91 protein-coding genes (2 of these 91 cut by a window edge) are annotated in these 115343 nt (G+C 43.0%); 85 read left to right on the top strand and 6 right to left on the bottom strand.

The genetic code is table 11. The features are described 5' to 3' along the window. Together hisC and WKT00_RS04575 are read left to right on the top strand one after the other, a co-directional pair. Positions 1-755: the 3' portion of a histidinol-phosphate transaminase gene (gene hisC, locus WKT00_RS04580; RefSeq protein WP_101695533.1), read on the top strand. The gene continues 301 nt to the left of window position 1, outside the view; the window shows 755 of its 1056 coding nt (coding positions 302-1056); its start codon lies off the left edge, out of view; it ends in the stop codon at positions 753-755. An 11-nt stretch (positions 756-766) separates the two neighbouring features. Beyond that, the gene (locus WKT00_RS04575; RefSeq protein ID WP_101695532.1) at positions 767-1615 is read left to right on the top strand and encodes a DUF368 domain-containing protein; all 849 of its coding nucleotides are present in this window, start codon (positions 767-769) and stop codon (positions 1613-1615) included. 124 nt (positions 1616-1739) lie between these two features. Here the strand turns inward: WKT00_RS04575 and WKT00_RS04570 are convergent, their stop codons facing one another. Further along, positions 1740-2870: a uroporphyrinogen decarboxylase family protein gene (locus WKT00_RS04570; RefSeq protein ID WP_101695531.1), complete on the bottom strand. Its 1131-nt coding sequence runs from the start codon at positions 2868-2870 to the stop codon at positions 1740-1742. A 207-nt stretch (positions 2871-3077) separates the two neighbouring features. Between WKT00_RS04570 and WKT00_RS04565 the strand changes: the two genes are divergently transcribed. Beyond that, on the top strand, positions 3078-3461 hold the full coding sequence (locus WKT00_RS04565; RefSeq protein ID WP_101695530.1) for a hypothetical protein: 384 nt from the start codon (positions 3078-3080) through the stop codon (positions 3459-3461). Between the two features lie 79 nt (positions 3462-3540). On the opposite strand, the gene WKT00_RS04560 is transcribed toward WKT00_RS04565, so the two are convergent. Further along, on the bottom strand, positions 3541-6072 hold the full coding sequence (locus tag WKT00_RS04560) for a transglycosylase domain-containing protein (protein ID WP_101695529.1): 2532 nt from the start codon (positions 6070-6072) through the stop codon (positions 3541-3543). A gap of 150 nt (positions 6073-6222) precedes the next feature. Between WKT00_RS04560 and WKT00_RS04555 the strand changes: the two genes are divergently transcribed. The 47 genes from WKT00_RS04555 (at position 6223) to WKT00_RS04325 (ending at position 68446) form a co-directional block, all read left to right on the top strand. Then, the gene (locus tag WKT00_RS04555) at positions 6223-6873 is read left to right on the top strand and encodes a YigZ family protein (RefSeq protein ID WP_101695528.1); all 651 of its coding nucleotides are present in this window, start codon (positions 6223-6225) and stop codon (positions 6871-6873) included. 131 nt (positions 6874-7004) lie between these two features. Continuing rightward, positions 7005-7502: a DUF4230 domain-containing protein gene (locus WKT00_RS04550; protein WP_340261255.1), complete on the top strand. Its 498-nt coding sequence runs from the start codon at positions 7005-7007 to the stop codon at positions 7500-7502. A 53-nt stretch (positions 7503-7555) separates the two neighbouring features. Next, on the top strand, positions 7556-7987 hold the full coding sequence (locus tag WKT00_RS04545) for a GNAT family N-acetyltransferase (RefSeq protein ID WP_101695527.1): 432 nt from the start codon (positions 7556-7558) through the stop codon (positions 7985-7987). Positions 7988-8100: 113 nt separating this feature from the next. After that, positions 8101-10080 (top strand): excinuclease ABC subunit UvrB, encoded by a 1980-nt coding sequence (gene uvrB / locus WKT00_RS04540; protein WP_340261253.1) that lies wholly within the window; start codon positions 8101-8103, stop codon positions 10078-10080. A 45-nt stretch (positions 10081-10125) separates the two neighbouring features. Continuing rightward, entirely contained in the window at positions 10126-12969 is a 2844-nt protein-coding gene (gene uvrA / locus WKT00_RS04535; RefSeq protein WP_101695525.1) for an excinuclease ABC subunit UvrA, read from the top strand. A 113-nt stretch (positions 12970-13082) separates the two neighbouring features. Then, entirely contained in the window at positions 13083-14072 is a 990-nt protein-coding gene (locus tag WKT00_RS04530; protein WP_101695524.1) for a rod shape-determining protein, read from the top strand. A 31-nt stretch (positions 14073-14103) separates the two neighbouring features. Continuing rightward, complete coding sequence (gene recD2, locus WKT00_RS04525; protein ID WP_340261249.1) at positions 14104-16314, top strand: SF1B family DNA helicase RecD2; 2211 nt, start codon at positions 14104-14106, stop codon at positions 16312-16314. After that, positions 16311-17054 carry a double zinc ribbon domain-containing protein gene (locus WKT00_RS04520; protein ID WP_340261247.1) on the top strand — a complete coding sequence of 248 codons (744 nt, stop codon included), beginning with the start codon at positions 16311-16313 and terminating at the stop codon, positions 17052-17054. Before recD2 ends, WKT00_RS04520 begins: the two co-directional genes overlap by 4 nt. A gap of 56 nt (positions 17055-17110) precedes the next feature. Further along, on the top strand, positions 17111-17506 hold the full coding sequence (locus tag WKT00_RS04515) for a hypothetical protein (RefSeq protein ID WP_101695522.1): 396 nt from the start codon (positions 17111-17113) through the stop codon (positions 17504-17506). Beyond that, positions 17507-18610, top strand: a complete 1104-nt coding sequence (locus tag WKT00_RS04510) for a hypothetical protein (RefSeq protein WP_101695521.1) — start codon at positions 17507-17509, stop codon at positions 18608-18610. 47 nt (positions 18611-18657) lie between these two features. Continuing rightward, positions 18658-19542: a diadenylate cyclase CdaA gene (gene cdaA, locus WKT00_RS04505; protein WP_101695520.1), complete on the top strand. Its 885-nt coding sequence runs from the start codon at positions 18658-18660 to the stop codon at positions 19540-19542. Next, a complete protein-coding gene (locus tag WKT00_RS04500) occupies positions 19520-20773 on the top strand; it encodes a CdaR family protein (protein WP_173814443.1) in 1254 nt (417 codons plus the stop codon). The genes cdaA and WKT00_RS04500 overlap by 23 nt, the downstream gene beginning before the upstream one ends. Before the next feature lie 11 nt (positions 20774-20784). Further along, a complete protein-coding gene (locus WKT00_RS04495) occupies positions 20785-21048 on the top strand; it encodes an HPr family phosphocarrier protein (protein WP_173814442.1) in 264 nt (87 codons plus the stop codon). 205 nt (positions 21049-21253) lie between these two features. Further along, positions 21254-22783, top strand: coding sequence for an amino acid adenylation domain-containing protein (locus WKT00_RS04490; protein WP_340261241.1), 1530 nt, complete (start codon positions 21254-21256; stop codon positions 22781-22783). Further along, positions 22770-23969, top strand: coding sequence for an alanine racemase (locus WKT00_RS04485; RefSeq protein WP_340261239.1), 1200 nt, complete (start codon positions 22770-22772; stop codon positions 23967-23969). The genes WKT00_RS04490 and WKT00_RS04485 overlap by 14 nt, the downstream gene beginning before the upstream one ends. A 2-nt stretch (positions 23970-23971) precedes the next feature. Continuing rightward, complete coding sequence (locus WKT00_RS04480) at positions 23972-24202, top strand: acyl carrier protein (RefSeq protein ID WP_173814439.1); 231 nt, start codon at positions 23972-23974, stop codon at positions 24200-24202. 2 nt (positions 24203-24204) lie between these two features. Further along, entirely contained in the window at positions 24205-25731 is a 1527-nt protein-coding gene (locus WKT00_RS04475) for an MBOAT family O-acyltransferase (RefSeq protein WP_173814438.1), read from the top strand. After that, positions 25718-26707, top strand: a complete 990-nt coding sequence (locus WKT00_RS04470) for a hypothetical protein (protein WP_173814437.1) — start codon at positions 25718-25720, stop codon at positions 26705-26707. Before WKT00_RS04475 ends, WKT00_RS04470 begins: the two co-directional genes overlap by 14 nt. A 119-nt stretch (positions 26708-26826) precedes the next feature. Beyond that, the gene (locus WKT00_RS04465; protein WP_340261235.1) at positions 26827-27729 is read left to right on the top strand and encodes a nucleotidyltransferase family protein; all 903 of its coding nucleotides are present in this window, start codon (positions 26827-26829) and stop codon (positions 27727-27729) included. A gap of 25 nt (positions 27730-27754) precedes the next feature. Beyond that, positions 27755-29587, top strand: a complete 1833-nt coding sequence (locus tag WKT00_RS04460) for a GBS Bsp-like repeat-containing protein (protein WP_340261233.1) — start codon at positions 27755-27757, stop codon at positions 29585-29587. 74 nt (positions 29588-29661) lie between these two features. Further along, the gene (locus WKT00_RS04455) at positions 29662-31269 is read left to right on the top strand and encodes a CAP domain-containing protein (RefSeq protein ID WP_173814434.1); all 1608 of its coding nucleotides are present in this window, start codon (positions 29662-29664) and stop codon (positions 31267-31269) included. A gap of 148 nt (positions 31270-31417) precedes the next feature. After that, positions 31418-33178: a phosphotransferase gene (locus WKT00_RS04450; protein ID WP_101695509.1), complete on the top strand. Its 1761-nt coding sequence runs from the start codon at positions 31418-31420 to the stop codon at positions 33176-33178. Continuing rightward, complete coding sequence (locus WKT00_RS04445; RefSeq protein ID WP_101695508.1) at positions 33171-33908, top strand: NTP transferase domain-containing protein; 738 nt, start codon at positions 33171-33173, stop codon at positions 33906-33908. The genes WKT00_RS04450 and WKT00_RS04445 overlap by 8 nt, the downstream gene beginning before the upstream one ends. Next, a complete protein-coding gene (locus WKT00_RS04440) occupies positions 33895-35433 on the top strand; it encodes a BCCT family transporter (RefSeq protein ID WP_101695507.1) in 1539 nt (512 codons plus the stop codon). Before WKT00_RS04445 ends, WKT00_RS04440 begins: the two co-directional genes overlap by 14 nt. 17 nt (positions 35434-35450) lie before the next feature. Then, complete coding sequence (locus WKT00_RS04435) at positions 35451-36530, top strand: acyltransferase (RefSeq protein WP_101695506.1); 1080 nt, start codon at positions 35451-35453, stop codon at positions 36528-36530. A gap of 145 nt (positions 36531-36675) precedes the next feature. Beyond that, entirely contained in the window at positions 36676-38172 is a 1497-nt protein-coding gene (locus WKT00_RS04430) for an NlpC/P60 family protein (RefSeq protein WP_173814433.1), read from the top strand. 46 nt (positions 38173-38218) lie between these two features. Beyond that, a complete protein-coding gene (locus WKT00_RS04425; RefSeq protein WP_340261226.1) occupies positions 38219-40207 on the top strand; it encodes a L,D-transpeptidase family protein in 1989 nt (662 codons plus the stop codon). Positions 40208-40240: 33 nt separating this feature from the next. Beyond that, on the top strand, positions 40241-42556 hold the full coding sequence (locus WKT00_RS04420) for a L,D-transpeptidase family protein (RefSeq protein ID WP_101695503.1): 2316 nt from the start codon (positions 40241-40243) through the stop codon (positions 42554-42556). 176 nt (positions 42557-42732) lie between these two features. Further along, a complete protein-coding gene (locus WKT00_RS04415; protein WP_101695502.1) occupies positions 42733-45132 on the top strand; it encodes an MBL fold metallo-hydrolase in 2400 nt (799 codons plus the stop codon). Positions 45133-45209: 77 nt separating this feature from the next. Continuing rightward, complete coding sequence (locus WKT00_RS04410; RefSeq protein ID WP_340261223.1) at positions 45210-46517, top strand: lipopolysaccharide biosynthesis protein; 1308 nt, start codon at positions 45210-45212, stop codon at positions 46515-46517. Further along, on the top strand, positions 46501-47391 hold the full coding sequence (locus WKT00_RS04405) for a LicD family protein (protein WP_101695501.1): 891 nt from the start codon (positions 46501-46503) through the stop codon (positions 47389-47391). The genes WKT00_RS04410 and WKT00_RS04405 overlap by 17 nt, the downstream gene beginning before the upstream one ends. Then, entirely contained in the window at positions 47381-48535 is a 1155-nt protein-coding gene (locus tag WKT00_RS04400) for a glycosyltransferase family 4 protein (protein ID WP_101695500.1), read from the top strand. The genes WKT00_RS04405 and WKT00_RS04400 overlap by 11 nt, the downstream gene beginning before the upstream one ends. 2 nt (positions 48536-48537) lie before the next feature. Continuing rightward, positions 48538-49230 carry a glycosyltransferase family 2 protein gene (locus WKT00_RS04395; RefSeq protein ID WP_101695499.1) on the top strand — a complete coding sequence of 231 codons (693 nt, stop codon included), beginning with the start codon at positions 48538-48540 and terminating at the stop codon, positions 49228-49230. 12 nt (positions 49231-49242) lie between these two features. After that, positions 49243-49593 (top strand): DUF2304 domain-containing protein, encoded by a 351-nt coding sequence (locus tag WKT00_RS04390; RefSeq protein ID WP_101695498.1) that lies wholly within the window; start codon positions 49243-49245, stop codon positions 49591-49593. 126 nt (positions 49594-49719) lie between these two features. Beyond that, positions 49720-51636 carry a DUF2142 domain-containing protein gene (locus WKT00_RS04385; RefSeq protein ID WP_145995110.1) on the top strand — a complete coding sequence of 639 codons (1917 nt, stop codon included), beginning with the start codon at positions 49720-49722 and terminating at the stop codon, positions 51634-51636. 24 nt (positions 51637-51660) lie between these two features. Further along, entirely contained in the window at positions 51661-54654 is a 2994-nt protein-coding gene (locus WKT00_RS04380) for a glycosyltransferase family 2 protein (RefSeq protein ID WP_340261219.1), read from the top strand. An 11-nt stretch (positions 54655-54665) separates the two neighbouring features. Further along, a complete protein-coding gene (locus tag WKT00_RS04375) occupies positions 54666-55442 on the top strand; it encodes an ABC transporter permease (RefSeq protein ID WP_101695496.1) in 777 nt (258 codons plus the stop codon). Between the two features lie 8 nt (positions 55443-55450). Further along, complete coding sequence (locus tag WKT00_RS04370) at positions 55451-56185, top strand: ABC transporter ATP-binding protein (RefSeq protein ID WP_101695495.1); 735 nt, start codon at positions 55451-55453, stop codon at positions 56183-56185. Positions 56186-56196: 11 nt separating this feature from the next. Further along, positions 56197-56799 (top strand): hypothetical protein, encoded by a 603-nt coding sequence (locus WKT00_RS04365; protein ID WP_101695494.1) that lies wholly within the window; start codon positions 56197-56199, stop codon positions 56797-56799. A gap of 8 nt (positions 56800-56807) precedes the next feature. Continuing rightward, positions 56808-58607, top strand: a complete 1800-nt coding sequence (locus tag WKT00_RS04360) for a glycosyltransferase family 2 protein (protein WP_101695493.1) — start codon at positions 56808-56810, stop codon at positions 58605-58607. Between the two features lie 59 nt (positions 58608-58666). Beyond that, positions 58667-60172 (top strand): glycosyltransferase family 2 protein, encoded by a 1506-nt coding sequence (locus WKT00_RS04355; protein WP_101695492.1) that lies wholly within the window; start codon positions 58667-58669, stop codon positions 60170-60172. Continuing rightward, positions 60159-60608, top strand: coding sequence for a GNAT family N-acetyltransferase (locus WKT00_RS04350; RefSeq protein WP_101695491.1), 450 nt, complete (start codon positions 60159-60161; stop codon positions 60606-60608). The genes WKT00_RS04355 and WKT00_RS04350 overlap by 14 nt, the downstream gene beginning before the upstream one ends. Before the next feature lie 19 nt (positions 60609-60627). Beyond that, positions 60628-61593 carry an ATP-grasp domain-containing protein gene (locus WKT00_RS04345; RefSeq protein WP_101695490.1) on the top strand — a complete coding sequence of 322 codons (966 nt, stop codon included), beginning with the start codon at positions 60628-60630 and terminating at the stop codon, positions 61591-61593. 51 nt (positions 61594-61644) lie between these two features. Continuing rightward, on the top strand, positions 61645-62754 hold the full coding sequence (locus WKT00_RS04340; RefSeq protein ID WP_173814427.1) for a DegT/DnrJ/EryC1/StrS family aminotransferase: 1110 nt from the start codon (positions 61645-61647) through the stop codon (positions 62752-62754). 15 nt (positions 62755-62769) lie between these two features. Then, positions 62770-63915 carry a sugar-transfer associated ATP-grasp domain-containing protein gene (locus WKT00_RS04335; protein WP_173814426.1) on the top strand — a complete coding sequence of 382 codons (1146 nt, stop codon included), beginning with the start codon at positions 62770-62772 and terminating at the stop codon, positions 63913-63915. A gap of 126 nt (positions 63916-64041) precedes the next feature. Beyond that, complete coding sequence (locus WKT00_RS04330; protein WP_101695486.1) at positions 64042-67368, top strand: N-acetylmuramoyl-L-alanine amidase; 3327 nt, start codon at positions 64042-64044, stop codon at positions 67366-67368. A gap of 166 nt (positions 67369-67534) precedes the next feature. After that, positions 67535-68446 carry an Rpn family recombination-promoting nuclease/putative transposase gene (locus WKT00_RS04325; protein WP_101695484.1) on the top strand — a complete coding sequence of 304 codons (912 nt, stop codon included), beginning with the start codon at positions 67535-67537 and terminating at the stop codon, positions 68444-68446. A 242-nt stretch (positions 68447-68688) separates the two neighbouring features. Here the strand turns inward: WKT00_RS04325 and WKT00_RS04320 are convergent, their stop codons facing one another. Beyond that, positions 68689-68949 carry a helix-turn-helix domain-containing protein gene (locus WKT00_RS04320; protein ID WP_101695483.1) on the bottom strand — a complete coding sequence of 87 codons (261 nt, stop codon included), beginning with the start codon at positions 68947-68949 and terminating at the stop codon, positions 68689-68691. A 250-nt stretch (positions 68950-69199) separates the two neighbouring features. On the opposite strand from WKT00_RS04320, the gene WKT00_RS04315 reads away from it, so the two are divergent. The 6 genes from WKT00_RS04315 (at position 69200) to rfbC (ending at position 74712) form a co-directional block, all read left to right on the top strand. After that, positions 69200-69802 carry a GerMN domain-containing protein gene (locus WKT00_RS04315; RefSeq protein ID WP_340261204.1) on the top strand — a complete coding sequence of 201 codons (603 nt, stop codon included), beginning with the start codon at positions 69200-69202 and terminating at the stop codon, positions 69800-69802. 1 nt (position 69803) lies between these two features. Next, a complete protein-coding gene (locus tag WKT00_RS04310; protein ID WP_340261202.1) occupies positions 69804-70985 on the top strand; it encodes a MerR family transcriptional regulator in 1182 nt (393 codons plus the stop codon). Between the two features lie 138 nt (positions 70986-71123). After that, positions 71124-72020: a glucose-1-phosphate thymidylyltransferase RfbA gene (gene rfbA, locus WKT00_RS04305; RefSeq protein ID WP_173814423.1), complete on the top strand. Its 897-nt coding sequence runs from the start codon at positions 71124-71126 to the stop codon at positions 72018-72020. A 70-nt stretch (positions 72021-72090) separates the two neighbouring features. Continuing rightward, the gene (gene rfbB / locus WKT00_RS04300; RefSeq protein ID WP_173814508.1) at positions 72091-73110 is read left to right on the top strand and encodes a dTDP-glucose 4,6-dehydratase; all 1020 of its coding nucleotides are present in this window, start codon (positions 72091-72093) and stop codon (positions 73108-73110) included. Between the two features lie 27 nt (positions 73111-73137). Beyond that, positions 73138-74079 carry a dTDP-4-dehydrorhamnose reductase gene (gene rfbD, locus WKT00_RS04295; protein ID WP_101695479.1) on the top strand — a complete coding sequence of 314 codons (942 nt, stop codon included), beginning with the start codon at positions 73138-73140 and terminating at the stop codon, positions 74077-74079. A 24-nt stretch (positions 74080-74103) separates the two neighbouring features. Next, entirely contained in the window at positions 74104-74712 is a 609-nt protein-coding gene (gene rfbC, locus WKT00_RS04290) for a dTDP-4-dehydrorhamnose 3,5-epimerase (protein WP_101695478.1), read from the top strand. 69 nt (positions 74713-74781) lie between these two features. Here rfbC and WKT00_RS04285 read toward each other — a convergent pair whose 3' ends face one another. After that, positions 74782-75762: a glycosyltransferase family 2 protein gene (locus tag WKT00_RS04285; protein ID WP_101695477.1), complete on the bottom strand. Its 981-nt coding sequence runs from the start codon at positions 75760-75762 to the stop codon at positions 74782-74784. Positions 75763-76002: 240 nt separating this feature from the next. Here WKT00_RS04285 and WKT00_RS04280 point away from each other — a divergent pair, with 240 nt between their 5' ends. The 7 genes from WKT00_RS04280 (at position 76003) to glmS (ending at position 85898) form a co-directional block, all read left to right on the top strand. Then, positions 76003-77406 (top strand): undecaprenyl-phosphate glucose phosphotransferase, encoded by a 1404-nt coding sequence (locus WKT00_RS04280; RefSeq protein ID WP_101695676.1) that lies wholly within the window; start codon positions 76003-76005, stop codon positions 77404-77406. Between the two features lie 20 nt (positions 77407-77426). Then, positions 77427-78563 carry an LCP family protein gene (locus WKT00_RS04275; protein WP_173814422.1) on the top strand — a complete coding sequence of 379 codons (1137 nt, stop codon included), beginning with the start codon at positions 77427-77429 and terminating at the stop codon, positions 78561-78563. After that, positions 78547-79881, top strand: coding sequence for an O-antigen polymerase (locus tag WKT00_RS04270; RefSeq protein WP_340261567.1), 1335 nt, complete (start codon positions 78547-78549; stop codon positions 79879-79881). The genes WKT00_RS04275 and WKT00_RS04270 overlap by 17 nt, the downstream gene beginning before the upstream one ends. Continuing rightward, complete coding sequence (locus tag WKT00_RS04265) at positions 79871-80788, top strand: glycosyltransferase family 2 protein (protein ID WP_340261191.1); 918 nt, start codon at positions 79871-79873, stop codon at positions 80786-80788. The genes WKT00_RS04270 and WKT00_RS04265 overlap by 11 nt, the downstream gene beginning before the upstream one ends. A gap of 98 nt (positions 80789-80886) precedes the next feature. After that, a complete protein-coding gene (locus WKT00_RS04260; protein ID WP_340261189.1) occupies positions 80887-82311 on the top strand; it encodes an LCP family protein in 1425 nt (474 codons plus the stop codon). Between the two features lie 54 nt (positions 82312-82365). After that, the gene (locus WKT00_RS04255) at positions 82366-83874 is read left to right on the top strand and encodes a cohesin domain-containing protein (protein ID WP_340261187.1); all 1509 of its coding nucleotides are present in this window, start codon (positions 82366-82368) and stop codon (positions 83872-83874) included. A gap of 197 nt (positions 83875-84071) precedes the next feature. Continuing rightward, positions 84072-85898, top strand: a complete 1827-nt coding sequence (glmS, locus tag WKT00_RS04250; RefSeq protein WP_340261185.1) for a glutamine--fructose-6-phosphate transaminase (isomerizing) — start codon at positions 84072-84074, stop codon at positions 85896-85898. 8 nt (positions 85899-85906) lie between these two features. On the opposite strand, the gene WKT00_RS04245 is transcribed toward glmS, so the two are convergent. After that, positions 85907-86758, bottom strand: coding sequence for a polysaccharide deacetylase family protein (locus tag WKT00_RS04245; RefSeq protein ID WP_101695470.1), 852 nt, complete (start codon positions 86756-86758; stop codon positions 85907-85909). Positions 86759-86884: 126 nt separating this feature from the next. Between WKT00_RS04245 and WKT00_RS04240 the strand changes: the two genes are divergently transcribed. The 3 genes from WKT00_RS04240 to WKT00_RS04230 all read left to right on the top strand — a co-directional run bounded on the left by WKT00_RS04240 (position 86885) and on the right by WKT00_RS04230 (position 91074). Next, positions 86885-89146, top strand: a complete 2262-nt coding sequence (locus WKT00_RS04240; protein WP_340261182.1) for a ribonucleoside-diphosphate reductase subunit alpha — start codon at positions 86885-86887, stop codon at positions 89144-89146. 26 nt (positions 89147-89172) lie between these two features. Next, positions 89173-90216 carry a ribonucleotide-diphosphate reductase subunit beta gene (locus WKT00_RS04235; RefSeq protein ID WP_101695468.1) on the top strand — a complete coding sequence of 348 codons (1044 nt, stop codon included), beginning with the start codon at positions 89173-89175 and terminating at the stop codon, positions 90214-90216. Positions 90217-90300: 84 nt separating this feature from the next. Beyond that, positions 90301-91074, top strand: a complete 774-nt coding sequence (locus WKT00_RS04230) for an SseB family protein (protein WP_101695467.1) — start codon at positions 90301-90303, stop codon at positions 91072-91074. 183 nt (positions 91075-91257) lie between these two features. On the opposite strand, the gene WKT00_RS04225 is transcribed toward WKT00_RS04230, so the two are convergent. Further along, positions 91258-91455, bottom strand: a complete 198-nt coding sequence (locus WKT00_RS04225; RefSeq protein WP_101695466.1) for a cold shock domain-containing protein — start codon at positions 91453-91455, stop codon at positions 91258-91260. A 336-nt stretch (positions 91456-91791) separates the two neighbouring features. On the opposite strand from WKT00_RS04225, the gene cysK reads away from it, so the two are divergent. From cysK to WKT00_RS04130, 19 genes are all read left to right on the top strand, one after another. Beyond that, positions 91792-92721: a cysteine synthase A gene (gene cysK, locus WKT00_RS04220; RefSeq protein ID WP_101695465.1), complete on the top strand. Its 930-nt coding sequence runs from the start codon at positions 91792-91794 to the stop codon at positions 92719-92721. 94 nt (positions 92722-92815) lie between these two features. Continuing rightward, positions 92816-94441 carry a phosphoenolpyruvate--protein phosphotransferase gene (ptsP, locus tag WKT00_RS04215; RefSeq protein WP_101695464.1) on the top strand — a complete coding sequence of 542 codons (1626 nt, stop codon included), beginning with the start codon at positions 92816-92818 and terminating at the stop codon, positions 94439-94441. A 238-nt stretch (positions 94442-94679) separates the two neighbouring features. Beyond that, entirely contained in the window at positions 94680-95423 is a 744-nt protein-coding gene (locus tag WKT00_RS04210) for a DeoR/GlpR family DNA-binding transcription regulator (RefSeq protein ID WP_101695463.1), read from the top strand. A 3-nt stretch (positions 95424-95426) separates the two neighbouring features. Continuing rightward, the gene (gene pfkB, locus WKT00_RS04205) at positions 95427-96356 is read left to right on the top strand and encodes a 1-phosphofructokinase (protein WP_101695462.1); all 930 of its coding nucleotides are present in this window, start codon (positions 95427-95429) and stop codon (positions 96354-96356) included. After that, positions 96353-98266, top strand: a complete 1914-nt coding sequence (locus WKT00_RS04200; RefSeq protein ID WP_101695461.1) for a PTS fructose transporter subunit IIABC — start codon at positions 96353-96355, stop codon at positions 98264-98266. The genes pfkB and WKT00_RS04200 overlap by 4 nt, the downstream gene beginning before the upstream one ends. A 56-nt stretch (positions 98267-98322) precedes the next feature. Further along, positions 98323-98580, top strand: coding sequence for an HPr family phosphocarrier protein (locus WKT00_RS04195; protein WP_101695460.1), 258 nt, complete (start codon positions 98323-98325; stop codon positions 98578-98580). Positions 98581-98595: 15 nt separating this feature from the next. Further along, on the top strand, positions 98596-100218 hold the full coding sequence (gene ptsP, locus WKT00_RS04190) for a phosphoenolpyruvate--protein phosphotransferase (protein ID WP_101695459.1): 1623 nt from the start codon (positions 98596-98598) through the stop codon (positions 100216-100218). A gap of 122 nt (positions 100219-100340) precedes the next feature. Beyond that, positions 100341-101723 carry an NCS2 family permease gene (locus WKT00_RS04185; protein ID WP_101695458.1) on the top strand — a complete coding sequence of 461 codons (1383 nt, stop codon included), beginning with the start codon at positions 100341-100343 and terminating at the stop codon, positions 101721-101723. A gap of 208 nt (positions 101724-101931) precedes the next feature. Then, complete coding sequence (gene dsdA, locus WKT00_RS04180; protein WP_445292929.1) at positions 101932-103242, top strand: D-serine ammonia-lyase; 1311 nt, start codon at positions 101932-101934, stop codon at positions 103240-103242. Between the two features lie 16 nt (positions 103243-103258). Then, a complete protein-coding gene (locus tag WKT00_RS04175; RefSeq protein ID WP_101695456.1) occupies positions 103259-104749 on the top strand; it encodes an IMP dehydrogenase in 1491 nt (496 codons plus the stop codon). Between the two features lie 121 nt (positions 104750-104870). Beyond that, positions 104871-106199, top strand: a complete 1329-nt coding sequence (locus tag WKT00_RS04170) for an MATE family efflux transporter (RefSeq protein WP_101695455.1) — start codon at positions 104871-104873, stop codon at positions 106197-106199. Between the two features lie 76 nt (positions 106200-106275). Beyond that, entirely contained in the window at positions 106276-108096 is a 1821-nt protein-coding gene (locus tag WKT00_RS04165; RefSeq protein ID WP_340261169.1) for an ABC-F family ATP-binding cassette domain-containing protein, read from the top strand. Positions 108097-108115: 19 nt separating this feature from the next. Continuing rightward, entirely contained in the window at positions 108116-109030 is a 915-nt protein-coding gene (locus WKT00_RS04160) for an alpha/beta hydrolase (RefSeq protein WP_101695453.1), read from the top strand. A gap of 2 nt (positions 109031-109032) precedes the next feature. Next, positions 109033-110859, top strand: a complete 1827-nt coding sequence (locus WKT00_RS04155; protein WP_340261166.1) for a DUF6320 domain-containing protein — start codon at positions 109033-109035, stop codon at positions 110857-110859. Beyond that, positions 110852-111940 (top strand): YibE/F family protein, encoded by a 1089-nt coding sequence (locus tag WKT00_RS04150; protein ID WP_202031226.1) that lies wholly within the window; start codon positions 110852-110854, stop codon positions 111938-111940. Before WKT00_RS04155 ends, WKT00_RS04150 begins: the two co-directional genes overlap by 8 nt. Next, a complete protein-coding gene (locus WKT00_RS04145) occupies positions 111937-112704 on the top strand; it encodes a YibE/F family protein (RefSeq protein WP_101695450.1) in 768 nt (255 codons plus the stop codon). Before WKT00_RS04150 ends, WKT00_RS04145 begins: the two co-directional genes overlap by 4 nt. A gap of 409 nt (positions 112705-113113) precedes the next feature. Next, complete coding sequence (brnQ, locus tag WKT00_RS04140) at positions 113114-114427, top strand: branched-chain amino acid transport system II carrier protein (protein ID WP_101695449.1); 1314 nt, start codon at positions 113114-113116, stop codon at positions 114425-114427. Positions 114428-114702: 275 nt separating this feature from the next. Beyond that, the gene (locus tag WKT00_RS04135; protein WP_408608328.1) at positions 114703-115275 is read left to right on the top strand and encodes a PLDc N-terminal domain-containing protein; all 573 of its coding nucleotides are present in this window, start codon (positions 114703-114705) and stop codon (positions 115273-115275) included. A 9-nt stretch (positions 115276-115284) separates the two neighbouring features. Beyond that, positions 115285-115343, top strand: partial view of a phospholipase D-like domain-containing protein gene (locus tag WKT00_RS04130; RefSeq protein ID WP_306346034.1) — the 5' end (the start) only. The gene runs 709 nt beyond the window's last position; 59 of the gene's 768 nt are visible here — the first part of the coding sequence; its start codon is at positions 115285-115287; the stop codon falls past the right edge of the window.

The following is a 115343-nucleotide window of genomic DNA, read 5'->3' as shown; positions in this document are numbered from 1 at the left end:
CGATTTTGTTCCCGGACATTACCTATTCCTTTTATAAGGTGTGGGCGGATTTGTATCGGATTCCTTATAGTTGTCCTGAACTTGATGAAAATTTCCGACTGGTGAAGGAAGACTATTTTCAGGAAAATGGCGGTATTATTTTCCCGAATCCTAATGCGCCGACGGCCATTTATGAAAGCTTGGACACGGTGGAGGAGATTATCCGCCGTAATCAGGATGTCATTGTTATTGTGGATGAGGCATATGTGGATTTCGCAGGGCGTTCTGCGCTGGAATTGATTGACAGATATGATAATTTGATTGTAGTTCAGACCTTCTCCAAAGCGCGTTCTATGGCAGGAATGCGGATTGGATATGCGATTAGTAATCCTTTGTTGATCCGGTATCTGAATGATGCTAAGTATTCTTTTAATTCCTACACGATGAATCAGACGTCTTTGATCTGCGGTGTGGAGGCGTTGAAAGACCGGGCATATTTTGAGGAATGCATTCGCAAATTAATAGAAACCCGGACATGGACGGCAGGGGAATTAAGAAAGCTGGGATTTCAGATGACCGATTCTGGCGCGAATTTCCTATTTATCACCCACCAGGAATACGATGCCCAGGAGTTGTTTGAGGCGTTGAAAGCACATGACATCTATGTGCGGCATTGGAATAGTAAGAGGATTGAACAATACCTACGAGTTACGATTGGAACGAGAGAAGAGATGGAAGCGTTCGTTGCATTTTTGAAAGATTATATGAAGAAATAAAGGAGAGATTTATGTTAAAGAAGTTTTTGCAGGGAATTGTCATTGGCGTGGCAAATATTATTCCCGGAGTCAGCGGCGGCACGATGATGGTTGCCATGGGAATCTATGATAAGCTGATTCATTCCATTACCCATTTAAGGAAAGAATTTAAGGAAAGCCTTCGTTTCCTGATTCCGATTTTTGTCGGTGTTGGGGCAGCGCTGGTGATAGTGGCAAGGATTTTGGAATTCTGTTTTGAAATGTTTCCGATTCAGACCAATCTCTTGTTCTGCGGGCTGATCGTTGGAAGTCTTCCGTTCATATGCACACATGTGAAGGGAAAGAAAGTAAAGCCGGGAATGATTGTTGCGTTCCTCGTATTTTTTGCCATCGTTGTTGCAATGGCACTTATGGGAGAGACAGAAGGCGTAGCAGCGGACGTAAGTTTCAGCCTGATCAATGTCATTAAATTGTTCGGGGTTGGCGTGATTGCGGCAGCAACTATGGTGGTTCCGGGTGTCAGCGGTTCTATGATGCTGATGATTCTTGGATATTACAATACGATTTTAGAGTGTATCAATGATACGGTGGATGCTCTTACAGCGTTTGATATGGGAAGAATTATGGACAATATGCTAGTGTTGATTCCTTTTGGAATTGGCGTGGTAATTGGAATCTTCCTGATCGCCAAGATTATTGAGTTTATCTTTGAACGTGCAGAAACTCATGCATATTGGGCGATTGTCGGACTGATTGTAGCATCACCGATTGCGATCCTTTGGAAGACAGACTGGTCCGGATTTTCCATCGTGGCAATTCTGACAGGAGCGGTTACATTTGCAATTGGATGGATTGTGGCAGGAAAGCTTGGAAAAGAGTAGGTTAAAGATCTAGAAACTTAGAATAAACTGGTTTGATAGGCCATTTCCTGATGAGTGAATTTAATGCTCAGACGGAAATGGCCTTCTTTTTTTGTAAATGTTTGGAGATAGAGTACGACAATTATTAAACGAGTCCTTCCTCGTACAAACCGCGGCAGAGATGCCCTTTTTTTGCACCTCGTCCATACCGTCTAGCGGCGTAAATATATGCTTCCAGATTTTCGCGTGGAGTTCCAATAGGTACCTGACATCCAATGGCTAGGCTAAAGCCCATGGGATTATCACTGCCTTTTTTTAGACAGTCAATTACGGAGGCAATTACGTCGTCGATGGTTCCGTTTTTCAGTACAGAGACCGGAGGAACATTACCGGAAATTTTCATGTAATTTCCAACAGTTTCTTTCAGCTCAGAGAGGTCTTCGCAGTTATCTACACTGAAGGATGGAAAACCAAGGTCGATTAGATCGGGCCAAAGTCTTTTGGAACGACCGCAGATATGAATTCCTGGGATGGAACCGGTAATTTCCTTGATCCCCTGCAGTAGTTTATGGGTGGCAGGCTTAGAAAATTTCTGATAGAGTTTGGGGCTTAACAGATTCGTGCTTGTTGCAGGATCTGCGAGAGAAACCGCAATGGAATCAAATTGTTCTTTATTATAGCGAATCCATTTTAAGGTACAGTCTACAGAAAAATCTAACAGTCGCTTTGCATTTTCGGGATCTTTTACCAAGTCGCGCATAAAATCGTTAGCATCACGAATAGAGATTGCTGTTGTCATAGGACCGGCGCCTCCGGTAATGACCATGCCTTTTCCGCCTTGGCGGTTTAGTATTTCTTTGGCCGTTCTGATTTTTTTCTGCAGAAATGGATTGGTTTCTGGATCGAATACGAGCTGATCTAACTGGGAATAATCTTTTAAAATAAAGTCTGTCAGGTGATCAAAGTCGTTATCTGGATAGACAGCCTTTGATCCTAAAGCTTCGCCGACACCGCGTAAGTTTAGCGAAGTGGAAGCAAACATTCCGCTTCCGCAGAAGTCTTCTTTTGCACGGTTTGCCACATCAAATTGAAGATCCAGAGATTCTCGATATTCTTTTTGGGTATAGCCATAGACGCTGGCATAGCTGTCGTTTCCGGCGAGGGAAAAAGGAATACGGTCAACTTCCATGCCCGCAGCGTAAAGTTTCATCCGTTCCATGTTATTCATGGTGTCTGGATATTTTTCCATTTCTTTTTTCAGTTCTTCGTAAGTCATAGTTTCTCCTTATAGATCGTAGATATTAATAAAATAAGTATATAGCGGGAAAGATAGGAAAGTCTAATTGCTTTTTTGAATAATCGAAAGGATATATAGATAGAACGAATAAATGGAAACGTATTGATTTTTAGGATTTTCTATTGATTTTGTGGAGAATTAGGAATAAAATCGGTTGTAAAAGTGAGACAAAGAAAGGTGATGATTATGCATCAGCAGGAGGTGGAATATTTTGCGTTTTTGCTTTTTTGTGGAAAAAAGGACCGGGAACTTCTGATGGGGCAGCGCAGGATGACGTTTGGGGAGTTCGAGCGACTGGTTTATCTCACGGAGTTTTTGGGATTTGATGCGTATAGTTTCAAACTGTGGAACCAATATGCGCAGGAGTTTGAAAGAGAATTGCAAGAAGTTCAAAGTAGGGAGATGGATGGAGAGGAAAACGGCGTTTTGGTTTCGGAGTTTTTCAGGGAAAGGGAAGAAGATCGACAACAAAAATGGATAGAAGAGTTTTTCGGAAATGTACCAGACAAAAGAGGAAGGCAGCAGTTAGGGGAAATATTGGAAGAACTGCATCCGGGGATTGCCTTATAAAAATACACCCTTCCAGGCAGAAAATTATCTGTTTGGATAGGGTGTATTTTTATTGCTCAGTAAAAACTAATGATATTCGTCAGGCGCCTGGCTGTGGTTCCGGCTGAGGCTCCGGCTCCGGTTCTGGTTGAGGCTCTGTCGGAGGTGTTGGATTTGGATCTGTCGGTGGTGTAGTAGCATCACCGGTGTTCGGATCCGTAAGTGTTGTATCCTCATCGTCTGTATCGCTGTCGGTATCTTCATCCGTCTCTGTCGGATGGTTGTAACTGTAACCAGCGTGACCTGTGCAGGCTTTGTTTGTTGGAGAATCTGTTGCAAATAGTTCTGTTTTTGTCGGACATTTAGAGGTGGCCAGCATACCGGTAAGTGCACATACAGATTCTTGTTTGATCGTAGAAGGAATGGTGAAATCCTTCGGTTCCAGTCCGGCATGGATACGGCTCATAATACTTTGCCATAATCGGAAACGGAAGTTGGTATCGTAACCACATTCCTTGTTATCATCATATCCGCCCCAGACAGCACAGGTATAATATGGTGTGTAACCACAGAACCAGAGGTCAATATTGCTCGTTGTAGTACCTGTTTTTCCGGCAACGGGCATATTTGGAATTCTGCAGGCTGTACCGGTACCGGAGTTTACAACGTCCTCCATTGCGCTTGTCAGTAAATAAGCGGTACTTGCTTTGAGAGCCTGACGGGATTCTCCTGTGCCTTCCAAAAGAACATTTCCGTCGTGATCCAGGATCTTGGTATATAAAGTTGGTGTATTGTAGACTCCGCCGTTTGCAATTGCTGCAAAGGCTGCACACATTTCATAGTTATAGACACCATCTGTCAGACCACCAAGTGCAAGCGTCTGGGTCAGGTCGCTGAAGATCTGTCCATTGATGTTTTTCTCTTTTACCAAAGTGCTAATTCCCAGATTTTCGCAGTATTCCATTCCCACTTCCTGCGTAATCTCATCACTGAGTTTTACGGCGCAGGTGTTGATGGACCAGGTGATTGCTTCGCGGATAGTTCGGTTTCCCGTAAACCGTCCATTCGCGTTACGAAGCTGCTGGCCATTTTTCAAGGTGTAAGGCTCGTCCTTTATAATGGTTGCAAGTCCTTTTCCACAAGAATCAAGAGCAGGAGCATAGGATGCTAAAATCTTGAAACAGGATCCGGGCTGCCTTGGTGAACCTTTGTAAGCTCGGTTCAGACCAAGACTTGTAGACTTAACGCCTCGTCCGCCGACCATGGCTTTGATCTGGCCGGTAGCCTGATCAATAACAGTTACAGAGGCCTGTGGCTGCGGAGTAACGTTGATAACTTCATCGTAGGTATCTCCCTCCTGGGCGATGGTGCTTTTCCATTCTTCCACCATGGCACGCGCTTCTTCTTCGCTGGAGTAGAGAAGACCCTGTTCTTTTCCGTAAGCATTTTTTACATATTGTTTAATATGACCGGAGCTGTAGTTTTCTACTGTTCCATCAGCTCGACGAACGGTAATGGCACAGTCTAAGCCATATTCTTTTAATCCTGGGTAGTTTGCATCATTGTTCATTTCTTCGTCGCAGATCTGCTGCATGGAAAGATTCTGCGTAGAAATAATACTTAAACCGCCGCTGTAAACTGCATTGTATGCCTGGGTTTCTGTGTATCCAAGCTGTGTCTCAAGATCCGTAATTACCTGGTCGGATAATGCATCAACAAAATAACTATATGGAGAGTTATCTGTGGTTGCACTGTTGACAGTCTGAATTCTGGCATAGACATCATCGGCAATAGCCTCGTCATAGGCAGCCTGATCAATATATTTTTGATCCAGCATATTCCGCAGCACCTTTTCACGCCGTTTTTTGTTGGATTCCGGATTGGTAATCGGATTGTATTCGGTCGGATTCTGCGTAATTCCGGCAATGACTGCGCATTCTGAAAGGGTCAGCTCGCTGACATCTTTACCAAAGTAACGTTTTGCGGCAGCCTGACAGCCTAAGGAATTCTGTCCAAGGTTGATGGTATTCAGATAGCTTTCCAGGATTTCATCCTTGCTCATCTGTTTTTCGATTTCAAGTGCGATAAACTGTTCCTGAAGTTTTCGCTCCAGCCGATCGTAAAATGTCTTTTCTTTCGTAAAGTTCGGGAAGACATTATTCTTGATCAGCTGCTGGGTTAATGTACTGGCACCTTCGGAGAAATTACCGGAAGTAATGCCGACAATTGCAGCACGGGCGATACCTTGTAGATCAATACCGTTGTGTTTGTAAAAACGTTCGTCCTCAATGGCTACAAATGCGTGCTGCAGATCCTTTGGGATTTGGTCGATTGGTTTGTATACACGATTGGAACCAGAAGCAACGAAACGTTCAATTTCTGTGGCTCCGTCGTCTGCATAGACAAAGGTTGTAAATTCTTTTGGTTTTACATCTTCCGGGGAAACCTCGGGAGTGTTGTCCAGGATCTTTTTTGCAAAGACGCCGGCACCAACCATTCCAACAACACCAAGTACAAGGACGCAAAGTATCAGCGCTTTGAAGAGTCGGACACCGACACGTTTTCCCTGCATGGATTTTTTGGATGTTATTTTTTTCTGCTTCTGAGAAGCTTTTTTCTTACCATAATTCATGAGTTCTGGCCTCCTTCATACTAGGTTATTATAACAAAGAAACATTGTTTAATAAAGAAGAAAATGAAAACTTCATATTTCAGTATGAAATTCTTAAGAAATAGATTATAATGATCATAAAAAGCAGAGAAAAGGTGAAAGGACGATCGTATGTCAGAGGAATATAAGGCAGTATATGAAGGCGGAGAGGGAGAACTGATAGAAAAAAAGTCCCGTTTTATTGCAACGGTGATTCCAGCGGAGAGTGAAGAGGAAGCGTTGGCCTTTATTGAGGCGATGAAGAAGAAATATTGGAACGCAACCCATAACTGTTCCGCTTATGTGATTGGCGAGAAGGGACAATTGAAGCGCTGCAGTGATGATGGGGAACCAAGCGGAACGGCAGGCCGCCCGATGCTGGAAGTATTGGAAGGCGAAGGAATTCGTAATGTGGCAGTGGTGGTAACCCGGTATTTTGGAGGGACTCTTCTGGGCACTGGCGGATTGGTGCGTGCATATTCAGCGTCTGTTAAGGCAGGACTTGCTTCTTCTGTGATTATAACCAAAATTCCAGGGGTTAAACTGAAGATAGAAACGGATTATACCGGACTTGGAAAGATTCAATATCTGTTGGGTGAAATGGGAATCCGAACGTTGGACTCCCAATATACAGATCATGTAGAACTGGACGTATTGGTTCCGGAGACGATGCTTGAGCGTATGAAGGCAGAGCTGATCGAAGGGACAAATGGGCAGGCGAAGCTGGAAGAAGGGGCAAATTGTTGGTTTGCAGACGTAAATGGAGAGATGGTAATTTTATAGAATGGATGTGGGAAAGACAATGTCAGAAGAAAAGAAAGAAATTCAGATTTTTTAGAAAGCATTTTACATTAATTATAAAGATAGTCATCATTCTTTCCGTCCTTGGAGTGGTGGCACTCGGATTCGGAAAAGTGATTGATTCAGGAAGCAAGACGACGAAAATAGGTTTTGAAGATATCGGAGAACTGGCAACACAGTCCGCATACTGTACAGAGGTCAATGTTACAGAGGATGCAAGGACGATATTTGGAGCAAAGATTCCGTTTACCCAGAGCAAATATGTATATAGTTATGATATCGTTATCAAAGCAGGATACAATTTCAATGAGATCGAATGGGAATTAAAAGGCAAGAACATAGAAGTGAAACTTCCGGAAGCAAAGGTGCTAAGTACAGAGTTGGATTTGGATTCTTTCAAAGTATACCATGAAAAAGAGAGTATTTTTAGTCCGATTAAGCTGGATGAGAATAATGATGCTATTAAGAAAATGAAAGAGAATGCAAAAACGGATGCCGTTGCAAACGGACTATTGGAGAATGCCCGGAGCAATGCAGAAGAAATGCTGAAAGGTTTTTTTGGAAGCCAGTATGATCTGGACGAATATAAGATTGTTTTTAAAGATAAATAGCAATAAGCAGATTTTTGAATTTTTGATATTGGAACAAGGATAAAGGAGACGTTATGATTCGCAGATTAGAAAATAAAGATTTGGAACAGACGGCCAAAATCTGGTTGGATACCAACAGAGAAGCGCATGACTTCATTCCGGGAAGCTATTGGGAGAAGCATTATCTCATGGTAAAGGAAATGCTTTTGCAGGCGGAAGTCTACGTTTATGAGACGGAACAGGAGATCAGAGGATTTGTGGGATTGGATGATACCTACATTGCCGGGATTTTTGTAAGAAGCAAGGACCAGTCTTTGGGGATTGGAACACAGCTGCTTGATTTTGTCAAAAAGAGAAAAGAAGAATTAAGTCTTCGCGTGTACCAGAAAAATGAGAATGCAATCCGTTTTTATCAGAGGGAAGCGTTTCAGGCACAGGAAGAAGGCATAGACGAAGATACGAAAGAAAAAGAATATCTGATGATATGGAAAAAACAAAACGGATAGGATTCAAGAAAAAGAAGTACAGAACAAACATTCGGTTGGTTCTGTACTTTTATTTTATATTCTGATATAATAGCCAGAGAGAATGAAGACAATAGATTCATAGGAGGAATTTCATGGATCATTTTGAATTAGTATCAGAATATGCCCCAACCGGCGATCAGCCTCAAGCCATCGAACAGCTTGTAAAAGGCTTTCAGGAAGGCAATCAATGCCAGACTCTTCTTGGTGTCACCGGCTCGGGAAAGACATTTACGATGGCGAACGTCATCGCACAATTAAATAAACCAACATTGATTATAGCCCACAACAAAACTCTGGCAGCCCAGCTATATGGAGAGTTCAAAGAATTCTTCCCGAATAATGCGGTAGAATATTTCGTCTCCTATTACGACTACTACCAGCCGGAGGCTTACGTTCCATCCTCTGACACGTACATCGCGAAGGATTCGTCTATTAATGATGAGATTGACAAGCTGCGCCTATCAGCAACCGCGTCTCTTATTGAGCGGCGTGATGTTATTATCATCGCCAGTGTATCTTGCATTTATGGGTTGGGTGAGCCGGAAAACTTTGAGAAGATGATGGTTTCTCTTCGTCCGGGGATGTCAAAAGACAGAGATGAAGTTCTGCGCCAGCTCATAGATATTCAGTACGACAGGAATGAGATGGATTTCAAGCGAGGTACCTTCCGGGTGCGGGGAGATGTTGTGGAAGTTATACCGGCCAATGAGGCGGATATGGCAGTTCGGATTGAATTTTTCGGAGATGAGATCGACCGCATTACGAAGGTAGATGTGCTGACGGGGGAGATTAAAAGCGAACTAAGCCATGTGGCAATTTTTCCGGCATCACATTACGTGGTTTCAAAAGAAGATTTGGAACGCGCAGTTAAAGGGATTGAAGAGGAACTTGAAGAACAGGTGAAATACTTCAAAAGTGAAGGAAAATTACTGGAGGCGCAGCGGATTTCTGAACGAACCAACTTCGATATTGAAATGATGAGAGAGACGGGTTTCTGTTCAGGAATTGAGAACTATTCCAGACATTTGACGGGGTCAGAAGCAGGACAGCCGCCGTTGACTCTTTTGGATTATTTTCCAGATGATTTTATTATTATGATTGATGAGTCTCATAAGACGGTGCCGCAGGTGGGAGGAATGTATCATGGAGATCAGTCGCGGAAGCGGACACTGGTAGACTATGGATTCCGACTTCCGTCAGCCCTTGATAACCGTCCGCTAAGCTTTGATGAATTTGAAAGTAAGATTGATCAGGTATTATTTGTATCAGCCACACCAGGACCATACGAAGCGGATCATGAGCTTCTTCGGGCGGAGCAGGTAATCCGTCCGACAGGACTTTTGGATCCGGAAGTGGAAGTGCGTCCGGTGGAAGGCCAGATTGACGACCTGATTGGTGAAGTGAATAAAGAGATTGCGAAGAAAAACAAGATTTTGATTACCACACTGACGAAGAGGATGGCAGAAGATTTGACGGATTACATGCGCGAATTAGGAATTCGTGTTCGTTATCTTCATTCGGATATTGATACGTTGGAACGGACAGAGATTGTCCGTGATATGCGTCTGGATGTATTTGACGTATTGGTAGGAATCAATCTTCTGCGAGAGGGGCTCGATATTCCGGAAATTACTTTAGTAGCGATTCTGGATGCAGATAAGGAAGGATTCCTGCGTTCCGAGACATCTCTTATTCAGACGATCGGACGGGCTGCGCGTAATGCGGAAGGTCATGTGATCATGTATGCAGATGTAATGACGGATTCTATGAAGCAGGCCATTGAAGAGACCGAGCGAAGACGGAAGGTGCAGATGAAGTATAACGAAGAACATGGAATTACGCCGCAGACGATTAAGAAGAGCGTGAGGGATCTGATTGCAGTTTCGAAGAAGGTGGCAGCAGAAGAGCTTAGAATGGAGAAAGATCCGGAATCCATGAGTGTTCAGGAACTGGAGAAATTAATCAAAGAACTGACGAAGCAAATGAAAAAGGCGGCAGCAGAGTTAAACTTTGAGGCGGCGGCAGAGCTTCGTGATAAATTGGTAGAATTAAAGCGGATGCTGAATGAATAGCAGGCAATCCTATAAAGTAAAAGTGATAGGTACGAAAGGACAAGTATGGCAGATAAGAATAAAAGCAGACATTATATTAAGATTCGAGGGGCGAATGAGAATAATTTAAAAAATATAGATCTTGATATTCCGCGGGATGAACTGGTGGTGTTGACAGGGCTTAGCGGATCCGGAAAATCATCGCTGGCATTCGATACCATTTATGCGGAAGGACAACGCCGTTACATGGAATCTCTGTCTTCTTATGCAAGACAGTTTTTGGGGCAGATGGAAAAGCCGGATGTGGAAAGTATTGAAGGCTTATCGCCGGCAATTTCCATCGATCAGAAGTCAACGAACCGAAATCCACGTTCCACGGTGGGAACGGTGACGGAGATCTATGACTATTTTCGTCTTTTGTATGCACGAATTGGAATTCCGCATTGTCCGAAGTGTGGGAAAGAGATTAAAAAGCAGACAGTAGATCAGATGGTGGATCAGATTATGGAACTGCCGGAGAGAACGAAGATTCAGCTTTTGGCTCCGGTGGTACGGGGGAGAAAGGGAACCCATGCAAAACTTTTGGAACAGGCGAAGAAAAGCGGCTATGTCAGGGTACGTGTAGATGGCAGCCTGTATGAACTTTCGGAAGAGATCGTGTTGGATAAAAATATTAAACACAATATTGAGATTATTGTGGATCGTCTGGTTGTGAAAGAAGGAATTGAAAAGCGTCTGACAGATTCCATTGAAAATGTCCTGCATTTGGCGGAAGGTCTGATGATTGTGGATGTGATTGATGGAGAGCCGATCAATTTCAGTCAAAGTTTTTCCTGCCCGGATTGTGGAATCAGTATTGAAGAAATCGAGCCGAGAAGCTTTTCTTTTAACAATCCATTTGGTGCGTGTCCGGAATGTTTTGGACTTGGTTATAAGATGGAATTTGATGAAGACTTGATGATTCCAGATAAAAATCTAAGTATCAGCGAAGGAGCGATTGCGGTGATGGGATGGCAGTCTTGCACAGATAAGAAAAGCTTCACATATGCGATCTTAGATGCATTAAGTAAAGAATATAAATTTTCTCTGGATACTCCATTTCACAAATACCCCAAGAAAATTCATGATGTTTTGCTTCATGGAACGAATGGGAAAGAAGTGAAGGTTCATTATCAGGGTCAGAGGGGCGAAGGAATTTATGATGTGGCATTTGAGGGGTTAATTCGTAATGTGGAACGCCGATATCGGGAGACCGGATCGGAGACTATGAAGGCGGAGTATGAAGAATTTATGCGGATTACGCCGTGCCATGAATGTGGAGGCCAAAGATTGAAGTCGGCAGCCTTGGCTGTGACGGTAGGTGGAAAAAATATTGCGGAGCTAACGGCAATGTCAATTGAAAAATTACAGAAATTTTTAGATCAGCTGCAGCTGAATCAGCAACAGCAGATGATCGGAGGACAGATTTTAAAAGAGATCAATGCCAGAATTCGTTTTTTGATTGACGTGGGTTTGAACTATCTGACACTTGGACGGGCAACAGGGAGTTTGTCCGGAGGAGAGGCTCAGCGAATCCGTCTTGCGACACAGATTGGATCCGGATTGGTAGGAGTGGCCTACATTTTAGATGAGCCAAGTATTGGACTTCATCAGCGGGATAATGATAAGCTCCTTGGTACTCTGAAGCATTTAAGAGATCTTGGAAATACAGTGATTGTAGTGGAGCATGATGAAGATACCATGCGGGAAGCGGATCACATTGTAGATATTGGACCGGGGGCTGGAGAGCATGGAGGCGAAGTAGTAGCAGAAGGTACAGCAAAGGAAATTATGGCGAATAAAAATTCGGTAACCGGTGCATACCTAAGTGGAAGAATTAAGATTCCTGTGCCCGAGTACCGAGCAGAGCCTACCGGATGGCTAAAAGTTATCGGAGCCAGCGAAAATAACCTCAAAAATATCGATGTGGAATTCCCATTGGGAGTGATGACCTGTGTTACGGGAGTCTCCGGTTCAGGAAAAAGTTCTTTGGTAAATGAGATCCTTTACAAGCGTCTTGCGAAGGAATTGAATCGTGCGAGAACGATTCCGGGAAAGCATAGAGAGATTCAGGGAATCGAGATGCTGGACAAAGTAATCAATATTGACCAGTCACCGATTGGAAGGACGCCGCGGTCTAATCCGGCGACTTATACCGGAGTATTTGATTTGATCCGGGATTTGTTTGCTGCAACGCCGGATGCGAAGGCCAAAGGCTATAAGAAAGGCCGGTTCAGTTTCAATGTGAAAGGCGGACGGTGTGAGGCGTGCAGCGGAGATGGAATTTTGAAGATTGAGATGCATTTTTTGCCGGATGTCTATGTTCCGTGTGAAGTTTGTAAAGGAAAACGTTATAATCGCGAGACATTGGAAGTAAAATATAAAGGAAAGAGTATTTACGACGTACTAAACATGACGGTGGAAGAGGCACTTCATTTCTTTGAAAATGTGCCGAGTATCCGTAGGAAGATGGAAACATTGTACGATGTGGGACTTTCCTATATTCGTTTGGGACAGCCTTCTACAACCTTGTCCGGAGGAGAGGCTCAGAGAATTAAACTGGCAACAGAATTGAGTAAGCGAAGTACCGGAAGAACGATTTATATTTTGGATGAGCCTACAACGGGACTTCATTTTGCGGATGTCCATAAGTTGACAGAGATTTTAAGACGTCTGTCTTCGGATGGAAATACGGTCATTGTAATTGAACATAATCTGGATGTGATCAAGACGGCAGATTATATCATTGATATTGGTCCGGAAGGTGGAGATAAAGGCGGTACTGTAATCGCAAAGGGAACACCGGAAGAAGTGGCGGCAAGTCCGGTTTCTTATACAGGGAAATATATCAGGTCAATGCTGGAGCGATAAATAGGTCTTTCCATTTTCGGGAAATTTGATTATAATGGTACGTACACGCAAGAAGAAAACAACAAATGAACGAAGGATGATCATATAGACAGTATCATGAAAGGGGAACTAGAATGTCAGTAGATATTGGAATCGATCTGGGTACGGCAAGCGTCCTGGTGTACGTGAAAGGAAAAGGGGTTATTCTGAAAGAACCGTCGGTAGTTGCATTTGACCGGGACAGTAACACTATCAAGGCAATCGGCGAAGAAGCCAGGTTGATGCTGGGGCGCACGCCGGGAAACATTATTGCGGTTAGACCACTGCGTCAGGGTGTCATCTCAGATTATACTGTAACAGAAAAAATGATTAAATATTTTGTTCAGAAGTCTCTTGGAAAGCGGATGTTTAAAAAGCCAAGAATTAGTATTTGTGTTCCGAGTGGAGTGACCGAAGTGGAAAAGAAGGCGGTTCAGGAAGCAACTTATGCGGCAGGAGCGCGGGAGGTTCATCTGATTGAAGAGCCAGTGGCGGCTGCAATCGGAGCAGGAATTGATATTTCAAAGGCTTGTGGCAATATGATTGTTGATATCGGCGGAGGAACCGCGGATATTGCGGTGATTTCTCTTGGAGGAACGGTTGTAAATACCTCTATCAAAATAGCAGGCGACGATTTTGATGAGGCAATTGTCCGGTTTATGCGTAAAAAACATAATCTGCTGATCGGAGAGCGGACGGCAGAGGATATTAAGATTAAGATCGGGACCACTTACCCATTGATAGAGGAAGAAGTAATGGAAGTGCGCGGTCGTAATCTAGTTACAGGTCTTCCAAAGACGGTGACAGTGACTTCTTCGGAGACGGAAGAGGCCCTTCGGGAGACGACGGGACAGATTGTGGAGGCGGTGATCAGCGTATTGGAGCGTACACCGCCAGAATTATCAGCGGATATTCTGGATCGAGGAATCGTTCTGACAGGGGGCGGAGCCATGCTTCGGGGACTGGAAGAATTGATTGAGGAGCGAACCGGGATCAATACCATGACGGCGGAAGAACCGATGAAGGTCGTTGCAATTGGAACGGGACAATTCGTGGAGTTCATGGGTGGACGCAAGGAACGGTAAAACGATAAGATAAAGAGTAAATTAGAGTGGAATGGAAAGTATAAAGGGATATGTAGAACACATTGTATACCGGAATGAAGAGAATGGGTATACCGTATTTAATTTGAATAATGACGAAGGAGAAATCACCTGTGTCGGTAATTTTCATTATATTGAAGAAGGAGAACTTCTACATTTGGAAGGGAGTTACACTACACATAAACTGTATGGAACACAGTTTAAGGTGGAAGAGTCCACTGTGTGCGAGCCAGAGGATTTGGTGTCTATCGAACGGTACTTAGGATCCGGAGCGGTCAAGGGAGTAGGCGCTGCGCTGGCAGGGCGGATTGTCAAGAAGTTTCGTGAAGATACGTTTCGGATCATTGAAGAAGAGCCGGAAAGATTGGCGGAAATTAAAGGGATCAGTGAGCGGAAAGCGCGGGAAATTGCAGTACAGGTGGAAGAGAAGAAGGATATGCGTCAGGCGATGCTATACTTGCAGAAGTACGGGATTTCTACAACCTTAGCAGCCAGAATTTATCAGCATTATGGGAGAACTGTATATCGTGTGATTGAAGAAAATCCCTATCAGATTGCGGATCATGTGCCGGGAGTTGGATTTAAGACAGCAGATGAGATTGCGTCAAAAGTTGGGATTCACACAGATTCCGATTTCCGAATTCGAAGCGGAATCTTTTATACGCTGCTTCAAAGCGTAGGAGAGGGGCACGTTTATCTTAGGCAGGAAGCGCTTCTTTACCGAACCGGACAGCTGCTTCAGGTGGAGATTCAGAATATTGAAAAGTATCTGATGGATCTGGCAATGGAGAAGAAGGTTGTGCTGAAAGAAGCAGAAGATGGAATGAGAGTATATTCTGCTCATTATTATTACATGGAGATGAATACGGCGAAAATGCTTCATGATCTGAATGTAGATTGTGAAGTGGATGAGGCTTTGCTGGAACGCAGGCTTCACTCCATTGAGGACAATACGGGAATGGTGTTGGACGACATGCAGAGAACGGCGGTTCTGGAAGCTGTGCGCCGTGGACTTATGGTGCTGACTGGAGGACCGGGAACGGGAAAAACAACGACGATCAATGCTATGATTCATTTGTTTGAAAGCGAAGGGCTGAATATTGCGCTGGCGGCGCCTACAGGGCGGGCGGCTAAGCGAATGACGGAGGCTACCGGATATGAGGCTTCGACCATTCATCGGCTGTTGGAGGTAGATGGAAATCCGGAGGGAGACAGTCCTACTGGATTTCAGCGAAATGAGGAAAATCCTTTGGAAGATGATGTGATCATTATCGATGAGGTGTCTATGGTGGATCTTCCGTTAATATATGCACTTTTAAAGGCAATTGTTCCGGGAACCCGCCTGATTTTAGTGGGAGATAGGAACCAGCTTCCAAGTGTGGGACCGGGAAGTGTTCTGAAAGATATGATTGCATCTGAGTGTTTTACAGTTGTAATGCTGACTCGGATTTTTCGTCAGGCAGGGGAAAGTGATATTGTGATGAATGCACATAAGATTAACCGGGGAGAGGCGATAGAGCTTAATAATAAAAGCAGGGATTTCTTTTTCCTGAAAAGACAGGATCCCAATGTCATTATCAGTGTGCTGATCACATTGATTCAGAAAAAGCTTCCTAAGTATGTTCATGCAAAGCCATATGATATTCAGGTGCTGACACCTATGAGAAAAGGGCTTTTGGGAGTAGAACGTCTGAATAAGATTCTTCAGGAGTATTTGAATCCTCCGGAAAAGGGAAAGAAAGAGAAGGAATACGGAGATCGTCTGTTCCGGGAAGGCGATAAGGTAATGCAGATAAAAAACAACTATCAGCTGGAATGGGAAGTTTCCACCCGTTATGGGATGACGATAGACAAAGGGGTTGGAGTCTTTAACGGTGATATGGGAATTGTGAAAGAAATCAATTCCTATGAGGAGACGGTGACTGTAGAATACGACGAGCAGAGGATGGTGAAGTATCCGTATAATTTGCTGGAAGAATTGGAACTGGCTTATGCGATTACCATACATAAATCACAGGGGAGTGAATATCCTGCAGTTGTGATTCCGCTTCTGCAGGGACCGAGGCAGCTGTATCACAGAAATCTTCTGTATACAGCGGTTACCAGGGCGAAGCATTGCGTGACGCTGGTCGGAAGCGATATGGTTTTTCAGGAAATGATCCGTAATGCGAATGAGCAGGACCGCAATACCAGCCTTCATGAACGAATCCGGGAATTACAATGATAGATTGGAAGAACGTGAAGGGGGCTGTTTTAAAAATAGTGGAAGCAGTCGGGAAGTGGTTGTGGCCGGAAGTATGTCCATTTTGCGGGAAGGTAAATCGATCGGGGATTTGCACTTCTTGCCGCAAAGAAGTGGATCAATTGCGCATTGTGCATCCACGATGCATGAAGTGTGGCAAGCCGGTCAGTCAGCCAGAACAGGAATATTGCTACGATTGTATGCATGCACATCATTGGTACGACAGAGGCGTGAGCGTTTGGGTTCACAGACCTCCTGTCAGTACATCTATTTATCAGTTCAAGTATCATAATCAAAGAAGATACGGTGCTCTGCTTGCGAAAGAAATGGTGTCTGTCTATGAACAGACCATCCGAAAGTGGGCGCCGGATCTGATCATGCCAATTCCAGTACATAGAAAAAGAATGAAAAAAAGAGGTTATAATCAGGCACAGATTCTTGCGGAGGAAATAGGAAAAACCTTGGGGATTCTGGTAGACACAGAAAATCTGGCCAGATGGAAGGATACGGATCCGCAGAAGATGTTGGGGACTCAGGCGCGAAAAAGGAATCTGATGGGAGCATTTGCCGTCAGAAAAAGCTTCCTCCCGGTACCTTGTGTTTTACTGGTGGACGATATCTATACAACGGGGAATACAATAGATGCCGCAGCTCGAATTTTGAAGAAATGCGGGGTGGAAAAAGTTTACTTTTTAACTATAAGTATTGGACAAGGATACTGATCTTTGTTATACTAAAAATGATGTTTAAATCACTGTAGAACATTTTGAGGTGGATTATGTTAGATGAAAAAAAAGTAAAACTCATGACCCGTCTTGCTTTTTATGAACAGACACAGGGAAAGGAAGATTTTAAGGTCAGTGCTTATTATCGAAAGGATTATGCAAGTTTGCATACGATTTGTTCGATTATATGGGTAACCGTCGGATATATCTGTGCAGTGGGACTTATTTTTCTGGCAGGAATGGACAATTTTCTGAGCAGTATGAGTTTTGGAATGATGTTTTTGATGCTGGGAATTTTGGTGCTTGTATATCTGTTTCTATTGATTCTGTACGGAGTGATTGCAAGTCATATTTTCAATAAAAAACATCGAGAGTCCAGGCAGAGAGTGAAGAAATATAATCATGATCTGACTAGACTTTTGAAGCTATATGAAAGGGAGAAGAGATAGATGGATAATGTATATGTACTTCGGGAACGGCTGCAGGCGATTTATGGACGGCATTCCAAAATATTTGATAAAGGACTTCAGTTTTTGTTGGCGCTGGTAGCATTTCTTTTGATTAATCAGAACGTGGGATTTATGAAGGCTGCATCTTCGCCGGTGATTACGGTGGCTTTGGCAGTGATTTGTACTTTTCTGCCTCTGATGGCGACGGTTGTAATGGCAACTGCGCTGCTTCTTGCGCATATGTTTTCACTGTCGTTAGGAGTGTTTGCAGTAACAGCGGTTGTATTTTTGGTGATGTATTGCTTTTTCTTTCGATTGGCTCCAAAGATGGCGTTTTTAGTATTGCTGACGCCGATTGCCTTCGCGCTGAAGATCCCGTATCTTCTTCCGATTGTCTGCGGGCTGGCATTTGCGCCGTCAAGCCTGGTGGCAACTTCTTGCGGAACGATCGTATATTATATGATGGAATATGTAAAAAAGACGTCTACTGCATTGGAAGGCAGCGGGGCAAAAGGACTGATGACACAGATTACCAAATATGCAAAGCAGGTGTTCCAAAGTAAGGAAATGTGGATTGTAATCATTGCTTTCGCGATTTCCTGTTTTGTGGTATACAGCCTTCGCAGACAGGCGGTAGATCACGCTTGGAAGATTGCGATTATTGCAGGTGCAGTTGTAAATGTGATCGTAATTGCAGTGGGTGATATTGCACTTGGAGTACATACTTCATACGGCGCACTGATTGGTGGAAGCCTGGTGGCGATCGTTGTTGGATTGATTTTAGAATTGTTTTTCTTTACGGTGGACTATGCAAGAAGTGAAAGCCTTCAGTTTGAAGATGATGAATATTATTACTATGTAAAAGCGATACCGAAAGTGTCTGTAAGCACACCGGAAAAAACGGTAAAACGGATCAATGAACGTCAGGAGACAGAGATCATTGATACCGAAGCAGTGAGAAAGAATGCAGAAAGAAAGCGGGAAAAACCGGTGTCCAAACGTACACCGAAGAAGGGACCGGGTGTGAAGGTTCAGGATATGAGAGAAGTAGATAAGATGCTTCTGACACAGAGTCTTAGAAAAGATCTGAATCTGGACGATTAAAGTAGCACTTGGGAGATTTCCGAATTATCAAAGAAGGAGGTGACAGAATGGAGCAATGGCTGGGACGGTTTGTAGAAAAGTATGCCGGAGATCTTTATTTTCCGGATGTACAGATTACCGATATCGTAGAGGTGATGATTCTTACATTTCTGATCTATCAGGTGATGGTTTGGATTAAGAATACAAAAGCCTGGATGTTAATGAAGGGAATTATCGTGCTGGCAGTGTTCATTCTGTTAGCGGCCATCTTTAAAATGCATACGATTTTATATATTGCGAAAAATGCAGCGACAGTTATGGCGACAGCAGCTATCGTTGTGTTTCAGCCGGAACTTCGAAGAGCGTTGGAAAAATTGGGAGAGAAGAAATTTCTCACCTCGGTTGTTCCTTTTGAATCCAATCGTGAAAAGAGTCGTTTCAGTGAGGAGACGAGAGAGAGCATCATCGAAGCTGCGTATGCAATGGGAAAGGTAAAGACGGGAGCGTTGATCGTTGTAGAGCAGGCGATTCGTCTTACAGAATATGAAAGCACAGGAATTAAAATGGATTGCCTGATGTCCAGTCAGGTTCTGATCAATATTTTTGAGCATAATACGCCGCTTCATGACGGTGCAATTATCGTGCGCGGAGACCGTATTGTATCGGCAACCTGTTATCTTCCGTTGACAGATAACATGGGAATCAGCAAGGAGCTGGGAACCAGACATCGGGCAGCGGTTGGAATGAGCGAGGTCAGCGATGCGTTGATCGTTGTAGTCTCTGAAGAGACGGGAGCAGTATCTGTGGCTCAGGGAGGACAGATTTTTCGGAATATTTCTGAAGAAGAACTGCGGCAGAAGCTGATCGAGATTCAGGACAAAAAGACAGAATACAACCGAATAGCAGCATGGTGGAAAGGAAGGCGCAAAGATGAGAGAAAAACTAACGCGTAATCTGGGTCTGAAAGTGGTAGCCTTCCTGATTGCTTCTTTTACGTGGCTTTTGGTGGTTAATACAGATGATCCGGAAACGGATAAAACGTATACGAATATTCCGGTAAAAGTGGTGAATACAGAAGTTATTACGAATAATAACAGCACCTATCAGATTCTGGACGGTACGTCGGAAGTGGATGTGACGGTGACAGCAAAACGATCGGAATTGAGTAAGATTGATGCGGAAGATATTGTGGCAACTGCAGATTTTAAAGAACTGACGTTGGGAACCCAGATTCCAATTTCAGTATCTATTAAGGGGGAGAATGGAAGGGATGCAAAAGCGATAGCATCGCCGAGAAATCTCCAGGTTAAGATTGATGCTGAGACCAAGAATAATTTCCCGATTACGGCAACCAGTGTTGGAACACCGAGGGATGGATATATTATTGGTGACCTAAGTGCAAATCCGGAGAAAATTACGATTTCAGGTCCGAAGACTGTGATTGACAGTATCAACAAAGTTATGGCAGAAGTGAATGTATCCGGTCTTTCTGAGAATGCAACTTTGGAAGCAGGACTGGTATTGTATGATGTGAATAATAACGTAATTGATCAGGCACAGTTGTCCAACAATTTGGGCGAAGATGGTCTGACTGTCGATGTAGAATTATATCAGATTAAAAGCATACCAATCAATTTAGACACTTCTGGAATTACGGCTGCGGAAGGCTATAAGATTGGAGAGATTAAAGCCGAACCAAAAGAGGTTCAGGTAACGGGAGATGAGAAGAAGATCAAGGATTTGACGGCAATTGATATTCCGGCAAGCGCCCTGTCGGCCACGGATCTAACAGAGCGGACAGAAAGAGTGATTGATATTTCAGATTATCTTCCGGAGGGAGTCCAGCTTGTGGATGATACAACGGACAGTATCGTAGTCTCCATTACGATTGAGCAGCCAGGGGCAAGAACCTTTGAAGTGCCGACGAACGCCATCATGGTGAAAAACCTGGCGGATGATCTCGATATGAGTTATAAAGACGCTGTCGATGTTGTGATTCAGATCAGAGGTTCAAGTGAAGTCCTGGATGTATATTCTATTGCGAAGAAAGTCAGTATTGATTTAAAAGATTATAAAGATCCAGGAACTTATACAGTGCCTGTAGATGTCGAACTTCCAGAAGGATGCACAAGAGTGGATGAGGCAAGCATCAGCATTGTACTGGAAAGTAAGAAAAAAGAATAGGCGGAAAGATTATGATTAAAAAGAAAGTTACAATTATGAATCCGACAGGTCTTCATTTAAGACCGGCAGGAATCTTCTGCAATATGGCAAGTAGATACCAGTGTAAGGTGACATTTGAGTATGACAATATCAGTGCAAATGCGAAAAGTGTCTTGAGTGTTCTCGGAGCTTGTATCAAAAAAGGTGATGAGATCGAGCTGACTTGCGAAGGAGAAGACGAGGAAGAGGCCATGCGGGCAATGGTAGAGGCTATTGAAGGCGGACTTGGAGAGTAATAGGTACAAAAAGAAAAAAGACTAAAAGACAAAAGATAAGCAGAGGAATTGCTGGATTACATAATGATCAGCGGTTCCTCTGTAATTTTTTTAAAAAATTAAGATTTTTTAAAGATTTTTAAGATTTAATTACATGAATAGACAGATTTATGCGCATGCGATACACTAAAGTATACATGTGGGTAGAATTCATAAGGGGGGAGAAATGGTTCGAAATATTTTAGACTATTTGGAAAGTTCAGAAAAGCTTGTTCCGGATCAGATTGCTTTTGCTGATGAAAAGGTTTCCTGTACTTATCGGGAATTGAAGCAGACTGCGAAAGCGATAGGAACTTATTTGGCTGATCGGGTGTCTCCGGGAAGTCCGGTTCCTGTATTTATGGAAAAGGGGGTATCGGCAATCTGTGCATTTATGGGGGCGGTGTATGCGGGATGCTTTTATGTGATGTTAGATCCCAAGCTTCCGGCAGAACGCCTTCGGAAGATTCTTTATACATTAGATGCAGACGTTGTTATTACGGAAGAAAATTACAAGAAACAATATCAGGCGCCGGCGTTTGGAGCAAAGCAGATCGATATAGGAGAAGCGGCACAGTCGGCCGTTAATGAGGAGAAGCTTGCAGAGATCCGGCAAAGGAGTCAGGATACCGATCCTCTCTATACGATGTTTACTTCAGGTTCCACAGGGGTTCCCAAGGGAGTCGTGGTCAGTCATCGCTCAGTCATTGATTTCATAGAAGAATTTACAGAATTATTTGGAATTGAGCCTAAAGACGTAATTGGCAATCAGGCTCCGTTTGATTTTGATGTGTCGGTGAAGGATATTTATTCTACGTTGAGAACAGGAGCGACGATGCAGATTATTCCAAAGAAATTGTTTTCTTTTCCGGTGAAATTGCTGGATTATCTGGAAGAACGGCAGGTTACAACACTAATTTGGGCGGTATCAGCGTTGTGTATTATCACAACGTTGAAGGGATTTGAGTATAAAGTACCCCGTCAGATCAGGAAAGTGATTTTCAGTGGAGAAGTGATGCCGGTTCGTCATTTGAACGAATGGCGAAGCTATCTTCCGGATGCACTGTATGTCAATGTCTATGGCCCGACGGAAATCACCTGCAATTGTACGTATTATATTGTTGATCGGGAATTTGAACTGGGAGAACAGATTCCGATTGGACAGGCATTCCCGAATGAGAAGGTGTTTTTGTTAGATGAACAGGATCATCTGGTGGAAGAAACTGGGAAGAAAGGAGAACTTTGTGTGGCTGGAACAGCGCTGTCGCTAGGGTATTATCGAAATCCGGAGCAGACGAAGAAGGTTTTTGTACAGAATCCATTGAACGACAGATATATGGAAACCATTTATCGGACGGGAGATTTGGCCTATTACGGGGAAGACGGACAACTCTATTTTGCAACTAGAAAAGACTTTCAGATTAAGCATATGGGGCATCGGATTGAGTTGGGGGAAATCGAGGCTGCAATGGAGAGAGTAGAGAGTTTAAAGCGGAGTGTATGTCTCTATGAAGAAAGAAAGCAGAAGATCCTGGCTTTTTATGCTGGAGAAGCAGAGAAACGACAGCTGCATCGGATTTTGGGAGAAGTTCTTCCGAGTTTTATGATCCCGAATGTATTTGTAAAAGTTTTGGAATTCCCGGTAACAAAAAATGGAAAGATTGACCGAAAACGTTTGATGGAATTGTATGAGGAGGGACAGTATGAACGAGGGTAAGGAGGAGAGAAGCACAGACTGGCTGGAAGGCTGGAAGGATTCTATTGCTACGCCGGCATATGTGTTTGATCTGGATGAACTAAAGGATCGTCTGCAGATGATCCGGAGGTGTCTGGGAAATAGGATCCGGCTGTGTTATGCAATGAAGGCCAATCCCTTTCTTGTCGCGCCGCTCCAGAATTTCGTGGATAAATATGAGGTGTGTTCGCCGGGGGAATTTCGTATCTGTGAACGGCATCAGATTCCGATGGAACAGATTGTCCTGTCAGGAGTGTACAAAGAAGATCGGGAGATTTGCCATGCTGTGGAAACGTATGGAGGGAAAGGAACATTCACGATAGAATCGAAACAGCAGTTGGAGATTTTAGAGAGCTGTGCCGCAGATGCGGGAAAGAATATCCGGGCGCTGCTTCGGGTTTCAAGTGGAAATCAATTTGGAATGGACGAAGAATCCATTGCAAAAGTATTGGAGCATAGATGGGAGTATCCCCATGTTAACATTTCTGGTTTTCAGTATTATTCCGGAACGCAGAAAAAGAAGTTGAAAAAGATGGAGCAGGAACTGGAATATCTGGATCAAATGATGGAAGAGATGGAAACACGGTATGGATACCGGGCAGAGGAATTGGAATATGGTCCGGGATTTTATGTACCGTATTTTCAGTCGGATGAAGAAGTGGATGATGAGGCGCTTTTGGATGCGCTTAGCAGAATGTTAGATGGGCTTCGCTTTCAGGGGACTGTTACGCTGGAAGTGGGGCGGTATCTGGCAGCCTATTGTGGTTATTATCTGACTCGAATTGTAGATCAGAAAATCAATAAAGGACAGAGGTATGGAATTGTGGATGGGGGAATCCATCATTTATCGTATTTTGGGCAGATGATGGCAATGAAGATTCCGCACTTTGTGCATCTATCACAAAAAGAGAAAGAAGAAAAGGAACGGTGGAATATCTGTGGCTCTCTGTGTACAGTGAATGATGTGCTGGTAAAGAATCTTCCGCTTTCCAATGCTGCAATTGGGGATTTGTTGGTGTTTGAGCGGGTCGGAGCGTATTCCGTGACGGAAGGAATTTACTTGTTTTTAAGCAGAGATCTTCCACGAATTTTCTTTTATTCAAGAGAATGTGGGATGCAGCTTATGAGAGACCGAAAAAGAACAGATGAATGGAATCAGGAGGAATAATTATGGAACAATTATTAGAAATTTTAAGTGAGATTCAGCCGGATGTGGATTATGAAACTTGTACGACCTTGATTGACGATGAATGGCTGGATTCTTTTGCAATTTTATCAATTGTTAGTGAACTGGAAGAGGCATTTGATATTGGGATTACGCCGGCAGATATTGTGCCGGAGAATTTCAATTCTGCACAGGCACTGTACCAGATGGTGAAGCGCCTTCAGGAGGAAGGATAAGCATGTCGTTAATTTCCATGGAATTTCTGCTGTTTGTGCTAGTGGCAGCGGTGGGATATTATCTGATTCCAAAGAAATATCAGTGGCTGTGGCTGTTGGTGTTCAGTTATATTTATTATGCATCATCGGGAGTGAAGCTTCTCCTCTTTTTGGTGTATACGACAGGTACAACCTATGCGGCGGGGAGACTTCTGGAAAAAGTAGAGCAGAAGGAACTTTCGAAGAAGGAGGCTAAGGTGGCGAAGAGAAGGATTCTGACGCTTGGTCTTTTACTGAATTTTGGAATGCTGGCGGTTTTAAAGTATGCTAATTTTGCAGTGGAAAATGTAAATGCCATATTTCATACCGATTTTTCTTTTCAGAAGTGGATGCTTCCTCTTGGAATTTCATTCTATACATTTCAGTCAATGGGCTATTTATTGGATGTTTACTGGGGAAAATGTAAGGCTGAGAAAAATCTGCTTCGGTTTGCCTTGTTCGTATCCTTCTTTCCGCAGATTCTGCAAGGACCCATTGGAAGGTTTGACCGACTGGCTGTGCAGCTGTATCAGGAACATCGATTTGATCTGCAGAGAATGCAATATGCGCTGCAGCTGATCCTGTGGGGATTCTTTAAGAAATTGGTATTGGCTGATCGGGCGGCAGTTGTGGTTAATCAGGTGTTTTTGAACTATACTCAGTATTCCGGGGTTCTCAATCTTGTGGCGGTGTTGATGTATTCGGTTCAATTGTATATGGATTTTTCCGGTGGAATGGACGTGGTTATGGGCGTGGCGTCTTTGTTTGGAATAGAGCTGGATCAAAATTTCAAACGACCGTATTTTGCAGTCTCCATTACGGATTTCTGGCATCGGTGGCACATTACGCTTGGAACATGGATGAAGGATTATGTGTTCTATCCGGTGTCTCTTTCCAAGTGGATGGGGCGTATCGGAAAATGGTCTAAAAAAGTGTTTGGTAAGAAGACCGGGCGTGTGATTCCCATTTGTATTGCAAATCTGATTGTGTTTTTGCTTGTGGGAGTCTGGCATGGTGCTGCATGGAAATTTATTGCATACGGCTTGTATCACGGATTGATTATCTCTGTAAGCAGCCTTCTGGCGCCGGTTTATCGTAAGGGTTTGGAAATTTTTTCGATTAATCAGAAATCGGGAGGTTGGAAAGTGGTACAGATTCTGCGGACGTTTGTTCTGATCAATATCAGCTGGTATTTCGATATGGCAGTTAGCTTGTCAGCTGCATTTACCATGATGAAGACGACCGTTACCGGATTTTCTCTTTCTGCTTTTCAGGATGGATCACTGCTTACACTGGGATTGGATTGGCTGGATTATCTGATTTTGCTTGTGGGATGCCTGGTGGTGTTTTTCATTAGTTTCCGTCAGGAACGTGGAGTTAAGATTCGGGAAAGTCTGGCGGAAAAGCCGCTTTTGTTTCGATGGGCAGTCTACGGAATGCTGTTGTTTGGAATTCCGATGTTTGGGTATGTGATGACGACAAACGGAGGGTTTATTTATGCACAGTTTTAAATGGAAAGCAGTAAGGGCGGCAGGGTTTGTAGTCATTTGCTGTCTGCTGACAGGACTGTTGAATTTTGCGCTTCAGCAATATAACATTGCGCGGGTCAATGTTCATCGGATTGGGACGACTCAGTATGATGATATATTTATCGGAACCTCTCATGGATTGAGTGCGATTAATCCTGAGATTATTGATCAGATTACAGGAAGAAAGAGTACCAATATCTGTATGCCGGATGAACATTTGATAGATTCTTACTTTTTGGTAAAGGAAGCCTGCCGGAAGAAAAAGCCAAAGCGAATTATTTATGAGCTGGATCCGTCCTATTGGTCTACCGTGCAGAATCATGGGTCCAATTCTGTCTATATATATAAAGAGTTTCCGATGTCGCTGGTAAAGCTTGAATATTTTTGGGCTAAAGTGAAAGAGATGGACATCCGAGTGACGTTGGCGCCATGGTTCTATTATCGGAATCAGGCGGGAAATATCAAAGAGACAGTTCGGATGAAATTAAGCAGCGCTTATCAAAATTATGAAGTAGGCCCGCTGAACAATGGGCTGCAGGATTATACAGAAGAAGGATATATGTATCAGATTACGGATCCAAATGGGGACAAAGGCTCACAGAATATTGTCCTTTGGAATCAGCAGCAGATCCAGGATGTGGAAAAAGAATATTTTAGAAAACTGACAGAGCTTTGCCGGGAAGAGGAAATAGAGCTTGTGGTTATTACCACTCCGGTTCCGCAGGAAACGTTGGATCTGTACAGAGATGTGTTTGAAGAGGCACATAGGTATTACACAGAACTTATGGAGGCATATGACGTTCCTTATTATGATTTTAATTACCTGCCCCTTGATGATTTTGATAGAGGGATTCGAAACTATCTTGATTACGAGGGACATATGTATGGAGAATCCGGAAATCAGTTTAGCAGGGTACTGGGAACCTATTTGAAGGAGATGTACGAAAAGAAACGCTGATCAAGCAAATGACTGGTTATTTTATTCATAATTTGTTATAATCTAAGCAATGGAAATTCAGAAATATAAAGTAGAAAGGAACTCCATGGCTTCATACACTGTGGAATAAGGGACGAATTATGAGTAAAGCGGCATTAGTAGTTATGGCGGCAGGGATTGGCAGCAGGTTCGGCGGCGGGATTAAGCAGCTGGAGCCAGTTGGGCCAAATGGCGAGATTATTATGGACTATTCGGTGAAGGATGCATTGGCAGCAGGCTTTGATAAAGTAGTATTTGTGATCAGAAAAGATATCGAGAAGGATTTTAAGGAGATTATCGGAAGGCGGATAGAGCAGCAGGTAGAAGTGGCGTATGTATTTCAGGAACTTTCCGATATTCCACGACAGTATCAGGAGAAGTTAGAGGGAAGAACCAAGCCTTGGGGAACCGGTCAAGCAATTCTGTGCTGTAAAGAGGTAGTAAAGGAGCCGTTTCTGGTGATTAATGCAGATGATTATTATGGGAAAACGGCATACCAGACGGCTTATGATTATCTGACTAAGGAGCCTGAGAAAAAAGACAGGCTTCCACTTTGCATGGTTGGTTTTGTACTGAAGAATACACTAAGTGCCTATGGCGGGGTTACCAGAGGTGTATGTAAGGTGGATGAGAATGGGATGCTTACCGATATTGTAGAAACCCATAATATTGTACAGACGGAAGAAGGAGCACAGATTGAGGCGGAGGACGGTACAACGCCGATAGATGTAGAATCTGAAGTGTCTATGAATATGTGGGGGCTGATGCCGGAAGTATTTGACGATTTGGAGAAGGGTTTCCATATCTTTCTTGAAGACTTACCGGAAGGAGAGGTAAAGGCAGAATATCTGCTTCCGACGATTATTGGAGAATGGCTGAAAGAGGATCGGGTGACAGTGCGGGTGCTGCAGTCGAAAGATAAATGGTTTGGAGTAACTTATAAAGAAGATAAGGAAGAGGTTGTAAATTCGATTAAGGCTTTGATCGAGGCAGGAGAATATTAGGATATATAGAAGAAGATCAGATACAATGGATAAAAAAGGAAGGACTTATTTAAAACAAACAGGAAAAATTATTGGGACGGCAATGACTATTTTGCTGGCTGTGATTGCTGCGCTGCTTTGTTTTAGCATTCGCTGGATGTTTGATACATGGAGTAATCTTACAATGGATGAGCTGGTATATCACATAACGGCGCCGCTGGAAGGTACGAATGAAGGAATGATATTAGAATACTTGAATGTATGTGTAGTACCGACCATATTAGTATTGCTGTTTCTTGTGATCCTTTTGGCTGCGTGGCGAAAGAAGCGGCGTTATTATGCGTTGATGAGTATCGGAATTGTCGGTTCATTGATATTGTCCGGAACGGTTGTTCGCGGCGCATGGAATGAGCTGGACGTAGGAAATTATGTAAAGTCGCAGGGATCCTATTCCACCTTCATTGATGATTATTATGTGGATCCAGAAGAAGTAGAGATTTCATTTCCGGATCAGAAGCGAAATTTGATTTATATTTTTCTAGAGTCTATGGAGACGACTTACGCAGACCAGAAAAATGGAGGAGCATTTGAGAAAAATGTGATTCCGGAGCTTACAAAGCTGGCACAACAAAGTGAAGATTTTTCGGGGGAAACGGATCAGCTCAATGGCGGATATGCGATGCCGGGAGCGACCTGGACAATGGGAGCGATGTTTGCGCAGACGTCGGGGCTTCCTTTGAATATATCCATTAGTTCCAATTACATGGATACACAGGATCATTTTTTTGCAAGCACGACTACCCTGGGAGACATTCTAGAGAAGGAAGGATATTCTCAGACATTGTTGATCGGTTCGGAAGCAAAGTTTGGCGGGAGAGAATTGTATTTTACAGAACATGGCAACTATGACATGGTGGATTATACATATGCAAGCCAAACGGGAATGATTCCGGCAGGATATCGGGTGTTCTGGGGCTATGAGGATCAAAAGCTTTTTGGGTTTGCGAAAGAAAAGCTTCTGGAATTAGCAGGTCAGGATACACCGTTTAATTTAACGATGTTAACGGTAGATACGCATTTTGAAGATGGATATCCTTGTGAGAGCTGTCCGGATATGTATGAGGATCAATATTCCAATGTAATGGCATGTTCCAGCCGACAGGTAGAGGAGTTTATAGAGTGGATCAGGCAGCAGGACTTTTACGAGAATACAACGATTGTATTGGCAGGAGATCATCCTACGATGGACAGTGATTTCTGCGAAAATATTGAAAGTGATTATGAAAGAAAAGTGTATACCGCATATATGAATTCGCCAGTAAAGGTGGAGACGGCTTCAAAGAGGGAGTACACCACTTTTGATATGTTTCCGACTACCGTTGCGTCACTGGGAGCAGTGATTGAAGGAGACCAGCTTGGATTGGGGACGAATCTGTTCTCTTCCAAGCAGACGCTGATTGAACGATTTGGTATTCCAACTATGAAGAATGAGATTGGAAGAAAGTCGAAGCTGATGGAAGAACTGGCAGATATTGATGAGAATAAAGAGGAAATATTGGCAAGAGACGGAAAGCTTCCGGCGGCGGATATTGCGGTAGACAGTTATCAATTTCAGTCGGGAGCGCTTCCGGTTACGGTGTCAAATATCAGGAATGTAAAGGGAGAGATTCAGTCTCTTCAGCTGGCGGTATGGACAGCAGAAGATCAAAGCGATCTTCAGTGGATTCTGATGGAGCAGGGAGAAGATGGGAACTACCATGTGAATATTAATATCCCTAATTTTAATTATCAAACAGGGGAGTACCAGATTCATGCATATGCAGTGGATTCTGATGGAGAAGAGACAGCGCTTGGAAACGCTGTCGGAATGGTAGAGTGATAAATGCCTTTAAAAATCATAGAGGGTATGGTATAATTTCTAATAACAATAAATTTAGAACGTGGGAGGTTAATATGAAGATACAATTGAGAAAACGAATCCTGGCTGCCGGATTAACGGTAATGATGAGTGGTTCTGTAATTGCAATGGATGCGATGCCGGTATTTGCAGAAGAACAGACAAATGCAGTTTTGGCAGAAGAGGCAAATTTAGATGGAGTGATAGAACAGTCTGCTGTAAGTGAGGAGAGAGCGAATCCGTCTGAAGAAATACCTCAGATTTTAAATGGCTGGGTGAAGAAGGAAGAAGGCTGGTACTATTACAAGAATGGTGTGATGCTGACTGGCTGGCAGGTTGTTAATGGTACATGGTATTATATGGAAGAGAATGGACTGATGGCTTCTGATACCTGGATTGGTGACTATTATGTAGATGCCAGTGGGGCATGGATTACACACTACAGACCGGCACAGTGGATAAACACAGGAGGACGCTGGTGGTATCGCAATGTAGATGGAAGTTATCCAGTACGTACATGGAAGTTGATCGAAGAAAAATGGTATTACTTTGATGCGGCAGGCTATATGGTAACGGGCTGGCAGAATATCGGAGGCGCTTGGTACTATCTGGACGGAAGCGGAGCGATGGCAACGGGCTGGCAGGTAATTGGCGGTGCTTGGTATTACCTGACGGAAAGCGGAGCGATGGCAACGGGCTGGCAGAATATTGACGGAGCCTGGTATTATTTAAACGGAAGCGGAGCGATGGTAACCGGCTGGATGAAAGATGGAGCTGCCTGGTACTATCTGGAGCCAAACGGAATGATGGTAACCGGGAAAAAGACGATTGGCGGACAGATTTACAGCTTCAAGGATAATGGAATGATGGTAGCCGGCTGGGCTGAGGAGGAAGATGGCTGGCATTATTATGATACGTCAGGAGCTATGAAAAAAGGCTGGATCCAAGTTGGAAGTGTTAAATATTATTGTGATCCTGAGACCGGACGCATGTATGAATCACAGTGGATTGAAGATAAATACTATGTTCGAGCAGACGGAGCTATGCAGGTGGGCTGGTTTATTGCTGGAGAACACTGGTATTACAGTGACAGTAAGGGCGTGAAACAGACATCCAAGTGGATCGGAGAGTATTATGTACAGGCAGATGGAACCATGGCAGTGAACAAATGGATTGGCGGACATTACGTGGGATCAGACGGCAAATGGGTTCCGTTAAGCGGCAACGAAAAAGTCTATGAAGTAGAGTTGGTAAATGGAAAGAAAGCAACGGTAGTTGGTTACTTTGATACGCAGATGGCGGATGATATCTTTAAGCAGTTGAACGAATACCGGGTGCAGAAAGGCTTGGAAGTTCTCCAGCCTGCAAACTTCGCGCTTCAGGCAGCTGTAGATACCAGAGGGTATGAGATTGCCTATAATTTTGAGCACACCAGACCAAATGGAACGGACTGTCTCAGCGTATACGACCGGGCAGTGGCAGAGAACATTGCGGCAGGATCCTCTTATATGACGGCAAAAGACTTTATGGCAGGTTGGAAAGCATCTGTAGGACATAACTTGAATATGCTTTCTCCAAATGCAAATTCCGTAGGAATTTCTGTATTTAAACTGAAAGTGGGAAATACATACCAGACCTATTGTGTTCAGTTGTTTGCATTGTAAAATTGAAAGAATAGAAAAAGGATCTCTTCGTGAGATCCTTTTTTTATGCCAAAGTATGATTTGCCAGCAAAAATGTAAAAAAGTATTGCAATACCAGGAAGACAGGTATATACTTTAGATGTTCATAAAAATTAAAGGAGATAAGTACATGAACAAACAAGCATATGATATTGTGAACAAATTAGAGGAAAATCGAGAATATAATCAGAGAGAACTTGCGGAACTTACCGGATATGCAGTGGGATCGGTAAATGCATCTTTGAAGCAGGCAAAAGAAGAAGGATATATAGATGAGAACAAATGTCTGACAGATAAAGCAAAAAAGGAATTGGAGACCAAAAAGCCAAAGAATGCGGTAATATTAGCGGCCGGATACGGAATGCGTATGGTTCCAATTAATGTAGAAGTACCGAAGGGACTTCTGGAAGTAAAAGGAGAACCACTGATTGAACGCATGATCTGTCAGCTTCATCAGGCTGGGATCAGGGAAATCTATGTGGTTGTCGGATTTATGAAGGAGCAGTATGAATACTTGATTGATAAATATGGTGTAGAGCTGGTGTTTAACAAGGATTATGCAGCGAAGAATAATTTGCACTCTTTAAATTGTGTGGCGAACAGATTGGGAAATACTTACATTGTTCCGTGCGACATCTGGTGCAAAGAGAATCCGTTTTCGGGGCATGAATGGTATTCCTGGTATATGGTGACAGAGCAGAAGGATGAGAGAAGTTCTGTGCGGGTGAATCGAAAAAAAGAACTGGTGTCCGTGAAAGGAGAAGAAGAAGGAAATTGCATGATTGGAATTGCTTACCTTCTCCAAAATGAAGCTAAGAGAGTACAGGAAGCATTAAAAGTGATGGCAGGGCAGAAGGAATATGATCATGCATTTTGGGAACAGGCGCTTTGGGATGGCAAGAGAATGATGACAGAACCTAGAGAAGTAAAGAGCGAAATGGTCTGTGAAATCAATACGTATGAAGAACTTCGTGAATTGGACAGTGATTCTAATCAGCTGCAATCAGGCGTCATCCAGTTGATTCGTCAGGTGCTTGCCTGCGAAGAAAAAGAGATTACCGAAATTCGGGCATTGAAGAAAGGAATGACGAACCGGTCATTTCAGTTTTCCTGCCGAGGGAAAAAGTATATTATGAGAATTCCGGGGGAAGGCACCGATAAGATGATCAACAGGAAGCAGGAATACGATGTGTATACGCAGCTTGCTGGCCGGGATATTACAGATCCTGTGATCTATATGTCACCGGAAAATGGTTATAAGATCACTGAGTACATGGATGGAGTGAGAAACTGTAATAGTGAAGAACCGGAAGATGTAAAGCGGTGTATGCAGTATTTAAAGAAATTCCATGAGTTAAATCTAAAGGTTGCTCATGCCTTTGATCTGTATGATCAAATCGAATATTATGAGAGTCTGTGGGGAGAAGAGACATCTGCTTACAGAGACTATCAAGATACCAAGAAGAGAGTCTATGAATTGCGGCAGTATATTGATGCACAGCCAAAACAGGTGGCATTAACACATATTGATGCAGTGTGTGATAACTTCCTGATCCGAGGGGATGAAACCTATTTGATTGACTGGGAGTATGCGGGCATGCAGGATGTCCATGTGGATATTGCGATGTTTGCAATCTATGCCATGTATGACAGAGAACAGATTGATCAATTGATTGATTTTTATTTTGATGGCGATACAGACAGAAGCGTCCGGATAAAAATCTACTGTTATATCGCAACATGTGGTCTCCTTTGGAGCAATTGGTGTGAATACAAACGGATCTGCGGTGTGGAATTTGGAGAATATTCTCTCAAACAATATCGCTATGCAAAAGAATATTACCGGATTGTAAAGAAAGAACTGGAAAAGGATGCAAAAAGATATGAATAGAGTAGAAAGAGCAATTATTATGGCGGCAGGATTTGGCAAGCGTATGCAGCCGATTACCCTGCACACGCCAAAGCCGTTGGTAAAAGTGAATGGCGTTAGAATGATCGATACCGTAATTCGGGGACTTCAGGAAAATGGGATTACAGAGATCTATGTTGTGGTAGGTCATTTGAAAGAAAAATTTTCCATTTTGGAACAGGAGTATCCAGGCTTGAAGCTGATTGAAAATCCGTATTATGACACCTGCAATAATATTTCATCTTTGTATGTGGCAAGAGAACATCTTGAAAATGCAATGATTTTAGACGGGGATCAGTTGGTTTATAACCCGGAAATTCTTGCGGTTGAATTTGAACGATCTGGATACAATTGCATCTGGACAGAAGAGAAGACAGACGAATGGCTTCTGACGGAAACGCAAGGTGTTGTGACTTCTTGCAGCAGAACCGGCGGAGAAAAAGGCTGGCAGTTATACAGCGTATCAAGGTGGTCCAAAGAAGACGGGCAGAAACTGAAGCAGCATCTGGAAAGAGAGTTTGAAGAGAAGAAGAATACGCAGATATATTGGGACGATGTGGCGTTGTTCTGTTATCCGCAGGAGTATCAGCTGGGGATTCGTCAAATGCACAGAGGCGATATTGTTGAAATTGATAGTCTGGAAGAATTAGCTGAGCTGGATGAAAGTTACCGAAAGTATGTAGAAGGAGGAAGAGAAAATGAAGGCAAATAATCAGTCGGAGAAAGAATATAAGAAAATAGATTGGATGATCACGCTGCTGCCGTTGGGAATTATTGTTGCGCTGTGTGTTCTCTTTTTCTGCATGCCGGAACAGTCCAATGCGGTATTAAGTCAGATCCGGTTTGTATTAGGAGACACATTTGGTACGTATTACTTGATTATTGGACTGGGAGTATTCTTGATTTCCTTCTATGTGGCGGGATCTAAGTACGGCAATATTGTCCTTGGAGGGCAGGATGAGAAACCGAAATTTTCATTCTTTGCATGGGGATCCATGATGTTTACGGCAGGTCTGGCGGCAGACATTTTGTTCTACTCCTTTTCCGAATGGATTCTGTATGCAACGGATCCGCATATTGCAGAGCTTGGAAGTATCCAGGACTGGGCAAGCGTGTATCCGATCTTTCACTGGAGTCTGATTCCGTGGGGATTCTATCTGGTACTTGCGGTTGCATTTGGATTTATGCTTCACGTGCGAAAGAGAGAGAGACAGAAGTATTCAGAAGCATGCCGCCCGATTCTTGGAAAACATACCGATGGCTGGGGAGGAAGAATCATTGACCTTTTGGCCGTATTTGCACTAATCGCAGGAACTGCTACCACATTCAGTCTGGCAACACCGCTTATGGCAAGTGTGATCAATGAGTTGTTCCATGTAGAATTAAGTCGGACAGCGGTGACGATCGTGATTCTGATTGTTACCTGTATCATTTATACGTATTCTCTTTTGCACGGATTTAAGGGAATCAGCTTTTTGGCGAAATCCTGTATTTATTTGTTCTTTGGACTTTTGGCATTTGTACTTTTGTTTGGCGGTGAGGCGAGATATATTGTGGAGACCGGATTTTCAGCGTTGGGAAGAATGGTACAGAATTTCTTTGAACTGGCAACCTTTACGGATCCGGAACGGACTACATCGTTCCCTCAGAACTGGACCATCTTCTATTGGGCATACTGGATGGTATGGTGTGTAGCGGCTCCATTCTTTATCGGAAGCATTTCCAGGGGAAGAACCGTGCGTCAGACGATTGTGGGCGGTTATGTATTTGGCGTTGGTTCCACGATTATCAGTTTCATTATCCTGGGAAATTACTCCCTGGGTGCTCAAGTGATGGGAAAGGCCGATTTTCTTGCGATTTATGAGAAATCGGGGGATCTCTATGAGGTCATTATCTCAATTATTCGGACGCTTCCGTGCGCTCCGCTGGTGCTGGTACTTCTTCTGCTTACGATGATTGCCTTTTATGCGACATCGTTTGATTCCATTGCACTGATTGCCTCCTGTTACAGCTATCACAGACTGAAAGAAGATGAGACGCCGCACAAGGTGGTAGAATTAATGTGGTGCGTACTGTTGATTTTACTTCCGATTGCACTGGTATTTTCCGACAGTTCCATGAGTAATCTCCAGTCCGTGAGCATTATAGCAGCATTTCCGGTTGGAGCGGTGATTGTGCTGATTGTAGCAAGTTTCCTAAAAGATGCGAAGAAGTATATGGAAGAGATAAAAAAATAGATGAAGAGGAGAAAACATTGAAAAAAAGCAGAAATTATGGAATTGATTTATTAAGAATCTTTTCGATGTTTTTAATTGTTATATTACATACGTTAGGGCATGGAGGAATTCTTGGAAGTGTAGAAATACATAGTGGAAAATATTGGGGATTATGGTTGACAGAAATATCGGCATATTGTGCAGTAGATTGTTTTGCTCTGATCAGTGGATATGTAATGTGGAAATCCTCTTTTAAGTTAGAAAAAATTAGTGAATTGTGGATGCAGGTTTTGTTTTATTCGGTAGTATTAACAGGATTTGTATTTTATATTAATCCGGCTGTAAGGAGTACAGATAATGTATTGACAGCGATATTTCCGATTACAAGAGGGCAGTGGTGGTATTTATCCTCTTACTTCGGTATGTATTTATTGGGGCCTGTTATGAATTCGGCAATTTGCAATCTGTCGCGGAGTAGTCTGAAAAAGGTGTTGTTAGGAGCATTTGTAATGATGAGCGTTCTGCCAACCGTACTTACGCCTTATGATCCGTATACGTTAGGGGCAGGGTTGAGTACGATTTGGCTGTGTATCCTATACCTTTTTGGAGCCTATATCGGGAAATACCAAATTGGTTTGAAGCTAAGCTGTGTAAAGTTGGGAGCATTTTCCATATCTATGATTTTATTTACGTTTGGCTTTAAGATGATAGTAGAGATGAAGCTGGGAGGAAATTTTGCAAATATAGGAGATGGCAATATGCTTGTTAACTATACTTCTCCTACGATATTATTAACAGCGATTTCATTGGTGATTTTGAGCAGTAAACTGAAATTGGGCGATCATGCGGTTAGGTTCATAAAATTGGTTTCTCCGTTGACGTTGGGGGTTTATATGATACATGATCATCCACTGATGCGAAATGAATTTATGGCAGGATCTTCAGTACGGTTTTTGGAATCGAATGCATTTGTCATGGAGTTTAAAGTCTTGGTATTTGCAGGGGCTGTATTTGTTCTATGTTTGGTTATAGAATTTGGCAGAAGTAAGTTGTTTCGTATATTGAGAGTTCGGGGATTATGCAGACGTGCAGTGAATTGTATAGAAAGAAAGTTTTAAAAAGTTAACAGGAGCTAAAAAGGGTATGATTCATTCATATCCTTTTTCGTTGTATTGAAACTTGGGTAGGAATTGTGGTATGATAATGAAGATTATACTTACTAGTTAGATTTTCAAAAAGAATAGATAAGAAAAGGAAAGAACAATGAAGAGAAATTTAGTGATTGCCTTGATACTGTCACTGGGAATTTCTGGCTTATCGGGATTTGCGGTTCGAGCAGAAGAAAATGAAGTACCAGTAATGCAGCAGGAGGCGGAAAGTCCATTTACGGAGGTACAGCCTGAGAACTTAGAGGTATCTGAGCAGGAAATTCAAGAAAGTGGAAGAGAAGGAGAAAAGACGGGACATTGGGTGCTGAATGCATCGGGATGGTGGTATGCGTATGAGGATGGAACCTGGCCGTCCGATGGAATGGTAACCATTGATGGAACGGATTATGCCTTTGATTCAGCCGGGTACATGGTTACAGGCTGGTATTTGAGTGCAGAAGGCTGGTATTATATGACTGGAAGCGGAGCGAAGGCAGTCGGATGGCAGAATATTGGCGGAGTTTGGTATTATTTGGATGGAGAGAATACAGAGCATCCTGGGCTGATGGTGGGAACAGGCTGGCATTCGATCCAGGGTCAATGGTATTACGTGACAGAAAGTGGAGCGATGGCAGCGGATTGGCTGCTTAGCTCGGAAGGCTGGTATTATCTTGGCAGAGACGGAGCTATGAAGACCGGGTGGCAGCTTGTCGGCGGAGTTTGGTATTATCTGAATGGAACAGAGGAAGAGCATCCGGGAGTAATGGCGTCTGACTGCAAAAAAGTGATCGGGAAGGATACGTATTTTTTTGCTGTGTCCGGAGCGATGCATACGGGCTGGGTTCTTAGACCAGAAGGCTGGTATTACCTTGGCGGAGACGGAGTTATGAAGACCGGGTGGCAGCTTGTCGGCGGGGCTTGGTATTATTTGGATGGAGAAAATTCGGAATATCCAGGTTTGATGACAGGGGCAGGATGGCATTTGATTCAAGGACAAAAGTACTATATGACTGGAAGCGGAGCGATGGCAACGGATTGGCTGCTTGGCTCGGAAGGCTGGTATTATCTTGGCGGAGATGGAGCTATGAAAACTGGCTGGCAGTGGATTGATAACCATTGGTATTATTTTTATACCGAAAATGATCCTCTTGGTGGAACAACAGGAGTTATGGCAGTTAACACAATGGTAGATGGCTGGACGATTACATCCAACGGAATTGCAGTCAATGGCTTGGAGGGGAAATTTGAAGAAATAAAGAAGTATGTTTATGTACCGTATCGTTACGGTGGGACAACTCCAAGTGGATGGGACTGCAGTGGATTTACACAATGGGCATTGCATTATATCGGAGGTATTACGATTCCAAGGACTACTTATCTTCAGGCAGCCGGCGGAGTGAATATTGATAAGAATAATAGAAACTTATGGAAGCCGGGAGATATATTGGTATATCAGTCAGGGTCAGGTTTCTCTCATGTGGCGTTGTATTTAGGAGATGGAATGTTGATGCATGCGTTAAATACAAAGTATGGAACCCTGATCCAGGGAGTGGACTATTATGAACAGTGGGATCGAGGGAATCATCTTGCACTGGTAAGAAGATACCTATAGTTTTTATGAGGATTTGATGAAAATGAAATAAGAAAAGGAGGGTATTATGAGGAAAAGAAAGATGATACAGAAAATGTGTGTCCTTGCACTAACCTTTGCAATGCTGACTGCACCGATCTCTTATGCAGAGGGGGAAACGTTCGATGAGAGAATAGAGCAGGAAGATGTTGAAGAGGTGCCGGGACAGGAGGAACAAGGAGAAATTCAGAAGCCGGAGCTGCCGGGAGACACCGGGACACCGGGATGGCTTTTGCAGGGGAAGGATTGGTATTACTATGATGTGTCTGGCGAAAAAGCTGTTGGCTGGAGAGTGATTAACGGAGCTTGGTACTATTTTGATGGAAGTAATACGCAGAAGCCGGGGGTTATGCTGGCAGATACGAAACGTCAGATTGAAGGGCAGACGTATTTCTTTGCAGCATCTGGAGCGATGCAGTCTGGATGGATTCTAAGACCGGAAGGCTGGTATTATACAAATGGAAGCGGAGCAATGCTGACGGGATGGCAGAGTATTGGCGGAGCCTGGTATTATATGGACGGAACGAATGAAACATATCCAGGACGTATGGCAGAGAATGAGAAGAAAATCATTGGCGATGCGACTTATTTCTTTGCTGTTGGCGGACTGATGCGTACCGGATGGGTTCAGGAGCCGGAAGGCTGGTATTATGCGGCAGAAAGTGGAAACCAGATTGCGGGCTGGGCACAGGTAGGTGGAGCTTGGTATTATCTGGATCCTGAGAATGAAGATTATCCGGGATTAATGCTTGCTGATGAGAAAAAGGTAATTGGAAATGCTACCTACTTCTTTGATGGAAGTGGAGCTATGCGGATGGATTGGATCTCTCAGCCAGAGGGCTGGTATTATGCAGATTCAATAAGCGCTGTAGGATGGAAATGGATTCGTGGAGCCTGGTACTATTTGGACGGTTTTGATACAGAATATCCGGGGAAAATGTTGGCAAACGAGCAGAAGGTTATTGGTGGAAGTACCTATTTCTTTGGAGACTCCGGAAAAATGTTAACAGGGTGGATCTTAAAACCAGAAGGTTGGTATTATGCATCCGCTGACGGAACGATGTTGACAGGCTGGGTGAAGGTAGGAAACTTTTGGTATTATCTGAATGGCTCAGATGAAGAGTACCCAGGAAGAATGGTACAGAATTGTAAATTAAAAATAGGAGATCAGGAGTATACCTTCATGGAAAATGGAGCTATGCGGGCAGGCTGGGTGAAGGATGAAGAGGAACATTGGTATTACTATCATCCGGAATCGGGACAGATGATGTCTGGCTGGCAGCGTGTTGGCGGAGCTTGGTATTATCTGGATCCGATGAACAATAATCAGATGATGGAAGGCGGCTGGCATGTCATTGGCGGAGCATGGTATTATATGCATGATAATGGCGTGATGGCAACAAGATGGCTGAATCTTGGCGGAGAATGGTATTTCCTGGCAGGCGATGGAGCGATGCGTACCGGATGGCAGTGGGTTGACAATAACTGGTATTATTTCTATACAGAAAATGATCCACATGGCGGCACTCATGGTATGATGGCGAGAAATACAACGATTGATGGATATCGTTTGCAAGGAAATGGCGTAATGCTTACAGCTGAACAGTCCGGTATGGCATTAAGAGCGCAGGCATACAGCAGTAACACGAATTATCTTCTTATGGTTGACAGAGCAGCATGCCGTGTGGGTGTGTTTACAGGGCATACTGGAGCTTGGAATTTGAACTATTTCTGGAGTTGTTCTCCTGGAGCGCCGTCTACACCAACGGTTGGCGGTGTGTTCAAGGTACAGTCCAAGGGATATTACTTTGATTCGGGATCATCCAGATGTTACTGGTATACACAGTTCTATGGTAATTATTTGTTCCACAGTGTTCTTTATAATAAATATACAGGAGGACTGGCAGATGGAAGACTTGGAATGCATTTGTCTCACGGATGTGTCAGACTGGAGATCGGGAATGCGAAGTGGATCTATGATACCGTGCCGAGTGGTACGACGGTCGTAGTTTACTAAAGAATATATATACTAAAGGAAAGGGAGAAGCACATGAGGAAAAAGACATTAGTGCAGAAAATCTGTGCACTTGCATTGACTTTTGCGATGGTGACAGGGCCGGTTTCTTATGCGAGGGCAGAAGAGCCGTCCCCGCAGAATGTGAAGGAGACAGTGGTACCGGAAGCATCTGAAATGGATGGTGTGATACCGGAAGGCACAGAAGGATTAGGCGCTGCGGCGCCGACAGATGGTGGGGAACAGCCTGAGCAGGCGGGAACCCCAGCAGGTGGAGAACTGGCAGTGCAGCCAGAAAAAACGGAAGAAACACAGAAACCAGAAGAATTGGAAAAGCCGATGGCGCCGGGGCAGACGGGAACGCCGGGTTGGCTTTTACAGGGAAGTGACTGGTATTATTATGATGCATCTGGTGAAAAGGCAGCTGGCTGGAGAGTGATTGGCGGAGCATGGTACTACTTTGATGGTGAGAATGCTGAGAAGCCGGGAATTATGTTGGCAGATGGGAAATATCCGATTGGAGATCACAACTATTTCTTTGATGTATCAGGAAAGATGAAGTCTGGCTGGATTCTAAGACCTGAGGGCTGGTATTATACTGCTGGAAGCGGAGCTATGCTGACGGGCTGGCAGGTAATCGGAGGAAATTGGTACTATTTGGATGGTACCGATCCGGAATATCTGGGGCGTATGGCAGAGAATTGCAAAAAGGTGATTGGCGATTCCACTTATTTCTTTGCCCTTGGCGGAGCTATGCGGACTGGATGGATCAAACAGGAAGAAGGCTGGTATTATACAGATGCATCAGGCTCTGTTGGCTGGAAAAATATTGGCGGAGCATGGTACTATCTGGATAATGCAAATGCAGAATATCCAGGTTTGATGGCTGCTGATGGTAAAAAGGTAATTGGTAATCAGACGTACTTTTTTGGAGAAACCGGACGAATGCTGACTGGATGGGTATTAAGACCGGAAGGCTGGTATTATGCGAATGGCAGTGGAGCGCAGGTAAATGGTTGGATACAGGTAGGAGCAAACTGGTATTATTTGGATCCGGCGCATGAGGAATATCCTGGGTTGATGATTTCGGATTCTAAAAAAGTTCTGGGAAATGCAACTTATTTTTTTGATATCAGCGGAGTGATGAAGACTGGATGGATCAAACAGGAAGAAGGCTGGTATTATACAGATGCAACAGGCTCTGTTGGTTGGAAAAATATTGGCGGAGTATGGTACTATTTAGATGATGCCAATACGAAATACCCAGGATTGATGGTTGCGGATGATAAAAAGAATATTGGTGGTCACACCTACTTTTTCAGAGAATCGGGAGCAATGCTTGTAGGGTGGATAACAAGACCGGAAGGAAGGTATTATGCAGCATCTACAGGAGCTCTTTTGACTGGTTGGTTAAAGGATGGAGGCCTTTGGTATTATCTGGATGGATCGAATGCGGAACATCCTGGGCTGATGCTCCAAAATTGCGAAAAAGAAATCAATGGTCAAATGTATACGTTTACTGCAAATGGTTCCATGAGAGCAGGCTGGGTACAGGATGAAGAAGGTCATTGGTATTACTATCATCCGGATTCAGGACAGATTATGTCTGGCTGGCAGGCAATTGGTGGCGCATGGTATTATTTTGATCCAAAGAATCAGAATCAGATGCTGGCTGATGGCTGGCATGTAATTGGTGGAAATTGGTATTACATGCATGTGAATGGAGCAATGGCTACTAATTGGTTGAATCTTAATAACGAATGGTACTTTTTGGCTGGTGATGGAGCAATGCGTACCGGCTGGCAAGCAATTGGTGGAACCTGGTATTATTTCTATCAAGATGGAGATGGTTATGGAAAGCCTCATGGTATGATGGCAAAGAATACGTTTGTTGGCGGTTGGTATGTGCAGGGAAATGGCGCAATGCTGACAGCAGAACAATATAATATGTTCTTGAGAGCACAGACACAGAGCAGTACGACAGGATACCTGTTATTGGTGGATTGCTGGGCATGTAATGTAGGTGTGTTTACGGGAAGCACAGGAGATTGGAATTTACTCTATTTTTGGAAATGTTCACCGGGTGCACCGGGTACGCCAACGCCAAAAGGAGTATATCAGGTGTATACGAAAGGTCAATATTTTGATTCGGGATCTGCCAGATGTTATTGGTATACGGCATTCTATAGAGATTATTATTTCCACAGTGTTCTGTACAGCAAATATACAGGTGGATTGTCTGATGGACGATTAGGAATGCAATTGTCTCATGGATGTGTCAGACTGAATATCAATTGCGCAAAATGGCTTTATGATTATATTCCAATTGGTACGACAGTTTTAACTTATTAGGGGATAGTTGGATAGAAAAGGAAGGAATAGTTTTTGAGCTATTCCTTCCTTTTTTTTGGAAAATCATATATAATTAGACCGTATTGAGTAAAAAAGTGCTTAGAAGAGACGAATGAAAATAGAGGAAGAGGCCTGTAGAAGGCAAGGAGTCAGGAGTACAGAGGAGGAAAAATAAGATGAAGAGATATAGTGGAATAATATTAGCCGGAATGGTGATGACGGGAATATTAGCTCTTCCAGGCGAAGTTGCCGCGTCAGATCAGGAGACAAAGATACATTTTATATCACTGGCAAGTACGACAGATGCGGTCTTGCTTGAGAGTAATGGGCATTATGGACTGGTGGATTCCGGAGAAGACTGGGAGTACCCGGATGGAACGGATGCAAGATATCCTCTTCGGGAAGGAATTACCAGTGGAATCGGATATGAACAGCAGGTAATTCACTATTTAAAAAGTCAGGGAGTAGAGAAATTAGATTTTTATATTGCTACGCATTCTCACAGTGATCACATTGGTAGTGGGGATGAGATTTTGGATACATTTCCAACGGATCGGCTTTATATTAACCGTTATGATGACGCTTATATTTTGGAGGAAAATGGATCTCATTTATGGGATAACCAGTATGTATATGATGACATTATTGATGCGGCGAATCGAAACGGAGTCCAGATTATTACAGACCTGGATCAGGAAGAAAATGCGCAGTATCGTTCCTTTTTGTTGGGAGAAATGACGATTGATCTGATGAATCTGGAACGGCGTAAAGATGAAGGCGGAAATGTGCTTCCAGTTGCGGGTGAAAATGAGAATTGTATTGTTACTAAAGTTACTGCACGAGGGAAAACAGCTCTTTTAACGGCGGATCTGGATCCGACAGAGGGAGACACCAAAAAGATTGCAGACAAGTTGATTGAAGAATTGGGAGAGTTGGAAGAAAATCAGAATGAAAATCAAGGAATTGAGATTGAGTTAGAAGATAGTTATCCAAAAGAAAATTATGCAGAAAAAAGCAGTGTGGACCTGGATTTGCCAGAAACACGTGTGGTGCCGGACACAGACGGGGAACCGATATTTGATGAATCCAAGAAGAATATGGAAAAAACCATTAGCCTGGATTTGATGAAGATGAATCATCATTCTTTGGATTATAATAATACAACCTATTTTCTGACTTCTCTGAATCCCAAAGATGTGGTGGTAACGGGGTACAAATCATGGTTCAATGCCAGAGAAAGAGACTGTCTGCCGAAGGCAGAGGTGTATGCAACCGCAACGGATTCTGCGGCAGTAGTTGCAGAATTTATGGAATCCGGAATCGAGACAGATTATGTGAAATTATCTTCGGAATGGATGGAAATAGACGGAACGTGGTACTATTTTGATGAGAATGGGCGAACCTTTACTGATCAAGGAGCACATGAAATAGATGGTGTTCCGTATTGCTTTGACTATCGAGGAGCGCTTGAAACCCAGGAACGTTGGGCATGGGTTAACGGAAATTGGAAATGGTGGCTGCCAACCGGCGAGTATTATAGAGAAGCCTGGCTAAATCAAGGAGAAAAAAATTACTATTTGGATGAACAGGGAAATGCAGTGAAAGGCTGGCGGCAGATTGACGGGAACTGGTACTATTTTGATGAAAACTGTGCGCTGATGAAAGATACCTGGATTGGGAATGATTATGTGGATGAATCCGGTATCTGGATACAGGAAGCAGGAAAAGGTCAATGGATTTCATCTGGAAGCCGCTGGTGGTTTTGCCACCCGGATGGAAGCTATACCAAGTCTGATTGGGAAGTGATTGCTGGGAAGACGTATTATTTTGATGAGGCAGGCTGGATGGTAATCGGCTGGCAGTGGATTGACGGAAAGTGTTATTATTTTGAACCTGGCGGAACGATGGCGACAGATACCTGGATTGGCAACGATTATGTCGATGAATCAGGAGTGTGGGTGCCGGGTGCAATGAAAGATCAGTGGATCTTATCTGGAAATCGTTGGTGGTATCGTCATGCAGATGGAAGTTGCACGAAGTCTGATTGGGAAAGAATAGATGGGAACTGGTATTATTTTGATGAGGCAGGCTGGATAGTGACAGGCTGGCAGCAAATAGGATCAGAGTGGTACTATTTCAATGACAGTGGAGCAATGGTGACAAATTCATGGGTTGGCAATTATTATCTGAGTTCTACTGGAGTTATGGCGACAGACACCTGGATTGGCGTGTATTATGTGGACGAGTCTGGCGTATGGATTCCGGGGAAACCGAGAAATCAGTGGGTTTTATCCGGGAACCGCTGGTGGTATTGCCACGAGGATGGAAGTTACACGAAATCTGATTGGGAAAAGATTGACGGTAAAAAGTATTATTTTGATGAGGCAGGCTGGATGGTAACCGGCTGGCAGCTGATAGAGAAACATTGGTACTATTTTTATGATCAAGGAGAAATGGCGGCAAATACTTGGGTTGGCAATTATTACATGAAGTCTGATGGTAAGATGGCTGTGTCAGAATGGGTTCAGGATGGAAGATTTTATGTAGACGAAAATGGACTTTGGGTGCAGAAGTAGAGCCCGATTGACATTATCACTCATTTATTTTAAAATAGATAAGATAAAGTAAAAATCTTACACATTAAGAGGTTATGATGAAAAAGGTAAATGAGCGACCCAGTGAGCGGTCAATATATATATGGAATATCACAGGAAGTATTGCGAATGCATTACTTTCTGTTGTTGCGCTTATGATTGTGACGCGCATTTTGGATGACAGACAGGCAGATATTTTTAGTATAGCCTGGACAATCAGCCAGTTGATGGCAACGGTTGGGACATTCCAGATACGAATGTATCAGGCTACGGATGTTACAGGAGTATTTCGGTTTCGGCAATATTTGATTTATAGAATGATTACAATTGGAATAATGATGATCAGCAGTTACGCCTATGTAATGATTCGCGGATACAGTGGCGAGAAGGCAGTTGTGGTACTGTTGATGTGTATATTCCGGGCTGTGGATTCGTTAGCTGATGTTTATGAAGGATGGTTTCAGCAGAAAGAACGTTTGGATCTTTCGGGAAAAGCACTTACTTATCGAATTGTTGTGGCAGTTTTGGGGTTTGGAGTCGTATTGTTTACAACCAGAAACTTGATTTTGTCCGGAGCAGTTTTGGTTGTTGTATATGTGGTTTGTTTCTTTGTCTATGATATCAGATATCATTACGGTGTAGAGGCCTTTCGGGAGACTGCCAAAAAGGACAAGGCAGGTTTATCCTGGGTTGTGAAAATGACGATAGAAGGGTTCCCGCTGTTCATCAATGCATTTTTAATGATGTCTATTATGAATGCTCCCAAAATGGTGCTGGATGTTGCGATTGAGCAAGGAAGCCTTGCGCAGGGCTTGCAGACGGTATTTAACATTATATTTATGCCGGCGTCTTTTTTGAACTTGGCTTATATTGTATTCCGCCCGTTAATTACAAAGATGGCAATTGTGTGGAATATAGGAAAAGCGAAGGAATTTTTGAAAATATTGATGAAAATTATGATCAGCCTATTTGGAATTGGAATTTTGCTTCTGATCGGAAGTGTGTTGCTTGGAATTCCTATTCTTTCCATTGTATATGCAGTGGATTTGAAAGATTATAAAATGGAATTATTGATTATTATTGTGGGTGGATGTATGTATACATTTGCGGCGGTTTTAGATAATGCATTGGTTGTGATTCGAAAGCAATACATTTTGATTTTGGCATATGTATTTACATATATTTATATCAAATTTGCAGCAGAAATGATGACAGGGCGCTGGGGCATTTTAGGAGCGTCGTTATCGTATGCAAGTGCAATGGCGGTATTTTTGATTATTACAGCAGTGATGTTTGCATTTCATTTTTATAAAGCAAGTAAAAAGTTGAAGGTGTTAGGAGAAGAAGAAAGTGGCAAAGCGTTATAAAGAGGCAAGAGGGTATGACGATGCGGTTCTGGAGAAACTACATCGTGTTCAATTGGAAATTTTATCGGATTTCATTGGCGTATGCAAAAAATATAATTTAACATATTTTGTAGTATATGGTACAGCAATTGGGGCAGTACGTCACAGCGGATTTATTCCGTGGGATGACGATATTGATGTAGGAATGCTGCGGGAAGATTACAATAAGTTTTTTGAAGTTTTTCAGGACGAGCTGGGAGAAAAATATAATCTTCTGACACCAGAGATCGATGGAAGATATGCATGTACAGTTACCCATATTCAGAGAAAGGGGACGAAATTTGTATCTGAGGCATCCCAGGATTTGAAATGTGAACAGTGTATTTTTATGGATATTTTTCCATTTGATTATGTGGCGGCAGATCAGAAGGCAGCTGTCAGACAGGGAAGGAAAGCAAATATTTTAGGAAAGCTTTTGTTCCTTTCTGGAAGTGCTTATCCGCTGATTCCTTTTGGCGGATTCAAAGGGGAAATTGCTGCTTTAGGGTGTAAGCTCATCTATATTCTGTTAAAGCTTATTCGGATCACGCCGCAAAAGCTCTACAAGAGATTTGTAGAAGTGTCTACAGCTTACAATAACAGCGACGGTAGAAGTGAATACGTAACCTCTTTTGAATATGCAGGGTGTTTAAAGGATCGAATAAAGAAGAATGGATTATTTCCAATGAAAGAAGTACAATTTGAAAACTTGAGAGTGAATATTCCTGCAAACAACCATGAATTTTTGAGTAAAGTTTATGGTGATTACATGCAGATACCACCGGAAAATGAAAGGGTAAATCATATGCCGTTAATAATTCAGTTTGAAGGAGAGGATCCAATTTATGAAGGATAAGAAGAGATATTGTATCTTTGCAGCACAGTATTTTCCACATTTGGGAGGTGTTGAAAGATATACATTTAATTTATCAAAAAAGCTGATTGAAGATGGAAATGAAGTAGTGATTGTGACTTCAAATGTATATCGATTAGCAGAATATGAAAGGGTAGATGGCATTCCGGTGTACCGTGTGCCATGTTGGAATTTGCTGGATGGCAGATATCCGGTCTTAAAAATGAATAAAACATTTCGGAAAATCCACCGGATGTTGAAAAATCACAGATTTGATATGGTGATTGTGAATACAAGATTTTATCCTCATTCTCTGTATGGAATGATGCTGGCAAAACAAAAGAAGATCAAATGTATTACATTGGATCATGGAACGAGTCATCTTTCAGTGCATAATAAGTTTTGGGACACAATAGGTGCGGTGTTTGAACATTGTCTTACGAAGGTTGACGGTATCTTCTGTAAAGATTATTATGGTGTATCACAAGCTTGCAATGAATGGCTGTCACACTTTCATATCAAAGCCAAGGGGGTTTTATATAATTCTATTGATTTGGAGGAAGTGCAGGAATTGCAGAAAAAAAATACAATCTCTTATCGAGAAGAGTATCATGTCCCAGAGGATTCTACAGTAATTACTTTTACAGGAAGACTTTTAAAGGAAAAAGGTCTGCCGGAACTTTTGAATGTGATGGATAAGATCAACCAGAAGCGAAGCGATGTCTATCTTTTTATTGCTGGAGATGGTGATATGGAAGAGGAGATCAATCAAAGAAAGAATTCACATATTATTCCAGTGGGAAGAATTGATTTTGAACACATTGTTGCTTTGTTGTCTGAGTCAGATATTTTTTGTCTGCCTTCTTTTTCAGAGGGATTTTCCACATCGATTCTTGAGGCGGCAGCGTGTGGGTGCTATATTTTGACTACGGCGCGAGGTGGAGCAAGAGAACTGTTGATTAATGATGAATATGGATGCGTGATACCAAATAATAACGAAGAGATTCTTTTGGAAGCATTAGAACATGTTATCGAAGATAAAGCAAAACGGGAAAGAGGAATCGAGTTAACCTATAATAGGATAAAGGATCATTTCACTTGGGGCATTGTTGCAAACCAAGTGGAAAAAATATGCGAGGAGAATTAAAAGTGAAAAAACTAATTATTATACCAGCGTTTAATGAAGAGGAGAATATAGAAAAAACAGTTACTTCTATTGAGAAAGATGCAAAAGAGTTTGATTATGTAATCATTAATGATTGTTCTACGGACAGAACAAAACAGATCTGTGAACAGAAAGGGTATAATATTGTAAATCTGCCTATTAACCTTGGAATTGGTGGAGCAGTACAGACTGGATATAAGTATGCATATGTTAATGGATATGATGTTGCAGTTCAGGTTGATGGAGATGGACAGCATGATCCGGAGTTCTTGAATGAAATGGCAGAATATATTGAAAAAAACAAAGTGGATATGGTGATAGGATCCCGGTTTATTGAAAAGAAAGGGTTTCAATCATCAGCAGCCAGAAGAATGGGAATTAAGTTTTTTTCAACTTTAATCAAAGTGTTGACAGGAGCGGTTATTACAGATCCAACATCTGGACTTAGAATGGTGGGAAGAAATGTAATAGAGATATTCGCAAAAGATTACCCTAGAGATTATCCGGAGCCGGAAAGTGTTGTGGCGGTATTGAGGAAGAAGTTGATTGTGAAAGAAATACCGGTTATTATGCATGAAAGGGAAGGCGGCGTGTCTTCCATTTCTCCGAAGAAGTCAATTTACTATATGATTAAAGTAACGTTGGCCATGTTGATAGAAAGAATTAGAAAATATTAGGAGGAAGAGTTGATGAACATAAGAATTCAGATAATAGTTGGGATTATCGTTCTGCTGGCATTAGGCGTAATTATTAATATGATTCGGCAGAAGAAATTAGAACTTCGATATGCTCTTTCATGGTTGGGAGTTGGTGTGGCGATTCTGATTTTAGATTGTTTTCCGCAGTTGATTACATGGCTGTCTAGAAAAGTGGGAATTGCAAGCCCGGTTAATATGTTATTTTTCTTTGGATTTTGTTTTTCTTTGATGATTATTTTTGTTTTAACAGTAGCAATTTCCAGAATGTCTATTCGGATTAAGGAGTTGACGCAGGAGTTGGCATTGTTCGAAAAACGTATTAGAGAAGAGAAAGAATGTTAAAAAGAGTAAATATTTTGCAGGGAAGAAGGTAGTGAAGTGGGTGGAAAATCTAAACGAAAGTTTGACATAAAGTTTTTTCAGTTTCTTAAAAATAATAAAATTGTAATAGCAGGAAGTCTATTATGGTTGTTGTTTTCGATGTCCATGCTGGTGGCCTATAAAAATGAATGGCAGGTTGCAATGGTTCAGCCGCAAGTTGTTTATACAGAAGGAAAGACAAGCGAATTAACAGGGACAGAAGGCGTTCTGCTAGAGGATGGAAAAAATGTATCTCAGAAAATACGTGTGAAAAGTACTGAGATGCAGGGGATTTCTCTGTATTTAGATACGACTGCCGTGGAGCATGAAGAACTGTTAAAGGTTGAATTGCAAAAAGGAGAAAATGGAGATAAAATTCACGCGTGGACGTATGATTTGAATCAGGAAAACAGGAGCGGATTTTTTGACTTTGGACTGGAAAAGCCAATGAAGGTTGAAGAAGGGGAAGAATTAATCATTAATTTTTCTGTCGAATCTGAAGGCGAAGTGCAAAGCCGATTTATCAAAGTTGAAAAGGATTCTGATACGGAAACAGCCCTTGCAGTGGATGGAACCCAAGAGGACGAAATTGTTCCATATCGGGTTACAAATGGGAACTATGCGAATCTAAAATTTTTCGCTTTTGCCTTTTATATTGGCGGAAGTCTTGCGATTTTGGGTATTTGCGTACTTCTGGTTAAAAAGAAACCGTTGGAGTGGATGTTTGTTGGATGTGCACTCGTATTGGGAATCTTGTACTTGTTTGTAATTCCTCCGTTTGTTGTTCCCGATGAACCTGCGCACTTTGTGACGGTTTATGAAGAGAGCAGTCAGATTTTAGGAGAGCCTACCAGTGATGCTGAAGATAACATATTGGTAGAAAAAGAGGCCTGGGGAAATAGGACGACGGTTAGCAGAGAAGCATATATGCATTTTATGCAGGGAACATTGGGAAAGATTGATAGTTCAGATGAAATGGTAAGTACTAGAACATCTTTATCTAAGCTTCATCCGGGATATATACCACAGGTACTGGGAGTTACCTTGGCGCGTATGCTGGATATGAACGGAGCGCAGCTTGTGCTGCTGGGAAGAGTATTCGCTTTGCTTTGGTACTGTTTTATCATGTTTTGGGCATTGCGGTTTATTCCAATTGGAAAGGTGACTCTATTTATTATTGGTATATTCCCAATGACGATGCAGCAGGTTGTCTCTTACAATTATGATTCTGTATTATTTGGCATTTGCTTTTTCCTGTTTGCATATCTGTTTAGATTGATTTATAAAGACGAAAAAATTAAATGGACCAATATTTTAATCATTGCATGTATTGTAGTGGCGATTGCATCCATTAAATTTGTGTATTTACCAATTTTAATATTGGCGTTATTTATCCCTTGTGCAAAATTTGGAGGAAAAAAGAAAAAGACTATGGTAGCATGCGGTACGATTTTGCTTGGCGGGGTCGTAAGTATGGCGGTGAAGTTGTCTGCCGTTCAGGGTGCCTTGTCAAGTGGAAGTGCGCCTGGGGGAACAAAAGTATCTTTGGATTATTGTCTTAATAATTTGGGGGCTGTGATTCAGATTTTTTATCGGACTTTAGAAAGAAGAGTGTCTGAATATTTCTCTCAGATGATTGCATCTCCATTGGGATGGCTTGAAATTGGAGTGCCAAGTATCATTATAATCGCGTTAACTGTAATACTTTTGTTGAGTCTGATTCAGAGAAAAGAAGAGAATTATACAGTATCTGCAGGGATGCGCTGGACTTCGATTATTACTTTTGCTGGAGTTTCCGCAGTGATTATCATGGTGCTGTTTTTGGATCATACAAGCGTGCATGATACCTTAATTCAAGGTGTGCAGGGAAGGTATTTCTTGCCGATCCTGCCGATGATTATTGTCATGCTGCAAAATAATAATATTACGATCAAGAAAAGAATTGATCACTATTTGATACTATTTTCGGTTTATTTGAATTGTATGACACTTTACTTTGTAACGTTGGTCGGAATCGGACGATAATAATAAGAGTTTCGAGGTGTGAATATGGGAAAAGAAATGAATCATTCAGAAAAGGGAAAAATGTTTTTAAAGCATTGCAGAAAACATCCCAAGGACGTACTGCGCTTAAGTAAAGCGGCGGTTTTATATGGAACCACCGGTGTAAAGGCGCGTGCAGGCGAATTGGCAAGGAAAGAATGGGAAAAGCAGGAGAAATGGGCGAATAGAGATAAGATCGATATTCAGGGAGATAAGATTCTCTTCTCCGTTGTGATGCCGGTATATAATGTAGATATAAAGTGGCTGGATAAAGCGTTGCAGTCCGTAATGGATCAGACATACCCTTATTGGGAAGTGTGTATTGCAGATGATGCATCTACAGATGGATCCGTTCGGGAGTATCTAAGTACAATTAAGGATTCCAGAATCAAAGTTCACTTCTCCGAGGAGAATCAAGGGATCTCCGGAGCGTCTAATCAGGCTGCGAAGATGGCAGAAGGGGACTATATTATCCTGATGGATAATGACGATGAAATTGCCAAGAATGCATTGATGACATTATATAAAAAGCTGAAAAAGACAAAGGCGGATGTCATTTACAGTGATATGGATATGATTGACGCGGAGGGGGTTCATTCTTCACCGTTATATAAACCAGACTGGTCGCCGGAACTGATGCTCTCTCAGATGTATCTGGGACACTTGATTGCATTTAAAAGAGGATTATTTGAACAATGTGGTGGATTTAACAGTGAGTATGACGGCGCGCAGGATTATGATTTGCTCCTTCGGATGTCTGAATTGACGAATCATATAGTCCATGTGCCGGAAGTGTTATATTCGTGGAGAATGCTGCCGACTTCGACCGCAGCAAATGCAGATGCCAAGCCGTATGCACAGATAGCTGGAAAGCGTGCGATACAGGCGCATCTGGATCGAGTGCTTGGAAATGGCAAGGCAGAAGTATATGAGACAGAAAATCTGTTTGTCTATGACGTGAGATATTCCTTAGACCAGATGCCGTTGGCTTCTATTATTATTCCAACGAAGGATCATGTGGATGACCTGGCAGTTGCACTGGACAGTGTGTTTGAAAAAACGACCTATCCAAATTATGAGATTATTATTTTAGACAATAATTCTGAACAAGAGGAGACCAGACAGTTTTTCAAAGAAATTCAGCAGGAGAAGATCAATGTCAAAGTGGTGGAAGCCTACTATGAATTCAATTGGTCGAAGCTGAATAACCACGGAATGCGCGAAGCAAATGGAGACGTATTTGTATTTTTAAATAATGATGTGAAGGTAATAGAGCCAAGCTGGCTGGATCGTCTTGTGGAACAGGCCATGCAGCCAAATGCTGGAGTTGTCGGAGGACAGCTTTTATATGAAGATGGAACGATTCAGCATGCAGGTGTAGTGATTGGAATGGGAGGCTGGGCAGATCATGTCTTTAAGGGCATGCAGCCAATTCATCAGGGAACGCCTTTTGTTTCTCCAATGGTAACACGTAATGTCACTGCATGTACGGGCGCATGTATGGCAATTTCCAAGGAAGTGATAGACAAGATCGGCGGCTTTGAAGAAAGATTTATTATCTGTGGAAGTGATGTGGAGATTTGTATCCGGGCTATTCAAGAAGGATATCGCAATGTGTATATTCCGCAGGTACAGCTGTATCACTATGAGTCTAAGAGCCGTGATTCTTATATTCCAGAGATTGATTTTGAATTGTCAGATATTATGTATATGGGATACCGCAAAGGTGGAGATCCGTATTATAATAAAAATTTGGATATCAATAGCTGCGTTCCAGTTGTAAAAAAAGTGCAGGAGATTCCGAAGGCAGACGCAAAGCGCATCAGCATAGAGACGATTCGAGAGCTGCATTTTAGAGAGGAAACCAGAGAAAAATATCGATTGAATCTTGTTTTGCCGTCTTTGAATACAGAACATGTCTTTGGTGGAATTGCGACGGCATTGAAATGCTTTGAAGCAATTGGGGAATGTTTAGATTGCGATACCAGAGTGATCTTGATTGATGCTCAGATGGATGAAGAAGCAATTGCCAAATATGGAAAGCAGTATCAGATCGTCGATGCGAAGGAGAATAGCAGTGCGAAACATCAGATTGTTTCCATGGTGGACAGAAAGTACCAGACACTGCCGGTCTCTGAAAAAGATCAGTTTATGTTTACCTCCTGGTGGTCGGCATATGTGATTCAAAATGAATATTATGAGTGGGTACAAAGAGGACATAAGAATCCCAATCCATTCTTATATTTGATTCAAGACTATGAGCCTGGATTCTATGCATGGTCATCAGGATATCTTTTGGCGGAGTCTACTTACAAGTGTGAATTCCCACAGATTGCTATATTTAATTCTCACGAGTTGGAAGAATACGTTATGGCAAAGGGGTATCATTTCCTTAAAACTTACTGTTTCGATCCAGTGTTAAACCGTGTATTGGGTGAAGAGGTACAAAAGTTGGATCAGACAGTATTTAAGCGGAAACAGATTCTGGTATATGGAAGACCTTCTGTGGAGAGAAATGCTTTCAAAGTATTGGTTGAGTCGCTGAAAAAATGGGTATCTATGCAGGAAGATGCAAGTAGCTGGACCATATTATCTGCGGGTGAGATGCATCCGCCGGTTTATCTTGGAGAAGGAATGTATTTGGAGTCCGTTGGAAAACTGACCATTGAAGAATACGCCAAAGTATTAAGAGAAAGTTATGCCGGTGTGTCATTAATGGTTTCACCGCATCCAAGTTATCCGCCGCTTGAAATGTCCGTTTTTGATGTGAAGGTGGTTACGAATGGATACCGGAATAAAGATATTTCTTCGTTTAATGAAAACATTGTTTCTGTTGACAATGTAAGTCCGATGAAGATTGCGCAAGAATTAAAGGAGATATGTAACAATTATCATACGCTTGTGCCGCATAAATCGGTAAATAAAGAATATGTAAATGGAATTGATCCGTTTCCGTTTATTGAAGAATTGAAGAAAGACATTTTAAACGATATAATATAAGGAGGCCTATAGTGTCAACGTATATAAAAAATTTCTTGAAATTCAGACCATTATTAAATGAGTTGGTGGCAAGGGATATTAAAATTAAATATAGAAGATCCGTATTAGGAGTTCTTTGGACTTTACTGAATCCACTGTTGATGATGGTTGTTTTGTCGGTTGTATTTTCAAATCTGTTTAAGTTCGATGTTGAGAACTTTCCGATTTACTTATTGAGCGGACAGGTTATGTTTACCTTTTATTCTGATTCAACAACGAGTGCTATGTCCTCTATTTTGGGCAGTGCATCTCTGATCAAAAAGGTATATGTTCCTAAGTATTTGTTTGTGTTGTCCAGAGTGTGCTCAAGCGTCATCAACTTACTAGCCTCTTTTTCAGCATTGATTTTAGTGATGCTTGCAATGAGAACGGAATTACATTATACAATTTTCCTGGCATTTATACCGATTTTGCTGCTGGTAATATTTTCACTTGGAGTAGGTCTTTTATTGTCTGCCATCACAGTGAAGTTCCGGGATATTATGCATTTGTATTCTGTGTTTGTAACAGCACTTATGTACTTGACTCCAGTTATTTATCCAATGTCTATTTTACCGGATTGGATGGTGGCTGTAGTAAGTGCGAATCCATTAACCAATTATCTGACAATGTTCAGAGATGTTATGTTGAATAATACTGTTTTCGGGATGGGAAGCCTGGTTATAGGTATTATTGAAGCCGTAGGTGCGCTGGCAATAGGATTATATGTATTCTATAAGAGTCAGGATAGCTTTATTCTTAATTTATAGGAGATATTATGGAAAGACGGGAAGTTATAAAAGTAGATCATGTATCGATGAAATTTAATCTTTCTTCCGAAAAGTTTGATAGTTTTAAAGAATATGTGATCAAAAGTATAAAAGGACAGGTATCAGTAGAAGCTTTTTGGGCATTAAAAGATGTATCATTTCAAGTGTATAAAGGGGATTCCGTGGGCTTGATTGGATTAAACGGCAGTGGAAAGAGTACCATGTTAAAAACCATTGCGGGCGTTTTAAAGCCTACCAAAGGGACTGTGACTGTCAGTGGAAGCGTGGCTCCGCTCATAGAGTTAGGGGCAGGGTTTGATATGGATCTGACGGCGAGAGAAAATGTCTTTTTGAATGGAGCTCTCCTTGGATATACCAGAGAAGAAATGACACGTCATTATGACGATATCGTAAAATTTTCGGAACTAGAGAACTTTATGAATGTTCCGGTTAAAAACTTTTCTTCCGGTATGGTATCAAGACTGGCTTTTGCGATTGCGACGATTGGAGTCCCGGATATTCTGATTGTAGATGAAGTCCTTTCGGTAGGCGATTTCCGATTTCAGGAGAAGTGTGAGAAACGTATTCAGGCAATGATGAAGGAAGGAACTACAATATTATTCGTATCCCACAGTATTGATCAGGTACAAAAAATCTGTAATAAGATTGTTTGGCTGGATCATGGAGTTGTGAAACGTTTCGGGGATGCTGAAGAGATTTGTAATGAATATAGAGGATCATAAGGAGTGGCGTCGTGAACAGAAAAGTAAAATATGGTATAGGAATTATAGTGGTAGTGATCTTTTGTCTCATCTATTCAAACGTGGATAAAATGTCTGATATGTATGAGAATGAACTGGATAATAGTCAGTATATTACAGTTCAGGCAGATGAGGATCATGCTATTAAGCAGGAGTTTCATGCGGCAGAAGAAAAATTGAGTGGTATTGCGTTAAAGGTTATGCTTCAGAATGCTCCAACAAAGGGAGAATTGGTATATTCACTGAAGAATGATCAGGGAAAAGAGTTGACACAAGGATCTCTCGATGTGAATGAAATTAAAAGTGGACGTGTTTGTAAAATCCGCTTTGAAAAAGAAGTACAGGTAGCAGAGGGAGAAAAGCTGTCATTAAATCTTACGACTTCCAAAGTAGAGGAAGGAAAGGCAATCTGTCTGTATTATGAACCAATGCAGAAGAACGGAACGGATTTAGTGATTAGTGATGAACCGGTAGAGGGAAGCCTGATTTTAAGAACGTTTACACACCGATTCGACGTGGAAACATGTGTTGTGGTACTGGGCTTTGTCATTTACATTGGTGTATTTATGAAAGTGTTGTATAAATTGTTTTCATAGGAGTAGGTATGTTTAATAAGATCAGAAAAAAATTACATCGTATGAAAGAATATTATCGCGAAAATGGTATGGGGAGATTTCTCCGCCATACCATTGCGAAATTATTTGGAATGGAAGAAGCTAGTTATAAACGATGGAGAAAAAAGAATCAATTAAGTGCAGCAGAGTTAGAACGGCAAAAGAAGGATGAATTACTTCTTAAGCCGTTATTTAGTATAGTGATTCCGTTGTATTGTACGCCGATTGATTATTTAAAAGAGTTGGTTGAATCAATAAAAGGGCAGACTTATGAGAACTGGGAACTTTGTCTTGCTGATGGAAGCGGGAAGGGAAAGATGGACGAAGCTTCTTTGAAAATGATTGTAGAGCAGGACGAACGAATTAAACTAATTTCTTCTGAGACACCGCTTCAGATATCTGAAAATACGAATCAAGCTTTGGAAATGGTTTCTGGAGATTATATTGTTTTTGCAGACCATGATGATTTATTGGCACCCAATGCGCTATATGAGTGTGCAAAAACAATAAATGAAAACCCGGAAATAGAGATTTTGTATTCGGATGAAGATAAGGTGACAATGGATGGAAAAACATTTTTCCAGCCGCATTTCAAATCAGATTTTAACATCGATTTGCTTCGCAGTATGAATTATATTTGCCATTTATTTGTCGTAAAAAGAACCATTCAAGAACAGGTGGGAATGCTGCGTTCAGAATATAATGGCGCGCAGGACTATGATTTTGTTTTAAGATGTATAGAAGTAAGCCGTCATATTACACACATTCCAAAGATTTTATACCATTGGCGTGCACACAAAGATTCCACAGCGGAAAATCCAGAGAGTAAGCTGTATGCATACGAAGCCGGAAAACGTGCGGTGCAGGCACATCTCGAGCGCTGTCATATATCTGCAACGGCAGAAATGGGAGAATATCTGGGGATGTATCGGGTGAAATATCATCTGACAGAAGAGCCGCGAGTGTCTGTTTTGATTCCTAATAAAGACCATGTGGAAGATCTGAAGCGATGTGTCAAATCTCTGTATGAGATCTCAACCTACAAAAATATTGAAGTGATTATCATTGAAAACGGCAGTGAAGAAGCCACGTTCAAAGCATATCAGGAACTTCAGGAGAAATATTCTTCCATAAAGGTTGTAACCTGGGATGCGGCAAAAGAATTTAACTATTCTGCACTGAACAATTATGGAGCAAAGTTTGCAGAAGGCGAATATCTTCTCTTTTTGAATAATGATACGGAAATCATTCAGCCAGACAGTATTCGGGAGATGGTCAGCTATGCAGTTCGCGAGGATGTTGGAGCTGTTGGTGCAAGATTGTACTATGAGGATGGAACGATTCAGCATGCAGGAGTTATCGTTGGGCTTGGCGGCATTGCAGGTCATGCATTCTGCGGCGCAGGACACAATGATAATGGATATTTTTCCAGAATCTTATGTGCACAGGATTACAGCGCGGTTACGGCTGCGTGTATGATGATGCCGAAAAAACTTTTTGATGATCTGGGGGGATTTGACGAAGGACTAAAGGTGGCGTTTAATGATATTGATCTTTGCATGAGAATCCGAAAAGCTGAACAATTAATCGTGTATACTCCATTTGCAGAGCTGTACCATTATGAATCAAAATCCAGAGGATTGGAAGATACAAAGGAAAAAGTAGAAAGATTTAATGGGGAAGTCAGATACTTTGCAGAGAAGTGGAAAGTGGAGTTGGAGAAAGGTGATCCATACTATAATCCAAATCTTACTTTGGAGAAGCATGATTTTTCATTAAAGATTGTATAAGAATCAAAAGGGATCAGAGAGAATTAAAGTGTTAGAATGCGAAAGATGAGGGCGATGAGATGGCAAAGGTAAGTGTGTGGTTAACATCCTATAATCATGGTGAATTGTTGCGTGAGTCGATTGAAAGTGTTTTGAATCAGACTTATCAGGATTTTGAATTTATTATTGTAGATGATTGTTCGACGGATCACAGTCAGGAAATCATCAAGGAATATGTGGAAAAATATCCGAGAATCAAGGCAATATTGCACGAAAAGAATATTGGCAGAGGTGGATTGGCAGAGGCTCTGGAGGACCTGGAAGGGGATTACGTGGCCATTCTCCATGGTGATGATAAATGGAATGAGAAGAAATTAGAAGCACAAGTAGCAGTGTTGGATTCCAGACCGGAGGTTGCTGCATGCTTTACTGGGGTTACCGTGATAGATGATGATGGAAACGCATATGTGGGGAATCATGCATATGCAAATGTCTTTTCTATGGAAAACAAAAGCAGGTATGAGTGGTTGAGATATTTCTTCGACCGAGGAAATTGTTTGTGTCATCCTAGTTTGCTGATCAGGAAAGAGGTTTATACGAAATATCAATTGTTTGCATCGGGACTTAACAGCCTGCCTGATTTGAGCCAATGGATTAAAGTATGTTTCCATGCAGAAATCTATATTGTTCCGGAAAAGTTAACCTACTTTAGAGTTCATCAAGATGAATCAAATGAAAGCGGGGAGACAGCTGGAAAGCAAAAGAGGCTGTTTTTGGAAGAATATTTCCTGTATAAGGAGTATTTAAAAATCAAGGATGTAGATACACTACTTAAGATCTTCCCGGAAGGGGCTCAATATGTCATAAATGGCCAGTGTACGATAGAATATGCATTGGCACAGCTTTTTATGAAGGGTTCTCGAGATGTTCATAAATTAATTGGTCTGGAACTTATATATGAGATGTTCCAAAGCAAAGAAAAGAAAGCGGAAATAGAAGAACTGTATGGATATGGCAGTAAAGCGTTTGATTTGGACAAGCGAAAGTTTGATATATTTGGACTGATACCGAGAGAAAAATTTTTGACGACAACATTATACTGGGATACAGGAAAAGGCTACAATGAAGAGGAAGCAATCAAAGAAAAAGTGTATGTTCCCAGTACAAGAATGGCACGGATCATTTATCAGACTGAAGGAATTGCAGTGGATATGGGAGGAAAAGAACTTAGGTTTGATCTTGACGAAGGTACCTATCGAAGATGTAAAGTGATATCGGCGAATTGGAGCGATGGATCGGAGGCCCAGATAGAACCAGTTAATGGTATTCGGCAAGATGGCATGGATGTTTTTTATACATTAGATCCACAGTATATGATAAAAATGCCAAGAGAACAGAAAGAATTAAAAATCGTGTTAAATGTGGAAGAAATCCCACTGCTTGAGGTAGAAGAACATTTTAAAAATCTTGAGAGTCAAAAGCAAGAAATGGAAAGATTATTAACAGAGTATCGCTCCTCTTTCATTATTCGAGCAGTTTATCGATTGTTAAACAAAAAAGGAAGAGAAAGAAATGATGATAAATAATAAGCAAGAGATAGAGAAGGAGAAATTTTTTGATTTTATAAAAAAGATCAATTATGATTTCCCGATTCCGGTAAGCGAAAAAGTAGACTTAAATGAATACTGTGAGAAGTTGTGGGAGAAAGCAGAACTAGTTGCAGAGGTTCAGGATGAAGAAATACGGGGGCTTGTCGCAGGATACATGAATGACTTGGAAAATGGCAGCGCATATATTTCTCTGGTAGGCGTTTCTAGGGATTTTAGAAATCAGGGACTGGGAAAGAAGTTAGTTCATCAGTTTGTTTTGCTCTGCAGAGAAAAGCAAATTCGCAGTGTGAATTTATATACGCATAAAACAAATCAGGCGGCCATTAAGATGTATGAAGGTTTGGGATTTGAAATTGACAGTGAAGGAAATCAAAATAGAATGGATGACATTCATTTTATAAAACAGTTATAACGAAAAGAGGAAATAAGTTATGAAAACGGTTTTAGTAACCGCGATTGGCTCATTTGCAGCAGATATCGTCATTAAAAAGATGCAGGAAGAAGAGTATACAGTTATTGGCTGTGATATTTACCAGAAGGAATGGCTGGCAGATGCCTATCATGTTGATTTTTTCTATCAGGCGCCATTGGTAAGTGAGGCAGAAGCGTATCAGAATTTCATTCTGAATCTGTGTCAGGAGCATCGCGTAGAATACATTTTTCCATTGACGGATATCGAAGTGGATTTTTATAACAAAAATCGGGAAGTGTTTGAAAAATCTGGAATAACGGTCTGCATTTCATCGACAGAAGCAATTGATATCTGCAGAAATAAAATGAGATTAAATCAGTACTTGCAGAAGAACAATATCTGCAGTGTGATACCTACCGTTATGCTGCAGGAGGCAAAAATCCAGGAACTAGACTATCCGGCTGTTGTAAAACCAACGAATGGAAGAAGCAGTCAGGGGTTGTTTTATATAGAGTCTGCAGAACAGATGGAGAACTTTGTGAGAAATCAGGATATATCGAATTACATTGTTCAGCCTAAGATCAGCGGTGGTATTATAACGGTGGACGTAGTAAGAAATCAGGAAACTCAAACGACGCAGTGTGTTGCAAGAAAAGAGCTGCTTCGGACATTGAATGGAGCGGGAACGACGGTATATGTTTTCCATGACAGCGTTTTAGAAAAACAGTGTCGGGAGCTTGCGGCAGTATTAGGTGTAAATGGATGTGTGAATTTTGAATTTATTGAGACAGACAGCGGGGAGCATTTCTTTATGGAATGTAATCCAAGATTTTCAGGTGGAGTAGAGTTCTCTTGTATTGCCGGATATGATTGTGTCCGTAATCATCTCAGATGTTTTACAGGAGAAGAGATTGAAGGAAAAGAAGATCTGAAAAATCAATATATTGCTCGGAAATATGAAGAATACGTAACGAAGATAGAATAAAACGAAATAAAACAGAAGGAAAAGAAGCAGGAAAGAAAGTAGGAATGAGAGATGGGGGAAATATTTGTTACACGGTCGTCCATGCCTCCGCTAGAGGAATACATCGATGAGATTAGAGAGTTATGGGAATCTCATTGGCTGACGAATATGGGAGCAAAACATAAGGAACTGGAAAAACAGCTGAGACAATATTTGGAAGTAGAAGGTGTTTCCCTGTTTTCCAATGGTCATATGGCATTGGAAATGGTGATTCAGGCGATGGGATTATCCGGGGAAGTGATTACAACACCGTTCACCTTTGCGTCTACCACACATGCAATTGTCCGAAATGGATTAACACCTGTTTTTTGCGATATTAATCCGGAGAATTTCACAATGGATGTGTCTAAAATGGAAGCGTTGATTACGGAAAAAACGTCCGCCATCGTACCGGTACATGTGTATGGACAAGTGTGTCAGGTGGAGGAGATAGAAGAAATTGCAAAACACCATGACTTGAAAGTTATCTACGACGCAGCCCATGCATTCGGAGTAACCTACAAAAACAGAGGGATTGGTTCTTTTGGGGATGCCTCAATGTTCAGTTTTCACGCAACGAAAGTGTATAATTCTATTGAAGGCGGCTGCGTATGTTTCCAAGATCAGGAGCTGGGACTTGATTTATATCGGCTTAAAAATTTCGGAATCCGAAATGAAGAGGTGGTTGACAGCGTCGGGGCAAACGCAAAAATGAATGAATTTCAGGCGGCAATGGGAATCTGTAATCTTCGGCATGTTGAGGAAGAAATCGAAAAGCGTAAGCGTATTGTTTCCTGCTATCGAGAATGTTTAAAAGATACCCGGGGAATTCGTTTTATGAAAGAACAGGAGAATGTAAAGTCAAATTATGCATATTTTCCGATATTGATCGAAGGGTCAGAATTTGGCATTTCAAGAGACTGTGTCTATGATTTATTGAAGGAGAAAGGGATTTATACGAGAAAATATTTTTATCCGCTAACCAATTCTTTTGCATGTTATAAAGATCAATATGATGTAAAAGAGACGCCGGTTGCATTGGATGTTTCTAAAAAAGTGCTGACGTTACCGTTATATGCAGATCTTGCATTAGAGGATGTATACCGAATCTGTGATAATATAAAAGCATTGGGCGGCAAGTAAAAAGGAGAAAGCGTTATGTATGATTGGACAATAGATGGAATGTTAAGAGCTGGATTCAGCAAGAAAATGGCGGATTATCTGCACGGATTGTGGAAGCAGGAAAAGGAAAGCGGTCTGTGGGCGGAAGAAGATTTGGAATGGGCGCATGCAAGAGGATTTTTGGCAGAGAGCGCTGTAGCATATAACTTAAAAGAGGCAGAGCATATAGAAGATTATTTATCGGATTATGAATATTATCGGATTTGGCCCTTGAACAGCTGGGAGAGAATTTGGATCAATGATAAATTAACATTGAAGTATATGCTGGCAGGGACAAAATATGACAGATATATGCCAAAATATTTCTACTATAAGACAGAGGACAGGTTGATGCCGTTGATGGATTGTCCGGAAGACTGCAGACATTCTTCGGCAGATGCGGTGGCACTATTGGTGGAACGGGAAAAGAAGGTTGCATGTAAACCCTGCAATGGAGCTTTGTCAGTCGGCTTTTTTGAATTATCATACGAAAATGAAACATTTTATATCAACGGGGAAGTGTGTGGGAAAGAGGAGTTGAGAAGCTTCGTTGAGAAACATCCCAATTACATATATACAGAATACTTTGTCCCATCCACGCAGTTAGGGGAGATCTTCCCTTTGATTCATACCATTCGTGTTTTGGCAATCAAAGATGGGGAGGAGAAATCCAAAATTGCAGGTGGATATTTAAGATTTGGCACCAAAGATTCTGGTCATGCCAACTATATGAACAGCAACTCGGCGACGGTATTTGCCTATGATGTGAAGATTGATACAGAAAGCGGCAGATTCAGTGAAGGAAAAGCAGTGTATATTGACAGAATAGAAGACATGCCATACCATCCAGATACAAACGTGCTGGTGGAAGGAACCATTGACCTGTGGGAGGAAGCAAGGGATATGGTGATCGGAATTACGGAATATCTGGGGCTTTGTGAGTATATGGGCTTTGATATTTGCTTTACCAATAAAGGGGTTAAAATTATGGAGATTAATTCACACAGCGGAATTAAACACTTGCAGATGCGAAAGCCTCTGTTGGAAGAAGAATGGTGCAGAACATATTTTGCGAAAAAGATAGAGGCGTTGGATCGTCTGACATCGGAAGAAATCACAAAAAGAAATCAGCTGATGCGTTAATGATATCCTTGATTAGGAAAAAGAGGAAAAATAAGGAATTCCTTGTTTGAAAAATAGAATTATGCTATAGTTAACTTGATTTAGGGTAAGCAACAAGAAAACAGTTAGTTTTAAGGGGCGTAGAATATGCAGAAATTCAAAAGAAAAGCAGTATCGATTGCACTTAGTCTGGCAATGTTATTCAGTATTCTGCCGGCAAGCGGAGCTTTGGCGGCTGATGAGAACCAGGTGCAGGAAAGTGTATCACAGACAGAGGCTGCTTCGGCAGAACAGCTGGAGGTACAGTCAGAGGCAGAAGGAGGAGAAGTACAGACACAGGAGATGTCCGTACCACAGTTACAGTATCTGTACATAGATACTCCATATCTGATGACACCAGATACACAAAAAATCATGGTGTCTTTCCAGGATGAAGTAGAACTGGAGTCTGTTTCCATGGTATATGAAAATGTGGAGACAGCAGAGCAGTATGAGGTTTGGGCTGGAGAGATTCAGGATGCTACAGCAGTATTTTCTATTGATTATCTGGAAAACAGCACGGCAGGTAGCTATCATTTGTTAAAAGTACGGACGGTAAGCGACGGCGTCACAAATGAAATCGATCTAGGAGAAGCTGGAATTGATTCACGATTTGGTGTAAATCAGGAATGTGATACACAGCCAGATGCGGTCGTAGAAGAAGAGAGTACGTCTTCGAGTGCAAGAACGGTCAATGAACCGGGAAATCCGGTGAACTTCCTTACTTATGATGAAGAAGGAGAATTAGTAGAGAGTGAGTCAGTGGAAGAAGCTGTCGAAGAAGCGAAGACGGATGTCCCGGCAGTGGCTTCAAGAGTGGCCGAGACGTCTGAAAAAGCAGGAAATCTGATTGTCGTAATTGATCCGGGACATGGAGGATATGATCCGGGTGCGGTCGGAGTGAATGGCGCGAAGGAAAAAGACTTGACATTGAAGATCGCAAAGTATTGCAAGGAAGAGTTGGAGAAGTATGGCGGCGTAACGGTATATATGACCAGAACAACAGATACAGGTCTTTCCCCGTCCAATAATTTGTCCGATGATTTGAAAAAGCGTGTAGAATACGCCAAAGGGAAAAAGGCGGACGTACTGGTAAGTATGCATTTGAATTCTACGGGGCTTGGAAAGGCTCATGGAGCGGAAGTTTATTATCCGAATGCCAATTATAATCCAGGAGTTGGAAACGAAGGAAAGAATCTGGCTTCTAAAATTCAAAAGGAACTGGTTGGTCTGGGTCTGACAGACCGTGGAATTAAGATTCGAAACAGTGGAACGAATACCCTTTATCCGGATGGATCCTTGCAGGATTACTATGCGTTGATCTGGCAGAGTAAGCGGGCTGGCTTTCCGGCGATCATTGTAGAGCATGCGTTTATCGATAATATAGATGATTATAATAAGTATCTAAGCTCCGATGCAAAGCTGAAGGCACTTGGAATTGCAGATGCCAAAGGAATTGCGCAAGCGTACGGACTTGGCAAGGGACAGTGGATTCAGAATGATAAGGGCTGGTGGTACCAGTACGCGGACGGAAGCTATGCGAAGAATACCTGGGAGGCAATCAACGGAGCTTGGTATCATTTTGATTCCAATGGGTATATGCAGACCGGATGGTTTACAGAAGGAACCGCGAAGTATTATCTGGATCCGGCAAGCGGAGTTATGTTAACAGGCTGGCAGCAGATCAATAATAAATGGTACTATTTTAACGGCAGTGGAATCATGTTGACTGGCTGGCAGTGGATTGGTACTACCTGTTATTATTTCGATGGTACGGGGGTAATGGCAGCAGATACCTGGATTGGAAATGATTATGTGAATTCCAATGGCGCATGGGTTCCGGGAATGATAAAACCTGGCTGGGTTCAGGATGAAGGTGGCTGGTGGTATCGCCACAAAGATGGGAGTTATACCAGATCTAATTGGGAAAAGATTGAAGGTCAGTGGTATTATTTTAATGCAGCGGGCTATATGGTAACGGGCTGGCAGAATATTGGTGGCAGCTGGTATTATATGGACACATCTGGAAAGATGTTGACAGGCTGGCAGACCATCGGCAGCAGCAAGTATTATCTCAATGGTAGTGGAGTTATGTTAACAGGCTGGCAGTGGATCAACAGTAAATGTTACTATTTTACCGCTTCTGGAGCAATGGCATCCAATACCTGGATTGGGAACGATTATGTGGATGCAAGCGGCGCATGGGTTCCGGGAAAGGTGAAAGAGGAAGCTAAATGGATTTTGGATGGACGCGGCTGGTGGTATCGTCACAGCGATGGAAGTTATACCAAGTCCAACTGGGAAGTAATTGGAGGCCAGTGGTACTACTTTGATGCAGCGGGCTATATGGTGACAGGCTGGCATTGGATAGGTGGAAAATGCTATTACTTTGCATCTTCCGGAGCAATGGCATCCAACACCTGGATCGGAAACGATTATGTGGATGCAAGTGGAGCATGGGTTCCGGGAAAGGTGAAAGAAGAAGCTAAATGGATTTTGGATAGACGCGGCTGGTGGTATCGTCACAGCGATGGAAGTTATACCAAGTCCAACTGGGAAGTAATTGGAGGCCAGCGGTACTACTTTGATGCAGCAGGCTATATGGTGACAGGCTGGCAGAATGTTGGCGGCAGCTGGTATTATATGGATGGCTCAGGGAAAATGGTGACGGGCTGGATCGCGCTTGGGGGTACGCATTACTATCTGAACACCTCCGGTGCAATGCACAAAGGCTGGTTAAAGGATGGTGGTACCTGGTACTACTTAAATCCAACAGCAAATAACTTTGGCGCGGAAGGCGCAATGACTAGAGGGTATCGCCAGATAGATGGAGTCTGGTATTATTTCAATAAAGAAGTTTCACCGGAAGGAGCAATGACTTATGAGGGAGTGACTCCGATTATGGGAGCAACAGCACTTGGAAATAAGACAACTGCAGTGAATAAGATGGTGAAAATGTACATGAATTCTAAGAGAACTTATCCAAGTGGAGCATTATCTAAAGGCGGAGCTTCTAATATTACACAGTTTTGTGAGATTCTGTACGATGAGGCAGTTGTGGAGAATGTGAAGCCGGAAGTTGTATTCGGACAGGCAATGAAAGAGACCGGATACCTTCAGTTTGGTGGAGATGTGAAGGTGGAACAGTTTAATTTTGCCGGCTTAGGTGCAACAGGCGGCGTACCGGGAGAGTCGTTTAAAGACGTTCGTACCGGCATCCGTGCACAGGTTCAGCATCTGAAAGCATATGCATCAAAAGACAGTCCGAAGAATGAAATAGTGGACACCAGATTTGCCTATGTGACGAGAAATTGTGCACCATATGTGGAATGGCTGGGAATCAAAGAAAATCCGGACGGAAAAGGGTGGGCAGCAGCTAGGAAATATGGTATGAGCCTTATGGAATCTTATATCAAGCCGATTTATGGAATGTAGAATTAGATAAAAAAGCTTCAATTTACGACGGAGTGGATGATATCCACTCCGTTTTTTGGTCTAGCCCGTATGCAGAAAATAATATTTTGATTTTAAGAGAGTAGTATTTCTTGCTCCTATGTGTTATCATTCTCTCATAGAATTCCTCTGTGGATATGGAGGAAGAATGAGTAGGAATAAACGATTACAAGACTTAACTATCAAGGACAACTTTATGTTCTGTGCAGTGATGAGCGAGGAAGAGAACTGTACCAGGTTTCTAGAGATGGTGCTGGGATTTCCAATTTCCAGGATTGATGTAAGTTATGAGAGGAACATGGTATACCACCCGGAGTATAAGGGGATTCGGCTGGATGTGTATGCCAAAGACCAGAATAACAAGCGTTATAACGTGGAGATGCAGGTTAAGAGGGATGTGGCGCTGGTAAAGCGCTCAAGATATTATCACAGTCAGATGGATATGGAGCTTCTTGCAGCGGGAACAGGCTATGAAGAGCTTCCGGATACTTTTGTTATCTTTTTGTGTGATTATGATCCCTTTGGCAGAGGATTGTATTGTTATACATGTGGTATGCAGTGTAAAGAAGATTCTTCTGTGGAATGTGATGACGGATGTCAGACCATATATCTAAGTACCAAGGGGAAAAATGCAGAAAAGCTTCCGGAAAGTCTTGTGAGATTCTTGAAATTTGTAGCGGCGGATGTTGAGCAGAGTGAATCAGATTTTGAAGATGAGTTTGTAGGACAATTACAGAAATCTATTCATAATGTGAAGGAAAGCCGTGAGATGGGAGAACGCTATATGATTTTCGAAGAAATGATGAGGGATGAACGAAAGGCTGGACGCGAAGAGGGACGTGCAGAAGGACGCAAAGAAGGACGTGAAGAAGGTGCCTTGTTGACCAGGAGAGCGTCTATTTTTGAACTTTTAGAAGAGATGGGAAGGATTTCAGAAGAGCTGGAAGTACGGATTCATGAACTGAGTGATGAAGAACAACTGAAAGTGCTTCATAAGCTGGCGGCCAAGGCGGAGTCCATGGAAGATTTTGAAGAAGAAGCAAAGAAAGTGTTAGCGTAGTTTTCGACAGCTGTCAGCTGTCGGTAGCAAATCAATCGTCAGATACCGCGGTATTGCGGTATCTGATTCTAATAGTATCTTTTCGAGAAGATACTTCAATACCGAATCGGTAATTTATCAATTGTGTTTCGAACAGAGGAATTCTATATCAAAATAAAGGGAGATTCTATTTTGGAAGGAAGTGTGTGGCAAAATTTGTAGTAAAGTGGCTTGACATCAAAAAGTCATAGCCTCCGTAGAAGCTATGACTGATCTGTTTCTTTTCCATCAATAAGATAATCGTAAGAGACGTTGAAAATCTCAGTGAAGGCTTTTAATTCCAGATCTGTAACGTATCGTTTGTTCGTTTCAATTCTGGTAATGACATTCTTATCCATATCATATCCCTTCAATTGCAGTTGGTAGGCTAGAAGTCGCTGGGACATATTATGCTGTTGTCGCAGTTCGATGAGTCGTTTGCTGATTAGATTTTTTTCTCCGGTTTTTGTTTTTGGCTTTGGCATAATTCTCCCCCTCTTGTAAATAGTGTGATCAGAATTGTCTCGTTTTTTGCACCTTTTGGATCATTTTAACTTGAGGAGGAAATATGATCGGTTGCAAAAATGAGACAAACAAGGAGGGGAAAAGAAGTGCTTCGGATTCATCTTTCATTGCCACCTAACGCAATTTATGTTAATATGGAACAAACAAAGAATCTTCTGATGAGAGTGTGAGCATACTAGAATCAGGAGAAGGAAATGTGAGGTGGAGTATATGAAAAAGAAGATATCAAAAGTTCTGATTCTGAGCCTGTGCGTACTTCTTCTCGCCGGATGTCAGAAGAATGCTGAGACGGACAAGGATAACGAAGAGGACAAGAAGACGGAATCTCTGGAGGTCGAAGATACAGAGAAGGAAGATACAGACGAAGAGGATCCGGTAGAAGATCAGAACGGGGACGAACAAGGCTTAGCGGATTCATCGGATGACGAGCAGGGTCCGAAGACAGTTACCGTATTTGCACCAAATGAAAATGCGGACGGTTTCGTAACGGTGAATCTGGAAGCTTCCGCTGTAACGGAAGGATGGGTGACAGAACAGCTGATTGCGAACGGAACACTTCCGGCAGATGTGCAGGCACTTTCCTGTAAGAAGACGGAAGTAGATGGAGTGACTTCTTTGGATCTGGATATGAATCAGGCATTTCAGAAGTTTCTGCAGTCCATGGGGACGGCGGGAGAGTATGTGGTGATGGGAAGTGTGACCAATACCTTTTTAAACGCTTATGACTGCGAGCAGGTAAAGATTACGGTAGAAGGTCAGACACTGGCAACCGGACACGCAGAGTATCCGGGGTATATGACGAAATTTGAGTAAAATGAAAAAATCAGGTTATTATTCTTCCGGTGAATTTGCCCGCATGGCCCACGTGACCTTGCGGACAATTCGCTATTATGACAAACAAAATATATTAAAACCCTCTTTTGTGACAGAAGCCGGTGCAAGATTTTATACAGATGAAGATTTTGCCAGACTTCAGCAGATTCTGCTTCTGAAATATCTTGGGTTTTCCCTGGATGATATTCGGGAAATGACGATCGCGGATTCGGATTATCATTTTATGGTGGGTTCACTAAAGCTTCAGCTAAAACTGGTGCAGGATAAGATTGAGCAGATGCAGCTGGTAGAAAAGGCAATCCGTGATACGACGGAAGTGATTCAGGAGGAGCATACAGTGGACTGGAGCCGAATGCTGAACCTGATCCATCTGACGGGAATGGAAAAAAGTCTGAAAAATCAGTATCAGGATGCGTCGAATATTTCTGCCAGGATCAATCTTCACAGCCTGTATGCAAAGAATCAAAAAGGATGGTTTCCTTGGATTTTTGAACAACTTCCGTTTGGAGACAACAGTCGTATTCTGGAGGTTGGATGCGGGGATGGAGCTTTATGGAGAGAGAATGAGAAGGAGCTTCCTGGGAAGATAGAAGTCATTCTTTCGGATGTTTCGGCAGGAATGCTGCGGGACGCAAGGCGTACAATGGGAAGTAAGGACAAGCGGTTTTCTTATCAGAGCTTTGATTGTCATAAAATTCCATACCCAGATCAGAGTTTTGATTTGGTTATTGCAAATCACGTGTTGTTTTATTGTGAAGATATCGAAAAGGTATGCCAAGAGATTTATCGGGTATTGAAGCCCGGCGGTGTGTTTGTGTGCAGTACCTATGGCAGCAGACATATGAAAGAGGTCAGTGATCTGGTACAGGGATTTGACGAACGGATTGTACTATCGGCAGACAAGCTTTATGAACGGTTTGGAAAAGAAAATGGGGCAGATATTCTGGAAAAGTATTTTCAAAGTGTAGAATGGAGAGAATATGAAGACAGTTTGGTGGTACCTGATCCGGAACCGCTTATTTCTTATGTGCTTTCCTGCCATGGGAACCAGGCGCAGTATTTGGTAGAGCGGTACAATGAGTTTCGTGGATATGTGAGAAAAAAGACGGTTGGAGGGTTTCAAATTACGAAAGAAGCCGGCATTTTTCTTTGTGCAAAATAGACAAATTTAATAAATTTGTAACAAAATGTAAAAAAAGACTTGAAGGTGACCTAGCGTCACCTTTTATAATGTGAATAACATAACCGAGAAACGATGAACAAACCTATCAATATGATAGACATGAAAGGGAGGTTCCAAATGAAAGGAATTATATTAGCAGGAGGATCTGGCACGCGTCTGTATCCATTGACAATGGTAACATCCAAACAGCTGTTGCCAATTTATGACAAACCGATGATTTATTATCCGATGTCTGTATTGATGAATGCAGGGATCCGTGATATTTTGATTATTTCGACTCCGCAGGATACACCAAGATTCCAGGAGCTCTTAGGAGACGGCCATCAGTTTGGCGTGCAGTTATCTTACGCTGTTCAGCCAAGTCCGGACGGACTGGCTCAGGCATTTATTATCGGAGAGGAATTCATTGGCGACGATACAGTGGCAATGGTTCTGGGCGATAATATTTTTGCGGGTCATGGATTGAAGAAGAGATTAAGAGCGGCAGTTGAAAATGCAGAATCAGGAAAAGGCGCTACTGTGTTCGGCTATTATGTGGATGATCCGGAACGCTTTGGAATCGTGGAATTTGACCGTGAAGGAAAAGCAGTTTCTATTGAAGAGAAACCAGAGCAGCCAAAGAGTAATTACTGTGTAACCGGTCTTTACTTCTACGATAACAAGGTAGTAGAGTATGCGAAAGGGCTGAAACCAGGAAAGCGCGGCGAATTAGAGATTACAGATTTGAATCGTATTTACTTGGAAGATAACCAGTTGAACGTAGAACTTTTAGGACAAGGATTCACCTGGCTGGATACCGGAACCCATGAAAGTCTGGTAGATGCGACGAATTTTGTGAAGACGATGGAAACACATCAGCACCGTAAGATTGCATGCCTTGAAGAAATCGCTTACTTAAATGGCTGGATCAGCAAAGAGGAAGTGATGAAGGTATACGAAGTTCTGAAGAAAAATCAGTACGGACAGTATCTGAAAGATGTATTGGACGGCAAATATCAGGAAAACCTGTATTAAAAGGCCGATCAAAAGTATTAATAAATCAAAGATATTTACAAATCAAAGAGAGATGGAGAGAAAAAACATGATGACAATTATTGTAACCGGAGGCGCCGGATTTATTGGAAGTAACTTTGTATTTCATATGTTGAACAAATACCCAGATTATCGGATCGTATGTCTGGACTGCTTAACTTATGCAGGAAATCTGTCTACACTGGCACCGGTAATGGACAACCCGAATTTCCGTTTTGTAAAGGAAAGCATTACAGATCGTGAAGCAGTGTACAAATTATTTGAGGAAGAAAAACCGGATATGGTGGTAAACTTTGCAGCAGAAAGCCACGTGGACCGTTCCATCGAGAATCCGGAAGTGTTCCTGGATACGAATATCAAGGGAACAGCCGTATTGATGGATGCCTGCAGAAAATATGGAATCAAACGTTATCATCAGGTGTCTACCGATGAAGTATACGGAGATCTGCCATTAGACAGACCGGATCTGTTCTTCACCGAGGAAACACCGATTCATACAAGCAGCCCTTACAGTTCTTCTAAAGCGGCAGCAGACCTTTTGGTACAGGCATATCACAGAACCTATGGATTGCCAGTAACCATCAGCAGATGTTCCAATAACTACGGACCATATCACTTCCCAGAGAAGCTGATTCCGCTGATGATTGCAAATGCACTGAATGATAAGCCGCTGCCAGTATATGGAAAGGGTGAAAACGTTCGTGACTGGCTCTATGTGGAAGATCACTGTAAAGCAATTGATCTGATCATCCATAACGGCCGTGTGGGAGAAGTTTATAATATCGGCGGTCACAATGAGATGACCAACATTGATATTGTGAAGATCATCTGTAAAGAATTAGGAAAACCGGAAAGTCTGATTACGTATGTGGCAGACCGTAAGGGTCACGATATGCGTTATGCAATTGATCCGACAAAGATTCACAATGAACTGGGATGGCTTCCAGAGACAAAGTTTGCAGATGGAATTAAAAAGACTATCAAATGGTATTTAGAGAACAAGGAGTGGTGGGAGACCATTATTTCCGGAGAATACCAGAATTATTATGAGAAAATGTATGCAAATCGCTAATCGTTAGACGTAAGGAGTGTAGATCGTATGAAAATATTAGTGACAGGTGTGGCTGGACAGCTTGGACACGATGTGATGAATGAGCTGGCAAAGCGCGGATATGAAGGAATTGGTTCTGATATTAAAGAAGAATACAGTGGAATTCAGGATGAAACGGCAGTTTGTACGATGCCTTACGTTCAGATGGATATTACGGACGAGGCTTCAGTACGAAGAGTGCTGACGGAGACAGCGCCGGATGTCGTGGTACACTGTGCGGCCTGGACGGCTGTGGATTTGGCAGAAGATGATGACAAGAAAGAACTGGTTCGTGCAATCAATGCGACAGGAACCAGATACATTGCAGAAGAATGTAAAAAACTTGATTGCAAATTGGTTTATATCAGTACGGATTACGTGTTTGACGGTCAGGGAAGCAAGCCATGGGATCCGGACTGCAAGGATTATAAGCCGTTGAATGTCTATGGAGAGACGAAGCTGGAAGGAGAACTGGCAGTGTCTGATCTTCTGGAAAAATATTTTATTGTTCGTATTGCATGGGTATTTGGAAAAAATGGTAAGAACTTTATCAAAACCATGCTGAACGTAGGAAAGACACACGATAAGCTGACCGTAGTAAACGATCAGATTGGAACACCAACCTATACGTACGATCTGGCAAGACTTCTGGTAGATATGCTGGAGACGGATAAGTATGGATATTACCATGCAACCAATGAAGGCGGATATATCAGCTGGTATGATTTTACGAAAGAAATTTTCCGTCAGGCAGTGGAGTTAGGCCATACAGAGTATTCAGAAGAACGGCTAAGCGTAGCGCCGGTAACGACGGCGGAGTACGGAATTTCTAAAGCGGCAAGACCATTTAACAGCCGTCTGGACAGAAGAAAGCTGGTGGAAAATGGATTTACACCACTTCCAACCTGGCAGGATGCTCTGAACCGTTATCTTAGAGAAATTGAATTTTAAATTAAGACAGAAGAAGGAGATAAGATGGGACAGATTAAAGTTGAGAAAAATGTAGGCGGCATTGAAGGATTGTGTGTGATTGAGCCGGCAGTACATGGTGATGCAAGAGGTTACTTTATGGAGACTTACAGCCAGAGAGATATGGAAGAGGCTGGCCTTACCATGAATTTTGTACAGGATAACCAGTCATGCTCTACGAAAGGTGTATTAAGAGGACTTCATTTTCAGAAGGAATTTCCACAGGGGAAATTAGTCAGAGTCATCAAAGGATCTGTATTTGATGTTGCAGTAGATTTGAGAAGCGACAGCAACACCTATGGGAAATGGTTTGGAATTGAATTGACAGAAGAGAATAAGAAACAGTTCTACATTCCAGAAGGATTTGCACATGGATTTCTGGTATTGAGTGATGTGGCGGAATTTTGTTACAAATGTACGGACTTCTATCATCCAGGAGATGAAGGCGGACTTGCATGGAATGATCCGGAGATTGGAATTGAGTGGCCTCAGTTAGTTGGAGAATATAAGGGAAGCGCGTCAGCAGAAGGATATCATTTAGAAGATGGTGCGGCGCTTAACTTAAGCGACAAGGATCAGAAGTGGGCTGTTCTTAAGGATACGTTCCATTTCTAAAGAAATAAAAAGGGGGATTTTACACCTGCGATTTAAAAATCATGGATGTAAAATCTCCCTTGTTTTTCTTTATTTTTGAAAAAGCTTTCGGCTGAACCAGTCTCTTGCATATCCAAAGGTGTGAAGCAAAAGTTCGACCTCTATTACGATATAGTTTGTAAGGTGCTTAAACTGAAACGGAACTTTCTTCTGTGCTTTCATTGTGGCAAGCCCTTCTTTGACTCCGTCTTTATAATCCTTTCCCCAGCCTTTTTTGAGAAAGAATAAATATTTGACCACATAACCAAGAAACAGCGGCAGGAAGTTTAAGATCAGCTGCAGAAGCGGCATATTCTTATAATTCAGATAGACGCTGTTTCTGGCGGAAAGTTTTACCTTAAAAGAGTTGTATTTGGAACCGCTGGTTCCGCTTCCGACATGATAGACGAGCGCTGTCGGACAGTACATATTTTTGTAACCATAGATTTTGGCCCGGTATCCCACGTCGATATCTTCTAAATAAGCAAAATGATTTTCGTCGAAATATCCGATTTTTTCAAAGGCGGATCTGCGATAGATAGCAGCTCCGGCGCAAGCGGTGAAGATCTCATCCGATTCGTTATAATTGGAGATTGGACGCCCGGTTCCGCGGCAAACACCCCAGCCCATCAGCGTGTACAGATCACCGGCGCTGTCAATCAGTTCCGGATGATACATTTGGATCATTTTGCTGCTGACAGAGAAAATGCACGGAGATTTTTCAATGGCTTTTACCATTTCTTCTACATAGTGAGGATCCACAGTGGTATCATTGTTCAACAAAATGACGTAAGGTGTTGTACTGTGCTCTATCCCTACGTTTACCGCTTTGCTGAATCCATAATTCTGATCGAGGGCAATCACCTCAATGTCAGGGTATTCAGTTTTCATATATGCGACACTTCCATCAGAAGAAGCATTGTCTACAACGAGAATCTTAAAATCACGGAAAGTCTGTTCCTTTAGAGAAGCAAGACAGGGTTCCATGAAGTGTTTTCCATTATAATTTGGAATAATGATCGTGACTTTCATATAATTGACTCCATTTTTACTAGTAATTTCTGAATTATTATAACAAATTATGGGACTATATGCTATATAAACTTCTGATCTTCTGGTAAATGTTGCGAAAATATTAAGAAATGTTAAGAAAAACTACATGTAATGGGTTGTCGTTTCTGGTAAATTATTGTATTATAAAAGATAATGTAGTGATGGCAATGGCTTTTTTGCGCCTTGACTACAATATCTAGTGAAAAATGGGTGGGAAAATTGATTAAAGATAATCAAAAATTATTGAATAGACTTCATGTTGTAATCGATGCGGCTGTAATGATATTTTCGTATGTGGCTGCATGGTATCTTAGATTTAAAAGTGGGATTTTTGAATTGGATCCATGGTTTCTGTCACTTCAGGAGTATATGAAGATTCTGATCGTGATTGTGCCGATGTATCTGATTCTGTATTATATTTTTCAGATGTATACGCCGAAGCGTGTCCAGGGAAGACGGCTGGAAGCATGGCATATTATTCAGGCGAACGCGATCGGTGTTATGGCGTTTATTTTGTTGTTATATTTGATGAAACAGCCTGACTTTTCCAGAAAGATGATTTTTATTTTCTTCTGTACCAACGTGTTTACGGAAGTGACGGTTCGCAATATTATCCGTGAGGCGCTTCGAAATCTTCGGAAGAACGGATATAACCAGAAGCATATTCTGTTGATTGGCTATAGTCGTGCGGCAGAGCAGTATATCGACCGGATCAAAGCGAATCCGGAATGGGGGTACACGATCCGGGGGATTCTGGCAGATAATGTTCCGCGGGGAACAGAGTATAAGGGAGTGAAGGTGATTGGAAGAACAGAGAATCTTACGATTATCCTTCCGGAGAATTGTCTGGATGAGATTGCGATTACGCTGGGACTTTCGGAGTATCATAAGTTGGAGCATATTGTAAGTATGTGCGAAAAGTCCGGGGTACACACCAAGTTTATTCCGGATTACAACAATATTATTCCGACGAAGCCGTACACAGAAGATCTGCTTGGTCTTCCCGTTGTCAATATCCGTCACGTACCACTTAGCAATGCGTTAAATGCGTTTTCTAAGCGATGTATAGACATTTTTGGCGCCGTGGTGGCGTTGGTGCTGTTTTCACCGGTAATGGCAGTCGTGGCAATGATTATTAAGTTCACTTCACCAGGACCGCTGATTTTTAAACAGGAACGGATTGGATACCAGAATCGACCATTTTATATGTATAAATTCCGCTCTATGGTAGTGCAGGAAGAAGCAAAAGAAAAGAAGGGATGGACAACGAAGAACGATCCGCGGGTAACGCCGATTGGAAAGTTCATCCGAAAGACGAGTATTGATGAACTCCCACAGCTTATCAATGTGTTGAAGGGAGATATGAGTCTGGTAGGGCCGCGTCCAGAGCGTCCGCAGTTTGTGGAGAAGTTCCAGGAAGAGATTCCCCGTTATATGGTGAAGCATCAGGTGCGTCCGGGATTAACCGGATGGGCACAGGTGAATGGATATCGGGGAGATACTTCGATTCGAGGAAGAATTGACCATGATCTTTACTATATTGAGAACTGGACGCTGGGCCTTGACTTTAAAATCTTGTTTTTGACATTTTTTAAAGGATTTATTAATAAGAATGCATACTAGTCTTCGTTAGGAGAGAATGAATGAGCAAGAAGAAAAAGCAACGAATGAAAAGAAGAATGACGCCGGAAGAACGCAGAAAACTTCGCAGAAAGAGAAGAAGGAAAAGAATTGCGCTTCTGACGGTGGAGGTCATTATCCTGCTGGTGCTCTGCGCTACAGCTTATGGAATTTTTAAGCTGGATAAGCTGGATATTAATATCTTAGATAAGGACAAATTGGAGGCTTACCGGGATACCGGACCGTATACGAATATTGCGCTCTTTGGATTGGATTCCAGAGAGGGTGAATTGGACGGCGGTGTGCAGAGTGACTGTATTATGATTGCCAGCATCAATAATGAGACGAATGATGTCAAGCTGGTGTCTGTATATCGAGATACTCTGCTGCAGCAGGCAGACGGAACCTATGAAAAGGCCAATTCGGCTTATAACCGGGGAGGTCCGGAAGAGGCGATCAGCCTTCTGAACCGAAATTTTGATCTGGATATCCAGAACTATGTCAGTGTCAATTTTAATGCATTGGTGGATGTGATTGATTCGCTGGGAGGAATTGAACTTGATATGACCCAGGAAGAGGCTTTTTACAGCAATGGATATGCTTTTGAAACCGCACAGGTGGTTGGTCAAGAGATGAAGCCGATCAAGGAAGAAGCCGGGACTCAGCTGTTGGACGGGGTTCATGCGGTGGGGTATGCCAGAATTCGATATACGGATGGAAATGATTTTAAACGAACCGAGCGTCAGAGAGTCGTTCTGCAGAAGGTGGCAGAAAAAGCGAAGAAAGCAAATCTTTTGACATTGAATGAAATTGTAGATAAGGTGTTCCCGCAGATTTCTACCAATCTGACTCTGAAAGATATGATGGGATTTGCAGCGAACATTATGGATTATAATATTGTACAGACGGGAGGATTCCCATATCAGGTAACGACGGATGAGAGTGTGAGAGAACACGACGGATCTTATGTCGTTCCGATCGGTCTTCGCTCCAATGTAGAACAGCTTCATCGGGAATTATTTGGAGAAGAGGCTTATGTTCCGTCGGAGAAGGTACAGCAAATCAATGATGAGATTATTTACCTGACGGATATTACAGAAGAGACAGAGGCTTTGAACACAACATTTGAAGGAGATGTGCATGATGAGGGAACGCAATAAAATTATAATGGAATATGGTACTTATATGCTGGCATACTTTGCCAGTTATATTGCTTCCCTTGCGGGACTGCATCTGTTGTCAGGAGCGCTTTTAATTATAGAAGCGCTCTATCTCTATGTACACTGGGTACGGGAAAGTGGAAGCGTGGTAGAGATGCGGGCGCTGTTTACACTGTCCTGGGTCGGCGGGCAGGGAATTGCCTGTTTAAAGCTTAGTGAACTGCAGACGGACTGGCATTATATTACCTGGCTTTGTTTTGGGCTTATTTATCTGGTGTTTGGAATCGGATATGAGTGGGGTCAGAAGTACGTCAAAGTCAGAGAATTTGAACTGGAAAAAAATGAGACACAAAAGAAGAGGCTGTTTCTTTGTATTATGGGGCTGGCAGTGGTGTCTATCCTGTGCTTTGCATTCGAGGCGGTAAAGGTGGGATTTATTCCGGTATTTTCCGATAAACCACATGCGTACTCCTATTTTCATGTGTCGGGAGTTCATTACTTTACCATTAGCTGTATTCTGATTCCAGCGATTACGGTGCTGTATCGGAAGGTCAGCGGACGGCTTGCAAAAGGAGAATTTTTTGCAATTGCATTTGCAAATGTGACGGCGCTTGCAATTCCTTTTTTATGCGTATCCAGATTCCAGCTTTTATTTGCGGTAGGATTTGCAGTGGTGACATATATTATGGTAAACAAAAGAATCCGCCTTCGTACCATGGTGATTCTGCTGGCGGCGATGATCCCGATCTATGTGATTCTGACCATATTTCGGAACCATGATGTGGCATATTTGAACAGCATCTTCGAGATGAAGTGGGATAAGATGCCAATCTTTATCACTCAGCCATATATTTACGTGGCAAATAATTTTGAGAATTTTAACTGTATGGTTGTGGGTCTGACGGAACACACCTGGGGAATCCGGATGCTGTTTCCGTTGTTTGCACTGACGGGATTAAAGTTTGTATTTCCACAGCTGATATCGTCTCCGCTGTTTTTGACGAAACCGGAGTTGACTACGCTGACCATGTTTTATGATGCGTACTATGATTTCGGAATCATAGGGGTCTGCTTGTTTGCAGCGCTCTTAGGTGGAGTTGCAAAAGTATTGGCAAGTATTGTGAAGAAGAGCCGCAATCCGATTGCATATTTGTTCTATGGGCAGATTGCTATTTATCTTGGACTTTCCTTCTTTACCACCTGGTTTAGTAATCCGACTACCTGGTTCTGGCTGATTCTGACAGGCATGATGTATCTGTTTGTGGGATACGATAAGAATAGAAAAGAAAAAAGTGAGGAAAAAGAAGATGGAAATTAATGTGGATGTTGTGATTCCCACTTATCGACCGGATGAGAAGTTTAATCAGTTGTTAAAGCGTCTGGGAAGGCAGACACGGCGAATTCGTCACATCCATGTGATTAATACAAAGTCGGATCATTTCCCGGAGGAAGTAGAACGGATGCCGGGAGTGATTGTGACACACATTGAACCGGAGGAGTTTGACCATGGAGCAACTCGTGATCTGGGGATGCGCCTTACGGATGCCCCGGTAGTCGTCTACATGACGCAGGATGCAGTTCCGGCAGATGAAGAGCTGATCGAGGAATTGGTTCGTCCGCTTTTACTGGATGAGAAAACAGGTGCAGCCTATGCAAGACAGCTTCCAAATAAGGACTGCGATGTAATTGAGCGTTATACCCGTGCCTTTAATTATCCGGACAGAAGCCGGATAAAAAGGAAAGAGGATTTGGAAGAACTCGGAATCAAAACTTTTTTCTGCTCGGATGTCTGCGCGGCATATCGAAGAGATATCTATGAGAAGATGGGGGGCTTCACCAAGAAAACGATTTTCAATGAGGACATGATTCTGGCGGGGCAGATGATTCTGGCGGGCTATCAGGTGGCGTATGCGGCAGAAGCGAGGGTGATTCATTCGCATACTTATTCCGGAAGGCAGCAGTTTCATCGTAACTTTGATTTGGCGGTATCTCAGACAGACCACCCGGAAGTGTTTGAAGGAATCCGTTCAGAGAGTGAGGGAATCCGGCTGGTGAAAAAGACGGCATCTTATCTGATGAAAATTCGGAAACCGTGGCTGATACCGGTACTGATATACAAAAGTGGTTGTAAGTATTTGGGGTATAAATTAGGGCAGAATTACAGAAAATTACCACTGTGGATAGTAAAGCTCTGTTCAATGAGCACGACATATTGGGGGGAATAGCCGAAAAATCTCTATTTTTAATTGAAGTTTGTCGGAAAATGGGGTAATATAGGGAGAGGTGTTACCAGAAGTACGGTGTGAAGAAAGGATATAAGATAATGGCAAAGAAAAGAAGGCACTATCGGCGGGGGCGCAGATCAAGGAGAAGAGGATTTGCTTCCTGGTCATTAGGAAAGAAGATTGGAGCCATTCTTGGAGGAACGGTTGCGCTGGTGGCGACAGCGGGCGCAGTGATTCTGGCAAGTAAATTATCAAAGATAGAGACAGTAAAGCTGGATCCCGAGGAGCTAAGTGTGTCGGAAGAGGCGAGAGAGCGCGGGACAGGTTATTTGAACGTCGCATTGTTTGGCGTGGATTCCAGGGAAGGCGATATGGAGGAAGATACCAGAAGCGATACCATTATGATCGCAAGTCTGAATCGGGAGACTTTGGAGGTTAAGATTTCCTCTGTTTACCGTGATACGATGCTGGAACAGAAAGACGGAACCTTGAATAAAGCGAATGCAGCCTATGCATTTGGCGGTCCGGAAGATGCGATTGCTATGCTGAACCGGAATCTGGATATGGATATCGAGCATTATGTGACGGTGAATTTTGATGCCCTGATCGATGTGATTGATGCGGTCGGCGGTGTAGAAATTGATGTACAGGAAGAAGAAATTTCCTATATCTGCGGATATGCAATGGAGATTATGGATGTAACCGGCAGAGTATCGCCTGGAGTGACAGAGCCGGGACTGCAGACGTTAAACGGTGTGCAGGCAACTGCTTATTCAAGAATTCGTTATACAGCAGGTGACGATTTTAAGCGTGCGGAGCGGCAAAGAGACGTGCTTACCAAGATTGTCGGGAAACTGCAGAATGCAAGCCTTTCTCAGATTAATAAGATCATTGACAAGGTATTTCCGGAAGTATCTACCAACTTTACATTGGCAGAGATTTTGGAGTATGCCAAGGATGCATTTGATTATCAATTAGGGGAAACCGTAGGATTCCCGTTTGATAAGTCCACAGATACGTTGTCTAATATCGGAAGCGTGGTAATACCGGTGACTTTGGAAGATAACGTAAAGAAGCTTCACGAATTCTTCTATGGGGATACAGAAGGATATACACCGTCCTCTACGGTGACGTCAATCAGCAGTAAGATTGTGTCGAAAGCCGGAGACAGGGAAGCGGATGTTGACGAGAAAACGCAGGGCGTTATGCAGCAGCCACAGGACAGCGAGAGAGGAACTGGCGGTACTGGAAATTCCGGCGGTGGCCAAACAGGAAACACAACGACGGGAAATAACGGTGGAAATACAGGTGGAACCACTGGCGGCACTGGTGGAAATACCGGAGGAACCGGCGGAGGACCAAGCGGCCCAGGAGGCAACACAGGAGGTTCAGGCGGTACTGGCGGTGATACAGGAGGCCCCGGCGGAAATACGGGCGGCACTGGTGGTGATACGGGAACCGGCGGCGGTACGGGCGGAACCGATGGAGGCAGCACGGGCGGCACTGGCAGTGGCACCGTTTAGTAAAAAAGACAGAGACAAGAAGAGTTTCGGAGTATAGAAAAAGAGGTAAGATACATGAAGAGAATGAAGAAAGTATTGGCAGCATTGGTCATGGCGTGTATGTTATGTCCGGCGCTTTCTATGGTGGCATATGCCGCACCGGCAGAGCTTCGGTTTACAGATCCTTCCACTACGGTTGGAGCGGAAATTGAAGTGACTGCAAAACTGTCGGCGCAGGCGAATGTACAGTCATTTGAAGCAACGTTGACCTATGATTCCAGTATGCTGAAGTTTCAGAGTGGAGATCAAGCAACTGGCGGAGATGGAACGATTACATTAACTGGAAACGGCAGTGGAAGTTCTATGGAGTTTGTATTGAAATTCCAGGCTTTGGCAGAAGGAACAACCAAGATTGAGGTTTCTAATGTGAAAGGTACGGATACTTCCCCGACTGCAATGCAGATTACCAAGGGAAGTTCAGCAGTTACTATTGGCCCTGGGGATCCGTCTTTGATTGCAGAGGAACCGGCAGAGGGCGAGACACCGGCAGCTTCAGGAGAAGGTCCGCAGGTGGAGGTAGACGGAGTTTCTTATACCATTTCAGGTGGTTTTTCCGATGCATTGATTCCGGAAGGATTTGTGAGAGGTGAGGTTACTTTTGAAGGAACGACCTGTGAAGTGATTACGCAGGAAGCCAGCGGAGAGTCTGCGATGTATCTTGCACCGGCAGCAGGCGGAGATGCGGATTTCTTCATGTATAATAGTGACAAGGGTACATTTGCACCATTTGAAGAGGTGGAGATTGCTCAAGGGCGTTACCTGATTATGCTGCGGGATGACGGCAGTGTGAAGGTGCCAAAAGAGTATCAGGAGACAACGCTGACGCTGAATGGAAAAGAATTTACTGCATGGCAGAATACAGAAAATGCAGATTACTATATGGTCTACGCATTGAATGCAGATGGTAAAAAAGCATTGTATCAGTATGATACGGTAGATAAAACCTATCAGAGATACAATAAGGCTGCAGCATCGGCAAAAACTGCGGAGGAAGACACATCATCTCCGAAGGGAATTTGGGGAAAGGTTCTTGGATTTGTTGAGGACTTTTTGGATATTGTAGTCATTCTGGCTGGAATCGTCCTTCTGGTACTGGTTATTGTTCTGATTGTGGTTGCAGTGAAGCTTCGTCATCGGAACTTGGAACTGGATGATCTGTATGATGAGTATGGAATTGATCTGGAAGAAGAGGAAACACAGGCTCCAAATCAGGGACGTGCAGACAAGAAAGCTGGCGGCGCAAAGGATAAACCGGCGGTTCGTACACCGGTGGAGACGACGAGCATTTCTTTGGACGGTGAAGATGACTTTGAAGCTTTCGACGACTATGATGAAGAGTTTGACGATTACGAAGATGATTTTGATGACTATGATGATTATGAGGCGGAAGGATATGATTATGACGATGAGCCGGAAGATCTGATTGATGATCTGGATGATTTGCTCAGCAGTCAGCCGAACAAGAAACGTGGTCATATGGAAGAGGATGATACCTTTAAGGTGGATTTCATCGATATCGATTAAGCGATAAGACATAGGGAGGGTGCAAAAGTGTACCCTTCTTTTTTTGTGAGTTTTTGCTTTGAAAAGGCAGTGCTTTTTAAAATCTTACTTTACAGATAGAATGAGATTTGCTACAATAAACCGCATAGTGCAAAAAAAATAGCTTTTTGTACAAATAAGAAACTCAAAAACAAGCAAAAGCAAGAAGGAGCAGACTTATGTGTGGAATTGTGGGATATATTGGAAATCAACAGGCGGCGCCGATCCTTTTGGATGGATTATCAAAATTGGAGTATCGAGGATATGATTCAGCAGGTATGGCGATATACAATGGTGAGACGATAGAGATGGTCAAATCAAGAGGACGACTGAAAGTGTTAAATGAGTTGACACATGCTGGTGAGACGCTTCCGGGAATGCTGGGAATCGGTCATACCAGATGGGCGACCCATGGATCACCTTCTGATATCAATGCACATCCTCATTTTAATAAAGCGAAGAATATTGCGGTTGTGCATAATGGAATCATTGAGAATTACTTGAAGTTAAAGAAGAAGCTGGAAAAGAAGGGCTATGAGTTCGTGTCTGAGACGGATACGGAAGTGATAGCTCACCTGTTGGATTATTATTACGATGGGAATCCATTGCAGGCAGTGACGAAGATTATGCATCGGATGGAAGGGTCTTATGCATTAGGAATTATCTTTCAGGATCATCCGGAGGAGCTTTATGCGGTACGAAAAGACAGTCCGCTGATCGTAGGGCATACGGACGGAGGAAGTATTCTGGCATCTGATGTTCCGGCTGTACTGAAATATACCAGGAATGTATACTTTATTGAGAATGAAGAAATTGTACGGATGACGGCTGACTCTATGGAATTCTTTACGGTAGATGAAGAACCGGTGGAAAAGGAGTCTACCTGGATTGAGTGGGATGTAAATGCAGCAGAGAAAGGCGGATATGAGCATTTCATGCTGAAAGAGATGTATGAACAGCCAAAAGCAATTGCGGATACATTTTCACCACGGATTAAGGATGGCAGGATTGTGATCGAAGAACTGGGAATGTCAGAAGAAGAGATTCGAGATATTCAGAAGATTATGATTGTAGCATGCGGATCTGCATCGCATGTAGGATATAGCGGCAAGTATATTCTGGAGGGACTGGCACGGATTCCGGTAGAAGTGGATATGGCATCGGAATTCCGGTACCGTAATCCGATTCTGGATGAGCATACGCTGGTGATTGTTGTCAGTCAGTCCGGAGAGACGGCGGATACCCTGGCGGCTTTAAGAGAGTCGAAAAAGAGAGGGGCAAGGGTGCTGGGAATTGTTAATGTTGTAGGAAGCTCGATCGCAAGAGAAGCGGATAATGTAATGTACACTTGGGCAGGACCGGAGATTGCCGTTGCAACGACGAAGGCCTATTCTGCGCAGCTGATTTCTATGTATCTTCTTGCTATGAAATTTGCGCAGGTAAAAGGACGATTGAGTGAGGAAGAGACAGCGTCTATGCTGGAGGACTTGAAAGCCCTTCCGGCACAGGTGGAAATGCTTTTAAATAACAAGGAAAATATTCAGAAATTTGCCAACCGATATCTGGCAGCGAAAGATGTGTTCTTTATTGGACGCGGTATTGACCATGCGATTTCTATGGAAGGCTCCCTGAAATTAAAGGAGATTTCTTATATTCATTCCGAAGCATATGCGGCAGGAGAATTAAAGCATGGTACGATTTCACTGGTGGAAGAAGGAACACTTGTGGCGGCAGTTCTGACGCAGAAGGAACTTTATAAGAAAATGATCAGCAATATGGAAGAGGTGCGGACCCGTGGGGCATTTGTGATGGCGGTGACCTGCGAGGGGAATACGGAAGTAGAACGTGCGGCAGATTATGTGATCTATATTCCGGAAACCAATCATTACTTTGCCAACTCCCTGGCTATTATTCCGCTTCAGCTGTTTGCCTACTATATCGCTGTTGGACGCGGATGTGATGTGGATAAACCAAGGAATCTGGCAAAGTCTGTGACGGTAGAATAAAAGTTCTGTTATTCTTTGATCAGATCTTCAAGGGAGCGGAAAGAATATCCCATATCTTCCCATTTGCCAAGTAGTTCATCGAGAATTTCCGCATTGGTGTCAGACGTGTTGTGAAGCAGCACGACAGCACCTGGATGGACGCGGGGTAAGAGCTTGGCGAAGGCTTCCTCTTTCGTTGGCTGATTGTCTTCGTACCAGTCCACATAGGCAAGGCTCCAGAAGAAGGTGCGATAGCCAAGCTCCTTTGCCATTTGAAGATTCCCAGGACTATAGATTCCCTGGGGCGGACGGTAAAAGCGGGTCATCTCTTCCCCGGTGATTTCTTGATAGAGCTTTTCTACATCAGAGAGCTCTTTGGCAAATGCTTCTTTGGTGGAAATTTTTGACATATCCGGGTGATGGAAGGTATGGTTGCCAACGATATGACCGTCTTTTCGCATCTGTCGGATGAGATCGGGGCTGGTTTCTAGAAAGTTTCCGACGACGAAAAAGGTGGCTGGAGCGTGGTGCTTTTTTAACGCTTTGAGGATGGCAGGTGTATTGCCGTTTTCAAATCCACAGTCGAAAGTAAGGTAGAGGACCTTTTCTTTCGGATTCCCAATGTAATAGGCCCAGGAAGCAGAAAGCTCTTCGGGGGTGGCATTTGCCTGAGGAGACGCTCCTTCCTTAGGAAAGCTTAAGCCCCAGTTTTCGGAAGCAGGGGCAGTCCCAGAGCCGGAAAAGGCGGAAGAAGTAGTTTCTTCCGCCTTTTCTTTTGTATATTTGCCCGCATACTGCCCTGCAAGGAAACAGCAGGTGAACAAGAGAAGAACAGAACCAAGTTTACAGAAGAGTCGAAAGGATAGTTTTTCACGCAGCATAAGAACTCCTGAAAGGATGATTGCTTTATTCTATGTACAGCACCTTGAAATTATGAGAATGAATCTTGAATTCGAAGAGAAGTGAGGGTATAATGGGAAAACGTAGATAAATGGAGGAGCATTTGAATGGAGATTAGTAAGATAGAAGAAAAAATTAGGATAGAAACGTTTGAAGAGATGGAAGAATTGACGCAGACGCTTAGGAAAATTCAGAAAGAATATCCGCAGGAAGAGTACGCACTGGAGCATCTGTATAAAAAGTATCAGACTTTTGTAAAGCCGGGAATGGAACAGAAAGAGAGATTTTCCATGTTGATCCGGGCAGCGGTGGAGCTGACGACGCAGGAGGCGCCCAAATGGGAAATGATTGCAGCCAGGCTTCTGATGCTGGAATTTAATCGGGAGCTTGAAGAAAACAGGAAGAAGTGTCAGATTCACAGCTTTTATGAGAACCTTAAGTATCTGACAGAGCAGGGGCTTTATGGGGCGTATATTCTTGAAGCCTACAGCGAGGAAGAAGTGAAACGGTTGTCGGAATTTTTGGATGAGAGTCGGAATGATCTGTTTAACTATTCTGGACTCTCCCTTTTACTTGGAAGATATGTGATTCGTACCGGAAAAGGAGTGCCGATGGAATCACCCCAGGAAATGTTTTTGGGCATTGCCATGCATCTTGCTATGAAGGAGAAGGTTGAACGAGAACGGTGGGTTCGGCGTTTCTATGATATGTTAAGCGAACTGAAGGTGACGATGGCAACCCCGACTTTATCCAATGCAAGAAAACCTTACCATCAGCTTTCATCTTGTTTTATTGACACGGTGCCGGACAGCCTGGATGGGATTTACCGGAGTATCGATAATTTTGCCAAAGTAAGTAAATTTGGTGGCGGCATGGGAATGTATTTTGGAAAAGTGCGGGCAAGCGGCAGTGCGATTCGGGGATTTGAAGGCGCCGCAGGCGGTGTGATCAGGTGGATCAGACTGGCGAACGATACCGCAGTGGCAGTGGATCAGCTGGGGGTGCGCCAGGGAGCAGTTGCTGTTTATCTGGATGTCTGGCATCGGGATCTTCCGGAATTCTTGAATCTGCGTACCAATAATGGAGATGAGCGTATGAAAGCTCACGATGTATTTCCGGCCGTCTGTTATCCTGATTACTTCTGGCAGCAGGCCAGGGATCATATTGAAGGGGAATGGTATCTGATGTGTCCACATGAGATCCTGACGGTAAAAGGATATGCATTAGAAGACTGCTTTGGAGAAGAATGGACGGAGAAATACTTAGACTGCGTGCAGGATAAACGGATTCAGAAGCGGGTGATTCCGATCAAGGATGTGATTCGTATGATTATTCGAAGCGCAGTGGAGACAGGAACCCCGTTTACATTTAATCGGGATCTAGTCAATCGAGCAAATCCAAATCGACATAAGGGAATGATTTACTGTAGTAATCTCTGTACAGAAATTGCACAGAACATGAGTGCCATTGATCAGGTGGAGCAGCGGATCGAAACGGTGGACGGCGAGACGGTTGTGGTAACGGTTACAAAGCCGGGAGAGTTCGTGGTCTGCAATCTTGCAAGTCTGTCTTTGGGAAGGCTTAATCTGGAAGATGATGCAGAAGTTCTAGAAGTGACGGAAAGTGTGGTGCGTGCGCTTGATAATGTCATTGATCTGAACTTTTTCCCGGTTCCATATGCGAAGATCAACAATGAAAAGTACCGGCCGGTGGGACTTGGAGTCAGCGGATATCATCATATGCTGGCCAAAAGGGGAATCGCTTGGGAAAGTGAAGAGCATCTTGCATTCGCAGAACGTGTTTTTTCGAAGATTCATTATGCTGCGGTAAAGGCAAGCTGCAAGATCGCGAAGGAAAAAGGAAGCTATGCGTATTTCGAGGGAAGTACCTGGCAGACAGGGGATTATTTTAGAGAACGGGGGTTAACGGACGATGCATGGAGAAAGCTTCAGGAGGAAGTGGCAGAATATGGGCTTCGGAATGGCTATCTTATGGCAGTAGCGCCGACCAGCAGTACCAGTATTATTGCAGGAACGACCGCTGGACTGGATCCGGTGATGAACCGTTATTTCCTGGAGGAAAAAAAGAATGGCCTGATGCCGCGAGTGGCACCGGATCTGTCTATGGATACCTATTGGTATTATAAAAATGCGCATCATATTGATCAGACCTGGTCGGTGCGCGCCTGTGGAGTAAGACAGCGTCATATCGATCAGGCACAGAGTATGAATCTTTATATTACCAATGAGTACACGTTCCGTAAGGTGTTGAATCTTTATCTTCTCGCATGGGAAGAAGGTGTGAAGACGATTTATTATATCAGATCCAGAAGTCTGGAGGTTGAAGAATGTGAAGTGTGTTCATCCTAATGAACTTAGCAAACAGGAGGAAGAGAATGTCCAAGTTAACGAAGAAACCATTGTTTAATCCACTGGGAGATACAGAGGTACATAAGCGCCGGATGATCGGCGGAAATTCTACAAATTTGAATGATTTTAACCATATGAAATATGAATGGGTCAGCGATTGGTACCGGCAGGCGATGAATAATTTTTGGGTACCGGAAGAAATCAATCTGGGAGTGGATGTGAAGGATTACCGGAAACTTCCAAAAGCGGAACGAAGAGCCTACGATAAGATATTATCGTTTTTAATTTTCCTGGACAGTATCCAGACGGCGAATCTTCCGAATATCGGGGCATATGTGACAGCCAATGAAATTAATTTGTGCCTGTCTATTCAGGCGTTTCAGGAAGCGGTGCACAGTCAGAGCTACAGTTACATGTTAGATACGATTTGTGAGCCGCAGGAGCGTAACACGGTGTTGTACCAATGGAAGGAAGATGAACATCTGCTTGCCAGAAATGAATTTATCGGTAATCTTTATAATGAGTTTCAAGAGGAGCAAAGTGGGGAAGCGCTGGTGCGCACCCTGATTGCCAACTATATTCTGGAAGGCATTTATTTTTACAGCGGATTTATGTTTTTTTATAACCTGGGACGAAATCATCAGATGCCCGGCTCAGTGCAGGAGATTCGCTATATTAACCGGGATGAGAATACACATCTGTGGCTGTTTCGGAATATTCTGATGGAATTAAAAAAGGAGGAGCCGGAACTTTTCACAGAGGAAAAGGTGGAAGTTTATCGCTCTATGATCCGGGAGGGCTGCGAGCAGGAAATCCGATGGGGACATTATGTGATTGGAGATGAGATTAAGGGGCTGAATCAGGAGATGGTGACAGATTATATTCAGTACTTGGGAAATCTGCGCTGTATGGGACTTGGATTTGCTCCAATCTATGAAGGACATGAAAAAGAGCCGGACAGTATGGCATGGGTGAGTCAGTTTTCCAATGCCAATATGATTAAGACGGATTTCTTTGAGGCGAAAAGCACGGCTTATGCAAAGAGCAGTGCCCTGATAGATGACTTGTAATTTACAGGTGGATTGTGGTATGCTAGTAAGAAGCATACGAGGCTTTTTTTTCGATAGAGAAAAAGAGCCGGAAAAGAGGACAAGATGAGTGAGAGAGAAGTAACAAAGCAGGAATTTTTGAGACAGCTGATGATGTTAAAGGATGCGCCAGAGCTGTATGCGCTGATGTCTATGTATACCAAGATGCCGCAGGTATTCTGCGATCCGGAAACCTATGATGATGAAGTGCTGCTGTTTTTTTCCGAGGAGGATGCCAGACGGGAAGCAGAAAAACTTATGAAAGAGCATTATGCGGTTCAGATTGTAAAGATTGAAAAAGAGCATCGCCTGAACTTTTATACCAGTTTGTACCCAATTGGCGTAAACTGCCTTCTGGCAGGCCGTGGGACAGAACAGGAGTTTTCCGTACAGCTTAGTGATCTGATTAAGAGAACATCAAATCAGGAATTAGAAGAGGGAAAAGAACGGGTAGAAAATCCCCAGATGCACCTGACTGCGCTTTATCTTATGCAGGAGCTTCGTAGGAATCCATCTGCAGGCATGACAGATGAGATGAAGGAATGGAATGAAGAGATGATGGCCGCATTCCAAAAAGGAAGATTTTTGGTAGCTGTAGATCAGGAGAAGGGACTTGGCGCTGTAAAGAATAAGGAAGGGAAGTTATTCCTTCCGGTATTTACGGATATCGAAGAATTCCATAAATTCAACCGAGAAGGAAAGTTCCGCCCATTTGCAGTGGACAGCATTAAAATTCCGGAGATGCTGACGGATGAGATGAACGGTACGGCGGTGAATCCACTCGGTGTCAACGTGGTTTTGAATATTACGAAAAAGCGGGTACAGGATTCGGAAGCCTAAATAAAAGCAAAGGATAAAGGTCAAGATCATAAAAAGTATTGATCGGGAAATGAAAAGACCAGGAAGCAAAATAGCTGCCTGGTCTTTTCATAATCTCATTTCGTGTATTACTTTTAAATATCAAAATCAAACTTCAGTTTATAATATATAAAAGGTACATCTAAATTCCGATTAGTGCTGGGATTAAAGTTTTGTTACGTTGACTGCCTGAGGTCCCTTAGCGCCTTCAGTTACATCGTATTCTACTTCCTGCCCTTCTTCCAGAGACTTGAAGCCTTCCATGTTCAGACCAGAGTAGTGTACGAATACATCGTTGCCTGCTTCATCAGAGATGAAACCGTAGCCTTTTTGGTTGTTAAACCATTTTACTGTACCTTTCATTATGATACCTCCATAAAAATTAGATAATATAAGTGAGACAATCTATAAAATAAATTTATAGATTATACTTCGTCAGATTAGCACATGTTAATAAAAAAGTCAATGCATTCGACATTCTTTTTTCTATATTTCACAAAGATTTTATTAGTACATTTTTACGTATAATAAAGAAAAATATTTAAAAAACGGATTAGGAATTTGCGGACATATATTGAAAACATGGGGAATCGTAATATAATAAAAACACGAGGGGAAAAGTCGATGAAAGGATTCATCCATGATTGAAGGAGCAATGCAGCAAAACGAGCAGGAAAATAGAAACAGGAGGAAACAAAGATGGGAAATATTTATCACAGTGTAGAGGAATTGATTGGAAAGACACCACTTATGGAGGTGGAAGGAATTGAGAAGGAACTGGGACTTGCTGCCAGAATTTATGTGAAACTGGAATTATTCAATCCGGCGGGAAGTGTCAAAGACAGAGTGGCATTATCTATGATTCGGGACGCGGAAGAAAAAGGACTTCTGGCGCCGGGGGCAACGATTATTGAGCCGACCAGTGGAAATACCGGAATCGGGCTTGCTTCTATTGCGGCCGCCAGAGGATACCGGGCAATTTTTACCATGCCGGAGACTATGAGTATAGAAAGAAGAAAGCTGCTGCAAGGATATGGAGCAGAGATTGTTTTGACGGATGGCAAGGCAGGTATGGACGGCGCCATTCGGAAAGCGGAAGAACTGGCGCGTGAGATGGAAAATGCAATGGTGCTGGGTCAATTCGTAAATCCGGCTAATCCAAAGGCACATTACGAGACGACAGGACCGGAAATCTGGGAAGACCTAGAGGGAGCGGTGGATATCTTTGTGGCAGGAGCAGGAACGGGAGGAACCGTGACGGGAACGGGACGCTTCTTAAAAGAGAAGAATCCGAAGGTTCAGGTGGTGGCTGTGGAGCCGGAAGGTTCTCCGGTTCTCTCAGGCGGAGAGAAAGGGCCTCATGGACTTCAGGGAATCGGGGCAGGTTTTGTTCCGGAAATTTTAGATACACAAATCTATGATGAGGTCTTCAAGGTAAAAGAGGAAGAAGCATATGAGGCTGCCCGACTGCTGGCAAGAAAGCAGGGGGTACTGACAGGCATTACTTCAGGAGCAGCGCTTCATGCGGCAATCGCACTTGCAAAGCGTCCGGAAAATGCCGGAAAACACATTGTTGTTATCTTACCGGATACCGGAGAAAGGTACCTGTCAACTCCTCTGTTTGCGTAATCATTTTCCTTGACGAACGAATAGGGAGCGTGTAAAGTATAGTTGTTTAAATGACTTTAAATTTGGAGAAAAATAGAGTAAAGGATAAGTTTGTATGATTACATTAACAGGGAAAAAGGTGTCCGAAGGGATTGCCATTGGAAAGCTGAATTTTTATAAGCGGGATACCAAGGAAGTCCGCCGTATTTATGTAAAGGATGTAGAGAAGGAAGTTATGCGGTTTCAGAAGGCAAGACAAAAGGCTTTGCTGGAGCTTAAGATTCTCTACGACACTGCCGCAAAAGAGGTAGGAGATGCCAATGCGGCAATCTTTGAGATGCAGCAGATGATTCTGGAGGATACAGACTATATTGACCAGATTACCGGTATTATCGTGGAACATAAATTAAATGCCGAGTATGCGATGCAGAAGGCAACAGAAGAGTTCATTGCCACTGCAGCCGAGAAGGAAAAAAATTATGTGCAGGGGCGGGATGTGGACGTCAAAGACGTAGCAACCCGTGTGCTTCGGATTCTTTCCAGAACCTGGAAGGATAAGATGCTGACCGATGAACCCTTCATATTAGCAGCGGGAGAACTATATCCAAGTGAGGCGGTTCAGCTTGACAAGACGCAGGTGTTGGGATTTGTGACTCGTTACGGAACGATCAATTCCCATACAGCAATTCTGGCGCGTACGAAAGGCATTCCATCGGTGATCGGTCTTGGAGAGGCGTTAAAGAAAGATTACGATGGAAAGACAATTATTGTCGATGGATTTGAAGGAAAGGTTTATATTGAACCGGATTATACCACCATCAGTAAGATGAAGCAAAGACAGGAGATCGATCATACCCAGACGGTAAATCTGGAGCGTCTGAAGGGAAAAGAAAATATCACTCAGAGCGGACAGAAAATTGACGTCTGCGCCAATATCGGTACCAGAGAGGATATTGAAAATGTGATCCGAAGTGACGCCGGAGGAATCGGACTGTTCCGAAGTGAATTCCTGTATATGGAGAGCGGAACAAAGCCGCCTACAGAAGAACAGCAGTTCCAGGTGTTCCGATTGGCGGCAGAGGCCATGGGGGAGAAACGGGTTGTAATCCGAACAGCAGATTTAGGAGGAGACAAGCAGGTGAATTGCCTAGATCTTAATGGAGATCCCAATCCGGCTTTGGGATATCGGGGAATCCGTGTCATGCTGGAGAAGGATGAAATTTTCCGCACTCACTTGCGGGCGATTCTGCGGGCATCCATGTATGGCAATATTGCAGTGATGTTCCCGATGATTTCTTCGATTGAGGAACTGCGTCAGGCAAAGCGACAGCTGGAGAAAGCAAAAAAGGAATTAAAAGAGAAGAAGATCTCTTACAATGAAAATATTCAAGTTGGTGTGATGATTGAGACGCCGGCAGCGGTTATGATCAGTGGCGAACTGGCAAGAGAGGCAGATTTTTTCAGCATCGGAACGAATGATTTAAGCCAGTTTACTTTAGGAATGGATCGCTTAAATGAAAGACTGGAGGGACATTACGATGCCCATCATCCGGCACTTTTGAAGATGATCCGTATCATTACAAACAACGTACATTTGGAGGATAAGCGGATTAGTATCTGCGGAGATCTGGCGGCAGACCTGGAGATGACAGAGTACTTTATTTCTTTGGGTATTGACGAACTGTCTGTAGCGCCGGGACAGGTACTGGGACTTCGCAAGAAGATCCGAGAGATTCAGTAAAATTTCATAATATTTAACCATATTCATTGAGAATAAAAACCATCATGGAGTCGAAAGATAAGCATGATGGTTTTTTTATGCATTATGCATAAAAGATAGTGAAATATTTTGGAAGGTATTTTGACTGAAAGTAGTTGACTATGACTGAAAATGATTGTATTATGGATTTGAAGATGAATGATATTGAAAGAAAATGACTGAAAATAAAAAGAGAACAGGGAGAAAAAGGAGGGAGAATATGCTGGCGGAAGAGAGATTTCGGGAAATATTAAAAATTGTAAATGAAAAGAAGACCGTTACCGTTCAGGAACTGACTGCTTTGTTAGAGACTTCTGAATCCACGATCCGCCGAGATCTTACGACATTGCATCAAAGAGGTGCATTGATCAAGGTTCACGGCGGCGCTGCGGCAGCAGAGTCAGAAACAATGACAAGAGATGCAGATCTTTCTTTGAGAAGTACTCTGAATAAAGAAGAAAAGGCTGTGATTGGGAAATACGCAGCAGGTCTGATCCGGGAGGAAGATTTTATATATCTGGATGCAGGAAGCAGTGTGGATGTAATGATTGATTATATTACAGAGACGGGTGCGCTATATGTGACCAACGCTGTAAGCCATGCGCAGAAGCTGCTGAAGAAAGGAATGCGGGTCTTTTTGATCGGCGGAGAGCTGAAGGCGGTTACAGAAGCGATTGTCGGAGCTGAGGCGGTAGAAGGGCTGAAAAAATATCATTTTACAAAGGGCTTCTTTGGAACGAACGGAGCAGACGCAGTTTCCGGATATACAACGCCGGATATTACGGAAGCTCTTGTAAAAGAAAAGGCAATGCAGCAATGCAGGAAGTGCTATGTATTGGCAGATGCATCCAAGATCAGCCAGATATCATCGGTAACTTTTGCTGATTTCCAGTCAGCACAGCTGATCACTACAAAGCTTCAGGATGTTACTTATAGAAAATATGCAAATATAATGGAGGTCTAATCAATGATTTACACAGTTACGTTTAATCCGTCACTGGATTACATTGTCTCTGTGGCAGACTTTAAACTTGGCCTTACCAATCGCACAAGCTCGGAGCTTCTTCTTCCGGGAGGAAAAGGAATCAATGTTTCCATTGTGCTTAAGAATCTGGGCATTGATAACACAGCGCTTGGTTTTGTGGCAGGGTTTACCGGAGAAGAAGTCATAAAACGGTTGGAGAGCCTGGGCGTAAAGAGTGGCTTTCTTGAGATTCCGGAAGGGTTTACACGGATCAATGTGAAGCTAAAATCCATAGACGGAACAGAGATCAACGGTCAGGGACCGTCTATCAGTGAAGATAAGATGGCAAAACTTATGGAAAAACTGGAGGAACTGGGAGAAGGAGATGTGCTCTTCTTGTCTGGAAGTATTCCGGCTTCTATGCCCAGTGATACGTATCAGAGAATTATGGAGCATCTGAAGGATAAGGGAGTTTTGATATCGGTGGATGCCACACGGGATCTGCTTCTTAAGGTGCTTCCGTATCACCCATTTCTGATCAAGCCTAACAACCATGAATTAGGCGAGATCTTTGGTGTGGAATTAAAGACGAGAGAATCGGTTGTTCCATACGGGAAGAAGCTTCAGAAAATGGGTGCAGAGAATGTGCTGATCTCGATGGCAGGAGAAGGGGCAGTTCTGATTGCCGCAGATGGACAGATTTATGACGCACCGGCTCCAAAAGGAGTTTTAAAAAATGGAGTAGGCGCCGGAGATTCTATGGTCGCCGGGTTTATGGCAGGCTGGATGGAAAGAAAGGAATACCGGCATGCGTTCTGCATGGGTGTTGCAGCCGGAAGTGCAAGTGCATTTTCCGAGCAGCTGGCAGTAAAGGAAGAGATTGATCAAGTATATGAACAGGTAATAAAAATTGCAGGAGGGAAAGAAGCATGAGAATTACAGATTTATTGGATGAAAGAAGTATCTCACTGGATACAGCGCCTAAGAGCAAGCAGGAAGCCATTGATGCGGCAGTTGCTCTTATGGTAAAAAGTGGAAAGATTAAGGATGAGGAGGCTTATAAAAAACAAGTTTATGCAAGAGAGGAAGAAAGTACCACCGGAATTGGAGAAGGAATTGCGATTCCACATGGCAAATGTGACGCGGTAGAACGTCCGGGACTTGCCGCAATGGTGATCCGTGAGGGTGTAGATTTCGATTCCTTAGACGGAGCTTTGGTAACATTGTTGTTCTTGATCGCAGCACCAAATACAGAGGATAATGTACATCTGGATGTGCTAAGTAAGTTATCCATGATGTTGATGGATGAGACATTTACGGAAAATCTTCGAAAGGCAGAGTCACCGGAACAATTTCTTGCCATCATTGATCAGGCAGATGAAGAGAAGAAGAGTGTGGACGAACGACTGGCCGATGTGGAAGAGGCAAAAGAAGATCAGGTAAAAATTCTGGCGGTTACGTCCTGCCCGACCGGAATTGCGCATACGTATATGGCGGCAGAAGGAATTGAAAAAGCGGCGAAAGCCAAAAACTGCTTTATAAAAGTAGAGACAAGAGGTTCCGGCGGAGCAAAAAATGTACTGACAGAAGAAGAAATTAAAGCGGCGGACTGCATTATTGTTGCAGCGGATGCGCAGGTTCCTATGGATCGCTTTGATGGAAAAAAAGTGATCGAACGTCAGGTGTCTGACGGAATCAATAAGGCAGATGAATTAGTAGAGCTTGCCATTTCCGGTAATATTCCGGTATACAAAAGCAGCGCCGGCGGAGAGAAGAAACAGGCCGCAAAGAGCGGTGGCAGCGTAGGTCATAAGATTTATACACAGCTGATGAACGGTGTATCGCATATGCTTCCTTTCGTAGTAGGCGGCGGTATTTTGATCGCAATTGCCTTCCTTCTTGACGGTATGTTGGTGGATATCAATTCCTTATCTGTTGCAGAACGTGCAAATTTTGGTACAATCACACCAGTGGCTGCAATGTTCAAAAACATTGGCGGCGTAGCATTTGGTTTTATGCTTCCGGTACTTGCAGGCTTTATTGCAATGGCGATTGGTGACAGACCGGCGTTGGCAGTGGGCTTCGTCGGAGGTATGATGGCTGCAAGTGGAACCTCCGGTTTCTTAGGAGCCCTGGTAGCTGGTTTTGCAGCAGGATATGTAATTCTCGCACTTCGGAAAGTATGCGATAAGCTTCCGCAGGCAATTGAGAAAATCGCTCCGGTACTTATTTACCCGGTTGTCGGTATTCTGATCATGGGACTTGGCATGACCTTTATCGTAGAGCCGGTCATGGGAGGAATTAACACAGCGCTGAACAATGGTTTGACAAGTATGGGAGGTTCCAGTAAGCTGATCTTAGGACTGATCCTTGGCGGTATGATGGCAATTGATATGGGCGGCCCGTTCAACAAAGCTGCCTATGTATTTGGTACAGCAGCGATCGCATCTGGTAATTATGATATCATGGCAGCTGTTATGATCGGCGGTATGGTTCCGCCATGTGCCATTGCGCTGGCAACGCTTCTGTTTAAGAATAAGTTTACAAAAGAAGAAAGAGAGTCAGGACCGATGAACTTCATTATGGGACTTGCATTTATTACAGAAGGAGCAATCCCATATGCGGCGGCGGATCCGCTTCATGTACTTCCATCATGTATTATCGGTTCAGGACTTGCAGGAGCCCTGTCCATGGCATTCGGATGTACGCTGATGGCTCCGCACGGAGGAATCTTCGTCGTACCGGTGATGGGAAATGCAATGATGTATCTGCTTGCCCTTGTGATCGGAACAGTCGTTTCCACAGTTCTGTTAGGTGTTTTAAAGAAAAAAGTTGCAGAATAAATCAGTTGATAACAAGAAGAAAGATAAAATTAAGAAAGAAAATGGAGGAATCAATCATGAAAGAATTTCAGTATGTAATCACAGATCCAGAAGGAATCCACGCAAGACCGGCAGGTCTTCTTGTAAAGAAAGCCAATGAGTTCGCATCAAATGTTACGATTAAAAAGGGTGACAAGAGCGCAGATGCTAAGAGAATTTTTGCAGTTATGGGTCTGGGTGTAAAGAAGGCAGATGAGATTACCGTTTGTGTAGAAGGAGAAGATGAGGCAAAAGCTTCAGAGGCAATGGAGCAGTTCTTCAAAGGAAACCTGTAAGAAGGGAAGAGAGCAATGATTACATTATCAGGGAAAAGTGTATTTGGCGGAATCGCAATTGGAAAGATTTCATTCTATAAGAGAAATGAAATTACGATCAAGAGAAGTCATGTAGAAGATACAGAGGCAGAAATAAAGCGTTTTGAAAAAGCGAAAGAACAGGCGTCAGCAGAGCTTCAGCAATTACATGACAAGGCAATGGATGATGTGGGTGAGACAAATGCCATGATCTTCGAAATCCATCAGATGATGCTGGAGGATCTGGATTATGTGGAGTCTATTGTGAATATGATCACCACGCAAGAAGTCAATGCAGAGTATGCAGTGGGAACGACAGCAGATAATTTTGCTGCGATGTTCGCGGCGATGGATGATGCTTATATGCAGGGAAGAACTGCAGATGTGAAGGATGTGTCTGAACGCCTGATCAAAGTGTTATCTAACAGTGATCACGGAGCAATAGAGATGAAAGAGCCCGTGATCGTTGCAGCAGATGATCTGGTGCCAAGTGAAACGGTACAGCTTGATAAAGAAAAGGTTCTTGCCTTTGTTACGATGTATGGTTCTTCAAACTCTCACACTGCAATTCTTGCGCGGACGATGAACATCCCGGCTGTGATCGGCCTTGGTGAAGATCTGAAGCAGGAATATGACGGAAAGCTTGCAGTTGTAGATGGCATGGACGGAGTGATCTATATTGATCCGGATGCAAGAACGATGGAAGCTATGCAGAAAAAGCAAAGAGAAGATCTGGAGAAAAAGGAACTTCTAGAGCAGTTAAAGGGCAAAGAGAATGTGACAAAGAGTGGTCAGAAAGTGAATGTGTATGCCAATATCGGGAATTTGTCCGATGTAGGAGCTGTTCTGAAAAATGATGCTGGAGGAATCGGCCTGTTCCGGAGTGAATTCCTTTATCTGGAGAGTGAGTCCTTCCCAACAGAAGAGCAGCAGTTCAAGGTGTATAAGCAGGTGGCGGAGAATATGGCAGGGAAACGTGTGATCATCCGCACGCTGGATATCGGAGCCGATAAGCAGGCAGAATATTTTGGTTTGGACAAGGAAGAAAACCCGGCTCTTGGATATCGTGCAATCCGTATCTGCCTTACTAGGCCGGAGATATTTAAGACACAGCTTCGCGCGCTTTATCGTGCCTCTGCTTATGGGCAGATTGCTATTATGTTTCCAATGATCATTTCCGTGGATGAAGTGAAGAAGATCAAGGAAATGATTCAGGTGGTTCAGGAAGAACTGACAGAAGAGGGCGTAGATTTCCGTAAGGATGTGGAGATCGGCGTGATGATTGAGACACCGGCAGCTGTTATGGTGAGCCATGAGCTTGCGAAAGAGGTGGATTTCTTCAGTGTGGGAACCAATGATCTGACGCAGTACACGCTTGCCATTGACAGACAGAACCAGAAGCTGGAACCTTTTTACGACGCTCATCATCCGGCAGTACTGTCCATGATCCGCATAGCGGCAGAAAATGCACACCGGGAAGGAAAATGGATTGGTATCTGCGGAGAACTTGCAGCAGACCTGTCCCTTACCGGAACATTCCTTGAGATGGGAATCGATGAGCTGTCTGTAGCGCCGGGAATGATCCTGCCACTTAGAAAAACAGTTCGTGAATGCGAGTAATACAAAATAGTGATAAATACTCATAATGAGAAGTAATAGATGGAGCCATTTACTTTATGGCTCCATTTTGCTAGAATAGGAATATGTTATCTAAAAATGAGATACGTGAAGGAGGAAATCAAATGTTAGAGAAGTTTTTCAAACTTAAGGAAAACGGTACAGATACTAAGACAGAGATCCTTGCCGGAATCACAACTTTTATGACTATGGCCTATATTCTGGCTGTAAATCCGAGTATTTTATCGGCAGCTGGAATGGATCAGGGTGCTGTGTTCACTGCGACTGCACTGGCTGCACTATTGGGAACGTTGCTTATGGCGCTTTTTGCCAATTATCCGTTTGCGCTTGCGCCGGGAATGGGACTGAATGCGTACTTTGCTTACACCGTGGTTCTTGGTATGGGATATAGCTGGGAACTGGCGCTTACGGCAGTATTTGTAGAAGGTATTATTTTTATCGTATTATCTCTGACCAATGTGCGAGAGGCGATTTTCAACGCAATTCCGACGAATTTAAAGGCTGCAGTCAGCGTGGGAATTGGTCTGTTTATTGCATTTATCGGTCTGCAGAACGCGAAGATCGTAATTGGAGGGTCAACACTTCTCCAGATCTTTTCATTAAAAGAGTACAATACCGTAAATGGCGTATCAGCATCGTTTAATGATGTGGGAATTACAGTATTGCTTGCGATTATCGGTATCATCATTACCGGACTTTTGGTAATTAAGAATGTAAAAGGAAATATTTTGTGGGGAATTCTGATTACATGGGGACTGGGAATTGCCTGTCAGCTTACCGGAATTTACGTACCGAACCCGGAAGTGGGCTTTTTCTCATTGCTGCCGGATTTCAGCAATGGTCTTTCTATTCCAAGCCTTGCACCGGTATTTGGGAAATTGGATTTTTCCGGAATTCTTTCGCTTGATTTTGTAGTTATTGTATTTGCATTTTTATTTGTGGACATGTTCGATACGATCGGAACGCTGATCGGAGTATCTTCTAAAGCAAATATGCTGGATGAAAATGGCAAGCTTCCACGGATTAAAGGAGCATTGATGGCAGATGCAGTAGCAACAACGGCAGGAGCAGTTCTTGGAACCTCTACAACAACAACGTTCGTAGAGAGTGCATCCGGTGTTACAGAAGGGGGAAGAACGGGGCTTACTGCAGTAACGACTGCGGTTCTGTTTGGTCTTGCATTGTTCCTGTCTCCAATCTTCCTTGCGATTCCGTCTTTTGCGACGGCTCCGGCATTAGTAGTTGTTGGATTCTATATGTTGACAAATGTTGTAAATATTGATTTCAATGATGTTTCCGAAGCGCTGCCATGTTATATTTGTATTTTGGCAATGCCATTCTTCTATAGCATTTCTGAAGGTATTTCTATGGGAGTGATTGCTTATGTAGCAATGAATCTTCTGACTGGAAAGGCAAAGGAAAAGAAGATTAGTGTATTGATGTATATATTGGCGGTACTGTTTATTCTGAAGTATATTTTCCTGTAGGAAGAAAAGCAGTATTAAAAAAAGTAAAAGGATTAGAAACGGTATTCCAAAATGATGATATCATGGTTTGGAATGCCGTTTTTTCGTAATGAGGTACGCAATTTTCTGTCAAAGTCCAGATTGCCAGGGGAGTGGAAGAAATGCTATAATCAGCATAGATAGAAAATAGGGTTTTTCGTAAGGAGGAAAGACGATGGAAAGAGAGTATATGAACCTTCCTGTTGTGAGGGAGCTTGCGGAAAAGGAACAGGTAGGATGGAGAAATCCAAAGAAACTTTCCTGGGAGGAAAGTAAGGGAATCCTTCCGGTTACGGCAAGCGAGGTTGAGGATGCTAAGGCCAGACTTGCGAGGTTTGCACCGTTTATTCAGAAATGTTTTCCGGAGACGAAAGAAAGTGGAGGCGTGATTGAATCAGAGCTGGTACCGATTGAAAAGATGAAAGAACTTTTGAATCAGGAGTTTGGCGGAACAATCGAGGGAACGCTGCTTCTTAAGAAGGATAGTCATCTAGCAGTGGCAGGATCAGTAAAGGCGCGTGGAGGAATCTATGAGGTTCTGAAACACACGGAGGATCTTGCACTGGAGGCTGGATTGATTACGGTGGAAGATGATTATTCCAAGCTTGCATCGGACGAGTGCCGTAAATACTTCAGTCAGTATACGATTCAGGTGGGGTCAACGGGAAACTTAGGACTTAGTATCGGAATTGCCAGTGCGGCAGTGGGATACCGGGTGGTTGTACATATGTCTGCAGATGCAAGACAGTGGAAGAAGGATTTGCTTAGAAGTCACGGAGTCACTGTTATAGAGTATGAATCGGATTACAGTGAGGCGGTTAAGCAGGGGCGAAAAGAGTCAGATGCAGATCCGAAGAGTTATTTTGTAGATGATGAAAATTCTAAAAACCTATTTCTGGGATATGCGGTGGCAGCAGGGCGTCTGAAGGATCAGCTTACCGAGCAGGGAATCTGTATTGATGAAGAGCATCCATTGTTTGTGTATATTCCATGTGGCGTTGGTGGAGCGCCAGGCGGGGTTACGTATGGAGCGAAGGAGATTTGGGGAGACAATGTGCATGTATTTTTCGTGGAGCCTGTGGAAGCGCCGTGTATGATTTTGGGAATGGAAACCGGGCTGCATCACGAGATCAGTGTGCAGGAGATCGGCCTTACGGGACAGACGCATGCGGATGGCCTTGCAGTAGGACGCCCGTCAGGGTTTGTGGGGAAAGTGATGGATCCTATTCTTAGCGGAGAGTTTACGGTTCATGACAAATGGCTGTATGAATATATGCGGGCGTTGATAAAGAGTGAGAATATTTTTATCGAACCGAGTTCCTGCGCAGCATTTGAAGGGCCGCTGAAATTGAATCAGTATGAGGAGACTAGGGGGTATCTTCAGGAGCATGGGCTTCTTGAGAAGCTTCCAAATGCTGTGCATATCGCGTGGGCAACCGGTGGAAGACTGGTTCCGGAAGAGATTCGCAGAGAATACCAGAATACTTATCTTGAAGAGTAGGAAAAGGAGAAAAATTATGGCGTATTTTTATGAAGAACCATCTCGTACGTTTAGTGAATATTTATTGATTCCGGGATATTCCTCTGCAGAGTGTATTCCGTCCCGCGTGAGTTTAAAGACACCGCTTGTGAAGTATAGAAAAGGGGAGGAGCCGGCGCTTTCTATTAATATTCCGATGGTTTCTGCAATTATGCAGTCGGTATCAGATGATCGTCTCGCAGTGGCGCTTGCACAAGAAGGAGGTCTCTCCTTTATTTATGGCTCTCAGACGGTGGAGAATCAGACGGAAATGATTCGAAAAGTTAAACGTTACCGGGCGGGGTTTGTAGTCAGTGATTCCAATGTGTCGCCGGATATGACGCTGAAAGATGTGCTGGATATTACAGAGAAGACCGGACATTCCACAGTAGCCGTTACAGAGAATGGGCAGTCCGGCGGGAAGCTTCTTGGCATTGTCACGAACAAGGATTATCGTGTCAGCCGGATGAGTATGGATACAAAGGTGAAAGATTTCATGACAACGCTGGATCATCTGGTCTATGCGGATGAGTCTACGACTTTGAAAGAGGCCAATGACATTATCTGGGAGCACAAGATCAATTGTCTCCCACTGGTAAATAAGAATCAGGAACTGGTGTATCTGGTGTTCCGGAAGGACTACGATACGCATAAAAAGAATGAGAATGAATTGATTGATCAATCCAAACGTTATATGGTTGGTGCAGGGATCAATACCAGAGATTATAAGGAACGGGTTCCGGCTCTTTTGGAAGCTGGAGCAGATGCCCTTTGCATTGACAGCTCTGAAGGATTTTCTGAATGGCAGAAGCTGACGATCGACTATATCCGTGAAAATTACGGGGATCGTGTAAAGGTTGGCGCGGGAAATGTAGTGGATGCAGATGGATTCCGTTTCCTTGCAGAGGCAGGGGCGGATTTTGTTAAGGTAGGCATCGGCGGAGGCGCGATCTGTATTACCAGAGAGCAGAAAGGAATTGGCCGGGGACAGGCAACTGCCTTGATCGAAGTTGCGAAAGCAAGAGATGAATATTATAAAGAGACGGGAATTTATGTCCCGATTTGTTCCGATGGTGGAATTGTACACGATTATCATATTACGCTGGCGCTGGCTATGGGAGCAGATTTTGTGATGCTGGGACGGTATTTCGCAAGATTTGATGAAAGTCCGACTAAGCGAGTGAACGTAGGCGGCAGCTATATGAAAGAATACTGGGGAGAAGGAAGCGCAAGAGCCAGAAACTGGCAGCGCTATGATATGGGAGGAGATAAGAAGCTTTCTTTTGAAGAGGGTGTAGACTCCCTGGTTCCTTATGCGGGAAGCTTGAAAGATAATGTGAATCTGACATTAAGCAAGGTACGCGGAGCCATGTGTAACTGCGGTGCGCTGACGATCCCGGAATTGCAGGAAAAGGCGAAGATTACGTTAGTGTCGGCAACCAGTATTGTGGAAGGCGGCGCCCATGATGTTACGCTTAGAAATAAATAATCCGTAAAAATATTTCAGTATATACACCAGAAGAACAAAGACTGTTGCAGAACCATTTGGGGTTGCAGCAGTCTTGTTTTGCGGGGAAAAGAGAACAGGAAAGAAAAGCAGGAGAGATGAAATGAATACACAGGATTTTGTAACGAAGCCGGTGAGGGGAATCTTTTTTCGGTATTTGATTCCATCCATTTGTGGTACGATGGTAACGTCCATCTACGTATTGGCAGATACCATTATGATTGGAAAAGGGTTGGGAGCTACGGCTATGGCGGCACTCAATATTGCACTGCCGATTTATAATATTTTTTTTGGAATTGGTCTGTTGTTCGGAGTGGGCGGTTCGGTACTGATGTCAGTCTGCCGGGGAAGAGGGGACAAGAAGAAGGCAGATGCCTTCTTTACCCTGTCTTTCATTCTAAATATTGTGATATGGCTTCTTTCTCAGATTGTCTGTGTGGTATGGATGGAAGAGATTGCGTGGGCTTTGGGAGCGACAAAGGAAACGTTCCCCTATGTGATGGACTACATGCGCTGTATTATCTGGGGAATGGGGGCATATTATTTATCTTCCTATCTGCAGACGTTCGTGCGCAATGACGGTGCGCCCAAACTTGCGATGAATGCAGTTATTGCCGGCGGTGTGACCAATATTGTGCTGGATTATCTCTTTGTATTCCCGATGCAGATGGGGATGGCAGGAGCAGCGCTGGCAACGGTACTTGGGTCTACATTGACGGTTGTAATTCTGGTTCTTCATTTCTTCTCTCCAAAGAATCAGTTACGATTTCAAATCCATGGGATGTCCATTTCAGCCGTCCGGGAGATTCTGGTCAATGGAGCCGCCAGCTTTGTGATTGAGATTTCTTCCGGAATTACGATTTATATTTTTAATCTTCAGCTTTTGAAATACGTAGGTAATACGGCGGTAGCAGTATTTGGAATCATCTGCAATGTATCCATTGTAATTATGAGCTTGTGTAAAGGAGTCAATCAGGCGGCACAGCCGATTATCTCCACGAATTTTGGAGCGGGAAAAGGAGAGAGGATTCACCAGGTATTCTGGAGTGCAGTCTGGACATCGTTGGTCATTTGTGCAGTTCCGGTAGTGGTGGGAATCGCGTTCCCGGATCTTTATACTTATATTTTCTTAAATCCGGATCCGCAGATTCTGGCGTTGTCAGCATCGGCAATTCGTATCTATTTTGTCGGCTTTATAGCAATGGCCGTCAATATGGTATTTATCAGTTATTTTCAGGCGGTGGTAAAGCCGGTAGAGTCCCTGATTATCTGTATGCTCAGGGGATGCGTGCTTTTGATTGCGCTGGTTTATCTGCTTCCTTTGTTCCTTGGAGTTATCGGGATTTGGCTGGCATTTCCGGCAGCTGAAGTTCTGACGATGCTGATGGGAATTGGAATGTTCCGAAGGCAGAAGACGAGAAAAGCTATTTGACGCAGCCACAAGGTTATGCGTATAATAAGTACATTATAGACAGCAGAATTAGAAGCAAGATAAGGAAATGAAACATATGAATTTATTGACGATGGAGCATCTGACAAAGTCTTATACGGATCGGATTTTGCTGGATGATGTAGGATTTAGTATTAATGAAAATGAGAAAATCGGTGTCATTGGAGTCAATGGAATGGGGAAATCTACCCTTCTTAAGATTGCAGCGGGAATCGAAGATTATGATGATGGAAAGATCAGTATGGGAAGCCAGGTCAAGATCTGTTACTTGCCTCAGACCCCGGTGTTTGAAGAGGCGGAGACCATTCTTCAGGCAGCGGTAAAGGGCAATCAGGATGAGCTGAATCAGTGGACCATTGAAGCAGATGCAAAGGCAATGTTAAATCAGCTTGGATTTACTGATTTTGATAGCAAGGCATCCCTTTTATCGGGAGGACAGAAGAAACGTGTGGCTCTTGTGAATGCCCTTTTGACGCCGGCAGATATTCTCGTACTGGATGAGCCGACGAACCACTTGGACAATGCCATGTCAGAGTGGCTGGAGGAATATTTGATCCGATTTAAGGGAGCGGTTTTGATGGTGACACATGATCGTTACTTTTTGGATCGCGTAGTCAATCGGATTGTGGAAGTAGACCAGGGAAAACTTTATTCTTATCCGGGGAATTATTCGGAGTTCGTGCGGCTAAAGGAGGCGAGGCAGAATATGGAGCTTGCCACAGAGCGTAAGCGTAAGAGTTTGCTTCGAACAGAGCTTCAGTGGTTAAGCCGCGGCGCGCGTGCCAGAAGCACCAAGCAGAAGGCGCATATTGATCGAATCAAAGCGATGCAGGAGATGCAGGATATCCAGGCGGAAAAGAGAGTGATTATGGATTCTGTAGCATCCCGTATGGGAAATAAGACAATTGAACTTTCCCATTTATCGAAATCTTATGGGGACAAGAAGCTGATAGAGGATTACTCCTACTTATTTTTAAAAAATGACCGAATCGGGATCATTGGTCCAAATGGATGTGGAAAATCAACGCTTCTTAAGATGGTGAACGGACTTGTGACGCCGGATGCGGGGAACATAGAAATTGGACAGACGATTCGAATTGGCTATTTCTCTCAGGAAAATGAAGCGATGGATGACACGATGAAAGTGATTGATTATGTGAAAGAAGTGGGAGAATATATTACTACTTCCGATGGTCGGATCACAGCATCCCAGATGCTGGAGAACTTTCTGTTTGACGGAGCGCTTCAATGGTCAAGGATTGAGAAACTCTCTGGTGGCGAAAAGCGCCGGCTATATCTGATGCGGATTCTGATGAGCGCTCCAAACGTATTGATTTTAGATGAGCCGACGAACGATTTGGACATCCAGACGCTGACCATTTTGGAAGATTATCTGGATCGGTTTGATGGAATTATTATTATCGTATCCCATGACCGCTATTTTCTGGATCGAATGGTAACCCGGATCTTTTCCTTTGAAGGAGAAGGAAGAATCCGGCAGTATGAAGGCGGTTATTCAGATTATCTGATCCGAAAAGAGCTGGAAGGATTGGAGAGCTTAGAAGACAGGAAATTACCGGACAAAGGGAAGGATGAAGAGAAAAAATCCGATTCAAAGGCCACCTGGAAGCGCCGGGAGCAGAAGCTTAAATTTTCTTATAAAGAACAGCGCGAATACGAGACCATTGACGGAGAAATTGCAGATTTGGAAGAACAGGTGGAAAGGCTGGAGGAAGAAATTGCAGCCAATGCCACCAATTCAGCAAAGTTAAATGAACTTTTGACTCAAAAAGAAGAGGTGGAGCAAAAGTTGGAAGAAAAGATGGAGCGCTGGGTCTATCTAAATGATCTGGCGGAGCAGATTGGGAATCAGGAATAGGTGAAGTAAGGAGTAAAGCATGGCGATTAACAAATCCATGAGAAAGGTATTAAAAGCATTATCCTTTGATGGAATCGAGGTGGAGGCGTCCAGGCATCTGGCGAATTTAAAAGCCATTGATCCGATGAAAATTTTTCATCGAACCATTGATGGGAAGATTTATAATGAGGGGTATGAGGTGCCGGTTCGGGTTTATCTGCCCAGAGAGAAAGAGACGGATGGGCTTCCGGTCATGCTGTTCTTTCATGGAGGAGGATGGGTGACAGAGAGTATCGATAATTATGAACGAATCTGTGCCCGAATGGCAGTGGCAACCAATCATATTGTGGTTTCCGTGGGATATCGGCTGGCTCCGGAATATAAATTTCCGGTAGGGCTGGAAGATTGTTATGCGGTGGCGAAGGAACTGTACACAGGGAAGATCGCTGGAATTGATCCGGAACAGATTACGGTGATCGGTGACAGTGCCGGTGGAAATTTAGCGGCAGCTCTGTCCCTTTTGGCAAGGGATCGAGGGGAATTTCTCCCCAAGCGGCAGGTTCTGATTTATCCGGCTCTCTACGGGGATTACAGTGATGCATCTCCGTATCCATCGGTGCGGGAGAATGGCAGTGATTATCTACTAACAGCTGGCAAAATGAGGGATTATATTGAGTTGTATGCATCCAGTGAGAAGGATAAGAAGAATCCATATTTTGCACCGCTTTTGGCGGAAGATTATAAGAATCAGCCGAAAACTTTGATTCTAACGGCAGAATTTGATCCACTTAGGGATGAAGGGGAAGATTATGGACGGAAGCTTTCCGAGGCCGGAAATGAGGTGGAAATTCACCGAATTTCGGATGCTCTTCACGGATATTTTGCATTGGGAATTAAGTATTACCATGTAAAGGAAAGCTTTGAATTGATTAATGAATTTTTAAGGAGGAAATAGCAGTGTTTCAGCAAAAGCGGGCGTATTGGCGAAATCTTGATAATGCGGCAAAAATGTTTTCTGCGACCAGCAGTGCAAAAGATACCCGTGTGTTTCGGTTTTATTGTGAACTTAAGGAAGCAATTCAGCCGGAAGTGCTGCAGAAAGCATTGAATCAGACCATTGAGAAATATCCGGTGTTTTTGTCGGTGATGCGAAAAGGGCTCTTCTGGCATTATCTGGAAAAAAGTGAGCTTCGCCCGGTGGTGAGAGAGGAATACAAGGAACCTTGCAGCTGTCTCTATGTTCGAGATAAGAAGGCTTTATTATTTGAAGTGACGTATTATCGGAATCGGATTAACTTTGAAGTATTTCATGCGTTGACAGACGGAACCGGAGCTACGGAATTCATTCGGGAGCTGGTGAAAAATTATCTGTGTCTTTCCCATAAAGAGGACGGACTGGAGAATGTGGAACTGACGAACGCCCGGGTGACGGTACGAGACCAGGAAGACGACAGCTTCAGTAAATACTATAATCCGGATCTTCCCAAGCGTAAGAAGAAAAAAGTGCATGCTTATCAGATTCATAAGTTCCGCAAGGAGTATGAGGAACTTAAGGTGATGGAAAGCACGGCCTCTGTACAGGAACTTCTGGGAGTGTCAAGAAAATATGGGGTATCGATGTCTGTGCTTTTGACTGCAGCGCTGATCTATGCCATCCATGAGGAAATGACCCGGATGCAGGAGAAGAAGCCGGTTATTCTGATGGTGCCGGTTAACTTAAGGAAATTGTTTCCATCTGATTCCATGCTGAATTTCTTTGGTTATATTGAGCCGGGATATCAGTTTGGACGTTCGGGCAGAGAAGATACCTTTAAGGAAGTTCTAAAAGAAGTAAAAGGATATTTTGAAGAGAATCTTTCAAAAGAAAAAGTAGCTCAGCGAATGAATGAATTGATTGCTTTTGAAAAGAATAAGATTTTAAGATGGGCGCCATTAGAATTAAAAAATCCCTGTATCAAAGCGGGGGCGAAGATGGCAGAGCGGGAAGTAACGGCGGTATTTTCTAATATGAGTGCGGTGCGAATGCCAGAGGAATATGCACCTTATATTGAACGTTTTGGTGTCTATACCAGTACGCCGAGGACAGAACTTTGTGCCTGTTCTTACGGAGATACCATGTCTTTTGCATTTACGTCTAGGTATGACAGTTCGAATATACAGCGCAATTTTTATCAGATACTGGAAGGACTGGGTGTGAAAGTAGAGTTAAAGAAGCCTGATTTTCCGGAACAGGTGAAGCCGAACTATGAAGGGAAAAAGTTTTTTCGAGGATTTTCGTTTGGTTGTATTGCAGCTGCGGTACTTAGTGTTATGTGCAATGCAGTGCTGACGCCGAATCTTCACTGGGCTGTGTGGGCTGTGGCAGGAGCTTTATCCATGTGGCTTGCGTTGGCAGTGGGCTATTTTAAACGGCATAACCTGATGAAAAATGCCATGTGGCAGCTTTTGGTCGTGAAGATTGGAGCTGTTGTATGGGATCTGTGTGTAGGCTGGCGAGGCTGGTCGGTGAACTTTGTATTGCCGGCAGTCTGCATTTTAATTCAGATTTCTATGATGGTGATCTCTAAGATACAATCGCATTCGCCGCGAGAATATATGATCTATTTTGTGATGGCAGCAGGGTACAGTGTGGTTCTTCCGCTTCTTCTTTTGGCGTGTCATGTGATTACTGTTTCCGCTCCGGCGGTTCTGTGTGCCGGACTTAGCTTTTTATTCCTGCTTGCTTTGATACTTTTTAAAGGGAAAGAATTTAAAGAGGAGATGTATAAGAAGTTTCATGTTTAGAAAAAAATATATCTTTTTTCTGCTTTTCTATCTTGCACTAATTCTTTTTGTGGCAACGGATGCCTGGCTTTATCAGATACCGGTTGCAAGAATTCAGAAGGTGAGAACGGAAGAAAGTGGTGTTAAGAGTGGTGCAAGAGGGGAAAAAGAACAGTATTACGAACAGACGATGGAGGCAAAACTCTTAAACGGCGACCAAAAAGGCGATAAGATTCTGCTGAAAAATGAATATTCTGCGTCACAGGTGATCAATCAAAAGTACCATAAATGGGATCAGGTGCTGGTCAGTCTGAATGGAGAAGGAAAAACGGCGACGATTAAAACGTTGAAAAGAGATGTGTATCTGGCAGCTTTGTTTGGCCTGATGGTGATTTTGCTTCTTCTGATTACGAAAAAGCAGGGCGTTCTGACGATTGCTACGCTTGTAGTCAATCTAGGGATTTATGGAGCAGGATTTACGTTGTATCTGCAAGGGAAGGATATCTTAAAGATCTGTAATCTGATGGCAATTCTGTTTATGGTAACGACATTGTTGTTCTTAAATGGTTTCAGCAGGAAAACATTTGCTGCTGTGCTGTCATCTTTCTGTGTGCTGGCGTTGATTATGGCGATTTTCTTTGCGGTGATGAACCGGGTGGCGGAGCCGGATTATTCAGCAATGGAATATCTGGGGACGATTGAGAATCCAGAAGATATCTTTGCTGCGGAAGTTATGCTGGCAGGGCTTGGAGCAATTATGGATGTGGCAGTTACGATTTCCGCAGCCTTAAGTGAGCTGTTGGAAAAGAAGCCGGATCTTACGTTTCGTAGTTTGTTTCGTTCCGGACGGGAGATTGGCTACGATATTATGGGAACGATGATCAGTGTATTGTTGTTTACTTTTGGAAGTAGTCTGATACCGTCTTTTTTGATTCGTATGAACAATGAAGTGTCATTTCTTACCATGGTGAGGCTTCATATCCCATTGGAGATTGTGGAATTTTTAATTGAAAGTATAGGGATTGTGGCGGCAATTCCCATTTCTATTCTGATATCATCGTGTCTGCTTAGACGGCGTGGAAGGAGGTCAGAAGCGATATGATCTGGTTTCTTGCATTGATTTTGTTCGTTTTGCTGATTACGGTGGGAGGAGAGCGCGGTGCATCAGCAGTATTGGCATTGTGTGGAAATATCGGTGTGCTTGCATTGACAGTTCTCTTGCTTGCGTCTGGAAAGCCTCCGCTTTTGATCATTCCGGTGGCGGCTGTTTTGATTAGTTATCTGACATTGATGAAGCAGAATGGAAGTAATTTAAAGACGAAAACAGCGTTTTTGACGGTAGCTGTTGTGATGGCTGTATTGTCAGTGGGAATCTGTGTGGGTGTTTGGAAAACAGGAAGTGCAGGGCTTAATGAGATTCAGGCGGTGCAGGAAGACGTACAGTTTTACTATACCACTGATTTGGTTATTTCCATGCAGCAGGTAGCTGTGGGGGTTGTTCTTCTAAGTGCGCTTGGTGCGGTGATGGACACGGCTCTTTCTGTGACGTCGGCAGTTTACGAAGTGGCAGTACACAGAAAAGACCTGGATAGAAGTGCCTATTTCCGGTCTGGAATTGAAGTGGGAAAGGAGATTATCGGAACGACGGTAAATACGCTTGTATTTGCCTATCTGGGCGAGTCTCTGATGTTGTTCGCCTATCTGGAGAAGAATGGGTATTCGCCGGAAATGATGCTGAATTCCAAGGTGTTGTTTCAGAATATTGCTGTGATGCTACTTGGAATTACTGCCTGTCTTTTGAGCGTTCCGGTGGCTGCTTATTTGGTAGCGTGGAAAGTGGGGCAAAAGGGAGAAGAAGATAAGTGATTGACAATAAAATAGATCAATGTTATAATTTCATCAATGTAATACGATAAAGGCTATGACGAAGACGGATTTAACCAGGATTTTTCAGAGAGCCGGGAGATGGTGGAACCCCGGTAAGTTCTTGTTATTGTATCCCATCCCTTCCGAGCCGAGATCCCCAAAGCATTGCAAGTAGGGGTTTCCGTGCAGGCTGCGTTAATGCATAGGGCTTGTTGGAGTCTGAAGAGGTATGGCAAAGAAGAAAACCGTACAATTTGAGTGGTACCGCGGGTATTGTATTTACAAGGCTCGTCTCAGAGTAATTTGAGACGGGTCTTTTTTATGTGGAGTGGAAAAATTTGTTTGACTCCACGGTCAGGAGTAGGGAATTCCTTACTTCATTCTATTTTACAGAAGAGGAGAAATGATTATGAAACTGGAAAAAAAGAAAATGCTGTTGGTAAGCTTTATGCTGTTTTCGCTGTTCTTTGGGGCAGGAAATTTGATTTTCCCGCCATTTTTGGGACAAAATGCAGGAAGTCACACCATTTCAGCTATCATTGGATTTTTGGCAACAGCGGTTGTTCTGCCGGTACTAGGAGTCATTGTAGTTGCCAGATTTGACGGACTGGATCGACTGGCCAACCATGTAGGCGTTAAGTTTTCCGCAGTGTTTACTGTGTTGATTTATTTGTCTATCGGTCCAGGACTTGGAATTCCAAGGGCTGCTTCCGTTCCGTTTGAAATGGCAGTAGCGCCGTATCTTCCGGAAGGGACGAATATGACGGTATGGATGGTAGCATATTCCCTGGTGTTCTTCCTGATTGCTTTGTGGCTTTGTTTTACTCCGGGAAAATTGGTAAAAAGAATTGGAACATTCTTGACACCAAGCCTTCTTATTTTACTGGTCTTTCTGTTTATTAGCTTTCTGATGAAGGGGCAGGTAGATGTTGCAGCTCCGCAGGAAGCCTACAAGGCGGCACCGTTTCTGCAAGGATTTTCTGAAGGATACCAGACGATGGATACGATTGCGGCGTTAAACTTTGGATTGGTGATTGCAACAACACTAAGTTCTTTTGGATTAAAAGAAAAGAAGAGAACCATGCACTATACGGTACTGGCTGGTGTGTTTGCGGGAAGTATTTTAGCTGTAGTATATATGATGCTGACTTATATGGGAATGTGTAGTTCCAATGTTTATCCAATTCAGGAAAATGGAGCGTGGACGCTTCGTTGTATTGTGTCTCAATTGTTTGGACAGCCGGGAGCAATCCTTTTGGCAGCCATTTTTACCTTGGCATGTTTAACCACTTGTGTGGGACTGATTAACTCTATTTCTCAGTTCTTTTCTACACAATTTGGTAAGTTTTCTTACCGTCAGTGGGTACTGATCATTGTTGCATTTTCTTTCCTGGTATGTAATTTGGGATTGAATGCAATTCTTAGCATCTCCATTCCGGTGCTGAATGCGATTTATCCAGTTTCGATTGTGTTAATTGTTCTGGGACTTTCACATCGGCTCTGGGAGAAGAATCGTTACGTGTATCCAATGGTAATTGCCGGTACAGGATGCGTCAGCGTGATTTATGCACTGGATGCTGCTGGATTACCGCTGGGTGTGCTGAGTGATCTTTGCCACAAGTTACCATTGTATTCTATGGGATTTTGCTGGGTTAGTGTAACAGTGGTGATGTTGGTCGTAAGTTTAATTGTAAATAAGGTTGTGAAACCAAAGGAAGCATAGGATAAAAGTGAATTTCTAAACATTACGATATAATAAGAGGAAGGATATCTATGAAAAATGATTCCAAAGAAACCGGATTACGCCTTTTAAAGAAGGGAAAACAAGGGATTTTCTGAATGATTTTCAGTCGATCAGGGCTGATTCTTGTATTGCTTGCCGTACAGGTTTTGTTTCTGTTTAGTATCTTTCATTGGTTTTAAGCTTTTCTGCCGCATATTTATGGTGGAGTTGTAATCTTTACTGTTTTTATGGTGTTATATTGGCTGAACAGTCCGATGAATCCTACGGTTAAAATCACATGGCTGGTAGTGATTATGCTGCTTCCAGTGTTTGGAGCTTTATTATTTCTTTATACACAGGAGAACGTTGGTCACCGTGTCTTGCAAAGAAATTATGCCAGATTAAATGAAGAAACAGAGAAATTCTTAAAGCAAGATCCAGAAACCGAAAAAAAGCTGAAGCAGCCTGATCCTGGGGCGGCGGCATTGACTCGTTATGTGCAAAGAAGTGGATGCTATCCGGTATATGAGAAGATTTCTGTTACTTATTTTCCGCTGGGAGAAGATAAGTTTAAAGAAATGTTGATCCAATTAGAAAAGGCAGAGCATTTTATCTTTTTGGAATACTTTATTGTAGACGAAGGGGAAATGTGGGGACAGATTCTGGAAATCTTGGCACGAAAGGCAAAAGAGGGAGTCGAGGTACGAATGCTTTATGACGGTACTTGTGAATTGTCTACCCTTCCTCACGATTACCCGAAGCGGATTAGGAAACTTGGTATTAAATGTAAAATGTTTGCTCCGATTAAGCCGTTTGTATCTACCCATTACAATTACCGGGATCATTGAAAAATTCTCGTGATTGATGGAAGAGTAGCCTTTAATGGAGGCGTGAACCTGGCAGACGAATATATCAA

This window comes from Dorea sp. ICN-14282 (assembly GCF_037890115.1).
GTDB lineage: Bacteria > Bacillota > Clostridia > Lachnospirales > Lachnospiraceae > Dorea_B > Dorea_B phocaeensis.
The sequence above is the reverse complement of the archived record's forward strand: the minus strand, read 5'-3'. Positions and strand labels throughout refer to the sequence as shown.

Excerpts from the sequence above, each read along its gene's own strand:
- WKT00_RS04325 (WP_101695484.1), top strand. The coding sequence starts at position 67,535 with ATGAGTAGGAATAAACGATTACAAGACTTAACTATCAAGGACAACTTT.
- WKT00_RS04455 (WP_173814434.1), top strand. The coding sequence starts at position 29,662 with ATGAAGATACAATTGAGAAAACGAATCCTGGCTGCCGGATTAACGGTA.
- WKT00_RS04575 (WP_101695532.1), top strand. The coding sequence starts at position 767 with ATGTTAAAGAAGTTTTTGCAGGGAATTGTCATTGGCGTGGCAAATATT.
- WKT00_RS04345 (WP_101695490.1), top strand. The coding sequence starts at position 60,628 with ATGAAAACGGTTTTAGTAACCGCGATTGGCTCATTTGCAGCAGATATC.
- rfbA (WP_173814423.1), top strand. The coding sequence starts at position 71,124 with ATGAAAGGAATTATATTAGCAGGAGGATCTGGCACGCGTCTGTATCCA.
- WKT00_RS04490 (WP_340261241.1), top strand. The coding sequence starts at position 21,254 with ATGGTTCGAAATATTTTAGACTATTTGGAAAGTTCAGAAAAGCTTGTT.
- WKT00_RS04335 (WP_173814426.1), top strand. The coding sequence starts at position 62,770 with ATGTATGATTGGACAATAGATGGAATGTTAAGAGCTGGATTCAGCAAG.
- cysK (WP_101695465.1), top strand. The coding sequence starts at position 91,792 with ATGGGAAATATTTATCACAGTGTAGAGGAATTGATTGGAAAGACACCA.
- WKT00_RS04415 (WP_101695502.1), top strand. The coding sequence starts at position 42,733 with ATGAAGAGATATAGTGGAATAATATTAGCCGGAATGGTGATGACGGGA.
- WKT00_RS04465 (WP_340261235.1), top strand. The coding sequence starts at position 26,827 with ATGAGTAAAGCGGCATTAGTAGTTATGGCGGCAGGGATTGGCAGCAGG.
- WKT00_RS04440 (WP_101695507.1), top strand. The coding sequence starts at position 33,895 with ATGAAGGCAAATAATCAGTCGGAGAAAGAATATAAGAAAATAGATTGG.
- WKT00_RS04410 (WP_340261223.1), top strand. The coding sequence starts at position 45,210 with ATGAAAAAGGTAAATGAGCGACCCAGTGAGCGGTCAATATATATATGG.
- rfbC (WP_101695478.1), top strand. The coding sequence starts at position 74,104 with ATGGGACAGATTAAAGTTGAGAAAAATGTAGGCGGCATTGAAGGATTG.
- WKT00_RS04360 (WP_101695493.1), top strand. The coding sequence starts at position 56,808 with ATGTTTAATAAGATCAGAAAAAAATTACATCGTATGAAAGAATATTAT.
- pfkB (WP_101695462.1), top strand. The coding sequence starts at position 95,427 with ATGATTTACACAGTTACGTTTAATCCGTCACTGGATTACATTGTCTCT.
- WKT00_RS04555 (WP_101695528.1), top strand. The coding sequence starts at position 6,223 with ATGTCAGAGGAATATAAGGCAGTATATGAAGGCGGAGAGGGAGAACTG.
- WKT00_RS04510 (WP_101695521.1), top strand. The coding sequence starts at position 17,507 with ATGGATAATGTATATGTACTTCGGGAACGGCTGCAGGCGATTTATGGA.
- WKT00_RS04315 (WP_340261204.1), top strand. The coding sequence starts at position 69,200 with ATGAAAAAGAAGATATCAAAAGTTCTGATTCTGAGCCTGTGCGTACTT.
- WKT00_RS04485 (WP_340261239.1), top strand. The coding sequence starts at position 22,770 with ATGAACGAGGGTAAGGAGGAGAGAAGCACAGACTGGCTGGAAGGCTGG.
- WKT00_RS04160 (WP_101695453.1), top strand. The coding sequence starts at position 108,116 with ATGGCGATTAACAAATCCATGAGAAAGGTATTAAAAGCATTATCCTTT.
- WKT00_RS04275 (WP_173814422.1), top strand. The coding sequence starts at position 77,427 with ATGAGCAAGAAGAAAAAGCAACGAATGAAAAGAAGAATGACGCCGGAA.
- WKT00_RS04565 (WP_101695530.1), top strand. The coding sequence starts at position 3,078 with ATGCATCAGCAGGAGGTGGAATATTTTGCGTTTTTGCTTTTTTGTGGA.
- WKT00_RS04400 (WP_101695500.1), top strand. The coding sequence starts at position 47,381 with ATGAAGGATAAGAAGAGATATTGTATCTTTGCAGCACAGTATTTTCCA.
- WKT00_RS04260 (WP_340261189.1), top strand. The coding sequence starts at position 80,887 with ATGGCAAAGAAAAGAAGGCACTATCGGCGGGGGCGCAGATCAAGGAGA.
- brnQ (WP_101695449.1), top strand. The coding sequence starts at position 113,114 with ATGAAACTGGAAAAAAAGAAAATGCTGTTGGTAAGCTTTATGCTGTTT.
- WKT00_RS04330 (WP_101695486.1), top strand. The coding sequence starts at position 64,042 with ATGCAGAAATTCAAAAGAAAAGCAGTATCGATTGCACTTAGTCTGGCA.
- WKT00_RS04320 (WP_101695483.1), bottom strand. The coding sequence starts at position 68,949 with ATGCCAAAGCCAAAAACAAAAACCGGAGAAAAAAATCTAATCAGCAAA.
- WKT00_RS04430 (WP_173814433.1), top strand. The coding sequence starts at position 36,676 with ATGAAGAGAAATTTAGTGATTGCCTTGATACTGTCACTGGGAATTTCT.
- uvrA (WP_101695525.1), top strand. The coding sequence starts at position 10,126 with ATGGCAGATAAGAATAAAAGCAGACATTATATTAAGATTCGAGGGGCG.
- glmS (WP_340261185.1), top strand. The coding sequence starts at position 84,072 with ATGTGTGGAATTGTGGGATATATTGGAAATCAACAGGCGGCGCCGATC.
- WKT00_RS04355 (WP_101695492.1), top strand. The coding sequence starts at position 58,667 with ATGGCAAAGGTAAGTGTGTGGTTAACATCCTATAATCATGGTGAATTG.
- WKT00_RS04340 (WP_173814427.1), top strand. The coding sequence starts at position 61,645 with ATGGGGGAAATATTTGTTACACGGTCGTCCATGCCTCCGCTAGAGGAA.
- WKT00_RS04225 (WP_101695466.1), bottom strand. The coding sequence starts at position 91,455 with ATGAAAGGTACAGTAAAATGGTTTAACAACCAAAAAGGCTACGGTTTC.
- dsdA (WP_445292929.1), top strand. The coding sequence starts at position 101,932 with ATGAACCTTCCTGTTGTGAGGGAGCTTGCGGAAAAGGAACAGGTAGGA.
- WKT00_RS04520 (WP_340261247.1), top strand. The coding sequence starts at position 16,311 with ATGATAGATTGGAAGAACGTGAAGGGGGCTGTTTTAAAAATAGTGGAA.
- WKT00_RS04310 (WP_340261202.1), top strand. The coding sequence starts at position 69,804 with ATGAAAAAATCAGGTTATTATTCTTCCGGTGAATTTGCCCGCATGGCC.
- cdaA (WP_101695520.1), top strand. The coding sequence starts at position 18,658 with ATGGAGCAATGGCTGGGACGGTTTGTAGAAAAGTATGCCGGAGATCTT.
- WKT00_RS04480 (WP_173814439.1), top strand. The coding sequence starts at position 23,972 with ATGGAACAATTATTAGAAATTTTAAGTGAGATTCAGCCGGATGTGGAT.
- rfbB (WP_173814508.1), top strand. The coding sequence starts at position 72,091 with ATGACAATTATTGTAACCGGAGGCGCCGGATTTATTGGAAGTAACTTT.
- ptsP (WP_101695459.1), top strand. The coding sequence starts at position 98,596 with ATGATTACATTATCAGGGAAAAGTGTATTTGGCGGAATCGCAATTGGA.
- WKT00_RS04200 (WP_101695461.1), top strand. The coding sequence starts at position 96,353 with ATGAGAATTACAGATTTATTGGATGAAAGAAGTATCTCACTGGATACA.
- WKT00_RS04420 (WP_101695503.1), top strand. The coding sequence starts at position 40,241 with ATGAGGAAAAAGACATTAGTGCAGAAAATCTGTGCACTTGCATTGACT.
- WKT00_RS04285 (WP_101695477.1), bottom strand. The coding sequence starts at position 75,762 with ATGAAAGTCACGATCATTATTCCAAATTATAATGGAAAACACTTCATG.
- WKT00_RS04145 (WP_101695450.1), top strand. The coding sequence starts at position 111,937 with ATGATCTGGTTTCTTGCATTGATTTTGTTCGTTTTGCTGATTACGGTG.
- WKT00_RS04195 (WP_101695460.1), top strand. The coding sequence starts at position 98,323 with ATGAAAGAATTTCAGTATGTAATCACAGATCCAGAAGGAATCCACGCA.
- WKT00_RS04165 (WP_340261169.1), top strand. The coding sequence starts at position 106,276 with ATGAATTTATTGACGATGGAGCATCTGACAAAGTCTTATACGGATCGG.
- WKT00_RS04495 (WP_173814442.1), top strand. The coding sequence starts at position 20,785 with ATGATTAAAAAGAAAGTTACAATTATGAATCCGACAGGTCTTCATTTA.
- WKT00_RS04460 (WP_340261233.1), top strand. The coding sequence starts at position 27,755 with ATGGATAAAAAAGGAAGGACTTATTTAAAACAAACAGGAAAAATTATT.
- WKT00_RS04500 (WP_173814443.1), top strand. The coding sequence starts at position 19,520 with ATGAGAGAAAAACTAACGCGTAATCTGGGTCTGAAAGTGGTAGCCTTC.
- rfbD (WP_101695479.1), top strand. The coding sequence starts at position 73,138 with ATGAAAATATTAGTGACAGGTGTGGCTGGACAGCTTGGACACGATGTG.
- WKT00_RS04515 (WP_101695522.1), top strand. The coding sequence starts at position 17,111 with ATGTTAGATGAAAAAAAAGTAAAACTCATGACCCGTCTTGCTTTTTAT.
- WKT00_RS04235 (WP_101695468.1), top strand. The coding sequence starts at position 89,173 with ATGTCCAAGTTAACGAAGAAACCATTGTTTAATCCACTGGGAGATACA.
- WKT00_RS04350 (WP_101695491.1), top strand. The coding sequence starts at position 60,159 with ATGATGATAAATAATAAGCAAGAGATAGAGAAGGAGAAATTTTTTGAT.
- WKT00_RS04210 (WP_101695463.1), top strand. The coding sequence starts at position 94,680 with ATGCTGGCGGAAGAGAGATTTCGGGAAATATTAAAAATTGTAAATGAA.
- WKT00_RS04265 (WP_340261191.1), top strand. The coding sequence starts at position 79,871 with ATGGAAATTAATGTGGATGTTGTGATTCCCACTTATCGACCGGATGAG.
- recD2 (WP_340261249.1), top strand. The coding sequence starts at position 14,104 with ATGGAAAGTATAAAGGGATATGTAGAACACATTGTATACCGGAATGAA.
- WKT00_RS04270 (WP_340261567.1), top strand. The coding sequence starts at position 78,547 with ATGAGGGAACGCAATAAAATTATAATGGAATATGGTACTTATATGCTG.
- WKT00_RS04245 (WP_101695470.1), bottom strand. The coding sequence starts at position 86,758 with ATGCTGCGTGAAAAACTATCCTTTCGACTCTTCTGTAAACTTGGTTCT.
- WKT00_RS04450 (WP_101695509.1), top strand. The coding sequence starts at position 31,418 with ATGAACAAACAAGCATATGATATTGTGAACAAATTAGAGGAAAATCGA.
- ptsP (WP_101695464.1), top strand. The coding sequence starts at position 92,816 with ATGATTACATTAACAGGGAAAAAGGTGTCCGAAGGGATTGCCATTGGA.
- WKT00_RS04475 (WP_173814438.1), top strand. The coding sequence starts at position 24,205 with ATGTCGTTAATTTCCATGGAATTTCTGCTGTTTGTGCTAGTGGCAGCG.
- WKT00_RS04470 (WP_173814437.1), top strand. The coding sequence starts at position 25,718 with ATGCACAGTTTTAAATGGAAAGCAGTAAGGGCGGCAGGGTTTGTAGTC.
- uvrB (WP_340261253.1), top strand. The coding sequence starts at position 8,101 with ATGGATCATTTTGAATTAGTATCAGAATATGCCCCAACCGGCGATCAG.
- WKT00_RS04185 (WP_101695458.1), top strand. The coding sequence starts at position 100,341 with ATGTTAGAGAAGTTTTTCAAACTTAAGGAAAACGGTACAGATACTAAG.
- WKT00_RS04370 (WP_101695495.1), top strand. The coding sequence starts at position 55,451 with ATGGAAAGACGGGAAGTTATAAAAGTAGATCATGTATCGATGAAATTT.
- WKT00_RS04445 (WP_101695508.1), top strand. The coding sequence starts at position 33,171 with ATGAATAGAGTAGAAAGAGCAATTATTATGGCGGCAGGATTTGGCAAG.
- WKT00_RS04170 (WP_101695455.1), top strand. The coding sequence starts at position 104,871 with ATGAATACACAGGATTTTGTAACGAAGCCGGTGAGGGGAATCTTTTTT.
- WKT00_RS04135 (WP_408608328.1), top strand. The coding sequence starts at position 114,703 with ATGAATCCTACGGTTAAAATCACATGGCTGGTAGTGATTATGCTGCTT.
- WKT00_RS04425 (WP_340261226.1), top strand. The coding sequence starts at position 38,219 with ATGAGGAAAAGAAAGATGATACAGAAAATGTGTGTCCTTGCACTAACC.
- WKT00_RS04530 (WP_101695524.1), top strand. The coding sequence starts at position 13,083 with ATGTCAGTAGATATTGGAATCGATCTGGGTACGGCAAGCGTCCTGGTG.
- WKT00_RS04240 (WP_340261182.1), top strand. The coding sequence starts at position 86,885 with ATGGAGATTAGTAAGATAGAAGAAAAAATTAGGATAGAAACGTTTGAA.
- WKT00_RS04380 (WP_340261219.1), top strand. The coding sequence starts at position 51,661 with ATGGGAAAAGAAATGAATCATTCAGAAAAGGGAAAAATGTTTTTAAAG.
- WKT00_RS04560 (WP_101695529.1), bottom strand. The coding sequence starts at position 6,072 with ATGAATTATGGTAAGAAAAAAGCTTCTCAGAAGCAGAAAAAAATAACA.
- WKT00_RS04175 (WP_101695456.1), top strand. The coding sequence starts at position 103,259 with ATGGCGTATTTTTATGAAGAACCATCTCGTACGTTTAGTGAATATTTA.
- WKT00_RS04230 (WP_101695467.1), top strand. The coding sequence starts at position 90,301 with ATGAGTGAGAGAGAAGTAACAAAGCAGGAATTTTTGAGACAGCTGATG.
- WKT00_RS04255 (WP_340261187.1), top strand. The coding sequence starts at position 82,366 with ATGAAGAGAATGAAGAAAGTATTGGCAGCATTGGTCATGGCGTGTATG.
- WKT00_RS04545 (WP_101695527.1), top strand. The coding sequence starts at position 7,556 with ATGATTCGCAGATTAGAAAATAAAGATTTGGAACAGACGGCCAAAATC.
- WKT00_RS04150 (WP_202031226.1), top strand. The coding sequence starts at position 110,852 with ATGTTTAGAAAAAAATATATCTTTTTTCTGCTTTTCTATCTTGCACTA.
- WKT00_RS04390 (WP_101695498.1), top strand. The coding sequence starts at position 49,243 with ATGAACATAAGAATTCAGATAATAGTTGGGATTATCGTTCTGCTGGCA.
- WKT00_RS04570 (WP_101695531.1), bottom strand. The coding sequence starts at position 2,870 with ATGACTTACGAAGAACTGAAAAAAGAAATGGAAAAATATCCAGACACC.